Raw genomic sequence first — 111,025 nt, forward strand, 5'->3', positions numbered from 1 at the left:
CAGGATGATGAAGCTGTAGAGCGCGATCTCGCCCAGCAGGAACGACCAGTGGGTCGGGAACACCTTGTTCAGCTGGTGCCGCAGGCCCTTGGCCAGGTGATAACGCTGGTCGGCGTTGTCCGCCGCGTCGCCCAGCGCTTTCTCGACCGGGCTCGACCCCTTGGTCGGCGTCGGCGTCGTGAGTGAACTCATCGGCCTCTCTCCCCGCTGGGTAGGTCCCTCCGATCGTCACACCGGTGTGCCGCGAATGCACGCGGTTGCATCGAAGATGAATCGCTTTGTAGGCGGCAAGATCGGCGGAAAGTGGGCGGTCGAGCTACGCTGCTGGCAGTTCTGCGTCGAAACTGCATCGGAGGTGCGGGCGTGGTCTTCGAGTACTCCGGCGTGGTCGCCGCGCCCGTCGACGAGGTGTTCGCCTGGCACGGCCTGCCCGGCGCGATCACGCGGCTCACCCCGCCGTGGCAGCCGGTGCACGTCGGCGCCGAGGCCGCGTCCCTGCGCGACGGCACGGCCGAGCTGGTCCTGCCCGGCGGCCCGAAGTGGCTGGCGGCGCACCAGGCGGGCGGCTACCACCCGCCGCACCAGTTCGTCGACCGATTGGCCACGCCGGTGGTCTCCGCCGTCCTGCCGTGGCGGCACACCCACCGGTTCGAACCGGACGGCCCCGACCGCACGGTGGTCACCGACCGCGTCGAGACGCCGGTGCCGGCGGCGCTGCTGCGGTCGATGTTCGCCTACCGCCACCGGCAGCTGGCCGCGGACCTGGCCGCGCAACGGCGCTACTGGCACGAGCCGCTGACCGTCGCGGTGACCGGGGCGAGCGGCCTGGTGGGGACGGCGCTGACGGCGTTGCTCACCACCGGCGGCCACCGGGTCGTCCGCCTGGTCCGCCGTCCCGCGCGCACACGCGACGAACGGACGTGGCACCCCGAGGCGCCCGCCGCCGACCTTCTGTCCGGGATCGACGCGGTCGTCCACCTCGCCGGCGCCTCGGTCGCCGGGCGGTTCGGCGAACGCCACCGGCGGGCCGTGCGCGACAGCCGGATCGGCCCCACCCGGAAGCTCGCCGAACTGGCCGCCCGCACCCCGGACGGGCCGGGCGTGTTCGTCTCGGCGTCCGCGGTCGGGTACTACGGGCCGGAACGCGGCGACGAGGTCCTCACCGAAGACAGTGACCGCGGCGAAGGGTTCCTCGCCGACGTCGTCGACGACTGGGAGGGCGCCGCCGGACCCGCGGTGGCGGCCGGCATCCGCGTGGTCTGCGTGCGCACGGGCCTGGTGCTCAGCCCACGCGGGGGACTGCTGCGGCTGCAGCGCCCGCTGTTCGCCGCCGGGCTGGGCGGCCCGCTCGGGACCGGCAGGCAGTGGACGCCGTGGATCGGCCTCGACGACCTGACCGACGTCTACCTGCGCGCGCTGACCGACCGGGCGCTCGCCGGCCCGGTCAACGCCGTCGCCCCGGAACCGGTGCGTAATACCGAGTACACCCGGGTACTCGCGCGAGTGCTGCACCGTCCGGCGGTGTTGGCGGTGCCGTCGCTCGGGCCGCGCGTGCTGCTCGGCTCCGAGGGCGCCCGCGAACTGGCGCTCGCCGACCAGCGCGGGTGCCCGCGGCGGCTGCTCGACGCCGGGCACGAATTCCGCCACCCCGACCTCCGGGACGCCCTCGCCCACGTGCTGGGTGCCACCCCGGGCGTCCCGGCCCGACCGACCGCAGGAGAACCGGTATGACCACCGTGCACCGTCCCGCTCCGCCGCTCGCCCTGGCCGGGTTCGTCGCCGCGGTGGCCGTCGTCGCCGCCGTCGGCAGCCTGGCCGCCACGCAGTCGCGCGCCGTCTACTCCGGGCTGGCGCAGCCGCCGTGGGCGCCGCCGTCCTGGCTGTTCGGTCCCGTGTGGACGGTCCTCTACGTGCTGATCGCGGTGTCCGGCTGGCTGTTCTGGCGCACCGGGGCGCCGCGCCGCGAGTTCGGCTGGTACGCGGCGGGCCTGGTGCTGAACGCGGCGTGGACGCCGTTGTTCTTCGCCGCCGGCGCCTACACGCTGGCCCTGGTCGAGATCGTCGTGCTGGACGTGGTGATCGCGGCGACCGCGCTGGTGTTCCGCCGCCGCTCGACGGCGGCGGCTGCCCTGCAGCTGCCGTACCTGGCGTGGACGCTCTTCGCGACCGCGCTCAACACGGCGATCGTCGTCCTGAACTGATGCTCGACACACTGCTCGACCGCACGGTCGCCGTCGGCTATTCACGGCTCGGTCACGCGCTGCGCCGGCGCACGTGGGCGGCGGACGACCCCGCGCCGGACGCGCTGCGCGGCCGGGTCGCCCTGGTGACCGGCGCGAGTTCCGGCCTGGGCGAGGCCACGGCCACCGGACTGGCCCGGCTGGGCGCGGAGGTGGTGCTGGTGGTCCGCGACCTCGGCCGCGGCGAGGCGGCCCTCGCCCGCGTGCGCGCGGCCGTGCCGGGGGCGAAGGTCCGGACAGCCTTGTGCGACGTCGCTTCGTTCGCTTCGGTGCGGGACTTCGCGGCCCGGGAGTCGCATGTGGACGTTCTGGTGCACAACGCGGGGGTGCTCCCGCCGGAGCGGACGGAGAGCGTCGACGGGCACGAAGTCACGTTCGCCACGCACGTTCTCGGGCCGCTGTTGCTGACCGAGCTGCTGCGTCCGGCGTTGCGCGACGCCCGGGTGATCTTCGTGTCGTCCGGCGGGATGTACACCCAGCGGCTCGCGGTCGACGACCCGGAGTTCCGCGAAGGCCGGTACCGCGGCGCGACGGCGTACGCGCGGACGAAGCGGATGCAGGTCGAGCTGACGCCGTTGCTGGCGGAGCGCTGGCGGGCGGACGGGATCGCCGTGCACAGCACGCACCCGGGCTGGGCGGACACGCCGGGCCTCGCGGATTCGCTCCCGGCGTTCAGGCGGCTCCTCGCACCGGCGCTGCGCACGGCGGAAGAAGGGGCGGACACGGCGGTCTGGCTCGCGGCGACCCGGCCGGGGCCGTCATCGGGGCGGTTCTGGCACGACCGGCGGGACCGGCCGACGCACGTGCTTCCCGGAACGCGTCCGGCTCCGGGCGAGGCGGAGCGTCTGTTGCGGTACTGCTTGGCGGCTGTGGGCTTGTGAACGCCCCGGTCGTTGTGACGTTGGCTGTGGACGACGTGACTCAGTCGGCGTGGGATTCCTTGCGCCGGGCTTGGTTTCCGCCGGAGCGGCTGGTCGTCGGGGCGCATGTGACGTTGTTCCACGCCTTGCCCGGGGTTCATGAGGACGAGATCGTTGCCGATTGTGCGGTGGTCGCGGGGGAGACCGGGCCGTTCACGTTCGTGGTGGATGGCGTTCGGTCGCTGGGGCGTGGGGTTGCGCTCGTTGTCCGGGCGCCCGAGCTGGTGGCGGTGCACGCTCGGGTGCGGCGACGGTGGGTGGATTGGCTGACGGCTCAGGACGCGCAGCCGTTGAAGCCGCATGTGACGGTGCAGAACAAGGTGAGTCCGGAGACCGCGGCGGCGACTTCGGCGGCGCTGCGCGAGGACTTCGGGCCGAGGGAGGGCACGGCGGTCGGCCTGGCGGTGTGGCGGTACGTCGGCGGCCCGTGGGAGCCGGTCACGACGCTTCCCTTCGCCGGCTGAGCCCCGGGGGCCGGGCTCGGACGAAGTCGCGCCGGGCCGATGGCGTCCAGCCCCCGCAGGGACCGTCAGCCGCGCGGGGTGAGCAGGACGACCGGGATCACGCGCTCGGTCTTCGTCGCGTACTCCGCGTACAGCGGGAAGATCTCGACCATCCGCGGCCAGAGGGCTTCCCGCTCGGCCGGCGACGCCACGCGGGCCCGGGCGGTGAACCGGCGGGCGCCGACCTGGACCCCGACGCTCGGCTCCGCCTGGAGGTTCTTGAGCCACGCCGGGTCCTCGTCGGCGCCGGCCTTGGAGGCGACCACGACGAAGTCGTCCCCCGACGTGCCGTAGATCAGGCAGTTGCGGCGCGGCTCGCCCGTCCGGCGCCCGGTCGTGGCCAGCACCAGCGTGTACACGCCGTTCGATTCGTGGCCTTCGGCGCCGTCCGAGGCCAGGTAAGCGCGGGTCTGCTCGGCGACCCAGTCCCAGCTCGAGTCGGCGGCGCGGTCGAGGTCGGCGGCGACGGCCATGGTGGCGGTCCTTTCGTGTGGTCGGTCCTGCTCGATCGTGCCGGGGACGGAGCCGGTCCGGCGTTCTCGACACGCGCTCAGCGCCGCATCCGCGGATCGTGCGACGGGTCGGGGTACAGCGGCGGGCACCCCCGCTCGACGGCTTCGGGCCGCAGCTCGTAGTGCCACGGCTCGTTGCGGTAGATCTGGCACAGCCCGTACCCGGCGCCGTGCTCGGCCAGCCACGCACGGGCGTCGGCCGGTCCGACGTCGACCGCGGCCCCGGCCACGTGCGCCGACGTGCCGGGCGTGGCCACCCAGCGGGCGGCCGCCGCCGGCGAGCCGTACTTCGCGACCGCCTCGCGGAACAGGTGGGCCTGGTACTGCGGGGAGCGCCAGCCGCCGTTGACGACGAACCCGCACGTGGCGTCGGCGGCGGCGCGGCGCAGGGCGCCGAGCAGGGCGGGGTCGAGGTTGACCACGGCCGGGGCCGTGTCGTCGAAGACCGGGACCGGCCGGGGGACGGCGCCGTGCGCGGTGAAGTCCATGCCCCCAGTCGAGTCCGCGGGGCGTTGCCGGCCCGTATGCGGTTTTCGATAAGCCGGCGATACGGGCCCGCTCGTAGCATCGGGGGCATGCGTGTGCTGGTCGTCGAGGACGAACCCTTCCTGGCCGAGGCGATCCGCGACGGGCTGCGCCTGGAAGCGATCGCCGCCGACATCGCCGGGGACGGCGACACCGCGCTGGAGCTGCTGAGCGTCAACGCCTACGAGCTCGCGGTCCTCGACCGCGACATCCCGGGCCCGTCGGGCGACGAGGTCGCCGAACGCATCGTCGCCTCCGGCAGCGGCATCCCGATCCTCATGCTCACCGCCGCCGACCGGCTCGACGACAAGGTCACCGGCTTCGAGCTCGGCGCCGACGACTACCTCACCAAGCCGTTCGAGCTGCGGGAACTCGTGCTCCGGCTCCGGGCGCTCGACCGCCGGCGCGCCCACAACCGGCCGCCGGTGCGGGAGATCGCGGGCCTGCGGCTGGACCCGTTCCGCCGCGAGGTCCACCGCGACGGCCGGTACGTCGGGCTGACCCGCAAGCAGTTCGCCGTGCTGGAGGTCCTCGTCGGCGCCGAAGGCGGGGTCGTCAGCGCCGAAGAGCTCCTCGAGCGGGCGTGGGACGAGAACGCCGACCCGTTCACCAACGCCGTCCGCATCACCGTCTCCGCCCTGCGCAAGCGGCTCGGCGAACCCTGGCTCATCGCCACGGTGCCCGGCGTCGGCTACCGCATCGAGGCTCCGGGCGGCGACCGTGGGTAGGAAGCCCGGCCTGAGCGTCCGCCTCAAGCTCACCCTCAGCTACGCCGGCTTCGTCATGGTCGCCGGGGCCCTGCTGCTCGCGGCCGTCGGGCTGTTCCTGCTGTACTACCAGCGGCTCGGCTTCGAGACCATGCCGGTGGTGATGTCGCCGCCGGGCCGGGTCCTGATCCGCGGCTTCGCGCCGTCCGCGATCGCCGTGCTGATCTTCCTGCTGGTGTTCGGCCTCGCCGGGGGCTGGGTGCTGGCCGGCCGGATGCTCGCGCCGCTGACCCGCGTCACCGACGCGACCCGCCTCGCCGCCGACGGCTCGCTTGCGCACCGGATCCGGCTCCCGGGCCGCAAGGACGAGTTCCGCGAGCTCGCCGACGCCTTCGACACCATGCTGGAGCAGCTCGAATCCCACGTCACCGCCCAGCAGCGGTTCGCGGCCAACGCGTCCCACGAACTCCGCACACCGCTGGCCGTGACGCGGACGCTGCTCGAGGTCGCCCGCAAGGACCCCGGCCGCGACGCGGGCGAGCTCGTCGACCGCCTGCACGCCGTCAACACCCGGGCGATCGACCTCACCGAGGCGCTGCTCGTGCTCAGCCGGGCCGGCCGGCGGTCGTTCGCCCGGGAAACCGTGGACCTGTCGCTCACGGCCGAGGAAGCCGCCGAAACGCTGCTGCCGCTCGCGGAAGAACGCGGGGTCACCATCGAGACGTCCGGCGAACCGGCCCCCACGCTCGGCTCGCCCGCGCTCCTGCAGCAGCTGACGACGAACCTGGTGCACAACGCGATCGTCCACAACCTGCCCGGCGCGGGCACGGTGTGGGCCACGACCAGCGTGCGTCCCGGTGGCGTGGTGCTCACGGTGGAGAACACCGGCACGGCCTTGACACCCCGGCTGGTGTCGACGCTCGTCGAGCCGTTCCGCCGCGGCACCGACCGGATCCGCACCGGCGACGCCGGCGTCGGGCTCGGCTTGGCGATCGTCCACAGCATCACCCAGGCCCACGACGGGACGTTGACGTTGACACCGCGCGACGGCGGCGGCCTCCACGTCACGGTCCGGCTGCCCATCTGCGTTGCCCGGCGGCCGCGGTGAGGTCCTTGAAGTAGCTGTGCGAGGTCGACGTGCGCAGGTAGCCGAGATCCTCGTAGAACGGGTGGGACTCGGGGCGCACGACGTTGGACCGGACCACGATCGCCGGCAGGCCGTGCCGGGCCGCCCACTGCTCGGCGGCGCGCACGAGAGTCCGGCCGAGGCCGGACCGGCGGGCCGCCGCGTCGACGACCAGGCCGGTGAGCTCGGCGTGTTCGTCCTGGTGCAGCAGGGCCGGCCGCCGCTCCACGCCGGCGTAGCCGTCGATGCGGGCGCCGTCGGCCGCGACGAACACCTGCCGGGTGGCCGAATCGAGGATGCCGGCCAGCCGGCGGGTCACGGTGGCGGGATCGCTCGGGTACCCGAGCTGGGCCAGCAGGCCGGCCAGCCGCGGGGCGTCGGCCGCCCGCACCGGGCGGATCTCCCGGCTATCCGACGGGGAAGTCAAAGTACGTGTCCGGGTAGGGCTCGTCGGCCAGGGAGTAGTGCCACCACTCGCGGTCGTACCGCCGGAACCCGCTCGACTCCATGACGGAACAGAGCTCCTTCCGGTTCCGCGCTTCGGTTTCGGTGAGCCCGCCCGCGCCGTGGTGGGAGATCGCGTCCATCAGGTCGTGGTCGCCGCCCATCGGGGCGAGGTCCCCGGTGTCCAGGTGGTACAGCGTCAGATCGACCGTGCTGCCCCGGCTGTGACCGGATTTCGTGGCCACGTAACCCTGTTCGAACATCTCCGCCCGGTCGATCTTCGGGTAGTGGCGCGGTTTCGTCCGGCCGTCCTCCGGCCGCCGGGACCAGCGCACGAAGCAGTCCACCGCGCGCTGCGGGCGGTAGCCGTCCCACAGCAGCAGGCCGAACCCCCGGGACGCCGCTTCCTCCCGCGCCCGGCGCAACGCCGTGCCGAGCGCCCGGGTGCCGACCACCCGGTTCGCCAGGTAGCCGTCCACCGGCTTGCCGGTGAAGTTGTCCCAGGTCGCGTACTTGGCGTCCCAGCGGATGCCGGGGGCGAACTCGTCCACGAACACGAAGTCGTCGTTCACCGCGGATTCCCTTTCAGCGCCGGCGAAATCACCCGGTCGAGCACGTCGCCCAGCGAGATCCCCGCGGCGGCCATCATCCGCGGGTACCGGCTGTAGGACGTCAGGCCGGGGAGCGTGTTGACCTCGTTGAGGACGACGGTTCCGTCCGCCTTCAGGAACATGTCCACCCGGGACAGTCCCCGGCAGCCCAGTGCGCGGTAGACGGCCTTGGCCGTCTCCAGGACGAGCGACCGCGCCTCGTCCGGAATGTCGGCGGGGACGATGAACGTCGAGTTCTCGGAACCGCTTTCCGGGTCGTCCTCCTGGTGGATCTTGAAGAACCCGTGGGAAAGCGCGACCCGGTCCAGCTCGCCCGTGCGCAGATCGGGGCCGTCACCCAGGACGGCGCAGCCGATCTCGCTGCCGGCGACGGCCTCTTCGACCAGCACCTTCGAGTCGTACTGCCGCGCGATGTCCACCGCCCCGGCCAGTTCTTCTTCACGGGTCACTTTGCTCACCCCGAAGGAAGATCCGGACCGCGCCGGTTTGACGAACACCGGGTAGGTGAGCTGATCGGGATCGACCTTCTCGTCCGCGGTGACCGTCCGGAACCGCGGAGTCGCGATCCCGGCGGCCTTCACGGCGAGGTACGTCAGGGATTTGTCCATGCACAGGGCGGAACTCTGGACGTCACAGCCGGCGTACGGAACGCCGGCGAGTTCCAATAAACCCTGCGTCGCTCCGTCCTCCCCGAGCCGGCCGTGCAGCAGGGGCAGCACGACGTCGAGGCGGATCGTCTCGTACTTCCCGTCGTCGAGGACGAGCAGGCCGTGGACGCCGCGGTCCGGCGAGAGCACGGCCGGCCGGCTGTTTTCCCAGCCGGGGCCGTCGCACAGCAGCCAGGCGCCGGCGCGGGTGATCCCGATCCAGTACGGCTCGTACTTGTCGAGGTCGAGGTGCTTCGCGACCTCTTGTGCGGATTTGACGGAAACGGGGTGCTCTTCGGTCGATCCCCCGAAGATGATTCCGACCTTCACCTTATCCATGTCGCAGCTCGCTTTCGAAGGTCAGGCAGTTGATGAGGCTGTTTTCGACGGTGTCGCGCAACGCGTGGTCGGTGTAGTACGCGGTGTGCGGGCTGATCAGCACGTTGGGCAGGCTCTGCAGGCGCACCAGCAGGTCGCTGTCCGGGGGGTCGGTCCGGTGGTCGGCGTAGAAGACCCCTTCCTCCCCTTCGAGGACGTCCAGCGCCGCGCCGCCCAGCCGGCCGCTTTCCAGCGCTTCGACCAGCGCCCGGGTGTCCAGCAGCGGGCCGCGTCCGGTGTTGACGACGACCGCGCCGCGCTTCAGCCGCGCGATGCGGCGGGCGTCGAGGAGGTGGTGGGTGTCCGCGGTCAGCGGCGTGTGCAGCGTGACGACGTCGCTCAGCTGCAGCAGCTCGTCGAGCGAGGTGTAGTCGGCGGAGTTGCGCGGCCGGATGTCGTAGGCCAGCACGCGGCAGCCGAAGCCGCGCAAGCGGTCCAGCACCGCCACGCCGATGCGGCCGGTCCCGACGACCCCGACGGTCAGGTCGCGCAGTTCCTTCCCGCGCACGTCGTGCAGCCGGTAGTCGTACACGTCCGTGCGCCGGAGCAGGGCTTTGACGTTTCGCGCGACCATCAGCATCAGCATGACCGTGTAGTCGGCCACGCTGTCCGGGGAATAGGCGACGTTCCCGACCTCGATGCCCACGCGCTTCGCGTGGTCGACGTCGAGGTGGTCGAACCCGATGCTCCGCGTGGAGAGGTACCGCACGCCGGCCCGGCCGAGCGCGCTCAAGGTGGCGTTCGTGATCGCGGTCTTGTGCGCGACGCTGACGCACCGGTTTCCGTGCGCCAGAACGACGTTGGCTTCGGAAACCGCGGCGCCGGTGATGGTCGGCACGACACCGCAGCGAGGCGCGAGCTCACGGAACAACGCGGCCTCGTCCGGCTCGCAGCCGTAGATCGTGATGCCCAGTGCCGTGTCGGTCATGCCCGCCAGTCAAGGCGAAGCGGTGTTGCCGGCACGTATGCGTTTTCCGATACGCCGGCGATAAGCGAGCCGCCGCGGAAGGACCGCGGCGGCTCGCTTCAGGGAGGGGTCAGAGCAGCGCGAACTTCTGCGCCGCCGAGCTGTTGCAGTCCCAGATCTGCAGCCGCGTCCCGTTGCCGGTGGCGCCGTTGGGGGAGTCGAGGCAGCGGCCCGACTGCGGGTTGCGCAGCGAACCGTCGGCCTGCTGGTTCCACACCTGGCCGCCGACACCGTTGCAGTCCCAGAGTTCGACCTGGGTGCCGTTGGCCGTGCCGTTGCCGTTGATGTCGAGGCAGCGCCCCAACGTGCGCAGCGCGCCGCCGGAGAGGTGGAACCAGTGCTGGTCGACGGCGAAGGACTGGCAGTCCCACAGCTGCACCGCGGTCCCGTTCACGCCGTGGTCGTCGCCGGCCACGTCGACGCACTTGCCGCCGGGGCCGGTGACCGGACCGCCGCCGGTGACGGAGAACTTCTGCGCCGCGGAACCGTTGCAGTCCCAGATCCGCAGCCGGGTGCCGTTGGCGGTGGCGCCGTCGGGGGAGTCGAGGCAGCGGCCGGACTGCGGGTTGCGCAGCGAGCCGTCGGCCTGCTGCACCCACTTCTGGCCGCCGACGCCGTTGCAGTCCCAGAGTTCGACCTGGGTGCCGTTGGCCGTGCCGTTGCCGTTGACGTCCAGGCAACGGCCCACAGTGGACAGTGACGAGTCCGCGTTGTGCGCCCAGTGCTGGTCGGCCGCGTTGGCCTGGCAGTCCCACAGCTGCACGGCGGTGCCGTTGCTCCCGGTGTCGTCGCCGGCGACGTCGAGGCACTTGCCGCCGGGCCCGGAAACCGTGGCGGCGTAGGGCGGGGTGCCCGTGCTGCCCGAGTAGCCGACGGAGACCACATTGGACTGGACGGCGTCGTCCGCGGCGTCGGTCGGGTAGCCCGCGGTCATCACGCCTTCGAAGAACGAGCCGATGGAGGCGTTGCTGTTGTCGCCGCCGGTGCCGAGCACGATCGAGCCCTCCTGGTGCATCGGCGTGTACCCGCCCGAGGGCAGTGCGCCGTTGTACCAGGTGGTGAGGCCGCCGCTCTGGGAGTTGCCGCCCTTGAGCGCGAAGGTCGTCTGCCCGTTGTTCTTCAGCAGCGCGGTGACGAACGGGGTCGCGTTGCCGCGGTTGGCGGTGTTGGAGCGGTTGCCCTGGAACAGGCCGTTCTCGAGGTCGCCCGCGACCCACGGGCCGATCCCGGTGCAGGGCGGGAAGTAGCAGGTGGTGCCGAGGTTGACGGCGTCCATGTGGCCGTTGCCGGTGTCGGCGATCTGCGCCTCGACGTTGCCGTAGTCGAAGCAGCAGCCGCCGTTGACGTGCGTGCCGCTCGCGACCATGTACATGCCTTCGGGCTGTCCGTTCCGCGCGACGCCGGCGCCGACGTAGTGGCGGTAGCCGGTGCCGGGGGAGACGTAGACGCCGTAGACCTTGTGCCCGCCGGCGGTGACGGGAAGAGCGGACGCGATCGCGGCGACGTCCTGCCCGCCCGCGGTGCCCGGGCCTTCGACGGTCAGGTCGTTGTGGCGTGGCGACTGGTCGTAGATGACGGTGATGGTGCACGTCGTCCCGGCGCAGAAGGAATCCTGCGCGGCGGCGTTGGCGTACCCGCCGGCGGCGAGCAGGCCGATGTCCGTTTCGGCCCGGTCGGAGGCGCGTTGCACGCGGTAGAGCGCGCCGCCGTAGGCCGAATAGAGGGCACGGGTGGTGCTGTGCGCGGCAACGCAGGCGGTCCCGGCGGAACCGTAGATGTCGCACGGCAAGGAGCCGGCGGCCTGCGCGGGAGCGCTCAGGCCGAGCACGGTACCGAGGACGAGCAGGAGGGCGGCGAGCAGACTTCGACCGGCGGGCACGGGGGACCTCACTCTCGAGCCGCAGGTCAGCGACCCGGGCGGATTTTTACAACGTTGTATTTCCGGGAGAGAAGGGTGACGCGGGGGAAGCGATCGGGATGGGGGAAGGGTAGGGCCGGGTTCTCGGCCGTGTCAACGCTGTGGTCCAGTCCACCCACCGGACGGCCTATCGGCAGCCGGCGCCTCGCGTACCGGGCTGCGGAGTGTGACCGCGGAGGCCGGCCGGCGGCCGCGGTTCCGGTTTCGATTTTCGCCGGAAGGCGGAGGCAATTCCCCGGGCGGTTCCGGCCGCCGTTCAAAAGCGGCGGACGACGCGCCGCCTTTCCTGGGTGATCGTGTTCTGAACAGCTGTGCGATCCCGTTTCCCCGCCACCGGCGGAATCAACTCCATCGGGGCATCCGTTCCCCGGTCAGCGGCCTCCGCGGCGCACACGATGGTGGATCCGCGCGGAAACGAACGGCATTTTTCAGTACGTTTCCCCCATCCGGGACGGCCAACACACCTTGTCGCGGTCCCGGTCGTTTCGTACGTCTACTCGAGGAGTTTTCATGCTGAAGAAGCTCGGTATCGTCGTGGCCGCCACGGCGGCGGGCGCGTTCCTGGCCGGCGGCGTCGCCGCCGCCGGCACGCCGGACCACCACGGTCACCACGGCCACGACCACAGCAGCCAGCTGGGTCTGCTGAACCTGAGCAACACCGACGCGCTGCACAACGTGAACGTCACGCCGGGCATCTGCGACAACAACGTCAACGTGCTGGGCGTCCAGGTCCCGGTCCAGAACTCCCTGAACGGCATCGGCGTGCCGATCCTTTCGCCGGGCGGGAGCGAGGCCAACGGCGAGAACCCGGAGAACTGCGCCTCCGGGGCCATCGCCGACGGTGGCACCAGCCAGGACAACTGAGTCCCCGCGCCGCGGCCGCCCGTTGTGTGTGCGGAAGCCGGCCCTGGCGCGGAATCCGGCGTAGCACCCGCAAGCCGTACTGCGTGCCCGGAACAGGGAGCGAGCTGCACACTCCGGTTCCCCGTCCCGGGCACGCCGCGGCTTCGGGTGTCCGCCGGCCCGGGTGGGGCCGGTCACGAGCCGGCCCCACCCCCGTCCGGCGCCGGCTCGAGCTGTCCTTTGTGGACGGCTCCGACGACCCGCCCGTCGGACAGCAGCCACGCGGCTTCCCGCCCCCCGAGGCGATCCGCGGCCGCGGCCCGGGTCTCCCCGAGCCCGATGGCCGGCAGGGTGCCGCCGACGTACCCGGTGATCGGGTCGCCGGGCCGCACGACGCCCGCCTCGACCGCCCGGCGGAGCTCGCCCACGTCGAGCGTCCCCGTCACCTCCGCGACCGACGGCGGTTCCGCCGACGCCCGCGGGCCCACCGGCCGCAGTTCGTGTCCGCCGGCCGAAGCGAGCGCTTCGCCGGCCGTCGCCGATTCCCGCAGACCGGGCGCGGCCGCCGGGAGCGGGCCGACGACGTCGGCGACCGTCAGCTCACCCGCGTGCCCGACCGGAACGCCGAGGCGGTCCAGCCACCCGTCGTCGTAGTACTTCGACAGGTACGACCGGCCCGAATCCGGGACCACGACGACGACCAGGTCGTCCGGGGACAACCCGGCGGCCACGCGCAGCGCCACGGCCACCGCGGTCCCGGCCGAAGCGCCCAGCAGCAGACCTTCTTCCCGCGCCAGCCGCCGGGTGACCAGGATCGACTCGCGGTCGCCGACCGGCACGACCTGGTCGACGACGTCGAGGTGGTACGAGCGCGGCCACAGGTCCTCGGCGGTGTCCGGGTGCCGGTAGTGCCCGATGCTCTCGACCAGGTACGGGCTGCCGTCGCCGCCGGAGTAGACCGAGTGCTCGGGATCCGCGCCGACCACCCGCACCCGGCCGCCGCTGACCTCCTTCAGGTACGCCCCGGCGCCGCTGATCGTCCCGCCGGTGCCGACCCCCGCGACGAAGTGGGTGAGCCGGCCGCCGGTCTGGCGCCAGATCTCGGGTCCGGTCGTCTCGCGGTGGGCGGCCGGGTTGGCCGGGTTGTCGTACTGGTCGGCGAGCCAGCCGCCCCGCTCGTCGGCGATCCGGCGGGCGAGCTGCCGGACGTGCGCCGGGTCTTCCCGCGGCACCGTCCCGGGCGTGGTCACCACTTCGGCGCCGTACGCGCGCAGGATCGCGATCTTCTCGCGGCTGGTCTTGTCGGGCACCACGACGGCCAGCCGGTACCCGAGCTGGGCGGCCACGATCGCCAGCCCGATGCCGGTGTTGCCCGAGGTGCCTTCGACGATGAGCCCGCCGGGTTCCAGGGCGCCCGAGCGTTCCGCGTCGAGCACCATCGCCAGCGCGGCCCGGTCCTTGACGCTGCCGCCGGGGTTGAGGAACTCGGCCTTGACGTACACGCGCGGCCCGCCGGGTGGCGCGATCCGGGCCAGCCGGATCAGCGGGGTGCCGCCGATCGCGTCGAGCACGGAGTCGAACGCGTCGATCTCGGCGGGTTCTTCGGCTGCCACGCGCGCTCCCTCGGGTCGGTGCTCCCCAGCTGTCCCCGCCAGCGTGCCAGAAGCCCGCGTTGCCTAAGTGGGACGGTGTCCCGTATCTTAACCGGGACAACGTCCCACTTCAGGAGATGAGCGGTCATGACGCTGACGTACGTACTGGTCCACGGGGCCTGGCACACCGGGCAGGCCTGGGCGCGGGTGGTGCCGCGGCTGGCGGCGAGCGGCCGGCGGGTCTTCACCCCCACGCTGACCGGCTACGGCGAGACCGCGCACCTGCTGAGCCCGGACGTCGGGCTCGGCACGCACACCGCCGACGTCGTGCGGCTGCTCGAAGAAGAGGACCTGCGGGACGTCGTCCTGGTCGGGCACAGCTACGCGGGCATGGTCGTCTCCGCGGTGGCCAACCGGGTGCCGGAGCGCATCGCGCGGCTGGTCTACCTCGACGCGATGGTGCCGGCCGACGGGGAGAACGCGTTCGACGTCATGCCCATCCCGCGGAGCATGCTCGGGACGGGCTGGCGGATGCCCCCGCTGCCCGAGCTGCCCGCGCCGTTCGGGCTGTTCGGCGTCACCGATCCCGGCGACGTCGCCTGGGTGCGCACCATGCTGTCCGACCAGTCGGTGCGGTGCCTGGAAGAACCCGTCGTCCTGGACAACCCCGCGTTCGCCGCGATCCCGCGCACGCACATCCACTGCACGGTGAAACCCGAGGGCTTCGACCGGCGTCCGGTCCCCGCCGTGCAGCCGAACGGCGAGCCCGCGGACGTGCGGGAGCTGGCCACCGGGCACGACTGCATGATCACCGCGCCCGGCGAGCTCGCCGGGATGCTGCTCGACGTCCCGGTTAGCATGCCGGTGTGACCGATTCCCGTGCGGCGGCCCCGCAACGCGCGGACGCGCGGCGCAACGCGTCGAACGTCCTCGAGGCCGCGGCGGCGGTGTTCGTGACGTCGGGGGTCGACGCCCCGATCCGGGAGATCGCCGCACGGGCCGGGGTCGGCACGGCGACCATCTACCGCCACTACCCGACCCGGGCGGACCTGATCCTCGCGGTGTACCGGCTGCAGGTGGAGTCCCTGGCCGAGGCCGGCCCGGCGTTGCTGGCGGCCGAGCCGGGACCGCACGAGGCCCTGACGAAGTGGATCGACCGGTTCGTCGACTTCGTCATCACCAAGCAGGGCCTCGCTTCGGTGCTGCAGTCCGACGAACCGTGCTACGACCCGCTGCACGCGTACTTCCTGGAGCGGCTCGGCCCGGTGTGCACGGAGTTGCTGGAGGCGGCGGCCGAGGCGGGGGAGATCAACCCGGGCCAGGACGCGTACGAACTGATGCGCGGAGTGGGCAGCCTCTGCGCGGGCAGCGCCAAGGGCTACGACGCCCGCCACCTCGTGCAGCTGCTGGTCGACGGGCTGGCGGCCCGGCGCTCCTGAGCGCCGGGCCGCCATTCCTCAGCCGAAGTCCACGTCACTGCACCACATGTAGGTCTGGTCCTGGTGCGATGCCTGCCAGATCGTGAACACGACGTGGTGTCCCCGGTACGAGCCGGACGTCTGGACGGTGAAGGTGATGTCCTTCGCGGGTGCGTACTTGCCGGTCTGGGTGATGAAGTCCAGGTTGCCCCACCCGAGTCGCTGGGTGGCCGGGTCGAACCCGTTCTTGCTGATGTAGACCCGGAGGTAGTCGGCGCCGTGGCTCGCCTGGTCGTACAGGTGCATCGAGAAACTGCTGCCGAGGCTGGTGGTCCGCCACGCGCCGGGAGTGTTCAGGGAGTTGTTGCGGGAGAGGGCGTTGCTGCAGAGCTGGCCGTCCGGGGTTGCGCCCTGGAAGTCGCCCTTGAGTCCGTCCCGCAGCGCGCTCATCCAGTTCCACATGGTGTCGGCGTTGGCCTGGAAAGCCTGCCAGCACATGGGGTCCTGCTGCTGCATGGCCGGGTTCGTGTGCTGGCTGCCCCAGTCCTGCCAGCACTGGTAGGCGCGGGTGGCGGGACCGACGATGGTGCCGTGCGCGGACGCCGCCGGGACCCAGATGAGCAGTCCGGCGAGGGTGGCGACGATCAAGGTGAGGACGCTCCGCCGGCGGGTGCCGGACCTGGAGCTTCGGTGAATACGCATGAATGGGCCTCCATTCTCGGGATGAGCGTGGTGATCCATGGGAGCGCTCCCAGCGTGCTGGGGAGCTTATCGGGCGCCCGGCAAAAGTTCAACCAACAGTAAAGGCGTGCGGTTGGACTGTTCCGCACTTCCCGCGTTGTGCCAGGCTGGCGGAGAACCGATCCGGCCGAGAGGAACGCGATGCACCGGCTCACCGTGCTCTACCCGCCGCCCGCCGACGAAGCCCACTTCCGCGAGTACTACGTCCGGACGCACCTGCCGCTGGCCGAGAAGCTCCCGGGCCTGGTGGCGTCGCAGTACTCCTTCGACGTGGTTTCACTCGGTGGTGAGAGCAAGTACTTCGCCGTGTTCCACGCGGACTTCGAGTCGGCCGAGGCGATGGCGGCGGCGCTCGGCTCGCCGGAGGGCAAGGCCGTGTCCGCGGACGTGCCGAACTACGCCTCCGGTGGCGTGGAGCTGATCCACTACCCGCTCGGCTGAGCCCGCCGTGAACCTGCTGCCGTCCGGTGCCGGCTCGCAGGAGCCGGCCGGCCCGGACGCGAGCGACGCGGTGGTCGACCGGGAGGTGCTCGGCGATGCCTGGGCGCGCTGCCGGTCCGGGAACGCGAGGTGCTCCTGCTGTTCTCCCTCGAAGACCTCTCGCTGGACGCGTGCGCCCAGATCCGCGAAGTGCCGGCCGGCACCGTGAAATCGCGGCTCAACCGCCATCCTCGTCGCGATCGGGCCGGCGTGGGCGGCGTTCGGCACCTGGGCGGTGACCCGCCGGGCACCGCTGTTCGCCCGCGACCGGGTGGTCGCCGGCCGGCTCCGGGCGGCGGCCTGGCTGCTGGTCGCGCTGGTCATCACCGCGCTCCGGCTGCGGGCCGTCCGGCGCGGGCGGGCCGCGCTCCTGGGCCGGAAGGAGGAGCTCACCCGCGGGATTCGCTCCGGTAGGACAGGAGCCCCTCCACGCCGCGGAGGAACGTTTCGCAGACCGGGGCCGGATCGCTGAGGCAGCCCGCGGCCATGGCGCCGTCGCGCAGCATGACGAAGTGCCTCGCCGCGGGCTCGGCGGCCGGTTTGCCGGTCTGCTCGAACAGTTCGGTGACGCTCCGCAGGAACCAGTGCCGGTGGGCGAGGACGGCCTGGTGCACCGGGTGCGCGGGATCGGGGTACTCCGCCGCGGCGTTGAGGAACGCGCACCCGCGGAACCCGGGTGACCGGATGCCGTCGGCGATCGACCGGGCGACCGCCCGGACGGCGTCGTCCGAGGAGTCCGCGCCGGTGCGGGCGACCTCCACGCCGGCGCGGATCGCCTGGTCGGCGGCGCTCAGATAGGCGACCAGGAGGTCGTCCTTGCTGGGGAAGTGCCGGTAGAGCGTGGCCCGCGTGACCCCCGCGTCGGCGATGACCCGGTCGATCCCGACCGAGTGCAGGCCCTCCGAGTAGAACAGCCGGGTCGCCGAGGACAGCAGCCGCGCTCGTGCTTCGGACACTCTCGATTTCCCTTCGCTCGGTGCTTCCCAGCCTAGCAGATAGAACGGTCGGTCTTGACGAGGCCGCCGATGGGCTGCCATAGTCGGCATCACGAGATAGAACGATCTGTCTACCTCGCTTCGACGAAGGAGAGCCCCATGGAAACGAGTACCGCCCCGGCTGTCACCCGCACCGCGAATCCCTTGCGGCGCTTGTACTTCACCCGGTTCGCCTTCGCGCTCGTGTGGGCCGGGCTGCTGTTCGCGACGGCGTCGAGCCTGGGGCCGGTCAGCGTCACGCTGCTGGTGCTGTACCCGCTGTTCGACGTGGCGGCCGCGGTCGTCGACGCGCGCTCGTCGAAGACGGGCAAGCCGGTGGTGGGCCTGTACGTGAACGTGGCGATCAGCCTGCTCGCCGCCGCGGGGCTGGCCGTCGCGGTCTCGTCCGGGATCCCGGACGTCCTGCGCGTGTGGGGTGCCTGGGCGGTCGTGGCCGGCCTCGTCCAGCTCGGTGTCGGCGTCGTCCGCCGCGGCCTCGGTGGCCAGTGGCCCATGATCCTCAGCGGCGGGATCTCCGTCCTGGCGGGGAGTTCGTTCGTCCTGCAGGCCACAAAGGACGGTGCGTCGCTGACGACACTGGCCGGGTACGCCACGCTCGGCGGCGTCTTCTTCCTCGTCTCCGCGTTGCGGCTGAAGGCGGCCCGCTAGGCTGATCACCGGGCTGGGGAGGGTCGATGAACCGGAAGTTCCTGCTGATACTCGTCGTGCTGCTGGCGATCGTGCTGTTCCCGTTGGTGCGCGGGCTCGTCTCGGGGTTCGGCGCGCCCGGTGCCGCGCCGGCGCCGGTGACGCCCCCGGTGGACGTCGAGACCGTTCCCGGCACGGGTGCCGCCACGGGGTTCGACGCCTGCGCCGTGCTGGGTCCGGACGTCGTCGCGGCGGCGGGCCTGAAGTACGCGTCCGCGGTCGTGAAGACCGAGGGGCCCGGGGTGAACTCCTGCGGCGGCCCGGTCGAGCCCGGCTCGGGCCCGGAGGTGCTCCTGACGGTCGGCGAGCAGAAGGTGAGCGGCGCGGCGACGAGCCACGGCATCCGGTACGAGCGGCAGGACGGCGGCCTCGACGTCGTGGTGGTCTTCCCGGCGGCGAAGCTGCAGCTCACCCACTTCGCGGTCGTCCCCGGTGGCGAGGGCGTGCTGGCCAAGCTGATCGACGGTGTCGCCGCGCGGCTCGCGGCCGGGCCGAAGCCGGCACCCGGGTACCACTACCCGGCGCCGTACGACCTGACGGCGAAACCGTGCGACGCGTTGCCGGACGGGCTGTTCACGGCGCTCACGGCCCACCCGGCGGCCGGCTCCCGGAGCGAGACGTTCACGCTGCGCGAGGCGTTCTCGGTGTCCGGCAGCAACATCAAGATCAGCTGCGCGCGCGAGTCCGCGGCGCGGGAGACGGTGATGGTGACCCAGACGATCTACCGCGACGCGGACGCGGCGGCCGCCGAGACCCGGTTCCTGTGCGAGACCCAGCCGGGCTGGACGGCTTCGCCGGCCCCGATCGGGGACTCCAGTTGCGCGTCCCCGGGGGCTGGTGGACAGCGGCAGGTTCTGTTCCGTGCGGGGCGGGACCGGGTGGTGGTCGAGTACCGGGCCGATCACCCGCCGGCCGGGGATTTCGTTGCTACCGCGGGGAAAGTCTACGAGTCGCTCCCGCGCTGACGGGCTGTTCGGGGGAGCGGGCCGGGCCCCTGTGCGGCTGCTTGGCTCGTCTGGCCCGGCGTGCGCCCACCCCTGCCGCGTCAGTCCCGGGAGTCGCCTTGTGTCACCGCGCGTACCGGGGGCTCGAACAACCCCGCGATGCGCGCGTAGCCGATCTCGTTCGGGTGGAACCAGTCGTCCGCGAGGGTCCCGCGGATCGGGCCCAGTGCCGGGCCGCGCAGGTCCGCCACCCGCACCCGGCCGTCCGCCGCCGCGGCGTCGATCAGTGCGTTGACCTCCCGGGCCGCCGCGTTGCGCCGCGGCAGCGTCGCCACCACCGAGCGGCCCGGCGGGAGCTCGTCGAGCAGCCGGGCGAACCGGTCCGCGACCCCGCGGCGGCGGGATCGGCTCAGCATGTCGTTGGCGCCCACCAGAACCGTCACCAGCGCGGGCCGCGCGGGCAGCCGGGGGAGCTGGTCCTCGAGGACGTCCGCGACCCGCGCGCCGGAAGCCGACAGGTTCAGCACCGCGAACGGCGCGCCGAGCCGGGCGTTCAGCTGCGGGACCCAGCCACCCGCGACCGTGCCGGCGCCGATGCCCTGCGTCATCGAGTCGCCGAGCGCCACCCACAAGGGCCGGTCCGAAGCCAGCGCCGCCCGGCCCGCTTCCTCCCACGCCCGCGCGAACGGTTCCTTCTGCGCCCGGACCCGGCCGATCCCGGGCAGCACCACGGCGGCGGCGTCGAGCACCCGGCCCGTCCACGTCGGCACACGCACCCCTCCTGTCCTGTTTTCCCCGGCATTCGGAGCCGGTCCCGCATCGGTTTGGCAGCGGTTCGACCGGGTAAGCGGAGACTCCACGAACGAAGGAGCAGCCGATGCCCGCGTTGACCCGCGTCCTCGGAGCGGTGACCGCCGCCTACAGCGTCACGATCATCGCCGCGCCGCGCGTGCTGGCCAAACCGTGCGGCTTGACGACCCCGGCCGGCGGGGTCACCGCCGCCGTTCGGACCTTGACCGCGGGCATCGGCGCCCGCGACGCGGCGATCGGCCTCGCGATGGTGTTCGCCCCGCCGGGGAAGCCCCTTCAGGTCGCACTGGCCGCCCGCGTGGCGTCCGACGCCGCGGACGCGGTCGTCTTCGGCACCAGCCTGCCCGACCGGTCGGCCCGCAAGAAGGTCGCCGCGTTCGCGACGACGTGGGCCGCGCTGTGCGCCGCCTCGGCACTTTTCCGGTGACCGGCTGGATCGCGACCGCACACCGGCGCTGTTCGCCGTGACGACGTCCGTGCTGAGCGGTGTCATCCTGGCCGTGCTCACCAAAGCGCTGCAGGCCGGGATCTCCGCCGAAGCCCGGACGTTGATCGACAGCGGAATCGGCCCGCTGCGGGCCACCGTCGTGCAGGACACCCGCCGCCTCGCCCTGGGCGCCGAGCTGTACGAGGCCTGACGGCTCAGGCGTCCAGTGCCAGCAGGCTTTCCGCGGTCTCGGCGATGGTGTCGGCGATCGGCCGCGGCGACCAGCCCAGCAGCCGCCGGGCCTTCTGCGCGGTGGCGTCGTAGTTCCGGCCCAGCTGCGGGCCGAGGACGCGCAGGTCGGGGTTGACGCGCGCGAGGGCCCGCGCGGTCCACACCGGCAGCTCGCGCGTGGGGACCTTCGCCGCGCGGTCGCCGAGGCGGTCGCGCAGGATCGCCGCGATCTCGCGCACCCACAGGCTGTGCCCCGAAATCGCCAGGAACCGCTCGCCCGCCGCGGCCGGGTCGGTCATCGCGCGCAGGTGCAGGTCCGCGACGTCGCGCACGTCCACGTACCCCATGCCGAACTTAGGCAGCGCGGGCATCTCCCCGTCCAGCATCCGCCGCACGAGGCCCAGCGACGGCGAGTAGTCCGGGCCGAGCACCGGCCCGAGCACGCCCACGGGGTTCACGACGGCCAGTTCGAGGCCCCCGTGCTCGGCGACGAACCGCCACGCGGCCTTTTCGGCCAGGGTCTTGGACTTCTGGTAGGGCGCGACCCCGGCGTCCACGTCAGTCCAGTCGTCCTCGGTGAACACCCGGGACTTCTCCGGGTGCCCCATCCCGATCGCGCCGAACGCCGAAGTCAGCACGACCCGCCGCACCCCGGCCTCGCGCGCGGCCCGCAGCACCCGCAGGACGCCGTCGCGGGCGGGCACGACCATTTCGTCGTCGTTCTTCGGCACGCTGGTGAGCGTCGGCGAAGCGACGTGCAGCACGTAATCGCAGCCGGCGACGGCCTCGCGCCAGCCCGCGTCCTGCTGCAGATCCGCTCGCAGCACCGTCAGTTTCGCGTCGGCGGGCGCGCCGCCGGTGTGCAGCATCGCCCGCACCGCGGGCTCCTTCTTCAGGTCGCGCACGGTGGTGCGGACCGTTTGGCCCTCGGCCAGCAGCGCGAGCACGCACCAGCTGCCGATGTAACCGGAGCCACCGGTGACGAGTACCTCGGCCATCGAAAACCTCGCAAAGTCGGGAGTGGGAACTGGCGTCGCGCGCGCCGCTCGCCTATGGTTCTGGAGACGTCTCCACATACGGTAGTGGAGACGTCTCCGGATAGCAAGGGAGGCTCATGGTCCGCTCGGACGCCCGGGAGAACCGGGCGCGCATCCTGCAGGTCGCGCGCGAGGCGTTCACCGGAGGGGAGGACGTCTCGATGAACCGGATCGCGCAGCTCGCCGGGGTGGGCCCCGGCACGCTGTACCGCAACTTCCCGACGCGCGAGGCGCTCGTGCTGGCCATCTACCAGCAGGAGGTCGACCGGCTCGTCGAGTCGGTCGAGGAGCTGCTCGCGAAGCGGCCCCCGCTGGAGGCGCTGCGGCAGTGGACCGTCGACCTGGTGGCCGCGATGCGGAAGAAGCACGGCCTCGGCGACGCGCTCAGCCCCGGCGCGCACCAGGCGGTCACCGAGCAGACCTACGGCCCGGTCATCGCGGCGATCACGCGCCTGCTCGACGCGGGCAAGGCCGACGGCACCATCCGCGCCGACGCCGATCCCCGTGACTTCCTGCAGCTCACGGCCGCGCTGTGGCGTGCCGCGTCCGGACCGGAGGACCGGTCGGGGTCGATGCTCGCGCTCATCCTGGACGGTTTGAGCGCCCATCGGCGGTGAGGGCGCGGCCCTCGGCGAAGAAGGCGGCGATGGCGGTGGCGCCGCCGAGCTCGGCCACCGGACGGGCGGCGCCGAAGGGCGCGTTCCAGAATTCGCCGTGCCGCGGGGTGAACGGGCCGACGTAGGCGTAGGGCTCGCCGAGGTGGCCGTCGCCGGGGGAGACGCCGTAGTTGACCTCGTCGAGGTCGATCGCGACGTCGAAGTGCTCCGGCCACAGGATCGGCGTCGCGTCCGGCGCGAACTCGCGCAGCGCGCGGTCGCCGTCGGCGAAGGCCCGCAGCAGCAGCTTCAGCGCGTTTGCGGCGAAGACGATCGTCTCGTCCGGCCGGATCCCGGGACCGCCGGAATAGACGCCCGCGGGTTCGCCCGCCTCGAGACCTGCTTCCGCCGCCACTTCGGCGTAGGTGCGCCCGGCGAGCCGCACCCGCGCGGCGCCGGCCAGGAGTTCGTCCCCTTCGACGCGCACCGCGGGCTCGGCGGCCGTCGCGAACCCGCCGTCGGCCACGGCCAGGTCGATGCGCCCGGTCGCGCGGTGCTGCGGGCCCGCGAGCAGCAGCTCGGCCACGCCGTGCAGTGACCGGCGCGTCGGTTCCCAGTCCATCCGAACTCCTCGTGTAACGCCCGGGAGGGTTCCGGGCACTGAGCCTGCCGTCACCGCAGTGTCCCCGAACCCAGGAGGCGTTACATGGCGGAGTGGCATCGGGTGGATCCCGCCGACGTGCCCGCGGACGGCCGGGTCCGCAGCGTCACCGTCGACGCCGCGCTCCTGCGCGACGCCCGGCGGCCGGTGTTCGTCGTGCGCCGCGGCGACTTCGTCGGCGGTCCGGGCGCGGCCTACGGTTTCGCGGCCGTCGCGGTGCTCATCGGCGGCTTGCTCGCCGTTTCCCGGCGTAGAATTCCCCGTGGAGTGCCGGGAAGCCTGGTCGGCGGCGATACAGCCGCGGGCGAAGGGGGCTTCCGATGGGCACCACGGCGGTCGAAACGACCCGGCTCACCAAGCGCTACCGCGACGTCACGGCCGTCGACGAGCTGACCCTGCGCGTGGCCCCGGGCGAGATCCACGCCTTGCTCGGACTCAACGGGGCCGGCAAGACCACCACGATCCGGCTGCTGCTGGGCATGATCCGCCCGACCGGCGGCGAGGTGCGGCTGCTCGGCACGCCGGTCCGGCCGGGCGCGCGGGCGGTGTGGTCGCGGGTGGGGTACCTGGTGGAGTCGCCGTCCGCCTACCCGGAGCTGACCGTCGCGGAAAACCTCGCCGTCGCCGCTCGCCTGCACGGCCTGCGCGAGCGGTCCGCAGTCACCGGCGCGATCGAGCGGCTGGGCCTCGGCCCCTACGCCGGCCGCCGGGCGCGCACGCTTTCCCTGGGCAACGCCCAGCGGCTCGGCCTGGCCAAGGCGCTGCTGCACCGGCCGGACCTGCTGATCCTGGACGAGCCCGCGAACGGCCTCGATCCCGCCGGGGTCGCCGAGATCCGGGCCCTGCTGCACGACCTCGCCCACCGCGACGGCGTCACCGTGCTGCTGTCCAGCCACCTCCTCGCCGAGGTGGCCCGGCTGGCCGGCCGCATCGGCGTGCTCGACCAGGGCCGGCTCGTCTGGACGGGCGCCACCGGCGAACTGACCGCGCGCGCCCGTCCCCGGCTGCACGTCACCACCCGCGATCTCGCCGCGGCCGCGGCCGCCCTGCTCGCCGCCGGCTACCGGCCCGAACTCGCCGGGGACGAGCTGCTGATGGCCGGTGAACAAGCCGTCACCCACCCCGAGGCCGTCGCCGAGGTGCTGGTGGAGTCGGGGTGCCCGCCGACGCGGCTCGCCGTCGAAGGGGACGATCTGGAGTCGTGCTTCCTGCGGCTGGTCGCGCCGTGAGGGCGGCGCTCTGGGCGGAGGCGCTCAAGGCCCGCCGCTCCCGTCTGCCCGGGGTCACCGTGCTGGCGTTCACCGTGTTGGTGGCCTTCGGCAGCCTGGTCATGTTCATCGTGCAGGACCCCGGCCGGGCCCGGTCGCTCGGACTGCTCGGCGCCAAGGGCGCCCTCGCCGGCGGCACCGCCGACTGGCCCGGGTTCTTCGCCCTGCTCGCCCAGGCGATGGCCATCGGCGGGTTCGTGATCTTCGGGCTGGTCGTGGTGTGGTGCTTCGGCCGCGAAGCCGGCCAGGGCACCGCCAAGGACCTCCTCGCGCTCCCCACTTCGCGCGCCGCGATCGTCGCCGCCAAGTTCGCCGTCGTCGCGGTGTGGAGCCTGCTGCTCGCGCTCTACACGTTCCTGCTCGGCCTGCCCGTCGGTGCCCTCGTGGGGCTGGCCGGCTGGTCGCTCCCCGGAGCGCTCGGCGGCCTGGGGACGCTGCTCGCGGCGGCCGCCTCGACCCTGCTGCTGACCACCCCGCTCGCCTTGGCCGCCAGCGCGGGCCGTGGCTACCTGCCCGGCTTCGCCGCCCTGCTCGTCGCGACGTTCCTCGCCCAGGTCCTCGCCCTGCTCGGCTACGGCGAGTTCTTCCCGTGGTCGGTGCCCGCGCTCGCCACCGGGCTGGCGGGACCCGGCCACGCGCCGCCGGGTGTGGTGGGCCACCTGCTGGTGGTCCTGACCGGCGCCGGCGGGGCGGTCGCGACCGGGGTGTGGTGGCACCGCGCGGATCACGACCGCTGAGGCCGGCCGTTCGCGAGCCGCGCCGGAAGGCCCGCGGCCAGGTGGTCGATCAGCGCGGCGACCCGGCGGGGCACGCGCAACACGATGCAGTCGTGGCCGGCCAGATCCTCGACCCGCTCCGGAGTGCCGTTTCGCTCCACATAGGACGGAGGTCTGTGGTGGGCGGTCGCTGCCGGGGCGCGGCTGCCCGGGATCGCGGGGGGTCGAGGGTCGCGAAAGTTGCATTGGGGACTTCCCGGGCCGGGAATGCGACTTTGGCGGCGTTGGGTGGTGGCGGGTTGGGAGGGGTGGGGGTCTGCGCTCGGCGATCGCGGAGCGGATCGCGACCCAGCTCCCCGGGGGTTGAAGGTCGCGAATGCCGCATTGGGGACTTCCCGGGCCGGGAATGCGACTTTGGCGGCGTTGGGTGGTGGCGGATCGGGAGGGGTGGGGGTCTGCGCTCGGCGATCGCGGAGCGGACCGCGACCCAGCTCGCCGGGGGTTGAGGGTCGCGAATGTCGCATTGGGGACTTCCGAGGCCGGGAATGCGACATTGGCGGCGTCGGGTGGCGGCTCAACCAGCCGATGGAGTGGGGCCGGCCAGCAAGTCCCCGAGCCCGCCCCGCGCGTCCGCCAGCACCAGCGCCTCCGCCGCCGCCGAATCACCGGCTCGCAGGGCGTGCACCAGCTGCCGGTGCGTCGTGTACCGGTCCAGCCCGAACGTCTCGTCCACTTCGACCCGCTCCAGCACCCGTGACCGCCGTTCCGGGGACGAGAACACCCTCGTCTGATCGAGCAGCCGCACCAGTACCGGGTTTCCCGCGCACGACTCGACCACGCCGTTGAACCGCTGCACCGCGTCGAACAGCCGGCCGACGTGCTTCGCGACCTCCTGGCCGGACTCGTGGCGCTGCTTGATGAGGATCAGCAGGTCGTCGGCCTCGTCGAGGATCGCGTCGAGCTGGTCCAGCTGCTCCCGCGTCGCGTGCCGCGCGGCGAAGCGGGCCACCATCCCGCGCAGGCCCACCTCGACCTCCGCGAGGTCCTGGACGGCGACGCCGCCGAACATCGCCACCTTCACCGTCCGCGGCCCCGCCCGTTCGAGGAGGCCGTCCTGCTCCAGGCGCCGGATGGCTTCGCGCACCGGCGTCGGGCTGACCGACAGCCGCTCGGCGAACCCGCGCTCGGTGACCTTCTGGCCCGGCCGCAGCTCGCCGGTGGTGATCGCGTCGCGCAGGGCCCGGTACACGCGGTCGGCCAGCGTGTCGGTCTGCAGTGCTTCGCCCAGCATGCCGCCCAGCCTACGGCAAAACTCTTTTGCAACTGTTGACCGTCTTGCTATAGCAAAAGTACGGTGGCGGCCACGACCAACGGAAGGGGGCCGACGATGACGTCGACCACCCCGCGCGTCCGGACCGGGCGCATCACGTTCTTCGTGGCCCTGGCCGTCTTCGCCCAGGAATCGACGTGGAACCTCTACGACTCGCAGGTGCCGCCGCTGCTGCGCGAGCACCTCGGCAGCGCCGCGCTCATCGGCGCGCTGATGGGCATGGACAACCTGCTCGGCATCTTCGTCCAGCCGTGGATGGGCAACCGCTCGGACGGCACGCGCACGGCGTGGGGCCGGCGCATCCCGTACCTCGTCGTCGGCATGCCCGTGGCGGCGCTGCTGTTCGTCCTGATCCCGCACGCCGCGGCCTCGCTGCCGCTGCTGATCCTCACGATGTTCGGCTACGCCCTGGTCGCGAACTCCTTCAAGCCGATCGCCGAGTCGCTGCTCCCGGACTTCATCGCCCCGGAACGGCGCAGCCGGGCCAACGCGGCGGTCAAGATCGCCTCCAGCATCACGGTGATCGTCGCCGCGCTGATCGGCCTCTTCCTCATCGACGGCTTCCCGAAGCTGTCGTTCGCGATCCCCGCCGTGCTGATGACCGGGTCGGTGGCCGTGCTCGCCTGGAAGGTGCGCGACAGCCGCTCGCCGGCCTACCGGGCCGCGCTCGAGGAGGACCGCGCCGAACCCGGCGAAGCTTCGCCACGGGTGCGGATGCGCGACGTCCTGCTCGACATCGTGCGCGACGCCGACCGCAGCCGGCTGCTGGTCATCGCCGCCGTGTTCGCCTTCGGCAGCGCGTGGTTCGCCTCGCGGTCGCTGATCACCAGCTACGGCATGGAAACCCTGGGGCTGTCCCGCGGCGACGCGGGCGGCCTGACCCTGCCCAGCGGCCTGGCCTTCATCGTGGCCGCCTACCCGGTCGCCCTGCTCGCCGAGCGCTTCGGGCGGCTGCGGGTGATCCTCATCGGGATGGCGGTGTTCGCCGCCGCGATGGTGCTGGGCACCGCGATCCCGACGCCGGCCGGCGTCGTCGTGGCGATGTGCGTGGCGGCCGCGGGCGCGGCGGCGTTCATGGTCAACACGGCGGTCGTGCTGTGGAACCTCGCCCCGTCGGCCCGCGTGCTCGGCACCTACTCCGGCCTCTACACGGTCGGCTGGTCGGGCGGCGGGTTCGCCGGCCCGGCGCTGGTCGGCGGCATGGTCGACGTGACCGGCTGGCGGTTCATGCTGCTCGACGTCGGGGTCGTGACGGCGGTCGCCGTGCTGCTGGTCGCCCGCGTCGCCGGGCTGCGGCGCCGCCGCCCCGACGGACGCGTCCGGTGACCCGCGCCCCGGCGAAATCGCGCGCGCGGCCCTGGACGTCGTGCGGGGAACCGCTGACGCGCCGGCCAGACCGCCGAAGCATGGCGGCCCGGGCCGATTCGTCGTGAACCGAGAGGAATGAGGACCATGGACACAGTGCGCGTGCTGGCGCCGAGCGGCATGCTCGGCGCCGGCTGGGACCACGCGACCGTCGAGCGCGGCATCGCCCTGGGCGCCGATGTCATCAGCGTCGACGGCGGCTCCACCGACTCCGGCCCGTACTACCTCGGCGCCGCGACCGCGAAGACGACCGCCAAAGCCGTGGCGCGCGACCTGCGCAGCCTCTTCATGGCCGCCGCCGGCGCGGGAATCCCGGTGGTGGTCGGGTCCTGCGGCACGAGTGGCACGGACACCGGCGTCGACTGGGTCGCCGGGATCGCCGCCGAGGTGCTCGCGGAAGAGGGCCTGGACCTGAAGGTCGCGCGGATCTACAGCGAGCAGGACGCCGCCGGCCTCAAGGAGTACCTGGACCGCGTCCACCCGTTGCCGCCCTTGGGAAACCTCGACGCCGAGACCCTCGAAAGCTGCACGCACATCGTCGGCGCCATGGGCCACGAGCCGATCGTCGAGGCACTGCGGGCGGGCGCCCGGGTCGTGCTCGCCGGCCGCGCGACCGACACCGCCGTCGCGGCCGCCTACCCGCTGATGATGGGGATGCCGGCCGGTCCGACCTGGCACGCCGCCAAGATCATCGAGTGCGGCGGCCAGTGCACGAGCAACCCGCGCGCCGGCGGCGTCCTGGCCACGATCGACACCGGCGGCTTCACCATCGAGCCGCTCGACCCGGCGTCGGCGTGCACGCCGATCTCGGTGGCCGCGCACATGCTCTACGAGACCGCGAACCCGCATCGGATGCGCGAACCCGACGGCACCCTCGACGTCCGCGACGCCGAGTACACCGCCGTCGACGACCGGATCGTCCGCGTCACGGGGTCGAAGTTCCACCACGCCGAGCAGCACACGATCAAGCTGGAAGGGGCGCGGGTCACCGGGTACGAAACGATGTCGTTCACGGCGATCCGGGACCCGCTGGTGCTCGCCGAGATCGACACCTGGGCGGAGCTGATGCGCACGCTGATCACCCAGCGCGTCGGCCAGACCCTCGGCCTCGCCGACGGCGAATACGCGTTCGACCTGCGCCTCTACGGCCACAACGCGGTGCTGGGCGAGCTGGAACCCGAAACCGGTCCGCCGCGCGAGGTGGGCGTGATGCTGCTGGTCAACGCCCCCGACCAGGCGACCGCGACGGCGGTGGCGAAGGTGGCGAACCCGCTGATGCTGCACCTGCCGACGCCGTCGATGGACTACCTGCCGAGCTTCGCGTTCGCGTCGTCGCCGGCGGAGGTGGAGCGCGGCGCGGCGTACGAGTTCGTGCTGAACCACGTCGTCGACTGCGCGCCGCTGGAGCTGTTCCGGACCGAGTTCGGTGTCGAAGGGAAAACCCGTGCCTGAAACGACGTTGGCGGACCTGGCCCACGAGGTCCGGTCGAAGAACGCGGGCCCGTTCTGGGTCACCATGGAGCTGTTCCTGCGCGACGCGGCCGGCTACCGCGTGGCGGCAGACGAGACCTTCTTGAACGAGCGGGTCATCGCCGAGCTGTACCGGGTCGAGGAGAGCACGATCCGGATCTTCCGGATCCCGTCGCTCAACGTCGTGAAGATCTCCTTCCCCCGCCCGGTCAGCCAGGGTTCGCTGCGGGACCGCGACATGCACGCGGGCCAGCACCACGTTCCCCTCGCGCGGCTCGTGGTGCCGTGAGCAGGTTCGTCACATCGGCGCCCGGATCCGGGGTGAGCGTGAACCGCCACGGCTGCTCGACCGGCGCGCCGAGGACGACGTTGCCGAGGCCGGCGAGCACCGGACTTGATACTGGTACCCCCTAGGGGTATGGTCGACCGGGTCGAGACAGCCCGCTTCCGGAGGACGCCATGAGCCAGACCACCTACACCGTCACCGGCATGACCTGCGGGCACTGCGTGAGCTCGGTCGGTGAAGAGGTCGGGGCGATCGACGGTGTCACCGACGTCGCCGTCGACCTGCCCACCGGGGCCGTCACCGTCACCAGTGCCGAGCCGGTCGACGACGCGCGCGTCCGCGCCGCCGTCGAAGAAGCCGGGTACACCCTCGCCGGCTGACCGGCGACCGGAACTTCGAGGGAACAGCCATGAACACCACAGCACGGCTCGCCGTGTTCGGCGGGGTGCTCGCCCTGCTCGCCGCCGGCGGATTCATCGTGGGCAAGGCGGCCAGGCCGGTCGCGGCCGCCACCGAGGAGCCCGCGCACGGCGGAGGCCACGTGGAAATGCCGGCCGCGGCCGAGCTCCCGGGCGGGCTCACGTCCAGTCAGGACGGTTACACCTTCGCCGACCCGGTCGCCGAAGCCGGGCGGTTCACCTTCCGCATCACCGGTCCGGACGGCGGCCCCGTCACCGCGTTCGACGTCGAGCACGAGAAGAAGCTGCACCTGATCGTCGTCCGCCGGGACACCGCGGGCTTCCAGCACGTCCACCCCGACCTGGCTCCGGACGGCACGTGGAGCGTCCCGCTGAGCCTCCCGGCCGCCGGCTCCTACCGCGCGTTCGCGGACTTCGCGCCCACCGGCGGGAAGCCGCTGACCCTCGGCGTCGACCTCTCGGTCGCGGGGGACTACCGGCCGGCGACCTTCGCGCCCAGCCGCGTCGCGACCGTCGACGGCTACCGCGTCGAACTCGCCGGGGACCTGACCGCGGGCAAGACGTCGCCCCTGACGCTGACCGTCAGCCACGACGGTGTCCCGGTCACCGACCTTCGGCCCTACCTCGGCGCCTACGGGCACCTGGTCGCGCTGCGCGGAGGCGACCTCGCCTACCTGCACGTCCACCCCGAAAGCAGCCCCGGCGCCGGACCCGAGGTGAAGTTCGCCGCCGAAGTCCCGAGCGCCGGGACGTACCGGCTGTTCCTCGACTTCCGCCACGGCGGGGTCGTGCGGACCGCCCCGTTCACCGTCACCGCCGGCCACTGACCGCGAAAGGAGAGCCGATCATGACCGAGATCGAACTCGCGATCGGTGGCATGACCTGCGCGTCGTGCGCCAACCGCATCGAGCGCAAGCTCACCAAGCTCGACGGCGTCACCGCTTCGGTCAACTACGCCACCGAAAAGGCGCGCGTGCACGCCCCCGACGGCGTCGACCCGGCCACGCTGGTGGCCGCGGTCGAAGCCGCCGGCTACCACGCGACGCTGCCCCGGCAGGAGCCGCCCGAGTCCGAAGTGGACGAAGAGGATCCGGCGCGGCCGTTGCGGCAGCGGCTGATCACCAGCGCGGTCCTCGCGGTGCCGGTGATCCTCCTGGCCATGGTGCCGGCGCTGCAGTTCACCTACTGGCAGTGGATTTCGCTGACGCTGGCCGCGCCGGTCGTCACCTGGGGCGCGTGGCCGTTCCACCGGGCCGCGTGGACGAACCTGCGCCACGGCGCCGCGACCATGGACACGCTCGTGTCGATGGGCGTGCTGGCCGCGTTCGCCTGGTCGGTGTGGGCGCTGCTCTTCGGCACGGCCGGGGAGCCGGGGATGGTGCACCCGTTCGAGCTGACGGTCGCGCCCTCGGAGGGCGCCGGCGACATCTACCTCGAGGTCGCCGCGGGCGTCACCACGTTCATCCTGGCCGGCCGCTACTTCGAGGCCCGGTCCAAGCGCCGCGCCGGGGCCGCGCTGCGGGCGTTGCTGGAGCTGGGCGCGAAGGAGGTCGCCGTGCTGCGCGGCGGCGCCGAGGTCCGCATCCCGGCCGCGGAACTGGCGGTGGGCGACCGGTTCGTCGTGCGGCCCGGCGAGAAGATCGCCACCGACGGCGTGGTCGAGGAAGGCCGGTCCGCGGTCGACGCGTCGATGCTCACCGGCGAATCGGTGCCCGTCGAGGTCGGCGAGGGTGACGCGGTGACCGGGGCGACGGTCAACGCGGGCGGCCGGCTGGTCGTGCGGGCCACCCGCGTCGGGGCGGACACGCAGCTGGCGCGGATGGCCAAGCTGGTCGAAGACGCCCAGAGCGGCAAGGCCGACGTGCAGCGCCTGGCCGACCGCGTGTCCGGGGTGTTCGTGCCGATCGTGATCGGGCTGGCCGTGGCGACGCTGGGCTTCTGGCTCGGCAGCGGCGCCGGCGCGGCGGCCGCGTTCACCGCCGCCGTCGCCGTGCTGATCATCGCCTGCCCGTGCGCGCTCGGCCTGGCGACGCCGACGGCGCTGCTCGTCGGCACCGGCCGCGGCGCCCAGCTCGGGATCCTGATCAAGGGTCCGGAGGTGCTGGAGTCCACCCGCCGCGTCGACACCGTGGTGCTGGACAAGACCGGCACGGTCACCGCCGGCCGGATGACGCTCACCGCCGTGCACGCGGGCGAGGGCGTCGACGAGACCGAGCTGCTGCGGCTGGCCGGCGCCCTGGCAGACGCGTCGGAACACCCGATCGCGGCGGCCATCGCCCGCGGTGCCCGGGACCGCGTCGAGCTGCCGGCCGTCGAAGACTTCCAGAACGTGGAAGGCCTTGGTGTGCAAGGGATCGTCGACGGACACGCCGTCCTCATCGGACGCACCGCGCTGCTGGAGGACTGGAGCCGGCCGCTGCCCGCCGACTTGGCCGAGGCGAAAGCCGCGGCGGAGGAACGCGGCCACACGGCGGTCGCGGTGGCCTGGGACGGCGCGGCCCGCGGTGTCCTGGTGGTCGCCGACACGGTCAAGCCGACGTCGGCCGAGGCGATCACCCAGCTGCGGGCCCTGGGCCTGACCCCCGTGCTGCTGACCGGCGACAACGAGGCCGTCGCCCGGGCGGTGGCCGCCGAGGTCGGGATCGAAGAGGTGATCGCCGAGGTGCTGCCCGCGGACAAGCTCGACGTCGTCAAGCGGCTGCAGGACGAAGGCAAGGTCGTCGCGATGGCCGGCGACGGCGTCAACGACGCGCCGGCGCTGGCCCAGGCCGATCTCGGGCTGGCCATGGGCACCGGCACGGACGTCGCGATCGAGGCGAGCGACCTCACCCTCGTCCGCGGCGACCTGCGCGCGGTGGCCGACGCGATCCGGCTGTCCCGCCGGACGCTGCGCACGATCAAGGGCAACCTGTTCTGGGCGTTCGCCTACAACCTGGCGGCGCTGCCGCTGGCCGCGGCCGGGCTGCTGAACCCGATGATCGCGGGCGCGGCGATGGCGTTCAGCTCGGTGTTCGTGGTCGGCAACAGCCTGCGGCTACGCGGTTTCCGCGGCGGCGCGGCCTGACCGGTGCGCTACTTCAGGGCCATGCCGGGGACGCGGGCCCGGATCGCGTCCAGTTCGGCCTCGTCGGAGACGCCCTGCCAGTCGTGACGCGGGGTGTAGGGCGTCTCCAGCGCGCGGACTTCGTCGTCGGTGAGCTCGACGTCCAGCGACGCGACGGCGTCGTCGATCTGCCGGATCGTGCCGGCGCCGACCAGGGGAGCGGTCACCACGGCCTGGCGGCGCAGCCAGGCCAGGGCGATCTGGGCGCGGCTCACGCCGTGCGCCTCGGCGACCTTCCCGACGGCCTCGGTGATCGCGCGGTTCGACGCCTCTTCGGTGGGGGAGTAGAGCAGGTCGGCGTAGGCGCCGTCGGTCTCGGCGCGGGCGGTGGACTTCGCGTCGTCCCACGCGCGGGCCAGGCGGCCGCGGGCGAGCGGGCTCCAGATGATCGTGCCGACGCCTTCGTCGAGGCACAGCGGGATCATTTCGCGTTCTTCCTCGCGGTGCAGCAGGTTGTAGTGGTCCTGCATGGACGCGAACCGCGCCCAGCCGTGCTCGCGTTGCAGGTGCAGCGCTTTCGCGAATTCCCACGCGTGCATCGAGGACGCGCCCAGGTACCGCACCTTGCCGGCCTTCACCAGATCGCTGAGCGCCTCGAGGGTTTCTTCCAGCGGGGTGGCGTGGTCGTTGCGGTGCACCTGGTAGAGGTCGATGTAGTCGGTGCCGAGCCGGCGCAGCGAGTGGTCGACCTCGGTCATGATCGCCTTGCGCGACAGGCCTTTCCCGTTGGGGCCGGGGCGCATCGGGTGACGCAGCTTGGTGGCGATGACGACGGCGTCGCGGTCGGCGAAGTCCTTCAGCGCGCGGCCGAGGATCTCCTCGCTCGAGCCGAGGGAGTACATGTTCGCGGTGTCGAAGAAGGTGATGCCCGCCTCGAGGGCGTGCTTGATCAGCGGCCGGGCGTCTTCTTCCCCGAGGGACCAGACGGGGTGGCCGCGGTCGGGTTCGCCGTAGGTCATCGCGCCGATCGCGATGGGCGAGACGTCGAGGCCGGTGGTGCCGAGTTTCACGTAGTGCATGGGGTCTCCCTGACAGGGGCAGATGCGGAGAGGTCTCCGGATGTGTCACCGACGATAGTGGAGACGTCTCCACTTGTCAAAGGAGCGGTCAGCGGTCCGAGGCGGGTGGGGGCCCGGCCGGCCGATCCCGGTTGAGGTGCTCGGCGATGGCGCGCTGGTGGGCGACGATCCGTTCGTGCAGGTCGCGCAACGCGAGTTCGTCTTCGTCCGGACGGCTTTCCGGGGCGGGGGACTCCCTGTCGTCCGCCACCGGCACCTCCCGTGAGCCCGGCCGCCGGACGCGGCCCGAGACTTGCGGAGCACAATACTTGCAGGGACGAACGGTCGTGCCGGTGGCGGGTTCGTGAACCCTGGGTGTGCGATCGTACGCGGTGAGTGACTACCCTGGCGGGAGTAGCGTCCGTAGGAGGTCCGGTTGGTTCCCGCCCGTCGCTGGCTGGTGGTCGCGGTCGTGTGCGCCGTTGCCGTCGTCGCCGTCTACCTCCTCGCCGTGTGGACGGTTCCGGGGCAGGAACTGGAAAACGCGGCGCTGCGCGGGGCCGACCAGGCCGCCGCGCGCGACCAGGCCGTCGCCGACGAGAGCCTGAGCCGGATCACCCTCTACTCGCTCGGGGCGGCGGTCGTGCTCGTCGGGCTGGTCGGCCTGCTGCGCCGGCGGGTCGCCCTGGCGGTCGCGGCCGTCGGGGTGATCGTCGCCGGCCAGGTCGTGACGCAGGTGCTCAAGCGGTTCGTGCTGCCCCGGCCGCCGCTGGTCGAGGTGACCGGGCACTACGCCGGCAACAGCCTGCCGAGCGGGCACACGACGATCGCGATGACCGTGCTCTTCGCCGCGTTGCTCGTCGCCCCTTACCGCTGGCGTGGCACGACGCTGTTCTTCGCGCTCTCGTGGGCGGTCGGCATCGGCGCGTACACCGTGACGGCGAAGTGGCACCGCCTGTCCGACACCCTGGCCGCGGACGCGATCGCCCTCGGGCTCGCCTGCCTGGCGTCGTGGTGGCTCGCCCGCCGCGGCGCCGTGCGCCGGCACGACGGGCCGCGCCGGATCCCGCGGGTGCTCGTGGTGACCGTCGCCGCGCTGGGCGGTGCGGTGTTCCTGGCGCTCGGCACCGTCCTCATCGGAGCGTCGCTGGCCGGCGGCGGCTACGCGGACACGGTGCGGGACAACACCTGGGTCGTCTACCTGGCCGCGAACTCGTTCGCGTCGTCCGGATCCATCGCCGCCGCGCTGGTGTTCCTGGCGACCTGGCGCCGGCTGGAGACGGTGTGAACCCCGCGCTGCTCCCGCTCGCCGCGGCCGTCTTCTGCTTCGCCGTCTTCCTGGTCAGCTTCCTGCTCGACCGCCGCAAGCTGCGCAACGGCTTCTACCTGTTCTTCGCGCTCGCCTTCTTCGGGCTGACGTTGCTGGCCCTGCTGGCGTCGGTTTCCCCGGACGCCGCGGCGCTCGTGGCGTTCGGGGTGATCCTGCTGGTTCCGCTGACCGTCGTGGTGCTCGCGGTCTTCCTGATCGGCAACGGCGTGACGATGCTGCGCCGCGAAGGCCGCCGCCCGGCGAACCTGCTGTCCCTGGCCGCCGGCGTCGGCATCGTGGCGCTGATCGTCTTCGACTTCGTCGTCGGGCAGCTCGGCTGGCCGCCCCTGGAAGCGGTGCGCGACAGCGTCAACGGGATCGTCGCGTACCTGGCGTTCCTCTTTGTGTGCTTCCTGCTGTACTCGTTCGTCTACGGCCGGGTCCGCAGCCGCCGCCCGCTCGACTTCGTCGTGGTCCTCGGCTCCGGCCTGCTCGGCGGGAAGACCGTTCCGCCGCTGCTGGCCGGCCGGCTCGAGCGCGGCCGCCGGGTGCTGGCCGCCGAGGACCGCAAAGGCCGCTCGCCGCTGCTGATCACCTCCGGCGGCCAGGGTCCGGGCGAGGCCGTGCCGGAGGCCCGCGCGATGGCGGACTACCTCGTCGAGCGCGGCGTCGCCCGCGAGCGGATCCTGCTGGAGGACCGGTCGCGGACGACGCGGGAGAACCTGACCTACAGCGTGGCCGTCATGGACGAGCGCAAGCCCCGCTCCCGCTGCGTCGTCGTGACGAACAACTTCCACGTCCTGCGGGCGGCCCTGCTCGCCCGCAAGGTCAAGGTGAACGGCCAGGTGATCGGCGCGCCGACGGCGTGGTACTTCTGGCCGAGCGCGACCCTGCGGGAGTTCGCGGCCATCGTCGTGGACCACCGGGTCCTGAACGGGACCGTCGGCGCGGCGATCGTCCTGGCGAGCGTGCTGAAAGCGGTCTAGTTCTTCCAGACCACCGGGGACTTGTCGTAGCCGTCGCCCTTGTCGAACGTCGCGGCCTCGACCGCCGCGCCTTCGCGGGCGCCCTGCAGCGTGCACGTCTCGAACTTCGCGCCCGCCGCCGTGAAGTCCTTGCCCGCAGTGCCCGACTTGCACTGGTCGGTGCTGCCGGTGATGATCACGCCCGTCGAGCGGCCGTCGGAACCGAGGGCGCGCAGCGAAATCGAGGAGTACGCCAGGTCGGCGCCGTCGACGTTCTCGACCGTCGCCCGCAGGTAGTACGGCGTGATGCCCTTCGCCTTGTCTCCGTACTTCGCGAGGTCGGCGTTGGCGCCCTTCTCGATCGCGGTCACGGTGATCGCGATCGTGCCGGACTTGGTCGTGCCGTACTTGAACGGGACCACCGCGCGCTCGCCGAGCTTCAGTTCCGTGCCGGGCTTCGTGACGTCGCCCACCGGGGCCGCCGCGGCCGTCGACGACTCGGGGGCGGCGGAGGCCGGCGCGCTCGGCGCGCCGGTCGGGGCGGCGGGCGCGGCCTGGCCGGACTCTTCGCCGCACGCGGACAGCAGGAGCGCGGTGGCGCAGGCGGCGAGCAGGGCGGTGGTGCGGACGTGCTTCATGGATCTCCTCGGACAGCCCGCCGGACGGGTTCCGGCCGGGCGGAGCCGAGCGCCGCGGCCGCCCCCAGGACGGTCGCGGCGGCCGGTACGGGGCGCCCTCGCGGCTCCGTCGGCCGGACGCTAACCCGGGCGCGCCGCCGGTGGTGTGGGCCGTTCGCACCACACCGAGGTCACAGATCGTCGACGCCGATCAGGCCGTCCTGGATGGCCCGGGCGACGAGCGCGGCCTTGGTCGGCGCTTCGCGGCCGATGCGCGCGTACTTGACCCGGATCCGCTCGAGGTGGGAGTTCACCGTGCTGGGCGAGATCCCCAGCCGGTGCGCGACGAACTCCTTCGACTCCGACTGGAACCACTCGACGAGCACCTCGGCCTCCCGGGCCGAGAGCGCGGGCCGCGTCTCCGACCGGTCCCCGGCGAGCGCCCCGGCCAGCGACGGCGGCGTGTAGGGCCGGTCCTGCGCCGCGGCCCGCGCCGCCTCGACCAGGTGCCCGGCGCCCTCGGCCTTCGTCAGGTAGGTGAGCGCGCCCAGTTCGAGGCACTGCAGGGCGACGTCGTCGTCCGCGCGCATCGAGTAGACGACCACCCGGCGCCCGGCCTCGGCCAGCCGCCGCAGGTCGCCGAACGCGGGCGCGGGGCCGCCCAGGTGCAGGTCGAAGATCACCACGTCGGCGGCCGCGCCCGCGCCGAGCCAGGCGACCTTGACGTCCTCGCCCTCGGCGACGACGTCGATCGGCGGGTCGCCGGCCGCCAGCCAGTACGCCACGCCGGCACGCACCGCCGGGTGGTCGTCGACCACCACCGCCGTCACTCGGGTCGCCACCGCGCCTCCATCCAGGTCTGCCCGTCCCGGGACTGGGACGTGACACCGACCGCCGCCGATCCGGTGACTTCGGCCGCACCGTCGGCGAAGACGGCGACGCGCACCAGCTCGGGCGTCCGCAGCACGCTCACGCGCGCCCGGGTGCGGGCGGCGGCGAGCGCGGTGAACACGGGCGCGGCCAGCTCGCGGCGGACCTCGGCCGGGACGTCGACGACGTCCCCGCTGACCGCGAGGGTCACGGCGACCCCGCGCCGCTCGGCGACGTCCAGGCCGGCGCTGACCTCGTGCACCAGCGGATCGGGGACGTCGTCGTTCTCGGCGAAGAGGCGCCGCAGCTGCGCGGCGGCGAGCGCGCACCGGGCGCGGGCGTCGGCGGTGCCGGGGTCGACGGTCCCGTCGGCGAGCCCGGCGAGCAGCGGCAGGGTCGCCCCGAGTTGTTCGGCGAACCCGGCCCGCAGATCCCGCCCGGCCTGCGCGGCGAGAGCGGCCCGGGTGGCGAGCCGTTCCCGTTCGGCGGCGGCCGCGGCGGCGTCGGAGGCCCGGCGGTCGAGCAGCCGGATCAGCCCGATGATGGCGAGCTGGAAGGTGGTGACGGCGAACAGCACGATGGCGGCGTCGCCGAGTTCGGTGCGGGTGGGGGTCCCGTCGAGCAGGAACTGGACGACGCTCGCGCCGACGTGCAGGCCGAGCGCGGCGAGCAGGGCGGGGGTGCGGTCGGCGAGCAGGACGAGCAGGTGCCACCCGACGAGCCCGAAGGACCAGTGCGGTTCGCGGAAGAAGGAGTCGGCCGGGAGCGCGCCGGTGGCGGCGGCGGAGGCGACGAGGACGCCGGCGGTTCCGGCCATCGCGACGGCCGTGGGGAGCGGCTTGCGGCGGAGGATCCAGAACGCGCAGAGGCCGAGGACGGCGGCGAGGAACCCGTAGGCGAGGTCGGGCGCGAGCGGTGGGCGGTAGGCGGCCTGGTGGCGGAGGAGGGGAGGGAGGCTGAGGCCGAGCTGGATGGTGCCGGTGACGCCGAGCAGGACGATCCGGATGGCCGCGGCGAGCCGGATGGCGGGATCGGCGGCGGGCGATGTCACTGGCTCAACCACGCGCCCACCGCAACGTCACCGTCGTCCCCTCTCCCGGGGCCGATCGGACCTCCGCCGTCCCGCCGGCCGCGCTCATCCGTTCCACCACCGATCCCCGTACCCCGCGTCGCGCCGGTGGTACGCGATCGACGTCGAAGCCCGCCCCCGCGTCCGTGATCGTCACCGCCACCCCGGCCGGCACCGGGAACAACCGCACCGAGACCGCGTCCGCGCCCGAATGCCGTTCCGCGTTGCGCAACGCCTCCTCTGCCGCGCGCACCAGCGCCACCGCCGCGGCCGCCGGGACCAGCGGCACCGGCTCCCACACCGCCGTCACCGGCAGGACCCGGCCGGTCAGCACCCGCCGCAGCCCCGCCTCCACGTCGACCGGCGTATCACCCGACCGGTCCGGGGACGTCAAGATCGCCAGGTCGCGAGCCGCGTACGCCGCCACCGAAGCCCGGTCGGCCGTGGCCACCGCCAGGAACGTCGCCGATGCCGTGTCGTGCAGCAACGCCAGGTACTCGCGTTCACGCCGGCGCCGATCCCGGTCCAGCGCCGTCGCCTGCTCCAGGGCCGCCTGCTCCGCGCGCACCGCGTCCGTGCGGGCCGTCGAGCGGACCAGCAGCACGAACGCCACCCGGGCCAGGACGCTCTCCACCACCACCCGCAACGCCACCGGCAGCCAGTCGCCGCCGCCGAACGCCGTCCCGAGCGCCAGCAGCGCCACCAGCACGGGGCCGGTCAGCCGCGGCGAACGCTCCCACTGCCACGTGATCGCGGTGATCGTCAGGACGTTCACCGCCCACAGGCTCGCCTCGCCCGGCACGGACGTGATCCACGGCTGGCACGCCCCCACCGCGCCGGCCCGCAGCACCGCCGGCACGAAAGACCCGGTGAAGACGTCGGCCGCGGCCGTCAGCAGGCTCAGCGCGAGCAGGCCGAACGCCAGTGGCAGCGCGTCCCCGGGCGTGGCCAGGACGCCGAAGACACCGACGACCGTCGTCGCCACCGCTCGCGCGGGCCCCGCGAAGCGGGTGACCGACGCCCGGAACTGCGCCTCGACCGGCCCCGGCGCGCTGGCGGTCATCACCCTCCCGGGCACTGCGGAAATCGGACGTACTGTTTCTACCAGGCGCCGTACAACGCGTGATTCTGTCCATAATGGGCAGTAATCAAGCACTATCGAGCACTTGACATGCCAGGTTCTGCTCGCTTTACTGCTGTGCACGTCGGAACGGACGCCCGACGTCAGAGGTACGCCCAGCCGGTATGTCGGCCGTCGCCGCGAGCCCGGACTGAGTCGCCAGGACGTGCTCGTGGTCCGAGGCGGGGTCGTGCCCACCACCATCCGGAGTTCGAGGATGCCCCTTCCCCGCGTTCAGTTCCTCACCGGAGCCGCCCTGGCCGTCGTGGTCCTGGCCGGCACCGCCTGCTCCGCCGACGCGACCCCGGCGGCCGCCGTCACGCCGCCGCCGGTCAAAGCCGGCTTCGACTACCAGATCGGCGGGGCCTACACCCCGGCGAGCGACGTCAAGGTCGTCAGCCGCGACCACACGGCCCAGCCCGCCGCCGGGCTCTACAACATCTGCTACGTCAACGCTTTCCAGGCGCAGCCCGGCGCCGAGGGGGAGTGGGGCGACCTGCTCCTGCGGGACGCGAACGGCAAGGTCGTCATCGACGAGGACTGGGACGAAGCCCTCCTCGACCTGCGCACCGCCGACAAGCGCACCCGCGTCGCGGCCAAGGTCGACGCCTGGGTCGACGACTGCGCGGCCAAGGGCTACCAGGCGATCGAGCCCGACAACTACGACAGCTTCACCCGCTCGCGCGGCCTCCTGTCCGACGCGGACGCCCAGGCCTACATCCGCCTGCTCTCCGCGCACGCCCACGCGAAAGGCCTGGCGATCGCGCAGAAGAACACCTCCGAACTGTCGGATCAGCGCCAGGCCAACGGTCTCGACTTCGCCATCGCCGAGGAGTGCGGGCAGCAGAAGAACTGCGGCGAGTTCACACCCGCGTTCGGCGACCACGTGATCGTCATCGAATACACCGACGGCGGCCTCAAGACCGCCTGCAGCCGGTGGGGTTCGCTCAGCATCGTCCGCCGCGACCACGACGTCGTCCCGAAGGGCGAAGCCGGCTACGTCCGCAAGACCTGCTGATGGACCGGCGGGGATTCCTCCGCGGCGCCGCCGGGCTCACGCTCGGCGCCGCCGTGGCCGCCTGCGGCCCGGCCCGGAGCACCGGCGGGCCGGTCACCGTCGAGGTCTGGCACGGCCAGACCGACACCGGCAAGAAGGTCCTCGACGCGCTCGTCGCGGACTTCCACCGGACCCACCCCGGGATCCGGATCGACCTCGGCGGCGGGGTGCTCGCCGACGCGATGCTGCAGAAGGTCACCGCGGCGCTCGCGTCGGGGTCCTACCCGGACGTCGCGTACGTCTTCGGTTCGGACCTCGCGAGCGTCGCGCGCAGCCCGCAGGTCGTGGACGTCACCGACCTCGTCGACGCCGGGCCCGGGTTCTGGGCACCGGCCCGGGAAGCGGTCACCGTCAACGGCCGCGTGCGGGCGGTCCCGGCGTTGCTCGACTCCCTGGCCGTGGTGTGCAACAAGGCGTTGTTCGCCAAGGCCGGGCTCCCGCTGCCCGCCGCGGGCTGGACGTGGGCCGATTTCGTCGGTGCCGCACGGAAACTCACCGACCCGGCCGACGGCACCTTCGGCACCGCGTGGCCCGCCACCGGCGACGAGGACACGGTCTGGCGGATATGGCCGATGGTGTGGGACCTCGGCGGCGACGTCATCGGCGCGGGCGGCCGCGGCATCGGGTTCGCCGACCAGGGCGTGCGGGCCCTGGAGGTCGTCCGCGACCTCGCCGCGGCGAAATCCGTCTACCTCGACCCGAAAACCGGCAGCGAGCAGATGTACCAGGCGTTCGAAGCCGGCCACATCGGGATGGTCCCGACCGGCCCGTGGCAGCTGCCCGACATCACCGACGCGGGGGTCGACTACGCGGTCGTGCCGCTGCCCACCTTCAGCGGCCGCCCGGTGACCATCTCCGGCCCGGACACCTGGACGCTCTTCGACAACGGCGAGGAGCGCGTCGAGGCGGCGCGCACGTTCCTGTCCTGGCTGGCGGACCCGGCCCAGGACGTCCGCTGGGACGACGGCGCGGGCAGCCTCCCGCTGAGCCCGCAGACCAAGGACCTGCCCGCCTGGCAGGAGAAAACCACGGAAACGCCGGGCCTGCCGGTGTTCGTCGACGCGCTGGCGAACGCCCGGGTCCGGCCGGTGCACCCGGCCTACCCCCAGGTGTCGGCGGCCGTCGGCACCGCGATCGTCGCCGTGCTGCTCGGCCAGGCGAGCCCGGCCGACGCCCTGCGCGACTGCGCCGCGGCCGCGAACGCCGCCCTGATCATCCCACGCTAGGGAGCCGCCATGCCCGGACTGCCGAGTCCGATCACCGTGCCGAGACGCCACCGCGAAACCGCGGCCGCGTGGACGTACGTCTCACCCGCCGTGCTCATCATCCTGGGCCTCGGCGTGGTGCCCGTCGTCTGGTCGCTGCTGCTGTCCTTCCAGGCCGACGACCTCGTGACGCCGAGCCGGTTCGTCGGGCTCGACAACTACGCCGCGCTCGCCCAGGACCCGCACTTCGGCCAGGCCGTCGGCAACACCGTCCTCTACACGGTGCTCTACGTCCCGCTGAGCATCCTCTTCGGCTTCCTGCTGGCCCAGGCGCTGAACCGGCGCATCCGGCTGATCGGGGTGTACCGGACGCTCGTGTTCGTCCCGTTCGTGCTCTCGGCGACGGCGCAGGGCGTGCTGTTCTCCTTCATCCTCGACCCGCAGTTCGGCGCGGCGAACTCGCTGCTGCACCACCTCGGCGTTTCCCCGCAGGGGTTCCTGACCGATCCGGCGCAGGCGCTGCTGGTGCTCGTCGGCATCACGCTGTGGAGCGGCACCGGCTTCTGCGTCGTGGTGTACCTGGCCGCGCTGCAGGACGTCCCGCCGTCGCTGGTCGAGGCCGCGCGGCTGGACGGCGCGGGCACCTGGCGCGTGCTGCGGCACGTGACGCTGCCCGCGGTGCTGCCGGTGACGGCGTTCCTGGTGCTGTGGCAGCTGATCACGTCGCTGCAGGTGTTCGACCTCGTGTACGTGACGACCAAGGGCGGCCCGCTCGGCTCCACGACGGTGATCGTCTACTTCGTCTGGGAGCAGGCGTTCAAGAACTTCACCGCCGGCTACGGCGCGGCCTCGGCGTACGTCCTGGCGCTGGCGTTGCTGGTGGTCGTGCTCGCCGTGCGCCTGGTGCGCCGGCCCCGCAAGGCACTCCGGTGACCGCCCGGATCGACAGCGTGCCCGCGCCGCGCACGCTGCCCGCGTTGCGCCGTCCACGGTTGCCGTTCAGCGCCTGGCATCTGCTGCTGCTCCCGCTGGCGCTCGTGTTCGCCGCGCCGCTGGTGTGGCTGCTGCTCAGCTCGGTGATGAGCAACGCCGAGATCAACCGGTTCCCGCCGTCGCTGTGGCCGTCCCGAGTGGACTTCGCGGGTTACCGGTACGTCCTCGAGAACGCGCTTTTCCTGCGCTGGATCGGGAACTCGCTGATCGTGTCGGCGGTGACCGTCGTGTCGAACCTGTTGTTCGGCGCGCTCGGCGGGTACGCCTTCGCGCGGATGCGGTTCGCCGGCTCGCGCGTGCTGCTCGGCCTGATGATCGCCACGATGGCGATCCCGTTCCAGCTGACCATGATCCCGACGTTCCTGGTGATGAAGAAGCTCGGCCTGATCGACAGCCTGGGCGCGCTCATCGTGCCGTCGCTGGTCACGCCGTTCGCGGTGTTCCTGCTGCGCCAGTTCTTTCTTTCCTTGCCGCGGGAACTGGAAGAAGCGGCGTGGATCGACGGCTGCTCGCGCCTGCGGGTGCTGTTCACGATCGTGCTGCCGTTGTCGCGCCCGGCGTTGAGCACGGTGGCCGTGCTGACGTTCCTGAGCACGTGGAACGACCTGACCTGGCCGCTGATCGCGCTCAACCACGACACGACGTACACGCTGCAGCTGGGCCTCACCACGTTCCAGGGCCAGCACCACACGAACTGGGCCGCGGTGATGGCGGGCAACGTCATCACCGTCCTGCCGGTGCTGCTCGCGTTCCTCGGCGCGCAGAAGACGTTCATCCAGTCCATCACCTCCAGCGGGCTCAAGGCCTGACCACCCACCGTGAACCACCGGATCGGATCCCATGACCGCCAAGATCACCTTCGTCGGCGCCGGCAGCGTCGTGTTCACCCAGGGCCTGCTCGCCGACCTGTTCGCCTACCCGGAACTGGACGGCGTCCACGTCGCCCTGCACGACATCGACCCCGGCCGGCTCGCGACCGCGCTCGCCGCGGCCCGGCGCATCGCCGACGTGCGCGGGGTCAAGCCGGTGCTCACCGCGCACCTCGACCGCCGGGAAGCCCTGACAGGCGCGGACTTCGTCGTCAACATCGTCCAGATCGGAATGGGCGAGGCGACCCGCACGGACTTCGAGGTCCCCGCGCGCTACGGCCTGCGCCAGACCATCGGCGACACCCTCGGCATCGGCGGGATCTTCCGCGCGCTGCGGACGTTCCCCTTCCTGGCGGAGCTGGGCCGCGACATCGCCGACGTCTGCCCGGACGCGTGGCTGCTCAACTACACGAACCCGATGGCGATGAACGTCCAGTACCTGACCGAGGCGACCGGGCTGACCCGGGTCGTCGGGCTCTGCCATTCGGTGTACTGGACCGTGCACGGGCTCGCCGAGCTGGTCGGGGTGCCGTTCGAGGAGGTCACCTACGTCGCCGCCGGCGTCAACCACCAGGCGTGGGTGCTGCGGTTCGAGCACCGGGGGAGCGACCTCTACCCGCGGCTGGCCGAGCTGGCCGAGACCGACGCGCAGCTGCGGCGGCGCGTCCGGTTCGACATGTTCCGGCGCCTGGGCTACTACCCGACGGAGACCAGCGAGCACTCCGCCGAGTACGTCCCGTGGTACCTCGGGCACGACACCGAGGTCGAGCGGCTGCGGCTGCCGATCGGCGCCTACCTCGACATCGTCGCGGAGAACGAAGCCGAGTACGAGAAGACCCGGCACGCCATCGCGGCCGACGAGCCGCTGCCCGTCGAGGGCACGAACGAGTACGCGCCGCAGATCGTCCACAGCCTGGTCACCGGCACGCCGCGGACGGTGTACGGCAACGTCGTCAACCGCGGCCTGATCGAGAACCTGCCGGCCGGCGGGGTGGTCGAGGTGCCGTGCCTGGCCGACGGCACCGGCGTCCGGCCGACCCGGATCGGCGCGCTGCCGCCGCAGCTCGCCGCGCTCAACCGGACGTACCTGAGCATGAACGACCTGGTCGTCCGCGCGGCGGTCGAGGACGACCCGCGGCACATCCGCCACGCCGCGATGACCGACCCGGCCACGGCGGCCGCGCTGCCGGTCGAGCGAATCTTCCAGCTGTGCGACGACCTGGTCCGCGCGCACGGCGACCGGCTCCAGCCGGGCCTGCGCGCGGTCCTCGGCAGTTGAGCGTGCCCGCCCGGTGAGGCGTAGGGTGTGGGCTCGTTCCGCGGTTCAACCAGCAGCCGTCGCCCAGTGTTCGCACTCAGCCCGCGGAGGTTGCCGCCCATGCTCGGTGAGCACGACGGCGACAGCCCGACTTCGCCCCGGTTCTCGCTCGACATCGGTGACGCGCGGCCGTGGTGGGCCCGCGACGAGCCGCCGGAGGTGATCGCCGGGCGCTACGAGGTCGGCGGCCTGATCGGCACCGGCGGCACCGCCCGCGTCTACCAGGCCTACGACCAGCGGCTGCGCCGCGACGTCGCGATCAAGGTGTACGACCGGGGCGCGGTGGCCGTCGAGCGGCTGCGCCGGGCCCGCGAGAAGACGATCCAGGCGAGCATCGACCACCCCCGCGTCGTGGCCCTGTTCGACAGCGGCACCGACGGCGACCGGCCGTACCTGGTGATGCAGCTGGTGCACGGGGAGAACCTCGCACAACGCCTGCTCGCCGGCCCGCTGCCGGCCGCGGAGGTGACCGAGCTGGCCGCTCGGCTCGCCGACGCGCTGGCCCACGTCCACGACCGGCGGATCGTGCACCGGGACCTCAAGCCCGCCAACGTCCTGCTCGGCGGCGACGGCCCGCTGATCACCGACTTCGGCATCGCCCACGAGCTGGAATCGACGCACGTCACCGGGTCCGGCCTGGTGACCGGCACGGCCGCGTACCTGGCCCCGGAGCAGGTGGCCGGCGAGCCGATCGGCCCGGCGGCGGACGTCTACGCGCTGGGTTTGATCCTGCTGGAGTGCCTGACGGGGGAGCGCGAGTTCCCCGGTACGCCCGCGGAGTCGGCGACGGCGCGGCTGAACCGGTCGCCCCGCGTGCCCGCCGGCCTGCCCGCACCGCTGGCCTCCGTGCTGGAGCGGATGACGGCATTGGAACCTGCGCGGCGCCCGACGGCCGCCGAAGTGATGCGGCTGCTGCGGGAGCCGCACGTGCCAACCCTGGCTCCGGTGCCCGTCCGGCGGCGGCGCCGGCTGGCCGCCGCCGGTGGCCTCGCGACGGCGGCCGCGGCGGTGCTGCTGGGCGTGCTGCTGACCCGGCCGGACGCCGCGGCTCCCGATGCCGGCCGGGAGCCTGTCGGCGGCTCGGTCACGCCGGGCAGCCCGGTGCAGCCGCCGCCTTCGGTGCCGGCGACGCTGCCCGCGTCGACGGTGTTGATGGGGTCGCCGCAGGGCGGGGCCTCGGTGACGTCGGAACCGGTGGCCGCGCCGCCGCCCGCGCCGGTGACATCCGGTGCCGCGCACAGCGAGAAAGCCGAGAGTGGCAAGGCGAAGGGCAAGACGCGGGGAAACGGCCCGGTGAAGGGCAAGGGGCAGGGCGGCCCCTGAGCCTTCACGGCTCTGTGCTGCCGAGGGTGGCGAGGCGCGCGGGAAGGGCAAACGGCAGGCGACCCCCCGAGCCGTCACGGCTGCCGCGTCACCCCCACGGCGACCGCGCGCAACAGCGTCGTGAGCTGCTCGCGGAACCGCAGTGCGCTGTGCGCCCACCGCGGTACCTCGTCGTACAGCCGGCGCAGGGTCGGCGACGGCCGGGACAGCTGGAACAGGTAGGCCGCGCAGCTCATCGCCGCCGTCAGGATCGTCCGCGCGCCCTCGGCGTCCAGGCCCTCGCCGGCGTCCGCGAGAGCGGCCGTCATCGCGTCGAAGGATTCCGAAGCCGCGGTCTTGTACCGGCGCGCCCGCTCCAGCCGGACCGCGCCCTCCAAGCTCAGGCCGACGTGCGTCTGCAGGTCGCAGAACAGAGGGAGCGCGTCGAGGGAGCCGGCGACCACGTCGGCGATCTCGAGCGCCGTCAGCCGCCGGCCGCCGAGGTCGCCGATCAGGCGCTCGCGCCACTCCGGCCAGCCCTGCTCCGCCAGCTCGAGCAGCAGCTCTTCGCGGGATTCGAAGTACCGGCGCAGCGCCGACGGGTGCAGGCCGACGCGGTTCGTCACCTCCGTGAGCGTGACCTCGCGCACGCCGCGGTCGGCCGCGAGCTCGCGCGCGGCGGTCAGCAGGGCCGTCTTGCGGACCTCTTTGTCCTGGTCGGAACGGGCGCGCCGGCGGGTCGGGGGCATGCCCCCACGATAACGCAAGCGCTTTGACTTAACTCGGAGCCCGGCGTACGGTCGGTTTAACGCAAAGGCATTGCGTTAACTGAGGAGCTTCCCATGAGTTCAGTGTTTTTCGTGACCGGCTCGTCGCGCGGCCTCGGCCGGCGGATCGCCGAGCGGGCCCTCGCCGCCGGGCACCGCGTCGTCGCCACCGCCCGCGACCCGCGTTCCCTGGCCGACCTCGCGGACCGCTACGGCGACCGCGTCCTTATCGAGCGGCTGGACGTCACCGACGCGGCGGCCGCCGAAGCCGCGATCGCCGCCGGGGTCGCCGCGTTCGGCCGGATCGACGTCGTGGTCAACAACGCCGGCCAGGGCGACCGGGCGTCCCTCGAGGACACTTCCCTCGACGTCTTCCGCCGGCAGGTCGAGACGAACTTCCTCGGCACCGTGTACGTCACCAAAGCCGCGGTCCCGGTGCTGCGCCGGCAGGGCGGCGGCCGGATCATCCAGGTCTCGTCCGTGGGCGGGCGCGTCGGCAGCCCCGGGATGACGGCGTACCAGTCCGCGAAGTGGGCGGTCGGCGGGTTCAGTGAGGCCCTTTCCGCCGAGGTCGCGCCGCTGGGCATCAAGATCACGGTGCTCGAACCGGGCGGGATGCGCACGGACTGGGGCGGCGCGTCGATGGCGACCCCGCCGATCAGCGAGCCGTACGAGGCGACGGTCGGCGCGTCGGCGCGCGCGATGGCGGACTTCGAGAAGCACGCGAACAGCGACCCCGCGAAGGTCGCCGACCTGGTGCTCACGGTCGCGGAGCTCGACGAGCCGCCGCTGCGCCTGCTGGCCGGGAGCGACGCCTACGAGTACGGCCGGGAAGCGTGGCGGCACCGCGTCGAGACGGATGCGAAGTGGGCCCACCTGAGCGCGTCCACCGACGACGCCGAAACCGGCGACGCGTGGCGCCGGCAGCGCGGCAAGAGCCTGCCCGACGTGCGGGCCTGACGACACCGAAGGGTGGTCGGGGGTTCCGGACGGCGGATTGCGGGTAGCCCGGTGGTGTGAGGCTGAGCAGGCCCTGCCTGCGGGACTAGTGAGAGGTGAGCACATGAGCCAGGGCGATGCTCCGGTCGGGCGATCCGTGAAGACGGCGGCGGCCGGCGTACGTGACCTCGCGGCCGAGGCCGCGCGGGTGGGTGCGGCCGCGGCCGCACGGGCGGTGGAGATCACCGACCGGAAGCTGACCGAAGGCGCGGACGAGCTCGCGAAGGTCGGTCGTTCGGCGACCAAGGACTTCGACAAGAGCACCCGGACTTCGCGCCGGGACGTGCGGAAGCACTCGGTCGCGGCCCGCGACGAGGTGCTGAACCGCGCGGTCAAGCTGCGCGACCCGGGCCGCAAGGCGGCTCAGGCGCTGGCGACGGTGGCGGGCTCGGCGAACGAGTCGAACCGCAAGCGCCGCAAGGCGGTGGCCACGGCCAAGCGTGATCTGGCGGTGGCGCTGCAGGAGGCCAAGACGGTGGCGCGCGGAGAGCGCACGCGCCGGGCCCGGTGGCCGTGGCTGGTGGCGTTGGGTGCGGTGGCGGCGGCGATCGTGGCCGTGACGAAGGTGAAGCGGTCCAACCCGTTGGCGGAGGAGAAGCCGGCTCCGGCTCCTACCCCCGCGCCGGCTCCGGTCCCCGCGGACAAGACGGTGACCCCGGCGGACCAGGCGGTCCCGCCGGTCCCGGCGAAGCCGGAGCCCCCGAAGCCGGCCACGTCCAAGCCGGTCAACGGCAACGGCCAGGCGGCCGCGGGCAAGGGCAAGAGCGAGCACAAGTCCCGGTGATCCGGGTCCGGCCGGGGCGCCACCTCGATGGGGGTGGCGCCCCGGCTTTCGCACGCCCGCACGCGGCGGCCGGCGAGCGCGGGATCGACAACGCCATGCGCCGCGCACTGAGGAGGCGGACCGCGGGCAGGCGCTGGCCATCGGCGCGGGATCGGCCACGCCGTGCGCCGGGGAAGCCGGCCGAGGCCGGTACCGGTTGCCGGCGAAGCCGATCAGCTCGTCCGCCGCGGCCGCGAGCGCAGGATCGACCGCGCCGCGCGCCGAGTAACCCGACCGGTCACCTGAGCCGGTCGGCGAGCCACCGGGCAACGCCCTCCAGCAAGTCGTCCTCGACCGGGCGGCGAAGCAGCCCGCGGTAACCGAACACCGTCCCCGCACCATCAGTGCGCCGGAGAAGGTGCGTCAAATCCGGAACCCGCCGGACCTGGGCCCCCGGCACCAGCTTCGCGATCACGTCCAGATCACCCGGATCGACCTGCGCGTCCTTCTCGCCCGTGATCGCCAGAACGGGAACCCGCACCCGGCTCAAATCCGCCCGCGGGTCGTAAGCCAGCTGCTCCCGCCACCACTTGGCGTTGACCCGGACACCGCCGATGCGCGCCGCATCGGTCGTGGTCGCCGACACCCGCGCCAGCTGCTTGGAAGCCGCGCGACGCAGCACCGGCAGCAGCGGGCGGACCAGCCGCGGCATCGCCGCCGCGAGGCGGCCACCCTGCCACCGCACCGCCGCCTCGCCGGGACGCGCGTACCCCGCCAGCAACACCGCGGCCGCGGTGGGGACGTGCGCCGCCAGCCACATCGCGTGGACCGCGCCTTCGCTGTGTCCCAGCACCCCCACCGAGCGGACCTGCGGGTGCGCGCGCAACGCCTGCAGTGCCGCCGCCGCGTCGGCGCGGTTGTCCAAGAACCCCACCGTGTGCCAGTCGCCCGGGGTGGCTCCCACGCCACGACGGTCGTAGCGCAGGGAAGCGATGCCGTGCCGGGCCAGCGTCGCCGCCAGCGGACGTCCCAGGTCCATCCGCAGCCGGCCGGCGTTGGAGTCGCGGTCGAGCTTGCCGGAGCCCGGGAGGCACAGCACCGCGGGGTGCGGGCCCGGCCCGGTGGGCAGGGTGAGCGTGCCCGCGAGCGCCACGCCGTCCGCGGCCGGTGCCGTCAGTTCGATCTCCCTCGCCACCGTGGTCTCCGTCCCGATCATCGCCGACCTCCATCGTTATCAGTTTTGATAAAGGTATCAGCTTGGGTAATGATGTGTCCATGACGACGCTCGACCTGCTGCTGCACCCGGTCCGCCTCCGGATCCTGCGCACGTTCCTGGACGGCCACCCCGCCACGACCGCGCAGCTGCGCGAGCGGCTGCCGGACGTCCCGCCGGCGACGATGTACCGGCACGTCGCGGCGCTGGCGGCCGCCGGAGTGCTCGAGGTCCTCGACGAGAAACGCGTCCGCGGCGCGGTCGAGCGCACCTACCGGGTGTCGTGGCAGCACACCGAAATCGCCCCCGAGGTCCGCGCCACGATGACCACCGAAGACCACCGGCGCGCGTTCACCGCGTTCGTCGGCGGCCTGCTGGCCGACTTCGACCGGTACCTCGCCGGCGCGGCACCCGACCCGGCCGCCGACGGCGTCACCTACCAGCAGGCCGCGGTGTGGCTGACCGAAACCGAGATGGCCGAGCTCGTGGCCGAGATCCACGCGGCCGTCGCGGCGCGGATGGGCCGGGACGCCGGCGACGGCCGCACCCGCCGGATGATCAGCCTGGTCGGCGTCCCCGCCGAAGCCTGAGCGGCGTGCGTCACCCCGCGGCGCTGACCAGCCCGGTCCGGTAGGCCAGCACCACGGCCTGCACCCGGTCCCGCAGGTCCAGCTTGGTGAGGATCCGCGAAACGTACGTCTTCACCGTCTCGACGCCCAGCACCAGTTCGGCCGCGATCTCGGCGTTCGACAGGCCGCCCGCGATCAGCTTCAGCACCTCCAGCTCGCGCGGTGCGAGCCGGTCCAGCGGCCCGCCGGTGGGCGTCACCGGCTGGACGCGGTCGGCGTAGCGGCCGATCAGCGTCCGGGTCACCGCGGGGGAAAGCAGCGATTCGCCGCGGGCGACCGTGCGGACGCCGTCGGCGAGCTCGTCCAGGGGAGCGTCCTTGAGCAGGAACCCGCTCGCGCCGGCCCGCAACGCGTCGTAGACGTACTGGCCGACGTTGAACGTCGTGACCACCAGGACCTTCGCGGGCTTCACCGCCTGGGGACCGGCGACGCGGCGGGTCACCTCGATCCCGTCCAGCAGCGGCAGCTGGATGTCCATCACGACGACGTCGGGGCGCAGCCGGCCGATCTCGGTGAGCGCGTCGCGGCCGTTTTCGGCCTGCCCCACCACTTCCATGTCTGGCTGGGCGCCCAGCACGGCCACGTACCCCGCGCGGATGAGCTGCTGGTCTTCGCAGATCAGCACCCGGATCGGGCCGTCGGTCATCGTCCGCTCCGCACCGGCGGGCCGGCCACGGGGAACTGCGCGCTGACGCGGAACCCGTCCGCCGAAGGCCCGGCGGCGAACCGGCCGCCGAGCGCGTCGACCCGCTCGCGCAGCCCGGCCAGCCCGCGTCCGCCGGAGCCGAGCTCGCCGGGCTCGGTCGCCGGACCCCGGGTGGTCACCTCGATTTCGAGGAGGTCGGCACCGTAGCCGACGCGCACGGTCGCGGGCCGCCCGGCGGCGTGCTTGGCGGCGTTGGTCAGCGCTTCCTGCACGATCCGGTAGGCGGTGAGCTCGGTTTCCGCGGGGAGCTCGGGGCGTTCGCCCGCTTCGACGAGGTCGACCACGCGGCCCGGTTGCTCGACGAGCCCGGGCAGGGCGCTCAGACCCGGCGTGCGCGCGCCGGTCGCTTCGAGCACGCCGAGCAGGAACCGGAGTTCGGTGAGCGCCTCGCGGCCCGAGCCGGTGATGGCGGCGAACACTTCGGGGGCGGTGCCGGGCGGGAGGTACTGCGCGGCGTCGGCCTGGACCACCATGGCCGTCACGTGGTGGGTGACGACGTCGTGCAGTTCACGGGCGAGCCGCGCGCGTTCGTCCGCCGCCGCGGCACGGGCGGTGAGCCGCCGGCGTTCGGCCTCCTGCCGCCTTCGCTGCCGCACCAAGGCACCCAGCGCCCAGAACAGGGCCAGCACCACGTAGTAGACGACGTAGGTCAGCAAGTCCGTCGGCGACCCGCGCAAGGCGACCAGGACCGCGAAAGCCACGTACCCCACCGACACTGCCGCGGGCAGCGCGCGGCGGAACCGTTCTTCCCGCGCCCCGGCCGAATAGAGCGCGAAGTACAGGGCGAGGCTGCCGAACGTGGGGGAGTGGGCGAGGACTTCGTGCGTCCCGAAGCAGAGCGCGATGATCGCGAGGGTGAGCGCGGGCCACCGGCTGCGCACCGCCAGCGGGAGCGTCTGCCCGAGGACCAGCAGCGCCGCCGCCAAACCGCCGTCGTGCCGGGGCAGATCGCCGAACTGGGCGCCGACCATGGCGAGCTGCGGCACGAACGCGGCGGCGGTGACGGCCGCGGCCAAGGCCCCGTCCCGGACCTCCGGGGTGACGTTCGCCCAACGGTCGCGCAGACCTCCCGGCTTCGGCATGGCCGGGAGCCTAGCGACTCCCGGCCCCGGCCGGGCCGTCAGTGCACGGCGACGTCCGTGCAGTCGAGGTCCCGCTCCGGCAGCCGCCCGGTGTCGAGGAAGCTCACGGTCGCGTTGTCGGCGCAGGCCGAACCCTCGTGGTAGACGTAGTGCCCGCCGTTGCCGACGCCGACGAAAGCGGCGCGGTCGCCCAGGATCCGGCGCAGTCCCGTGCCGGAGTCCCACGTCGTGGCGTGGTCGCGGCGGTTCTGCAGGATCAGCGTGTTGCGCGGGCCGTTGTTCGTCACGGCGACCGGCTTTTCCACCGGCTGCGGCCAGAACGCGCACGGCCAGATGTTCGCCGGCATGCCCGCGGTCAGCGGCCAGGCCTTGCGGTCGGCGGCGGTCGCCTTCGCGTAGCCGGCGACGTCGTGGGACCACTCGGCGTCCCCGCAGGTGAGCGCCAGGAACATGGTCGCCTGGTTGTCCGCGGGCACGCCCGGGGCGGCCGGGGAATCGGCGAAAACCTGCTTGAGCACCTGGCCGTCGGCTTCGGTGAGGTGGCCGTCGGCGAGGTCGGCGGCAGCCTTCCACACCTGGGCGAGCACCGGCAGGGTGTCGTTGTGCAGCAGCAAGGCGTAGGTGACGCCGCGCAGCAGCGCCCCGTTCACCGACTGCGGCGTGCCGGGCACCGGAGCGGGCTGGTGGTCGAGCCGGTCGGCGAGCGCGAGGTAGGTCCGGGTGACGTCGGCGGGGGTGGCGCCGAGCCCGAGGGTGGCGTTCTGCGCGGCGGCGACGGCGGCCGCGTCGGGGAACCGTTCGGCCATGCCCTTTCCCCAGCTCTGCGCCTCACCGGCCCAGACGTGCGCGGGATCGACGTTGCCTTCGAGGATCACCCGGTCGGCCCGGTCCGGGTAGAGCGCGTTGTAGACGGCGCCGAGGTAGGTGCCGTAGGACTGGCCCCAGTAGGAGATCTTGGCTTCGCCGAGGGCTTCGCGGACGCGGTCGAGGTCGCGGGCGGTGTTGGCGGTGGTGAAGTAACGCAGGTTGTCCCCGGCCTTGGCGGCGCACTTTTCGGCGGTGGCGCGGGCGGCCCGGACGTTCGCGTCGATCGAGCCGTCGGCGGCGGGGTAGGGGAAAAGGCCCGCGACACCCGGGTTTTCGAGGCCGCAGCTCTGCGGGGTACTCGTCCCGACGCCGCGCGGGTCGAAGCCGATCAGGTCGTAGCCGTCCAGGACGGGCTTGGGCAACGTCGGCGCCATCGCACTGGGCGTGTCGAGCCCCGGCAACGCGGGACCGCCGGGGTTCAGCAGCAGGACGCCGTGGCGCTTCGCCGGATCGGCGGCGCTCAACCGGGAAATGACGACCTCGATCGACGTGCCGTCCGGCCGGCCGTAGTCGAGCGGGACCTTCACCTTCGCGCAGGTGACCCGCGGATCCCGCGTCGTGCCGGGCGCCGCCGCCGGGCACGGCCCCCAGGCGAGGGCCGCGGCCGGCGGCGGGCCGGCCGGGGTGTCTTCGTCGTCCGCGCTGTCACAAGCGGCCGCGCCGAAGACGGTCAGCGTGGTGACCGCCACGGCCGCGGTGAATAGCCGGCCCCGTGTCTTGTGCATGGTGCTCGCCCTCCGATTTCCGGCACCGGCGGGCGTTTCCGCTCCGCCGGCGCGTTGACGGCGACGAAGCTATCGGGACCGGGAGGGCGAAGGCGTCACCCCGGAGCGAGCAGAACGGGTAGCTCGCCCGGGGGACAACCGCGCCTCAGGAGGCGCTGCAGCTGACGCTGGGCCAGTTGCGGTTTCCGTTGTGCATGATGGTGACGCCCCAGTTGTTGCCGTTCCCGTTGGGCGTCGCGACCAGCACCTGGCTGCTGGGCCAGGTCGCGTTGACGTTCCAGGTGGCGCTGATCCGCGCGGGACTCGGCACGGTCATGGTGACCGTCCACGAACTGGCGCCGCTGACCGAGACGTTGAGGTTGTACCGGTCGCTCCACGACTGCCCGGCCGACAGCGACGCGGTGCAGCTCCCGCCGCCCGGTGTGGTCGGAGTCGTCGGTGTCGTCGTCGGATTCGTCGGTGTGGTGGTGGGTGTCGTGGTCGTCCCGCCGCCGGAGTTGAGGACGTTGAGCACCGAGTTGTAGGCGGCCTTCTTGTTCCCGTTGCCGTCGAACAGCAGCGGGCTCTCGCTGGAGCGCCAGGAGTCGCTGTCCCGCACGCCCCACACGGTGATGCCCACGCAGCGCGCGACGTTCATGCACGCCTGCGTCAGCGCCGCGTACTGCGACGTGGACGCGTTCGTGACGTCGACCTCGGTGAGTGCGACGTCGACGCCGAGTGCGGCGAAGCTGGAGATCGTCGTCTGCAGGTTGCTCGGGACGGAGCTGCCGCCGGTGAAGTGGGCCTGCAGGCCGACGCAGTCGATCGGGACGCCGCGGGACTTGAAGTCCCGCACCATGTTGTAGACGCCCTGGGTCTTGCCGTAGTTCCAGTTGTCGATGTTGTAGTCGTTGTAGCAGAGCTTGGTCGACGGGTCGGCCGCGCGGGCGGTCTTGAAGGCGACTTCGATCCAGTCGTTGCCGGTGCTCTGCAGGTTGGACGAGCGGCGGCTGCCGTCTTCGTTGAACGCCTCGTTGACCACGTCCCAGTAGGCGAGTTTGCCTTGGTAGTGGGCCATCACCTTCTGGATGTGGTTGATCATGGCGTTGCGCAGGGAGCTGCCGCCCATGTTCTGCATCCAGCCGGGTTGCTGGGCGTGCCAGGCGAGGGTGTGGCCGCGGACCTGGGCGCCGTGCCCGACCGCCCAGTTGTAGATCTGGTCGCCCGAGGAGAAGTTGAACTGGTTCTGGTTGGGCTCGGTCGCGTCCGGCTTCATCTCGTTCTCGGGCGTGACCATGTTGAATTCGCGCGCGGCGATCGTGGTGTAGGCCGAGTTGCCGAGTTTGCTCGCGGCGATCGCGGTGCCGAAGTACCGCCCCGACTGCGCGGCGGCCGCCCCGAGGGTGCTGGCGGCGGCATCGGCGCCAGGGGCGGTTACCAGGACGGCGGCCGTCGCGGCGACGGTGGCCACTCCGGCCAGGGCCCGGGTGGCGGGTGATCGCCACCATCTGCTGCGCGAACTTCCTGCCATGGGTGGTCTCCTCAACGGCACGCATCGACGATGTTGCTTACCGTCAGCAGAAGAACACGGTCCCTCGTCGCGCCGCAAAGAGTTTCGATCGACTTTCGAACCCACGTACCCGAGCGGACGGCTCGGCAAGTGCCGCCCTTACCGGCGCCGCGCGTCGTCCAGGCGACGAGCCTCGGCCGCCTGCTCGAACGGTGTGTCGCCCGCCGGGTGGCGGTCGCCCAGGCCGGCGAACAACTCGGCCACCTTGACGGAGTCGTGGTGGGACGCGCGTTCGGCCAGCGCGGGGTCCGTGGCGGCCAGCACCTGGCGGAACCGGAGTTCGGCGAGGGGGCCGAGCCGGTCGTAGATCTGGAGGAACACCTTCTGGGCCCCGTCGCGGGCCCAGCCGGCGGGCAGCAGGCCGGCGGGCAGGTCGGGGTCGGTCTCCGGGAACCGGCGCCAGTCCACCCGCAGCTCGGTGCGCGTGCGCAACGCCTGCGCCGGGCTGATCAGGCCGGCGTCGAGGCCGGTGAGCACCTGTTCGTAGCGCTCGACGAAACTCTCGTACTCGGCGGCGAGGGGGCCGAGGTCGAACGCCGTGACCGCCGGCGCCGGTCCGGGGACCTCGGTGGCGCGGAAGACCGTGGCGCTGCCGAGGCCGAGTTCGTCCAGCGCCGTCAGCGCCGGGGCGGCGAGGTCGTGCGGGCTGATCCACACGCCGTCGTAGAGCGCGGCGAACCGCAGGACCCGCAGCCGCGAGCGCAGCGCGGTGCGCAGCCCGCGATCCTGCTCCGGCACGGAGAAGGTGACCACCGTCCACTGCCCGTCCCACTCGGGCGCGGTCGTGCCGAAGGTCAGCATCCGGTGCGTGCGCTCGATGATCACCTCGGACGTGCGGGCGGGGATGCCGTACGCCGTCGTCCGCCCGCTGCGCGACACGGTGAGCAGGCCGCGGGCCGCCAGCCGGCGGATCGCCGCCCGGGCGCTCGCCGGGCTGATGTCGAACTCGCCGAGCAGCTCGACCAGCGCGGCCGACGGGATGTGCTCGTCGCGCCAGTACCAGAAGTCGCCGAGCAAGGACGTCAGCAGCAGCTGCGGTTCGGCTCCCTGCTGTGCGCGGGGCAGCGGGCCCGTCATCGCGCGCTCACCGCCGGTGTCCATGGCCTCCATGGTGGCAGTGCGGTCCGGCCGGGCGCATCGAGGGGTTGAATCACGCGACACATCATGCGACGATCGGCACCCGATTAGCAACCTATTGCCTTCCGCAGGAAGTAACCGACATGGGTTTCTCACTTCGCCAATGGCGTCGAAGCACGCTCGCCGCGGTCGCCGCGGGACTCGCGCTGGCCGGGTGCACGGTCGACGACGGCGCGGCCTCCGCCCCCACGGCCGCGGCTCTCACGACCGACCAGGCCCTGCACGACCAGCTGCCGCAGGCGGTCAAGGACTCGGGTGTCCTCCGGTTCGCCGGCGACTCGCACCCGCCCTACCGCACCGTCGGCCCGGACGGCAAGACGGTGACCGGCATCGACCACGACTTCCAGCAGGCGCTCGGCCAGCTCTTGGGCGTGCGCACCGAAACCACGATCGTCAGCGGGCTGCCGGCCGCGCTGCAGGGCATGCTCAGCGGCCGCTACGAGGCCTTCAACGGGCCGGTCAAGGTCACCGCCGAACGCGAGAAGCAGTTCGACACCGTCACCTGGATGACCACCCGCACCGCCTACGTGATCCCGGAAGGGTCCGCCGCCGGGATCGCGAAGACGGACGACCTGTGCGGCAAGCGCGTCGCCGTGGTCACCGCCAGCGTCGTCGAGGAGCAGCTCGCCAAGCTGTCCGCGTTCTGCGAACGTTCGCGCAAGACCGCCGTGCAGGTGGTCGGGCTCGACGACACGAACGCCACCCTGCTGGCCGCGAAGTCCGGCCGCGCCGAGGCCGCCGGCATGACCCAGGCCGCCGCGATCGACGTGACCACCCAGCAGAAGGGGCAGTACGCCTACGTCACGCAGACCGAGGAACAGGGCGCCACCAAGGACAACCTCGCGCTCTACACGCCGAAGGCCGGCAAGCTCGGCCCGGTCCTGCAGAAGGCGTTCGAGGAGCTGTTCCGCAACGGCACCTACGCGCGGATCATGCAGCAGTGGGGGCTGGAGGACGTCACGGTCCCGGCGCCGATCTTCGACGCGGCGTCGGCGAAATGACCGCCGTGTCCACTGTGGAGGAACCGGCGGCGGTCCGCGACGACGTCGCCGGCGCCCGCGGCCGGTTCCGCCCGCTGCGCTGGCTGTTCGTGCTCGTGCTGGTGGTGCTGGCCGCGCAGCTGGTCGTCTTCCTGGCCGGCAACTCCCGGTTCCAGTGGGACGTCGTCGCGAAGTACCTGTTCGAAAAGAGCGTCCTGGCGGGCCTGGGCACCACGGTGCTGCTCGCGGTCGCGGCGATGGTCCTCGGCTCGCTCGCCGGCGGGGTGGTCGCGGCGATGCAGCTGAGCGGGTTCGGGCCCGCCCGGTGGGTCGCGACGCTCTGGGTCGGGCTCTTCCGCGGCATCCCGCCGCTGGTGCAGCTGATCTTCTGGTTCAACCTCGCCTACCTGCTGCCCAGGCTGTCGCTCGGCGTCCCGTTCGGCCCGGTCTTCGGGACGTGGGACGCCAACAGCGTCATCACGCCGCTGACCGCCGCGGTGCTCGGCCTGTCGCTCGTGGAATCGGCCTACCTGGCGGAGATCTTCCGCGCCGGGGTGTCGTCGGTCGACCCCGGCCAGCGCGACGCGGCCCGCGCGATGGGCTACCCGCCGGGCCAGACGCTGCTGCGGATCGTGCTGCCGCAGGCGATGCGGGTGATCATCCCGCCCGCGGGCAGCCAGTTCATCAACGTGCTCAAGGGCACCGCGCTCGTGTCGGTCATCGCGATGTCGGACCTGCTGCACTCGGTGCAGGTCGTCTACAACCGCACCTACGAGATCGTGCCGATGCTGCTGGTCGCCTGCTTCTGGTACCTCGTCGTGGTCACCGCCCTGACGGCCGGGCAACGCCGGCTGGAGCGCCGGTTCTCCCGCGGCCACCGGAGCGCCCGATGAGCGCGCCGGTGCTGCGGATCAGCGACGTCCGCAAGGAGTTCGGCGCGGTGACCGCGCTGGGCGGGGTCAGCCTCGACGTGCACGAGGGCGAGGCGGTCGTGGTGATCGGGCCGTCCGGGTCGGGCAAGTCGACGCTCGTGCGCTGCGCCCACCAGCTCGAACCGATCGACGGCGGCGCGATGTACCTCGACGGCGAGCTGCTGGGCCACCGCCGCTCGCCGGCCGGCCTGCGGCCGCTGACCGAGCGGCGGATCGCCGCCCAGCGGCGCCGGATGAGCATGGTCTTCCAGCAGTTCAACCTGTTCCCGCAGTTCACCGTGCTGCGCAACGTGACCGATGCGGCCGTCCGCGTGCACGGCCGCGATCGGTCCACTGTGGAGCGAGAGGCGCGGGAACTGCTGGAGCGCATCGGCCTGGCCGGGCGGGAGGACCACTACCCGCGCCAGCTGTCGGGCGGGCAGCAGCAGCGCGTCGCCATCGCCCGCGCGGTGCTGGTCCGGCCGCGGATCATGCTGTTCGACGAACCGACCAGCGCCCTCGACCCGGAGCTGGTCGACGAGGTCCTGGCCGTGCTCCGGAGCCTCGCCGCGGCGGGCACGACGATGGTCGTGGTCACCCACGAAATGACCTTCGCCCGCGAGGTGGCCGACCGGTGCGTGTTCATGGAAGCGGGCCGGATCGTCGAGGAGGGCCCGCCCGCCGAGCTGTTCACCCGGCCGCGGACCGACCGGCTGCGTGCCTTCCTGTCCCGCCATCTGTCCGAAAAGGAGGGTGTTTCGTGATCACTGTCGGCGCCGTCGGCGACCTCATCCTGGACGAGCCCGACCCGGAGTTCTTCCTCGCCCCGGCCGCGCCGGTGCTGAAGGGGATGGACCTGGCGATCGGGCACATCGAAGTCCCGCACTCGACCACGGCGGTCCAGCACAGCACCGACGTCCCGGCACCACCGGCGGACCCCGCGGCGCTGAAAGCGGTGGCCGAGGCCGGGTTCGACGTCGTCACGCTGGCGGGCAACCACGTGCTCGACGCCGGGGACGGCGGGCTGGCCGACACCATCGCCTACTCCCGCGCGGCGGGCCTGCGGACGGCGGGGGCGGGGGCGGACCTCGGGCGCGCCCGGCGTCCGGCGATCGTGGAGCGCGGCGGCCTGCGCATCGGTGTGCTGTCGTACAACTGCGTCGGCCCCCGCGAGTCCTGGGCCACCTCCCGCAAACCCGGCTGCGCGTACGTCCACGTGCTGACCCACTACGAGCTGGACCACGCGAGCCCGGGCGGCCCGCCGAAGATCTACACCTTCGCCGACCCGGACAGCCTGGCGGCGATGGCCGAGGACGTCCGCCGCCTGCGCGCCGACGCCGACGTCGTGCTCGTGTCGCTGCACAAGGGCGTCGGGCACACGCCGATGGTGGTCGCGATGTACGAGAGCCCGGTCGCGCGCGCGGCGATCGACGCCGGCGCGGACGCCGTGTTCTCCCACCACCCGCACATCATGCGCGGCATCGAAGTCCACAGAGGACGTCCCATTTTCCACGGGCTCGGCAACTTCGTCACCGTCACCCACGCCCTGACGCCGGGAGCGGCCGTCGGCGCGGACGAACTGCGCGCGTGGGCCGAGCGCCGGACGAAGCTGTACGGCTTCGCGCCGGACCCGGACCTGCCGTTCTTCCCGTTCCACCCCGAAAGCCGCAACACCGCCATCGCCTTCTGCCGCTTCGACGAGACCGGGCTGCACGAGGCCGGGTTCGTGCCCTGCTGGATCGACGACCAGGGCCGTCCGGTGCCGGTCGGCGGGACACCGGAAGGCGAGGCCGTGACGAAGTACGTCGAGGACATCACCCGCGGCGCGAACCTCAACGGCCGGTTCACCGCCCGCGGCACCGAAGTGCTCGTCGATCTCTCCGAGGGAGCAACTCCATGACCGACCAGCCCTTGGCCGGCCGCACCGTCATCGACCTGACCACCGCGCTCGCCGGCCCCTACGCGACGCTCCTGCTCGCCGGGCTCGGGGCCACCGTCATCAAGGTCGAAAACCCGGCCACCGGCGGGGATTCCTCGCGCAACAACGCGCCCTACGTCGGCCGCGACGGGCTGAACCTCGCCCGCCGGCACGAGGACGACCTCTCGGTGTCGATGCTGCTGCGCGGCCGCAACAAGCTCAGCGTCACCCTCGACCTGAAGAACCCGCGGTCCCGCGCGGTGTTCACCGACCTCGTCCGCGACGCCGACGTGCTGGTCGAGAACTACAGCCCCGGTGTCACCGACCGGCTCGGCATCTCCTACGACCACGTCCGCGAGATCAACCCGCGGCTCGTCTACACCTCGATCAGCGGGTTCGGCGCCCAGGGCGGTCCCGGTTCGGGCAAGGCGATGGACTCGATCATCCAGGCGCTGAGCGGCGTGATGATGACCGCCGGCGAGCCCGACGAAGGCCCGGTCCGCTTCGGCCTGCCGATCGGCGACCTCCTCGCGCCGCTGTTCGCGGTGGTCGGCACGGTGTCCGCGCTGCTGCAGGCCGAGCACACCGGCGAAGGACAGCGTGTCGACGTGTCGATGCTCGGCGCGTTGACCTCGCTGGTCGCGTGCGAGCCCTTCGACGCCTTCGACGCGGTCGGCCTGTCGCAGCGCACCGGGTCGATGGTGCCGCGGCTGGCGCCGTTCGGGATCCTGCCGGCGCTCGACGGCTACGTGGCCCTCTGCGCGCCGACCGACGCGTTCGCCCACGGCGTCCTGCGCGCGATCGGCCGGCCGGAACTGGCCGGGGACGACCGCTACCGCACGCGCGACCAGCGCGTCCGCGCGGCCGACGAACTGCACGGACTGATCCGCGAGTGGTGCCGGGAACGGCCACTGGCCGAGATCCTCGCCGCGTTCACCGCCGAAGGCGTGCCGGCCGCCGAGGTGCGCGAACCGCGGGACGCGGTCCGGGATCCGCTGGTCCTGGCCCGGGAAGAGGTCGTGCCGCTGCGGCACCCGCGCCACGGCGACGTCGCCGACCTGGCCGGGACCGGGGTGCCGATCCGCTTCTCCGCCGCCCGCGTGGCCCTCGACCGGCCCGCGCCCGGACTCGGGGAGCACAACGAGCACGTCTACCGCGAACTGCTCGGCTACACCGAAGAGCAGCTGGCGGAACTGGTGTCGGAGGCGGTGATTTGAGCACCGTCGGGTACGTCGGAGCCGACGTCCCGGTCGAGCTGATCACCGCGGCGGGCCTGCGGCCGCTGCGGCTGACCGGGACGCCGGGTGGGGACGCCACGCTCGGCGACCGCTACCTCGGCCGCGGGGTGGACCCGGTCGCCCGGTCGATCCTGACGCGGATCCTCACCGGCGCGTACGGCCCGCTCGAAGCCATCGTCGTCTCCCGCGACTGCGAAGCGTCCCTGCGGCTGTTCTACGCCCTGCGGGAGCTGCACCGGGTCGAGCCGGCGCTGGGACTACCGCCGGTGCGCCTGGTCGACGTCCTGCACCTGCCGCACCACACGACCACCCGGTACGTCCACGCGAAGATCGCGCAGCTGCGCGAGTGGCTGGGCCGCTGGCGGCCGATCGGCGACGACGATCTCGCCGCGGCCATCACCGCGCACGACACCCTGCGCCGGTCGCTCGCCCGGCTCGCCGGCCTGCGCCGGGCGAACCGGCTGAGCGGCACCCGGTTCCTCGAGATCGTCGCCGGGACCACCGCGCTGCCGGTCGCCGACGCCATCGCGCTCGTCGACGGCGTGTCCGCCGATCCGCGCGAGACCGAAGGGGTGCGGTTGTTCCTCACCGGGAGCTCTCACGACGGCCCGGGCGTGTACGAAACGCTGGAGCGCCACGGTTTCCTGGTCGTGGGGGAGGACCACGACTGGGGTGAGCTGCTGTTCGCCCGCACCTGCGCGGCGCCGACGGAACTCGCGCTGGCCGAGCGCTACCAGCACAACGGCCCTTCCGCGCCGCGCGCGTCGATCCGGCAGCGCGCCGCGCACACCGCCGAGGCCGCCCGCGCGTGCGGTGCGGAGGTTCTCCTGTCCTACGCCCGCGTCCACGACGACGCGCCGCCGTGGGACTTCCCGGAGCAGCGGGCCGCCACCGGCATGCGAGCGGTCCTGGCGGAGCGCCAGCCGTACGGCGAGCTGACCGGCGACGTCCTGGAAGCACTCCGCCCGGTCGGGGTCACGCGATGACGGCACGGCTGGCGTCCGCGACCACGGCGACCACCTACCAGCGCGAATGGTTCGCCCGGCTGCGGGCCGAGGACGGCCCGCTCGCCCTGGTCAACGCGGACGCGCCGCAGGAGATCTTCCGCGCGATGGGCATCCCGTACGTGGTCAACCAGTGGTGGGCCTCGATCGTCGCGGCGAAGCGCCAGACCCAGCGCTACCTCGGCCTGCTGCGGGAGCGCGGCTACCCCGACTACGTCGAGCAGTACAGCGCCACCTCGCTGGCGTCGGTGTTCGAGGACGACCCCGCCCAGGCGCCGTGGGGCGGGCTGCCGACGCCGTCGATCGTGCTCGGCGAGACCACCGGCGACGCGTCCCGCAAGATCTTCGACGTCTGGGACGCGCAACCCGGTGTCACCTACTACGCCTTGGAAAGCGCGGCGGAGAACGCGGTCCCGGAGCGGTGGTGGGAGCTGATGCCGCACCGCTGGGAGGAGGCCATCGGCAGCGACCGGCTGGACCTGCTGACCGGCGAGCTGACCGGGCTCATCCGGTTCCTCGAGCAGACCACCGGCCGCGTGTTCTCCGAGACGCGCTTCCGCGAGGTCCTGGACCTGGTCAACGAGCAGCAGGAGTGGAACCGCCGCACCCGCGACCTGATCGCCGCGGCCCGGCCGTGCCCGATCGCCGTCACCGACGGGATTCCCAGCGTCATGGTGCCGCAGTGGCACCGGGGCACCGAATGGGCGCGCGACGCCGCCCGCGCGTTCCACGACGAAGTGCGCACGCGGATCGACGACGGTGTCGCCGAGTGCCCGGACGAGCGGCTGCGGCTGATGTGGATCGGCCGCGGGCTGTGGTTCGACCTCGAGTTCTACCGGCGGTTCCAGCGATCGCACGGCGCGGTCTTCGTGTGGTCGATGTACCTCGCCATCGCCGCGGACGGCTATCTGCGGTACGGCGACGACCCGTTGCGCGCCCTGGCCGCCCGCTTCGCCGCCTTCGGCGACCAGCTGTACACCCCGCCGTGGTCGGCGGAGTGGTACGTCAAGGAAGCACGGCACCACGGCGTCGACGGGGTGGTGCACCTGGTGTCCGACGACGCCCGCGGCAGCTACTTCACCACCCGCGCCCTGCGCGCGGCGGGCATCCCGGTGCTCGAACTGCACGCCGACAACGTGGACGCCCGCACGGGCGGCGACCTGGACACGCGGATGGCCGCGTGGCTCGACGGACTGACCTGACCGCCTGAGAAAGGACCTCGATGAGATCCCCACTTCGCCGGCGAAGCCGAAGTGCGCTCCTCGTGACCGCCGTCCTCGGGCTGACCGCCACCGGGTGCACGGTCGGCGCCGGTTCCCCCGGCCTGGCCACCGGAACGAACCTCCCGGTGGTGCGGTCCCTGCACGAAGCGCTGCCGCAGCCGATCGAGGACGCCGGCGAAATCCGATTCGCCGGCGACTCCCACCCGCCGTACCGCACCGTCGCGCCGGACGGCACGGTCACCGGGATCGACGCCGACTTCCAGGCCGCGATCGGCCAGGTGCTCGGCGTCCGCACCCGGACCGTCGTCGTCGCCGGGCTCCCGGCCGCGCTGCAGGGCATGCAGGCCGGCCGGTACGACGCGTTCAACGGCCCGGTCAAGGCGACCGCCGAACGCGAGAAGCAGTTCGACACGATCACCTGGATGACCACCCGCACCGCGTACGTGTTCCCCGCGGACTCGACGGCCGGGATCGCGCGGGTCGAAGACCTCTGCGGCAAGCGCATCGCGGTGGTGACCGCGAGCGTCGTCGAAGAGCAGCTGAACAAGCTGTCCCGGTTCTGCACGGACAGCAAGCGCAAGGCGACGCGGACCGTCGGCCTCGACGACACGAACGCCACGTTGCTGGCCACCCGCTCGGGGCGCGCGGACGCCGCGGGGATGACCGAGGCCGCGGCGATCGACGTGACCCAGCGCCAAGGCGGGAACAAGTACGTGACCCAGACCGAAGCGCAGGGGGCGACCAAGGACGACCTGGCGTTGTACGTCCCCAAGTCGTCCGGCTTGGGACCGGTGCTGCAGCAGGTGTTCGAGGAGCTGTTCGAGAACGGCACGTACGTCGGGATCATGTCCCGCTGGGGGCTCACCCAGGTCGCGGTGCCGAAACCGGTCTTCAACGCCGCCACCCCGAGGTGAAAGGACGTTCGATGGGACACGCCTGGCTCAAGCCCGCTCTGGTCGCCGCCGTGACCGTCCTCGTCGCGGTGACCGCCGCGACGGTGCCCGGTGCCCCCGAGGCGGAGGTCGCGGCCCCGCCCGCGCCGCCCGCGGCCTCGGTGTTCCACCCGGTGGTCCGCGAACCCGCCGCCCGGACGGGGGACTACGCCGCCGAGTACACCGTCTACCGGCCAGCCGACCCGGACCGGTCGCGCGGGCGCCTGCCGGTCGTGGTGTTCGGCAACGGCGCGTGCCGGCACACGAGCAACGACGAGCTGCTCACCCTGGAGACGCTGCTCGCCGCGCACGGGTTCGTCGTCGTGGCCGTCGGCGGGTTCGACGAGCCCGCCCTGACCGAGAACGGCAGCCCGGAACCGAAGGTGATCCTCGACGCGATCACCTGGGCGGAACGGGAGAACGACCGCCGGGGGAGCGCGCTGCGGACCAGGCTCGACACCCGCCGGATCGGCGTGGCCGGGCATTCCTGCGGCGGCATCGAGGCCCTCGTCGCCGGAGCGGACCCGCGGGTGAAGTCGGTGCTTTCGCTCGACAGCGGGTTCTTCGCCGACGGCACCCTCGGCTACGGCCGGGAGAACCTGCGGAAGCTGCACACGCCGGTCCTGTTCGCCGACGGCGGTCCCGCCGACGTCGCCTACCCGAACAGCGGGGCCGGCTACGACCTCGTCACCGTCCCCGCGGTCCGGGTCACCGATCCGGCGGCCGGGCACACCGGGTTCGTCTACGGCCGGCGCGACGGCAACCCCGACCCGAGCGTCCGCGAAGAGGCGGTGCGGGTGCTCGTCGACTGGTTCGACTTCACCCTCAACGGCAACCGCACCGCGCGCGGCTACTTCCTCGGCGCGGGCTGCGGGCTGTGCACCACGTCCGGCTGGACCGTCACCGCCAAGAACTTCTGACAGGAGCGATTCATGCGTCCCAGGATCACCGCTCTGGCCGCGGTCGCGGTCCTCTTCGCGGGCCTACCGGCGACCGCACACGCGGCGGAGGCCGGGAAACCGTGCCCGGAGCCGATCGCCGCGGCGAGGTGCACCGACGGGCAGCTGGCCGACGGAACGCCGTACGCCTTCGCCAAACCCGCGCGGTGGAACGGTTCCGTGCTGGTGGACCTCGACTACGCGGCGGGCGGGCCGGCGAGCCCGCTGACCGCGAGCCTGCTGGCGCGCGGCTACGCCGTGGGCGGCACCACGCGCACGGTCACCGGCTGGAACATCGCGCAGGCCATCGACAACCAGGCCGAGGCGCTCGGCCGCTACGAAACCGCGTTCGGCCGGGCCCGGTACGCGATCGCCGAAGGCCGCTCGATGGGCGGGATGGTCGCCGCGGGGGTCGCGCAGGTGCACCCGGACCGCTTCGCCGCGGCCGTCCCGATGTGCGGTGGCCTCGGGGGCGCGGTGGGGCAGTGGAACCAGAAGCTGGACACCGTCTTCACGCTCAAGACGGTGCTGTTGCGCGACACCGCCCTGCCGGTCACCGGCATCCCCGACGACGTCCCCGGGCTCCAGCAGCGGTGGGTGTCGGCGATGACGTCGGCCCAGGCGACCGCGGCCGGCCGAGCCCGCATCGCCCTCGCGGCGGCGATCGGCCAGGTGCCGGGCTGGGGCCTGGCCGCCGACGGCACGACCACCCCGGTCCCGGACGGCCGCGACGCCGACGGCGTCGAACACGGGATGTTCCTCGCGCTCGCGGGTGGTCCGCTGCCGTACCTCGGGCAGGCGGTCAGCAGCCGCCGCGCGATCGAGCAGCTGGCGGGCGGGAACCCGTCGTGGAACACCGGGGTCGACTACGCGCGCCAGCTCGCTCTGGCCGCGCCGGAACAGCGGAACGCTGTCCGCCGGCTGTACGCGCGGGCCGGGCTCGACCTGCGCGCCGACCTCGGCCGGCTCGCGGCCGAACCCCGCGTGTCCGCCGATCCCGCCGCCGTCCGCTACCTCGAGCGGGGCATCGTGTTCACCGGCCACCTGCGGATCCCGGTGCTCACGGTCAACGGCACCGGCGACCAGATCTCGACCGTCGCCCAGCAGCAGTCCTACGGCGAGCTGGTCGCCCGGGCGGGAAACGCGTCGCTGCTGCGGCAGACGTACGTGCGGACCGCCGGGCACTGCACCTACACCACCGGCGAACAGCAGGCGGCGATCGACCGGATGCTGACCCGCCTGCGGACCGGGCACTGGCCGGACACCGCGCCGGCGACGATGAACCGGCTGGCGGCGGCCGCGGACGGTGTCCCGGGCCGGTACCTGCCCTCCACGCCGCCGCGGTTCAACCGGACGTACCCAGGGTGAGCGCCGGCCGGGCTCCGCTACTCGAACACCCCGAACCCCGCCACGGCGTGGGCCCGGACGCCGTCCAGGTCGAGTTCCACCCCGATGCCGGGAGCGTCGGGGAGCGTGATGTAGCCGTCCTTGACGATCGAGCCGCTCCCGTCCGGGGCGTGCACGTAGCTGTCCCACACCTCGCGCTCCTCGAGGGCGTGCCACTCCTGGACGTAGAAGTTCGGGATCGCGCCGCACTGGTGTGACGTCGCCATCGTGCCCAGCGGCGTCGACACCAGGTGCGGGGCGAACGGGATGTAGTGCAGCTCCGCGAGGTTCGCGATCTTCTTGGCCTCGGCGAGACCACCGCACTTCGGCACGTCCGGCTCGATGACGTCCACGGCTCCCCGTTCGAGCAGCTCGCGGAATCCCCAGCGCAGGTAGAGGTTTTCTCCCGCGCAGATCGGCGTGCGGGTCTGCGCGCGCACCCGCACGAGCGCGTCGACGTTCTCCGCCGGCAGCGGCTCTTCCAGCCACATCAGGCGGAACGGCTCGAGCTCCCACGAGATCCGGCACGCGCTCGGCACGTCGTAGCGGGCGTGCAGGTCGATGGCCAGGTCGACGTCCGGGCCGATCGCTTCCCGGACGGCGGCCACGCGCGCGACCATCGAGCGCAGCTCGGCGGCGTTGACCGTGTGGTTGAAGGTGTCGAACTTGTCCGGGTGGCGCAGGTCGTCGATGTCGAACTTGAGGGCGGTGAAGCCCTCGGCGACCATCCGCTGGGCCCGGTCGACGCAGCCGGCGACCGAGCCCGCCGGGTCGTCGCCGTCGCCGCAGTCGGCGTAGAGGCGGATGCGGTCGCGGAACTTCCCGCCGAGCAGGCGGTACACCGGCTGGCCCGCGGCCTTGCCCGCGAGGTCCCACAGCGCGAGCTCGATCCCGGACAGCGCGATCACGAACACCCCGCTCTGCGCGCCCGCGAAAACCTTGCTGCGGCGCAGTTTCTCCCACACCCGCTCGACGTCGCGCGGATCCTCGCCGATGAGCAACGGGGTCAGGGACGCGATCATCCCCACGACGGCGCCCGCACCGGCGTCGGGATTGGCTTCACCGAACCCGCTGAGGCCTTCGTCGGTGTCGATCCGGACCAGGGTGGCCTGACCGTGGTAGGCCACCACCGCCGTCGTGACGTTCACTATCCGCATCGTTCTCCCGTCGCAGGGTAATGCAGAGAAAAGGGACTGTCGCGGCGTGCAACTTGTCCGATAAGCTGCTGACATGCCAAGGAGACAAGAGTCTCCGGACGCTGTCAAGGTCCGGACCCTTCCGGTGCAGGTGGCGGCCCACCTGACCCGGCGGATCGTCGGCGGCGGAATCGAGGACGGCCGGGCGCCGTCGGAACTCGAGATCACCGAAGAGTTCGGCGTTTCCCGCGTCGTGGCGCGGGAAACGCTCAAGATCCTCGCCTCGCTCGACATCGTCGACGTCGCGCAGGGCCGCCGCGTCGTCGTCCGCCCCCGCGCGGAGTGGGACTACCTGAGCCCGTTGCTGATCGAGTGGCTGCCCACCGAGATCGTCGACGAGCTGCTGCAGGAACTGCACCAGATGCGCGCCCTGCTCGAACCCGAACTGGCCGCGATGGCGGCGACCGGCATCACCGACGAGACGCTGGCCCGGCTCAAGGGCGAGATCGACCGCATGGCGGCGCTCGAAGCGGACCCCGAGGCCTACCTCGAGGTCGACCACGAGTTCCACATGGAGATCTGCCGGGCGGCCGACAACCGCATCCTCGACCGGATCATGTACTCCGCCCGCTGGCTCGGCACGGCCAGCCGGCGCGTCACCAACGAAGCGCCGGCCGGGCTGCACCGCGCCACCGCCCAGCACAGGCGGATCTACGAGGCGCTCGTGGCGCGCGATCCGGCGGGTGCCCGCGCGGCGATGCGCGAGCACCTGAGCAACAACTACTCCACGCTCCTCGCGGAAAAGGGGCAGCGAAGCAAGCGGGCCGCCAAGCGGCGTTAGCGCACGACCGAGTTCCGCCAACCGTTGACGAGAACGGACGAGGCATGGCAGCACCGGGGATCCGGCCGATCCGGCTGGGGTTGATCGGCACCGGGCTCGCGGTCGAAAAGCTGCACTGGCCGGCGTTGCGCGGACTCGCCGACCGGTACGTCGTCACCGCGTTCACCGACCCCGCCGACGAGCAGAGAAAGCGCTTCACCGGCTACAGCGGGACCGATCCGGCCCTGGCGACCGCCGACCGGGCCGCGTTGCTGGCCCGCGACGACGTGGACGCCGTGCTGATCTCGGTGCCCATCCCGAGCCTGTACGAAGTGGCGTGCGACGCGCTCGCGGCGGGCAAGGACGTGTTCTGCGAGAAGCCGGCCGGCGTCGACGCACAGCAGGCCGCGGCCTTCCTCGCACTCGCGGCCGGGTTCCCGGACCGCACCTTCGTGGTGGGGGAGAACTACTTCTACCGCGACGACCTGCGCTACGCCCGCGCGTTGCTCGACGACGGCGCGATCGGCCGCCCGCACCTGATGGCGTGGCGGTACGCCGGTCAGTCGGTGCCCCGGCCGGGCGGGTTCACCAGCACGCCGTGGCGGCACCGGCCGCAGTACCGCGGTGGCGTGCACCTCGACTTCGGCGTGCACCACATCGCCCAGATCCGGTTGCTCTGCGGCGACGTCGCACGGGTGCACGGTGCCGTGCAGGCGGCCAACAGCACGATCGACGCACCGTCGGACCTCACGCTCAACCTCGTCTTCACCGGAGGCGCCATCGGCAACTACACCGCGTCCTTCCCCGAAATCCCGATCCCGCCCGAGCCCAACGACCTGCGGCTCTACGGCACCGAGGGCGTGCTCGTGCTCGCCGGATCCGAGTCGGAGCGCCGCGTGACGCGCAGCAGCGCCGACGCCACCACCCACACGACCGTCTTCCGCGGCAGCGACAACGGCTACCGCGCGGAGCTCGTCGACTTCGCCGACGCCGTGCAGTTCGGCGTGCGGCCGGTCGGCAGCGTCGCGCAGAGCGTCGCCAACGCGATGGTCGTCCAGCGGGCGCTCGACTCCGCGGAACAGGCGGCCGCACTGGCGCTCGACCCCGTGCCCGGCGCGGGCCCGGTACCGCTGTGGCGGCCCCGTGGTTCGGCCGGCCTGTTCGACGGGCTGCCCGGGCAACGCATCAGCAGTACGGCGTCCTTCGCCGCCTGAACGAAGACTCACAGCGCGGCAATCGCCTCGCTGTCCCGCCGGATGCAACGTCGCCCCGTCGGTTTGAGGAGTTGTCATGGAAGAGAAAACGGACCTGTCGAGGCGCACCTTCCTCGGGGTGAGCGCGCTGGGCGTGCTCGGCCTCGCCGGGTGCGGGGGCGGCCCCGCGCCCGCACCGCAGGTCGACGTCCAGGTCCCCAAGGAGCTCCTCGACCAGGCGGCCAAGCTGCGCGGCGGGTCGGTGGGGATGCTCTCGCAGAAGCTGTACTCGGAAGCCGCCAACAAGGCGCTCGACAAATCGTTGCAGGCGTTCGCGCAGGCCACCGGCACCACCATCCACAACGACCTGGTCTCCGGTGACGCCGGCGACATGGTCGCGAAGATGGACGCCGAGGTGAAGGCGGGCACCAACCGCGACCTGGCGTTCCTGAGCGACCGGCGGTTCGTCGGCCAGCTCCACAACCTCGGCGCCCTCACCGACGTCACCGACGTGGTCACCGAAATGAAAGCGCTTTACGGCGAACCCGCGACGGAAGCGGACAACTACTGCGTGTTCGACGGGCGCTGGTTCGCGATCCCGTACCACTTCATCGCGTCCGGGATGTACCTGCGCAAGGACTGGTACGCGGAGAAGGGCATCCCGCTCAAGCCGTATTACACGTGGGAAGAGCTGCGCGACAACGCGTTGGCGGTCTCCGACCCGGCGAAGCGGCGCTTCGGCTGGGGGCTCACGGTGAACCGCTCCGGCGACGCCAACGGCTTCATCCAGAACGTCATCAACGTCTACGGCGGGGCGATCGCGGACAACACCGGCACGAAGGTGGTGTTCAACTCGCCCGAGACCGTCGCCGCCGTCACGTTCATCGGCGACATCTACACGAACCCGAAGTACCAGCCGATGCTGCCGCCCGGGGTCGGGAGCTGGACCGACTCGAGCAACAACGAAAACTGGCTGGCCGGGATCCTGGGGCTGACGCTCAACCAGTTCAGCGTCTACGCCGACTCGAAGACCAAGAAGAACCCCGTCTACGGCAACACGCACGTGTTCAACGGGGCCACCGGACCGGCACTCGACCGGCCGCTCGCGTACGGCGAGTCCAACTCGTTCGTCGTGTTCAAAGGGGCGAAGAACCCCGATCTCGCCAAGCTGGTGGCGAAGTTCATGGCCAGCGGGACCGCGCTGCTCGGGGTCGCGAAGGAGGCGCCGTGCCTGGTCAACCCGTCGTGGACCAAGGTGTGGGACTCCGACCCGTACTACACCGGCGGTGACCCGGCCTTCCCCGCGCTGCGGGAGCAGACTCGCGCGCAGCTCCCGGTGACGACCAGGACCGGGTACGCGTTCCCCCAGGCGCCGAGCCCCGGCGAGCAGGCGGCCCTCGCCGCGTACCTGCTGACCGACATGATGCAGTCGGTCATCCAGGGCACCAGGCCGGCCGACGCCGTCGCCGCGACCCACGGCCGGATCGTGCAGATCTTCGAGCAGCAGGGTTATCGCCAGTGACGGTCCTGCGTCCGGAACGGACACCGCGGGCGCCGGACCGCCCGGCGCCGGGCGGGTCGTCCTCGCTCACCAGGACGCAGCGGGTGCTCGGGCGGGACTGGCGCCTCGCGGCGGTGTTCATCGGGCCGACGCTGCTGCTGGTCGCCGGCCTGATCCTGGTGCCGATCGCCGACTCGGTCTTCACCAGCCTCACCGAACGCCACGGCGCGGAGACGGTCTTCGTCGGGCTGGACAACTACGCCGCCCTCGTCGACGACGGCTTGTTCCACCACGGCGTGCTCAACTCGTTCGTCTTCACCGCCTACGCCGAGATCTTCAAGGTGACCTTCGGGCTGATCGCGGCGTTGCTGCTGCACCACCTGCGCCGCGGCAAGGCACTCGTCGCCGCGGTGATCCTGCTGCCGTGGGTGATCCCGACGGTCGTCACCGCCTTCACCTGGCGGTCGTTGCTCGACCCGATCTTCGGCAGCGTCAACGTCCTGCTCACCGACTCCGGGATCGGGCCGGCCCTCGCGGCGATGGGCCTCGTCGACAAGTGGCCCGCGGAATGGCTGTCCGACCCCGCGCTCGCGATGCCGGCGGTCATCCTGGTCAACGTCTGGAAGGGCATCCCGTTCTTCACGGTGACGTTCCTCGCCGGGCTCAAGGCCATCGACAGCGGGCTGCACGAGGCCGCGATGGTGGACGGCGCCTCGCCGTGGCAGCGGTTCGTGCACATCACGCTGCCGGGGCTGCGTCCGGTCATGATCGTGACGGTGCTGCTGTCGTCGATCTGGACGTTCAACAACTTCGACCTGATCTGGCTGATGACCCAGGGCGGGCCCGGCGACGCCACCGCGCCGTACGTGATGGTGGCGTACTCCAAGGCCATCCAGCAGCTGCAGCTGGGTGCGGGCGCCGCGGTCACGCTGGTGATGCTGCCGGTCATCGCGATCCTCGTGGTGATCCTCGTGCGGCTGATGCGCCGCAGCGACCTGCCCGGCGCGGCGGATCTCGGCCGGCGGCGGCTGACACCGGGCCGGCGCAAGGCGTTGCCGTGGATGATCGTCGCCGCCGCGGTCCTCGTGCTGGTCTGGGCGTCGCCGCACATCGTCTGGAAGGCCGCGCTCGTGCTGGGCGTGTTCGTGGTGCTCGCGGCCGCGGTCGGCCGGGTCGTCTCCGCGTTCGCCGCGCGGGGCAACCGGCTCGCGGCGCGCCTGGTCGCGGGCACCGGCTCCGGGATCGCGCTCGTGGGCTTGCTGGGTTTCGTGCTCGCCCCGCTCTACTGGATGACCATCACGGCCTTCAAGTCCGACGACCAGATCGTCGCGCGCACCGACGACCTGTGGCCGACGCCGTGGAGCACCGAGCAGTTCACCAACCTGTTCACGGGCGCGTTCGGCACCTGGTACGTCAACACGATCCTGGTGTCGGTGGCGTCCACCGCGATCGCCCTGGTCTGCGCGGCACTGGCCGGCTACGCGTTGGCACGGCTGAAGTTCAGGGGTTCGGAAAGCTTCACGGTGACGATCCTGCTCACCTACGTGATGCCGGGCGCGCTGCTGTTCATCCCGCTCTACCAGCTGGTGAGCGGGATCGGGCTCAACGACTCGCTGTGGTCGCTCGTGCTCGCCTACCCGACGTTCACCCTGCCGTTCGCGACGTGGCTGCTCGTCGGCTACTTCAAGTCGATCCCGGCCGACCTCGAGGAAGCCGCGCTGGTCGACGGCTGCACGCGGTTCGGGGCGTTCCTGCGGATCGTGCTGCCGCTGGCCAAACCGGGCCTGCTCGCGGTCGCGCTGTTCACGCTCACCAACGCGTGGAACGAGTTCCTGTTCGCCTTCGTGTTCATCACCAAGGACGACTACAAGACGCTGCCGGTCGGCATGCAGTCGATGATCTTCGGCGACGTCGTGCCGCAGGGGCAGCTGGCCGCGGCCTCGCTCCTGGTCAGCATCCCGGTCGTGCTCATGTACGGCTTCGGGCAGCGGTTCCTGACCGAGGGCCTCACCGCCGGGGCGGTGAAGGGGTGATCACCGAGGAGCACGTCCCGACGGCGTCGCGGCCGAGCGACCTGCGGATCACCGATCTGCGGGTGGCCATTGTGGACGGTGTCCCGTTCCGCTCGTCGCTCATCCGGATCGACACGAATCAGGGCCTGGTCGGCTACGGGGAGGTGCGCGACGGGGCCAGCGCGACCTACGCGTTGATGCTCAAGAGCCGGCTCGTCGGGGAGAACCCGTGCAACGTCGACAAGATCTTCCGCAAGATCAAGCAGTTCGGGTACCACGGCCGCCAGGGCGGCGGGGTCTCCGGCGTCGAGATGGCGCTGATGGACCTGGCCGGCAAGGCGTACGGAGTGCCCGCGTACGCGCTGATCGGGGGAAAGTTCCGGGACGAAGTCCGGTGTTACGCGGACACGCCTTCGCTGCCGGACCCGGCCGCGATGGGCGCGCGGCTGCTGGAGCGCAAGCAGCGCGGGTTCACGATGCTGAAGATGGACGTCGGCATCGACCTGCTCTGGGACGTGCCGGGGGCGCTGATCGCGCCGCCGGGCGCCCGCGCCGACCGGACGACGATGCACCCGTTCACCGGCATCCAGGTCACCGCTCGCGGCGTCGAGTGGTTGGCGTCCTATGTGGACATCGTCCGGTCCGCCGTCGGCTACGACGTCGCGCTCGCCACCGACCACTTCGGCCACATCGCGCTCGACTCGTGCATCCGCATCGGCCGCGCGCTGGAACCGTTCACGCTGGCGTGGATCGAGGACCTGATCCCGTGGCAGCTGACCGGCCAGTGGCGGCAGCTGACCGACGCCGTCGCCGTCCCGACGTGCACCGGGGAGGACATCTACCTCCTGGAAGGTTTCCGGCCGCTGCTGGACGCGGGCGCGATCCGCGTGGTGCACCCGGATCCGGCGACGGCGGGCGGGATCGCGGAGACCAAACGGCTCGGCGACTACGCACAGGAGCGCGGGATCGCGATGGCGCTGCACCTGGCGGCGTCACCGATCGCGACGATGGCGTGCGTGCACCTGGCCGCCGCCACGGAGAACTTCCTCGCCCTCGAACACCACGCGGCCGAGGTGGAGTTCTGGAGCGACCTCGTCACCGGCCTGCCCCGCCCGCTGATCCGCGACGGGCACATCACCGTGCCGGACACGCCGGGGCTCGGGTTCGGCGACCTCGACGAGGACCTGGTGCGCCGCCACCTCGACCCGCGAGATCCGGTGTTCTTCGCCGAGACGACCCACTGGGACGCCGAATCCAGCCACGACCGGCTGTGGAGCTAGCCGCGGCCCTGCTCGGCCCGCCACCGTTCGTACTCGGGCCGGGCCTCGTCCGACAGCGGGTAGTACCGCCGCAGGTCGCCGCCCTCGGCCAGCCGGAGCCGGGAGAACTCTTCCCATTCCGCGTGTTCCTGCGCGTGGGCCACCAGCGCGGGCGCGAGCTTCACCGGCACCACGACCGCCCCGTCGTCGTCCGCGACGACGATGTCGCCCGGCTCGACGAGCGTGCCGCCGCAGGCCACCGGCACGTTGACGGCGACCGGGACGATGCCGGTCTGGACGTGGAAGTTCGGGGTGGCGCCCCGGATCCACATCCCGAGGCCGAGTTTCTTGGCCTCGCCGGTGTCGCGCAGGCACCCGTCGACCACGACACCGGCGCCGCCGCGGCCCTTGAAGTAGGTCAGCATCATCTCGCCGAACACGCCGCTCTCCATGTCCCCGCGCGCGTCGACGACGATCATGTCGCCGGGCTGCGCGTGGTACATGACGTGCCGGTGCAGCTGCTTTTCCGGTTCCTCGTACTCGTCGACGGGGTAGAGGTCTTCCCGCTTGGGCAGGAACTGCAGCGTCAGCGCCGGGCCGGCCACGCGCACGCCGGGAGTCACCGTGACGGGGCCGCGGATGAAGGCGCTGCGGATGCCCATCCGGCTGAGTTCGCCACTGGCGGTCGCGCTGCCGATGGCCGCGAGGGCCGCGCTGAGTTCCGCGGGCGGGCGGACGATGTCGTGCGTCTCCACCACTTCGGCAGCCCCCTCGGGTTCGCGCTGGCCGTGATCATCGGAGAATCCCAGCCTAGCCCGGGGATATCCTCGGGCGGAAGCCCGCGGCGGCAACGAAGTTCTCGGGAGAGCGAACCCCGGCCGGGGGCGGCCGGGGTTCTCCTCGGATCGGGTCAGCGCTGCAGCGTCAGGACGCCCGGCCGCCACGGCAGCTGGTCGTACGGACCGCTGGCGCTGGGCGACTTGCCCTGGTAAAGCAGTTGCAGGTTGCAGGGGTCGACGGTCATGGTCTGGTCCGGGTTGGCGCGGACCAGGTCGCCGTGGCTGATGTCGTTGGTCCAGCCGGCACCGCTGTTCGCCTTGCCCGCGAAGGGATTGCTTTCACTGGCGGCCTGCGGAGTCCACGAACCACTCAGGCTGTTCGCGGTGAACGAACGGAAGTAGCGCCCGTTCGCCCCCATCGCCTCGACGATCATCAGGTACTGGTTCTGGCCCTGCACCTTGTAGACCTGGACGGCCTCGAACAGGTTGGCCTGCGAGTCGCTCATGATCGTCGTGTAGTTCGAGCCGAAGCTGCCCGGGAAGTTCCCGATCGGCATGCTCGCCCGGTAGATCTTCCCGTTGTCCCCGGCGAAGAACAGGTACATGGTCGAGCCGTCGGCGATCAGCGTCTGGTCGATCGGGCCCGTGCCCGAACCGGAGATGCTGCCGGTGAACAGCGGCTGCGGCGAGGACCAGCCGTTGGGGTTGGTGGGGTCGCTCGACGTGCGGTAGATGAACGGCCACGCACCCCACTGGTAGGCCAGCACCCAGATGTTCTTGGGCGCGAAGTAGAACAGCGTCGGCGCCACCGCGGCCTGGCTCATCCCCGTCTGGCCGGCCGAAGCCATGTCGGACCAGTTCGTGAAGGGGCTGAAGGCCATCGAGCCGTACGACGATCCCGCGACGTTCGACGCGTACACGAGGTGCTGGCCGTTGTAGACGACGTTGGTGAAGTCCTTGAGCGACACCCAGCCGTTCTTGGGCTGCGCCAGCACCCCCGTCGAGGACCAGCGGTAGGTCGAGGGCAGCGAACAGCCGCTGCCGGTCGGGGTGGTGGTGGTCGTCGTGGGTGTGGCCGACAGGCCGGTCCACTTCTGGTTGCCGGCGCCGGTGCAGGTCCAGAGCCCGACGGCGGTGCCGTTGGCCGTGCCGGCTCCGGTGACGTCCAGGCAGAGCCCGGACTGCACGCCGACCACCGTGCCGTCGGAGTTCAGCCGCCACTGCTGGTTGGCCCCGCCGTGGCAGGTCCAGATCTGCACCCGGGTGCCGGGGGTGGTCGCGCTGCCGGGCACGTCCAGGCACTTGCCGCCGAACACCGTCAGCAGGCCGGCCGACGTCGCCGTCCACTGCTGGCCCGAACCGCCCCAGCAGTCGTAGATCTGCAGGGAGGTGCCGTCGGTCTGGCTCGCGTTCGGGACGTCCAGGCACCGCCCGGATCCGACGCCGTGCAGTGCTCCGGTGACGTCGGCCAGGGCCGCGCCGGCCCCCAGCGTGCCGCCCACCACGACGGCGGCCGCGACTGTCGCCGCGGCGGTGGCCGCGGCGATCAGGGATCGGCGCCGGCGGCCGATGCTTCCTCTGCTCATGACGAACTTCTCCCAGCCTGGGTCGGGTCCGGTTCCGGGCGACTGTTATCGCTAACATTCGCCGCGTCAGCCTGGGCCGCCGGAAGAAGGATTGTCAATCCCGGCACCGGGTCGCCCGGGGTTTTGCCGCCACGCTGCGCGATCCGGCCACCTCAGAGCCACCACCGCGGGGTGGCCGGTCGTGAAAGTTACACGGCCGCGGCACCGGACCGGGTGCCGCGGCCGGTCCGTCAGAACCCCTCGGCCACGCCTTCGCGGCGCGGTCCGGTGCACGCGCCCAAGCCGCCGCCGGCCTCGCGCCACGCCATCTGGTAGGTGCCCATGTGGTAGTCGTACCGCGGCAGCGGGTTCGTCAGCACGCCCAGCTTCGCCAGCCCGGCCGGCACCTCCGGCGCGACGCGGGACTCGACCGAGATCGTGTGGTCGTCCTCGTACGGCAGGCAGCGCGGGGCGTCGTCGGCCGCGTACGGGTCCATGCCGAAGTCGAGGATGTTCGACAGCACCTGCGGGACCGTGCAGTGCACGTTGCCCGGCGATCCCAGCGACAGCCACGGTTTCCCGTCGCGCAGCACCATCGTGTTGGACAGGATCGAGCGCATCCGGCCGCCGCCGGTCACCCAGCCTTCGATGGGGGAGGCCAGGCTGTTCACCGCGTGGCTGCCGACCATCGGCACGCCGCCGACGACCTCGCCGGGGATGCGGCCGGCTGCTTCGATGCCCCCGACGCGGCCAGCGCGGGCGCCCCGCGGGTCAGGTTGACGTGCTCGGTGAGGTCGACGCGCGCCTTGGCGTTGCGCAGGATGTCGGCGAACCCCTTGATCAACGCCGGTGAGGTGAGCGGGCCGGTCGTGTCGCCGAAGACGCCGGGATCGTTGAGGATCCCGGTTTCCAGGGCGGCGCGGCGCAACGCGTGGGCGAGGTAGTACAGCGCCTCGGCGTTCTCCGACCAGTGCCCGACCGCCGTGATGTCCAGCTCGTCGAGGATGCCCAGCACTATCTGGCAGTAGACGCCCTGGCGTTCGGGTGCCGACTGCTGCACGACGGTGGATCCCTTGTGCTCCCACCGGTGGCCCGCCGCCCACCGCGGCGGGATCGCCGTCAGGTGCTCGAGTTTCACGCCCCAGCCGAGGGAGTTGCCGCGCGCGACGAAGTCCCGCGCCCACCGGCCGGTCAGGAAGTGGTCCGGGCCCTCGGCCGCGAGCCGGCGCATGGTCTCGGCCAGCTCCGGCGACGCCCAGCGGTCGCCGACCTGGGGGAGGTGCCCGTCCGGGGTGAAGTGCGCCCGGCCGGATTCCGTGTACAGGAAGAAGTCCACGGTCTGGGCCAGCACGAGGTGCTCGAACGACGTCACTTCGTGGCCCTCTTCGGCCCAGTGGACGGCGGGCTCGCACAACCGGGCCCAGGGGAGGGTCGCGAACCGGTCGTAGAGCGCTTTCATTCCCGGCATGAAGCCCGGCGCGACCGCGCGCGGCGTGCCGGGTGCGACCGCGTAGAGCCCTTTACCCATCGGGATCGGCGCGAACGGCGGCAGGCCGGGCACGATCGTGCCCATGCTGTTCAGCTCGGCGACCTCGCCGGATGCCGCGTCGTACACGAGCGCGGTGACGGTGCCGGTGTGGTTCGTCATGTCCTGCTGGACGACGGCCTGCACCAGGCTGCCGGCGATCGCCGCGTCGACGGCGTTGCCGCCCGTGCGCAGCGTGTCGAGCATCGTGTCGGTGACGATCCGGTGCTGGCTCGACGCGACGGCTCGCCGGCCGGTCACGGGTTCCTTCGGGCCGACCCGGCCCTGGTTTGCCGCAACGGTGGTCATGGTCCTCCTCGGGGAGCGGGTCAGCGGATGTCCTTCACGACGCGGCCGAGCTGGAGCACGACCTTCACCTGCCGGGGGTCGTCGAAGACGAGCGGGTCGGCGAGCGGATCGCCGCCGAACACGGCCAGGTCGGCGAGCTTGCCGGGCTCGATCGTGCCGATCTCGTCGCCGATCCGCAGGACGCGTGCGTTGTCCCGGGTCGCCGACACCAGCGCCTGCATCGGCGACTCGATCTCGCTGCGCAGCACCAGCTCGTGGCCGCGGTGGTCCTGGTTCGGCCCGATGTAGTCCGAGCCCGACCCGATGAGCACCCCGGCCGCGCGGGCGGCGCGGATGGCGTCGGCCTGGCCGTCGATGACGTGGCCGACGCGCTCGCCGATGTGCGCGGGCAGCCCGGCCTCGGTCGAGTCCTTGAGCAGGGCGTGCGCCACCGCGAGCGTCGGCACCAGCGCGACACGCTTCTCGGCCATCAGCGCCGCCATCTCCGCGTCGACCGCCGAACCGTGCTCGACGCACTTCGCGCCCGCGTCGATGGCCGTGCGCAGGCCTTCGTTGTTGTGCGCGTGGACCGTCACGTACGTGCCGCGGGCGCGGGCCTCGGCCACGGCGGTCGCGATCTCGTCGTGCGTGAACTGCGTGTCGGTGAGCTTGTCGTGGCGGGAGACGACCCCGCCGGTGACGCACATCTTGAGGAAGCCCGCCCCGCGCCGGAACGCCTCCCGGGCGTTGCGGCGCACGGAGTCCGGCCCGTCGGAGAGCAGGGACAGCGCGAACAGGCCGGGGACCTGGCGGGCGTCCCAGTCCTCCGCCGAGTCCCACTCCGCGCCGAGGTAGCCGTGGCCGCCGGTCTGGACGAGGATCGGGCCGCAGTGCAGGATGCGCGGGCCGGGCACGCGGCCGTCGGCGACGACCCGGGCGATGCCGTCGTCCACGCCGCCGGTGTCCCGCACGGTCGTGAAGCCCGAGTCCAGGGTCCGGCGGCAGTTGGCGAACATGTCGGCGGCGATCTCCGCGACGGACAGCTGCCGGGACGTGCTCAGCTTGTCGAGGTCACTGGACAGTCCCAGGTGGACGTGGGCGTCGATGAGCCCCGGGGTGAGGTACAGGCCGGTCAGGTCCAGGACGTCCGCGCCGGCCGGCGGGGTGCCGCCGAGGGCCGCGATCCGGCCGTCCTCGACGAGCACGGCCTGGCCGGGGACCGGGTCCGCGCCGGTCCCGTCGATGACGGTCGCTCCGGTGAGCCACATGAACTACTCCGTCCGTGCGTGGGGTGACTCAGCCCACTGTCGTCCGGACCGGCGCCCGGGGCCAATGGACATCCGTCGCCCCGGACGCGCCCGGATCGCGACAGCTGTCGGGCGACGGCGGGCGCCGGGCTTCCCACACTGGGACGCGGCAGCACAGGGAGGACGAAGATGAACTCGCAAGTCAGCGCCGACGCGGTCGTGATCGGCGCCGGGGTGATCGGCTCGGCGATCGCGCTCGAACTGGCCCGGGCGGGACGCCGGGTCGTGGTGGTCGACCGCGCGAGCGGTGCCGGGCAGGGCTCGACGAGCGCGTCGAGCGCCGTGGTCCGCTACAACTTCTCCACCCTCGCCGGGGTGACCGCCGCCTGGGAGGCGCGGTTCTGCTGGTCGGCGTGGGCCGAGCACCTCGGCCACGACGTCGGCGACCTGGCCCGGTTCGAACGCAGTGGCCTGGTCATGCTCGACGTCGAGGCCGCTCCGCGGGCCGGCTGGCTGCCGCTGTTCGACGAGGTCGGCGTGCCGTACGAGGAGTGGGACACCGCGACCCTGCTCGACCGCGTGCCCGGCCTCGACGCCGGCCGGTTCTGGCCGCCCAAGCGCATCGACGACGACGCCTTCGGGGCCGCCGCCACCGGCACCCTCGGCGGCGTCTACACCCCCGACGCCGGGTACGTCACCGATCCGCAGCTCGCGGCGCGGAACCTCGCCGACGCGGCCGCGAAGGAAGGCGCCGGGTTCCGGTTCCGCGCCACGGTGTCCGGGGTGGAGTCCCGCTCCGGGCGCGTGGCCGCCGTCGTGCTGGCGGACGGCACGAGGATCGCCGCACCGGTCGTCGTCAACGCCGCCGGGCCGTGGTCGGGCAAGCTCAACACGCTCGCCGGGGTCGGCGGGGACTTCACCATCGGCGTGCGGCCGCTGCGGCAGGAGGTCGCCCACGTCCGCGCGCCCGCGGGCTACCACCCGCCCGGCGGGGTGGGCCCGGCCGTGGCCGACATGGATCTGGGCACCTACTTCCGCGGCGAGATCGGCGGCGGCCTGCTCGTCGGCGGCACCGAGCCCGCGTGCGACCCGCTGCACTGGCTCGACGACCCCGACGACGCCCAGCTCCACCCGACGATGGCGGTGTTCGAAGCCCAGGTCACGCGGGCGGCGCGCCGGCTGCCGGGGCTGCGCGTGCCGAACCGGGCGCGGGGCGTGGCCGGCGTGTACGACGCCGCCGACGACTGGACGCCCATCTACGACCGCACCGGGCTGCCGGGCTTCTACGTCGCCATGGGCACCAGCGGCAACCAGTTCAAGAACGCCCCGGTCGTCGGCCGGCTCATGGCGACGCTGATCGACCGCGTCGAGGCCGGCGCCGACCACGACCGCGATCCGGTCCGCTACAAGGGCGTCCACACCGGCCTGGAGATCGACCTCGGCGCGTTCTCCCGCAAGCGCGAGCGCAACACCGGCAGCTCCGGGACGGTGCTGGGCTGACCACCGGGTTACCGTGGACGGCACCCCGGGAAGGGAGCGCCGTGGCCGACCGCGATCTGCAGTCCATCGTGGACGAACTCGCCGAGCGCCTGCGGCGGTCGGTCGCGATCGACGACCCGGCCATCCGGCTGCTCGCCGCCAGCCGCCACTTCGGGGACGAGGACGCCCTGCGCGTCAGCTCGGTGATGAACCGCGCGGTCGAACCGCGGATCGTCGACCACATCCTCGCCCAGGGCATCAGCCGCTGGGTCGCGCCCGGCGTCGTCGACGTCGAGGGCGCGATGCCGCGACTGTGCGCGCCGGTGCGCTGCAACGGCATGCTGCTCGGCTACCTGTGGCTGATCGACAGGGACGGCACGTTCACCGAGCACGAAATGGCGGCCGCCGGCGAAGCGGCCGCCACGGCCGGGGCGATGCTCCTGCGCCGGTTGCTGCTGCACGAGCGGTCGAAGGCGCGGCAGGAGGGCATCCTGCGCGAGCTCGTCTCCGGCGACCTCGCGGTGCGCGCGCAGGCGATCGAAGACCTGCGGGCCGAACAGCTCTTCGGCGACGAAAGCAGCCACTTCACCGTGCTCGCCGTGCAGTGCCGGGCGGCCGCCGCCCCGCAGGAGGTCGCGTTCGAGGCGGCGGTCGAGGAAGGTGTCCGCGCGGTCACCGGCGACGTCGCCCTGATGGCGGCGAACCGATCGCGCGCGTGGATCCTTCTCGTGCAACGGGTCGCGCCGTCCCGAGGTCTGGTCGACGCGGTCGCCGAGCGGATCACGACCCGCTTCCGGCGCCTCGGCGACGAGAACGCGCCGCCGGTGTTCGGGCTCGGCGGCACCGTGACGGCGCTCGGCGACGTCGTCACGTCCTACCGGGAGGCGCTGCTGGCCGCCCGCGCGGCCCTGCTGCTGCCCGGCATCGGTTCCCTGGCCCGCTGGGGCGAGCTGGGGCCGTACGAACTCCTGCTGAAACTGCCGCCCGAGGACCTGCTCACCGCCTCCCCGGTGCCGGCGCTCGCGGCGATCGAGCAGGAGGACACCCACGACGTCCTGCTCACGACGTTGACCGACTTCTTCGACCACGCCGGCAACATCCAGCGCACCGCCGACTCCCTGCGCGTCCACCGCGCCACGCTGTACCAGCGGCTCAAGCGGATCGAGCAGATCACCGGGTGCAGCCTCGACTCCGGCGACGACCGGCTGATGCTGCACCTCGGGCTCAAGCTGCGGGTCATCGCCGCGGCCTACCGCGACCACCTGGGCCGCTGAGTATCGACGAACGTCGTCCACCGCGGTGTCCGGACGCGACATCCGCCGCTGGTTCGCGGCCGGGCCGCCCCCGCACACTCGAACGACTCAACCGAGCACTGGAGGCCCGATGAGCCAGCCGACGCGGGTGCTGTCGTCCGACCGGGCGCGGAGCGCGAAGATGCGCCGCGGGGTCCTGTTCGCCTCGGCGGTGGGGAACTTCGTGGAGTGGTTCGACTTCACGTTGTACGGCTACACCGCCGGCGTGATCGCCTTGACGTTCTTCCCACCGGGCAACCAGACGGCGGCGCTGCTCGGCGCGTTCGCCGTCTACGGCGTGGCGTTCGTGGCCCGGCCGCTGGGCGCGGTCGTGTTCGGGCGGATCGGCGACCGGCGCGGCCGGCGGGTCGCGCTCGGGTGGTCGATCATCGTCATGGGCGCGGCGACGGCGCTGATGGGCCTGCTGCCCGGGTGGTCGTCGGTGGGGGTGCTCGCCCCGGTGCTGTTGCTGGTCTGCCGCCTGGTGCAAGGGTTTTCCGCCGGCGGCGAGTACACGGGCGCGATGACGTTCACCGTCGAGCACGCGCCGGACGGCCGCCGCGCGTGGTACACGGGCCTGGTCGGCTCGTCCACGATGCTCGGCGCGGTCGGGGCGACGGCCGTCGCGCTGGTGTTCCGGTCGGTGTTCGGCGACCGGTTCGCGGCCGAGGGCTGGCGGTGGATGTTCGTGCTCGCGGGGCTGGTCGCGTTGGCCGGGCTGGTGCTGCGCCTGCGCGTCGACGAAAGCCCGGTGTTCGAGGAGATGCGGAACCGGGCCGGCGACGTCCCGCCGCGTCCGTTCCGCGACCTGTGGCGCGGCCACCGGCGGACGCTGCTGGTGCTGTTCGCCTACTTCGCGGTGCTGGGCCTGATCACGCACATGTTCCTGGGCTACCTGCCGACGTACCTCAACGCGGCGATCGGGATGCGCGCGACGACGGTGCTGGCGTTGACGACGGCGGCGAACGTGGTATCGATCCCGGTGTCGCTGTGCCTGTGCGTCCTGGCCGACCGCCACGGCCGCCGGATCCAGATCCGCCTGGGCGCGTTGGCGGCGGTCCTGCTGGTGGTGCCGGCGTACCTGTTGATGGGCACCGGGAGCCTGGTCGCGGTAGTGGTGGCGCTGCTGGTGTTCGTGTTCGCCGTGTCGCTGCTGCAGATAGGCGCGTTGTCGGTGCTGGAGCTGTACCCGACGGGGGTGCGGTTCAGCGGGATGGCGTTGCCGTACAACGTGGCTTACGCGATCTTCGGCGGTACCGCGCCGCTGGTGAGCGAGCTGCTGGTGAACGGGACGGGCACGTTGCTGGCGCCGGCGGTGTACGCGAGCGTCGTCGCGCTGATCGCGTTGCCGATCCTGGTGAAGGGCTTCCCGGAGACCAAGGGCGCCGACCTGCGCTCCTAAGCAGTGCTGTCTTCGAAGCGCTCGGTGCCCAGCACACCCAGCAACTGCAGCTTCTCGAACGCCTCCGTGCGCGGCGGCGCCGTCAGCACCAGCAGCGCCTGTGACTGGTCTTCGGTGAACAGCGCCTGGCAGTCCACCTCGATCTCGCCGAGCTGCGGGTGCACCAGCACCTTGTGGTCCTCGAACCGCTTCGCGACTTCGTGGCGCTCCCACAGCGCCGCGAACTCCTCGCTCTCGCGGAGCAGCGCCCGCACCAGCTCGCCGGCCCGGGAGCGCGGGCCCATCGAGCCGTGCGCGGCGCGCAGGTTCGCCACCAGGGCCCGGCTCTGCCGGTCGCGGTCGTGCTCCGGGTAGATCAGGCGCTCGTCCGGGTCGGTGAACCAGCGGTAGATCTCGCTGCGCGCGAGCCCGGTGTACTCGGCCGGGCCGCCGTAGAGCGCTTCGGCGAGACGGTTGCGCACCAGGACCTCGCCGAGGTTGGACAGGATCAGCGCGGGCGTGTCCGACAGCCGGTCCAGCACCCGCAGCAACGCCGGGGCCACGTGGGCCGCCGTCGCTGCGGGGGAGGGGGCCGTGCGGCCGGCGACCTCGAACAGGTAGTCGCGCTCGTCGCCGGTCAGGCGCAGCGCGCGGGCCAGCGCGGCCAGCATCTGCTCGCTCGGCTGCGGACCGCGTTGCTGCTCCAGGCGCGTGTAGTAGTCCGTCGACATCGCCGCCAGCGACGCGACTTCTTCCCGCCGCAGCCCGGCCGTCCGGCGGCGCGCGCCCGGCAGCAGCCCGACGTCCTCGGGACGCAGCTGCTCCCGGCGCCGCCGCAGGAAGGCCGCCAGTTCCGCTCGGTCCATACCCCCAGTATCGCGCTCCGCGCGGCCGCAACCAGGGAGCGCCGATCCCCCGATGAGGGCTCTCTGCCGCAGCCCGCCGGACGGGGCGAGAGTCGGGGCATGGACATCACCGGAAACACCCTCTTCATCCCCGGCGCCACCAGCGGCATCGGCCTGGCCCTCGCGCTGGCGCTGAAGGACCGCGGCAACACCGTGATCGTCGGCGGGCGCCGCACCGAGCTGCTGGAGAAGATCGCCGCCGCGCACCCCGGCCTCGGCACCGTCCGGATCGACACCACCGACCCCGCGAGCATCCAGGCGGCGGCGAAGGACGTCATCGCCCGCTACCCGGAGCTGAACGTGCTGGTGACCATGGCCGGCGTCATGCGCGTCGAGGACTGGCACGCGCCGGACACGTTCCTGGAGTCGGCCGAGAACGTCGTGACGACCAACGTGCTCGGCCCGATCCGGCTGATCGCCGCGTTCGTCGAGCACCTGCGGACCCGGCCGGACGCCACGATCGTCACCGTTTCCTCGGGCCTGGCGTTCACCCCGCTGAAGGTGACCCCGAGCTACAACGCCTCGAAGGCCGCGATCCACATGCTCAGCGAGTCACTGCGGCTGCAGCTCGCGGACACCTCGGTGAAAGTCGTGGAGCTGGTGCCGCCGTCGGTGCAGACCGACCTGCTGCCCGGCCAGGCCGAGAACGAGCACGCCATGCCGCTCGGCGAGTTCGTCGCCGAGGTCATGACCCTCCTCGAGACCCGGCCGGACGACCGGGAGATCCAGGTCGAGCGGGTCAAGTTCCTCCGCTACGGCGAAGCTCGCGGCGACTACGACCAGGTCGTCGCGACCCTCAACGGCACCGACCCGCACTAGACCGTCACGACGACCTTGCCGTGCACCGCGCCCTCGGCGGCGCGGGCGTGCAGGGCGGCCAGCTCGGCCAGCGGCACCCGCTCGGCGACGTCGACGCGCAGCGCGCCGGAGTCGACCAGCGCCACCAGCTTCGCCAGCTGGCCGGCGTCGCTGCGGACGAACAGGTCGATGCCGCGCACGCCGCGGTCCTCGTCGGACGGCGCGGGCATCCACACCGTCGTGTTCACCAGGGCGCCGCCCGGCTTGACCAGGGCGACCAGCGCGGCCAGCTCCGCCGGGTCGACCGGGGCGAGGTTGAGCGCGAGGTCGACCGGCTCGGTCACCGCGGCCGGCACCCCGGTGGCGGTGTGGTCGACGACCTCGTCGGCTCCGGCGGCCTTGACGGCGTCCGCGCTGCGCGGGCTGGCCGTCGCGATGACGTGGGCCCCGGCTTCCTTGGCCAGCTGGACGGCGTAGCCGCCGACCGCGCCGCCGGCGCCGTTGATCAGCACGCGCTGCCCGGCGGTGAGCTTGCCGTGGTCGAACAACGCCTGGTACGCGGTCAGCGCGACCAGCGGCAGGGCGGCGGCGTCTGCCAGGGGGACGTCCTTCGGCGCTCGAGTCAGGACGCCGGCCGGGGCGAGGACGTATTCCGCGGCGGCGCCGGGCTTGTCCATCGGCAGGAAGCCGACGACCGGGTCGCCGGCCGCGAAGCCGTCGACGCCTTCGCCCAGGGCGTCGACCGTGCCGGCGACGTCGAGGCCGGGGGTGTGCGGCAGCTCGACCGGGATGGGGCCGCGCATGAAGCCGCCGCGGATGTTGCCGTCGACGGAGTTGAACGACGTCGCGGCGACGCGCACCCGGACCTGCCCGGCGCCGGGGACGGGCACCTCGACATCTTCGTAACGCAGGACTTCGGGGTCGCCGTAGTCGTGGAAACGCACTGCCTTCATCGGACTTCTCGCTTTCGGGAAGAGCTTCGAATTCGAAGCAACTAGGGAGCACAGTACTGCTGCTTCGAATTCGAAGCAAGTGAGGCCGGTCACCCCCGGCGGACCCCTTGATCCACTCGGGTCCCAGGATCGTGGTCGCGGGCCCGGTCAGCCTGGGCCGGTTTGGCCCACCCTGAGCACGGCCGGCGCGCCGGCCGCGCGGACGACCTCGCCGAGGCGGGCTGCGTCGGCCGAGCCCGGGGCGGCGGTGAGGACCACCGCCAGCAGGTCGTCCCCGGGCACGCCGAGGAGGGTGCCGTCGAGCGCGACGCCGTCGCCGTCCGGAGTCCGGAAGACGGCCCGGTTCTCGAAGGCGTGATCGGTTTCGGGGCTGCGCCACAAGGAGTCGAACTCGCGGCTGGTGCTCCGCAGCTCGTCGACGAGCTCGGCCAGTGCGGGGTCGGTGGGGTAGCGCAGGGAGGTGTCCCGCAGCCGCGCGGCGAGCGCGGCCCGGAACCCGGCCTGGTGCTCGTCTGTGCGGGCGATTTCCGTTCGCGGGTCGCAGAACGTGCGCCAGGCGACGTTCCAGTCCCGGGTGCTCGTTGCCGCCGTGCCGCCGAGCGCCTGCCACGCGCCGTTGACCGCGACGGCGTTCCACGCGGCGTCGGTCAGGAACGCGGGGGTGCCGCCGAGCCGCTCCAGCAGCCGGATCGCGGCCGCCCCGGCTTCGCGCGGCACCCGGCCGTCGGACGCGGCGTAGCCGGCCAGGGCGCAGAGCCGTTCGTAGTCGGCCCGGCTGACGCGCAACGCGCGCGCGATGGCGGTCACCACGCCGGCCGACGGGTGGCGGCGTCCCTGCTCCAGCCGTCGCACGTAGTCCGCGGACACGCCGGCCAGCTCCGCGAGCTCTTCCCGGCGCAGGCCGCGAACCCGGCGCCCGGCGCGCGGTCCGCCGGCCGGCTCGGTGTGCTCGCGCAGCCGGCGGACGGCGGCGCCGAGCTCGGACAGCGACATGGCGCCAGTGTGCCCGTGCCCGCGCATCCGTGGGACCTTCGAATTCGAAGCAGTAGACTCCGGGGCATGTCCGACACGCCACCGTCGCTCGACCCCGTGCAGCTCGGCGCCTACTTCGACCTCATCGAGGTGACGAGCCTGCTGCGGCACGCGGTCGAGCAGCAGCTGCGCGAGGCCGGCGAGCTCAGCTACGTGCAGTTCCAGCTGCTGGCCCGGCTCGGCGACTCGCCGTCGGGCAGCCACCGCATGACCGACCTGGCCGACGGCGTCGTCTACAGCCGCAGCGGCCTGACCTACCAGGCGGGCCTGCTCGAGAAGGCGGGCCTGGTGGTGCGGGCCCCGTCACCGGACGACGAGCGCGGCATCACGGTGACCATCACCGACGCCGGTCGCGAGCGGCTCGCCGCCGTGCTGCCGGGCCACGTCGAAGTGGTCAGCGGCCTGCTGTTCGAGCCGTTGTCCCGCGACGACGTCGAGAGCCTGGCGGCGCTGCTGGCACCGGTGCGCGACCACATGCGCTCGACGCCTCCCCGCTCGGCCGCACCTCGCCGGCGGTCCACAGCGGACTGAAGCCGAAGGCCTTGGGCTTCGAAACGGGCCCTAGGACGGCCAGCTCCACCGCAAGCCCCGAATGCCCGGCCCTGCCCCACTGGTGAACAGGTGCGCCGGGGCCGCCGGGGTCAGCGCCACCGCCGTGACGTCCCGCTCCGGTCCGCCCGGCGAATCCAGCCGGTAGCCGTGGCACGTCGCCGGCAGGCTGTCCGGCGCGAAGTGGACCTCCAGCAGGTGCCCGGCCACCGGGTGACGGAAGCGGCGGTCGTAGCTCGTGTCCGGAACCCCGTCGGTGTAGGCGAATTCGTACTCGAGGATCGCGGTCTCGCCGACGGACAGGGACCGGCTCGGCACCAGCTCGCTGAGCACGAACCCCGGCTCCGGCAGCACCTCGGTGCGCACGGCCCGGCAGTAGCGCGTCGACACCAGCCGGGGTGGGTGGCCGGGCGCGCAGCCGCGCAGCGCCACCACCTTGGCCTGCACCGGTTCTTCGACCGCGCGGACGACTTCGCGCACCCGCAGCCGGGTCAGCGACCGGTCGGCGCCGACGTGCAGCTCCTCGTGCAGGTTCACCACCACCAGCGACGTTTCCTCGGCCGCCTCGAACGACCGCAGCGCCGGGAGAACGCCGTTGCGGGGACCCCACAACCGTTCCCACCGCACCGGGTCCGGCGTGCCCGGGTGGCCGGGGCGGGCCAGCAGCTCGGTCAGCGCCCGCGCGGGCACGCCGAGGACGTCCTCCAGCAGCGCCACCGCGCGCAGCGAGTCCGGCCTCTCCGGCCGGGTCCGGCCGGTGCGCCAGTAGCTGAGCGTCGTGGTGCTGACCGGGACGCCGGCGGCCGCCAGCCGGTCCCGCAGGCGCGCGAGCCCCAGTCCGCTGCGGTCGATGGCCAGGGAAAGCGCGCGGCTGAACGGGCCGGCGGCGAGGGCGCGCGCCAGCTCCCGCTCGGCGAGGTCCGGGCGCGGCACCGCGAACAACGGCATCGGTGATCCTCGGTGTCGGTGCGGGGAAAGGCTTTCCGGGACAGGCGGATCACGCGCGGCCGGCACGGCGTCCGGTGACGGGTGGGGCCGGACCGCCTCCGGTGTAGCAGCCGCGGATCACCGCTGTCACCCGACGAACGTCGGCCGCGGCGAGGGCAACCCGACGAAGGAACTGTCTTGTTCCGTTGATCGGCTCGGATCTTCGGACGGTTACCCGCGGCGCACCGGACGCTTACGTTCGGTGAGTCCCACCGGTCCCCACCGAGGAGTCCCCATGCGTGAGTCATCCCGCCGGTTCGCCCGTGCCGCCGCCCTGCTCGCCGGCTCGGCCGCCGCACTCGCGACGCTCGCCGCCCCCGCGTCGGCCAGCGCGCCCGTCACGCCGCTTTCGCCCGACGCCCAGCCGTCGATCATCGGCGGCAGCACCGCCCAGAACCCCGGCTACATCACCCGCTTCAACGGCCACGCCAACGGTTACACGTTCTTCTGCACCAGCACGCTGATCGGCGCGCGCTGGGTCCTGACCGCCAAGCACTGCATGTACGACAACAACGGGCAGCGGCTGACCGACATCGACCTCTACATCGGCTCGAACAGCGCTTCCGGTGGCGTGCACGCGAAAGCGTCGGCGACCTATGTGTACTCCGGCGGCGACCTGGCCCTGATCAAGCTGAACACCAACGGCGGCAGCACGTACTCGCGGCTGGCCTCGAGCTCCTCGGACGCGGAGGAGGGCGACAGCGCCACCGTCTACGGCTGGGGCGCGACCCAGTCCACCGACGAGGGCAACCACCAGTCGAACGTGCTGAAGAAGGCGTCGGTGCGGATCTCCGACACGAACTCGAGCGACAACGCCGGCGGCCCGGCGATCTCGGCCGACACGCCGAACGGCGCGGTGGCCGGCGGCGACTCGGGCGGCCCGATGGTCGACGGCGGCGTGCAGGTGGGCGTCTGCTCGACCAGCGACCGGTCCAGCACCACCACCTACGGCAGCGTCGCCAACGGCCGCAGCTGGATCCGCCAGGTCAGCGGCGTCTGATCGGACCCGGGTCGCCGGCCGTGCCCCGACCGGCCGGCGACCCGCCCCCACGGCTCAGCCGAGGGCGGCGTAGATCGCGTCGACGTAGGTGGTGCTGCCGTCGGAGCCGATGACGCCGGGCGCCATCTTGTTCATCACGTAGGAGATCGTCAGCCGCCGGTCGAGGTCGGCGATGATCACCGAACCACCCCAGCCGCCCCAGAAGCAGACCCGGCCGTCGCGGACCCACGGCACCGCGTCGGGCCGGGGGAGGGCGTAGCCGATGCCCCAGCGCAGCGGGATCCCGAGACCGAGGTCGACGCCGTTCGCCTGCTCGGCGAAGACGAGGTCGATCGTGTCCGGGCCGAGCAACCGGACGCCGTCGACCGTGCCGCCGAGGGCGAGCGCCGAGAGCATCCGCGCGACCGAGCGGGCGTTGCCGTGGCCGTTCACCGCCCCGAGGTCCGCGCGGCGCCAGGCCGGCGTGTTGGCGACGGCCGCGTCGACGGCCGGTCCGGAGAGGGTCCGCGCCATGACGCTGCCGGGCTCGGGGTCGAACCGCGCGGGCGGCGGCGGCACGACCGGCGCGATCCGCGGCCAGTCGGCTTCGGCGGCCCCGATCCGGAAATCGGCGTCCAGCGGGCCGGCGAGCTCGTCGGCGACGAAGTCCTTGACGGTCTTGCCGCTGACCCGCCGGATCACCTCGCCGGCCAGGTGGCCGAAGTTCGTGGCGTGGTAGCCCGAGGCGGTGCCCGGTTCCCACCACGGGGCCTGCGCCGCGAGGCGGGCGGTCGTCTTGTCCCAGTCGTAGAGGTCCGCCACCGCGGCCGGCTGCTCCAGCCCGGACACTCCGGAGGTGTGCGACAGCAGGTGCCGCACTTCGACGTGCTCCTTGCCGTTTTCGGCGAACTCGGGCCAGTACCGGGCGACGGGCGCGAAGACGTCCAGCTCGCCGCGGTCGGCGAGCACCAGGGCCGCCAGGCTGACGACGGTCTTGGTGGTCGACCAGACGTTGGTGATGGTGTCGCGCTCCCACGGCGAGGTGCGCGTTTCGTCGCGGAAGCCGCCCCAGAGGTCGACGACCAGTTCACCGTCGAGGTCGACGACCAGGGACGCGCCGAGCTCTTCGCCGGCGGCCAGGTTCCACGAGAGCGCGTCGCGGACGGGGGCGAAGCGGGGTTCGTGGGTTCCGTGCACTTCGGTCATGGGCGCACGCTAAAACCTGACACCGGTGTCAGGGGCAAGGGTGAAAAGCCCCGGCGCGCGGGCTCGGTGTGACGCGCGTCGGCTTGAGAGGATGGCCCGGGCGCGCATAATGGGCACCTGACCGACCGCTTAGCATGTGCCGGGTACCACACCGCGAAGGAGACACACCGCTGTGAACTCGTTCAAGGATCGCGTCGCGATCGTCACGGGGGCCAGCCGGGGCATCGGCCTCGGGATCGCGAAGACGCTCGTCGAGCGCGGGGCCAAGGTGTGCATCACCGCGCGCAAGCCCGAGGCCCTGGAAGAGGCCGTCAATGAGCTCGGCGGGCCGGACGTCGCCATGTTCGTGCCCGGCAAGTCCGACGACACCGACCACCAGGACGAGGCGATCGCGAAGACGATCGAGACCTTCGGCCGGCTCGACTACCTGGTCAACAACACCGGCATCAACCCCGTCTACGGCCCGACCCTGGACATCGACCCGGCCGCCGCGGCGAAGATCCTCGGCGTCAACGTGCTCGCGCCGCTCGGCTGGACCAAGCGCGCCCGCGACGCGTGGATGGGCGAGCACGGCGGTGCGGTCGTCAACGTCGCTTCCGTCGCCGGCCTCGGCGCCTCGCCGGGCATCGGCATGTACGGCGTCAGCAAGGCCGCGCTGATCCGGCTCACCGTCGAGCTCGGCGCGGAGCTCGGGCCGAAGATCCGGGTCAACGCCGTCGCGCCCGCCGTCGTCAAGACGAAGTTCGCCACCGCGCTCTACGAAGGCCGCGAGGAAGAGGTGTCCGCCGCCTACCCGATGAAGCGCCTCGGCGTGCCGGCCGACATCGCCGGCGCCGTCGCGTTCCTGCTGTCCGACGACGCGGGCTGGATCACCGGCCAGACGATGGTCCTCGACGGCGGCGTCACCCTGGGTGGTGGCCTGTGACCGGCGTCGTCGTCACCGGCGGGGGCGGCGGCATCGGTGCCGCGCTGGCCCGCCGCTTCGCCGCGGACGGTGCCCAGGTCGTCGTCGCCGACCTCGATGGTGACAAGGCCGGCGAGGTGGCCGCGGAGGTCGGCGGCACGGCGTTCGTCGGCGACGTCGCGAGCGTCGACGGCGTCGCGAAGCTGATCTCGGCGGCTCGCGAGACCCTCGGCGAGATCGACATCTACTGCGCCAACGCGGGCATCGCGCCCTTCGGCGGTGCGGAAAGCCCCGAAGAGGTCTGGGCCCGCACCTGGGACGTCAACGTCATGTCCCACGTCCGCGCGGCGAACCAGCTGCTGCCCGCGTGGCTCGAGCGCGGCCGGGGGCACTTCATCGCGACGGCCTCGGCGGCCGGCCTGCTGACCAGCCTCGGCTCGGCGCCGTACTCGGTGACCAAGCACGGCGCCCTGGCCTTCGCCGAGTACCTCTCGGCGACCTACCGGCACCGCGGCATCACCGTGCAGGCGATCTGCCCGCAGGGCGTGCGCACCGCGATGCTGGAGAGCACCGGCACCGCCGGGCAGCTGCTGATGGGCGCGTCGGCGATCGAGCCGGAGCAGGTCGCGGACGCGCTGTTCGCGGCGATCGAGGCGAAGCAGTTCCTCGTGCTGCCGCACCCGGAGGTCGCGGACTACTACGCGGCGCGCGCGACGCAGACCGACCGGTGGCTCGGCGGGATGAACAAGCTGCAGCGCAAGGTCGAAGCGGCCCTCGAAGCCGAATGAGCTGGCAGCCGGAGGTCGACGAGATCGCGCGGCGGCGCGAGCTGGCCGAGCGCATGGGCGGGCCCGAGAAGGTGGCCCGCCAGCACGCGGCCGGGCGCTCGACGGTCCGCGAGCGGATCGCGGCCCTGGCCGACCCCGGCAGCTTCGACGAGATCGGGGCGCTCGCCGGCACCGCGTCCTATGTGGACGAATCGCTGGAGTCGTTCACCCCGGCCAACTTCGTGATCGGGACCGCGCGGCTCGACGGCCGGCGGGTGGCGATCGGCGGTGACGACTTCACCGTCCGCGGTGGTGCCGCCGACGCCGCGATCATGGAGAAGCAGGTCTACGCCGAGCGCCTGGCGAACGAGCTGGGCCTGCCGCTGGTGCGGCTGATCGAGGGCACCGGGGGCGGCGGCAGCGTCAAGATGCTGGAGCAGCACGGGTTCACCTACGTCCCGGTCAACCCGGGCTGGGACCTCGTGGTGGACAACCTCTCGGCGGTGCCGGTGGTCGCGCTCTGCCTGGGCCCGGTCGCCGGGCTCGGCGCCGCGCGGGCGGTCATGTCGCACCTGAACGTCCTCGTCGAAGGTGCCGGTCAGCTGTTCGTCGCCGGTCCGCCGGTCGTCAAGCACGCGACGGGGGAGGACCTCACCAAGGAAGAGCTGGGCGGCGCCGACGTCCACCGGCGCAGCGGCGCGGTCGACCGGATCGTCGCGTCCGAGGTCGAGGCTTTCGCGGTGGCGAAACAGTTCCTTTCGTACCTGCCGTCCTCTGTGGATGCGCTGCCGCCGGTCGGGTCCACTTCGGACCCGGCGGACCGTCGCGACGAAGCGTTGTTGTCGCTGGTCCCGCGCAACCGCCGGCACCCGTACCGCTTGCGGCCGTTGCTCGACGGCGTCTTCGACGAAGGTTCGGTGTTCGACTACGCCGTGTCGGGTGGTTCGGCTTATGCGGGATTGGCGCGGCTGAACGGCCACCCGGTCGGCGTCCTGGCCACCGATCCCTACCGCGGCGCGACGTTGACACCCGAAGGCGCCGACGTCATGACGCGGCTGGTCGACCTCTGCGAGACGTTCCACCTCCCGCTGGTCTCGCTGACCGACCAGGCGGGCATGGTGATCGGCGCGGCCGCCGAACGCGCGGGCGCGATCCGGCACGGCGCCCGCGCGGTGACCGCGGTCTACCAGGCGCGGGTGCCGATGGCGGAGGTGATCGTCCGGCGCGTGTTCGGCGTCGGCGGCGCGGGCCAAGTCAACCGCCACCGCCTGGTCCGCCGCTGGGCGTGGCCGTCGGGCGACTGGGGATCGCTCCCGGTCGAGGGCGGCATCGAAGCGGCGTATCGCGCGGAACTCGACGCGGCCGACGACCGGGCGGCGCGGATCGAGGAGATCCGCGCCCGCCTGGACGCGGTGCGCTCGCCGTTCCGCACGGCGGAGCGGTTCTCGGTCGAGGACGTGATCGACCCGCGCGAGACCCGCGCTCGCCTGTGCGACTGGGTGCCGGACGCCTACGCGGTCCTGCCGAAACTGCTCGGCCGCTCGTCGTTCGGGATGCGTCCCTAGACCACGCGGTACCAGTGCGGCCGGAGCTCTTCGAGGCCCACCGGCTTGCCGCCGGGCCGGTCGAACATCCGCACGCCGTCGCCGAGCAGCACCGGGACGGGCATCGCCAGGATCTCGTCGAGCACCCCGGCTTCCAGGCACTGCCGGGCGACGTCGGCGCCGAGGACGTTGACGTACTTCTCGCCCGCCGCCTCCTTCGCCGCGGCGACCGCGCCGACAAGGTTGTCGACGAACGTGACGCCGGGCGCCGGGTCCGCGGGCCGGTGCGTGAGCACGAACTGCGGCCCCTCCCAGCCGCCGCCGAACGCCTTGCCCTCGCCTTCGGTGCCGCGGTGCGGATCGTCGCCGCCGTAGGTCCGGCGGCCGACGAGCAGCGCGCCGATCTCGGGGATCAGCTCGTCGACCAGCGGGTCCGGGCCGAGGTAGGGCGTCAGCCAGGACATGTCGCCGCCGGGGCCGGCGACGAAGCCGTCGACCGAGCAGCTGAAGCCGTAGAGCAGTTTCGCCATCGATGTCTCCTTTGAACCGTTCGCGGACTTCAGTACTGACGGCGGCGGCCGGGAAAAGTCATCGCTTTCACCCGGCCGTGTCCGGAACGCGACAGGATCACCACGGACCGTTGACAACGGTGTCAGCGCGCGAGGACCGTTCCGGAACGCAGCCGGCTGAACTTGTGCTCAACGACGAAGGACAAGTGACATGGTCTTGCGTACCCTCGTGCGGCTTTCCGCCGCCACTGCCCTGGCCTTGGCCGGGCTGATCCCCGTCCCCGCGTCCGCGGCGCCGCTGGTCACCGATCCGGCGTCGCTGGTCAACCCCTTCATCGGCACGTCCAACGCCGCCGACGACTTCCCCGGCGCGGACGTCCCGTTCGGCATGGTCCAGTGGAGTCCCGACACCCCGAGCCGGCCCGACGGCGGCGGCTACGAATACCAGGATTCGTCCATCACCGGCTTCAGCCTGACCCACCTTTCGGGACCCGGCTGCGGCGCCGACGGCGACGTCCCGATCCTGCCGACGGTCGGCGCGGTGAACACCGGCGCGAGCGTCTCCTTCAGCCACAGCAACGAATCCGCGAGCCCCGGGTACTACTCGGCCGGGCTCGGCAACGGCGTCAAGACCGAGCTGACCACCGCGCTGCGGTCCGGGATCGGCCGGTTCACGTTCCCGTCGACGTCGCAGGCGAACCTGCAGTTCAAGCTCAACGGCAGCCAGAACGGCACGTCGAACCAGACGTGGACGGTGGTCAGCCCGACCGAGGTGTCCGGGTCGGTGACGTCCGGGCACTTCTGCGGCGCGGGCTTCACCTACACGCTCTACTTCGACGTCGTCTTCGACCGCGCGTTCAGCTCCAGCGGCACCGCCGCCGCGGCCGCGGTGACCCCGAAGGCGGCACCCGGGAAGCTGCACGGCACCGCGACGGCCGAGGCGGCGCCGGACGCGGGCCCGGGCAGCGCGTACGTCCGGTTCGACACGACGAGCAACCCGGCCGTGCAGGCGAAGGTCGGCATCTCCTACGTCTCGGTGGCGAACGCGGTCGCCAACCGCGCGGCCGACATCCCGGCGTTCGACTTCGCCGCGACCAAGCAGGCCGCGCACGACAGCTGGAACTCCCTGCTCGGCCGGATCCAGGTCGCGGGCGGGACCTCCGCGCAGCAGCGCGTCTTCTACACCGCGCTCTACCACTCGCTGTTGCACCCCAACGTGTTCTCCGACCGCAACGGGCAGTACAGGGGGTTCGACAACCAGGTGCACACCGTCGCGAGTGGACACTCGGCGCAGTACGCCAACTTCTCCGGCTGGGACATCTACCGCACGCAAGCGCAGCTGACCGCGCTGCTGGCGCCGGCGCAGACCAGCGACATCGCGCAGTCGATGATCGCCGACTACGCCCAGGGCGGCGGACTGCCCAAGTGGTCGCAGAACAACGGCGAGACGTACGTGATGGTCGGTGACCCCGGCACGGCGATCCTCGCGAGCTACTACGCCTTCGGGGCGCGGAACTTCGACACTTCGGCGGCGCTGCAGGCGATGCTGAAGGAAGCGAGCGTGCTCACCAACGTCCGGCCGGGTCTCAACGCCCTGAACGCGCCGGGTTACCTGCCGGCCAACGGCACCTACCAGTGCTGCAACTTCTACGGCCCGGTCTCGACGCAGCTGGAGTACGACACGGCGGACTTCGCGCTCTCGGCGTTCGCGGGAGCGTTGGGAGACACCGCGAACCAGGCGTTCTACGCGGGCCGCGCGCAGAACTGGAAGAACACCTTCAACCCGGCCACGGGGTTCATGCAGCCTCGCGACGCCGGTGGTGGCTGGACCGGCGGCTTCAACCCGGCGAGCGGTTCGAACTTCGTCGAAGGCACGTCCTGGCAGTACACCGGCATGGTGCCGTTCAACGTGGCGGGCCTCGCCGCGGCGCGCGGCGGCAACGCGTCGCTGGTGAGCTACCTCGACAGCGTGCTGGCCGGCTTCCACGGCAGCGGCGGTTCGCAGGCCGACCTGGGCAACGAGCCGAGCCTCGAGCTGCCGTGGGAGTACGACTACGTCGGGCAGCCGTACAAGACGCAGAAGGTCGTGCGGCAGGTCCAGGACCAGATCTGGACCGACGCGCCGGGCGGGCTGGCCGGCAACGACGACCTGGGCGCGATGAGCGCGTGGTACGTGTTCTCGGCGCTGGGCTTCTACCCGATGACGCCGGGGACGGCGGACCTGGCGCTGGGCAGCCCGCTGTTCACGCAGGTGGTGGTGACGCTGCCGAGCGGCAACACCTTGACGGTGAACGCCCCGGCGGCGGCGGACAACGCCCCGTACGTCCAGAGCGCGTCGTGGAACGGCTCGGCGTGGAACAACGCGTACGTGCCGACTTCGGCCCTGACCTCGGGCGGGACCCTGGCGTTCGTGCTGGGCACCTCGGCGAACACGGCGTGGGCGGCGTCGAACCCGCCGCCGTCGTACGACGGGACGCTGCCGCACCTGGGGCCGTTGACGTCGGGGATCGCGGGCAAGTGCGCGGACATCGCCCAGAGCGGAACGGGCAACGGCACGCACGTCCAGCTGTACACGTGCAATGCGACGGGCGCGCAGAAGTGGTTCTCGGCCGCGGACGGCTCCCTGCAGGCCCAGGGCGGCTGCCTGGACGTGAGCAACAGCGGCACGGCGAACGGCACGAAGGTCCAGCTGTGGCAGTGCAACAGCTCCGGGGCGCAGAAGTGGCAGGCGGGCAGCGCGGGAGCGTTGGTGAACCCCCAGTCGGGCAGGTGCCTGGACGACCCGGGCAGCACGACGACGGACGGGACCCAGCTGCAGATCTACGACTGCAACCAGAGCGCGGCCCAGTCCTGGACCCGCGGCTGACGCCGTCGTGAGTGGTAATTCGGGTTAGAACCCGAATTACCACTCACGACTCGGCCGAGTGGGGCGGGAACTTCGGCTCCCGGCGTTCGTTCCAGCTGGCCAGCCCCTCGGCCAGCTCGGGACGCCCGAACGAGTCGATCATCAACGCCGTCGCCTCGCGGGCGGCTTCGTCCAGCGGCAGCAGCGCCTCGCGGGCGAACTGCGCCTTCATCACCGCCATCGACCGCGGCGCGCTGTAGGTGGCCAGCTCGGTCGCGTACGCGTGGGCGCGCAGGCCCAGTTCCTCCGCCGGGACCACCTCCTGGACCAAGCCGTAGTCCAGGGCCTGCTCCGCGGTGAACGTCCGCCCGGACAGCAGCAGGTCACGGGCCCGGCCCTCGCCCACCAGCGACGGCAGCAGCTTCGCGATCCCGTACTCCGCGATCAGCCCGCGGCGCGAGAACGCCGTGGTGAACTTCGCGCCCGCCGCGGCGAAGCGGACGTCCGCCGAGCACGCGATCACGAACCCGAGGCCCGCGCAGCCGCCGTTGATCGCCGCGACCACGGGGACGCCGGCCGCCGAGGCCGCCAGGACGTCGCGGAAGTTCTCGTGGCCGCCGCTCGACGCCGGGGGAGCGGCGGCCAGGTCGTCGAGCAACCCCAGGTCGGCGCCGGGGCAGAACGCCCGGCCCGCCCCGGTGACGACCACCGCGCGGACGTCCGGGTCCGCGTCGGCCTGGCGGAGCAGGGCGCCGTAGCGGACCTGCATCGGTACGTCCATCGCGTTGCTGCGGCCGGGTTTGTCGAACGTCAGCGTGGCGACGGCACCGTCCGCCGCGTACCGGACACCATCCACAGCGGACAAGGCGGCCTCCTCGGGGTCGGCCACCATACTAAGCGGTCGCTTGGCTCCTGGCCAGCTGTCACTTCCAGTCGGGCAGGTACTCGTAGTGCTGTTTGAAGGTCCTCTGCGCCGCGTCGGACCGCGGGTCATGGCCGAAGTCGGCCTCGGTGAAGCTGCCCGCCTCGACGGTCCAGAACTCCTCGGCGTCCTTCCACACGGCGCTGAGACGATCGTTCAGCCCGAGGCCCACCCGGCTCTCGCCCACGTTGGGCTGGACGTGCAGCAGTTCGTGCATCAGCTCGATCCGGCTGGGCGTGTGGAACGGCACGCCCTTCTGGTCGAAGGAGATCGAGCCGCGCAGCACGCCCGCCCCACCGGCGCCGGGGACGATCTTCGCCAGCCGGGCCTTCGCTTGCGGTTCGTCCTCCTGTTCGATCATCGGGCCGGCGTCCGGGCGTAGTGGAAGATCGTCTCGCTGCGGTCTTTCTGCTTGGTGATCGGGATTTCGAGCTGGTACCCGGCCAAATGGCGGTATCCCGCGACGCGACGAAAGGGACGTGCTCCGGTCGGTCGAGGGCGTACGACCATCACGATTCTTCAAACCGGGTGCCCCGCCGCCAAATCGCGCGGGTGTTGAGTGAGTCGTCGATGTCCGCCGTCGGGTCGCCGTCGACGAGCAGGAGGTCGGCGCGCAGCCCTTCGGCCACGCGGCCCCGGTCGCCGAGGCCGAAGCGGCGCGCCGTGGTCGCCGTCGCGGCGCGCAGTGCCCGGGCGGGCGTCAACCCCGCCGCCACGAGGTAGCGCAGTTCGCGGTGCAGGCTGGCTCCGTGCGCCAACCCGCCGAAGAACGTTTCGGCCATGGAGGCGTCCGTGCCGGCCAGGATGTCGACCCCCGCCGCGTCCAGCGCCCGCACCGTCTCCAGCACGTCCTCGAGCTTGCCCTGCGGGTACCGGTCGTAGCTGGCCCGCAGCGTTTCCGCCCACTTGACGTCGAGGCGGCGGGCGACCCGCGGGTCGTCGGCGAGGTCGCTGCCGGTGATGCCCATCATCGACGCGTCGAGGCAGACGCACGGCACGACGAACATCCCCGCGCCGGCGACGAGGTCCACGATCTCGGCGGTGTGCGGCCGGTCCATGAACACGTGGACGACCCCGTCGACGCCGGCCTCGGCGGCCATCCGGGTGGCGTCGAGGGTCAGCGTGTGGGCCACGGTGAGGGCGCCGTGCTTCTTGGCCTCGGCGACGCCCGCGTTCAGCGTGGCCTGGTCGAGCATCGGCAGCCCGGGATGCCCCTCGACGCTGCCGTCGTCGATCATGAACTTGATGTAGTCGGACCCCCGCGCGAGCAGCTGCGGGACGAACGCGGCGGCCTCCTCCGGCGTGGTGGAGAACGGCATCAGCGGCATGACCGGCGGCAGGTCGCCGGCCGGCCGGAACCCTTCCGGCATCAGCTCGCTCGGGTGCCCGCCCGGCGGCGTGATGGCGAAGCCGGCGGAGCGGATGTCGGCCACCGTGTCGTCTTCGGCGGCGAGCGCCCGGTTCTCGCGCGTGTTCAGGCCCTGCATCTCCAGCTCGGTGGTGACGCCGAACCGCAGGGCCAGCGCCCGGGAGCCGGGAGCGGAGTGGACGTGCGCGTCGATCAGCCCGGGCAGCAGGGTCGCGCCCCGGCCGTCGACGACCTCCGCGCCGTCGGGCACGTCGCCGCCGACCTGGCGGATCTTCGGGCCGTCGAGCACGACGGTGCGCACCCCGAGGTGCTTCTCCCCGTCGAAGACCCGGGCGCCGGTGATGGCGGTGGTGGCCATGGTGGCCATGGTGGCCTCGCTTTCGTTCGCAGTTACATACCCAATGCTATGCAATTGACAACTGGCATGCAAATGCCGGGGGTACTACGCTCCGGGGGTGGACAGCGCTGAAGACTCCTTGCTGGACCGGATCGGTCCGGCGCTGTCGCGGCTGCGCCGCCGCACTCCGGCCTCGGGCCGGGACCTGTCCCGCAACCTGGTGCTGAACCTGGTCGCCGACGCCCCGGGCGAGCTGACCGTCGGCGGGCTCGCCGCCGAGATGGGTGTCGCGCAGCCGGTGGCCAGCCGCACGGTCGCGGCCTGCATCGCCGACGGCCTGCTGCGCCGGGCGGCCTCGCAGGCCGACGGCCGCCGGACCGTGCTGGAGCTCACCGAAGCCGGCGAAGCGGAGCGAGACCGGTTCGCGGCCGAGCAGCGCCAGGCGTTCGAAGCGATCACGGCCGGCTGGTCGCCGGAGGACCGCACCCAGTTCGCCCGGCTCCTCGTCCGCTACACGACCGACGCGGGTGCCTGGTCCCGGAGCCGGGGAGGCCGCTGACGGTGGTGCGGTTCGAAAATGTCGAACCCTTTGGTCGCCCGGAAACCCTTGTGCAATAGTGCTTTCCGCCGCGTCCGCCCGCCGGAAGGACTTCGCCGATGCCGTACACCCCCAGCAGGCGCCTCGTCCTCGGCGGTCTCGGCGCCGCCGTCGTCACCTCCGCGGTCGCGCCCGCCGCCCGCGCCGCCGAAGCCCTCACACGGCCGGCCCTCGAACCCACCGGCCGATCCACCGATCTCGGCACCGGCTGGCGGTTCGCCCTCGCCAACCCCGACGGCGTCACCGATCCGGACGGCCGCTTCGCCGACGCCGCGAACCCCGCCTACGACGACTCGGCCTGGCAGCTCGTCGACGTCCCGCACGACTGGAGCATCGAGCTCCCGCCGACGAGCCAGGGCACCCAGAGCGGCTCCGGCTTCTTCCGCGGCGGCCTCGGCTGGTACCGCAAGACGTTCACCCTGCCGCCGTCACTCGCCGGGAAGCGGGTGTCGGTCGAGTTCGACGGCGTCTACTCCGACGCCCACGTCTTCCTCGGCGGCGAGCTGCTCGGCAACCACCCGTACGCCTACACCGGCTTCGCCTTCGACCTCACCGGCCGCCTCCACGCCGACGGCCGGACACCGAACGTCCTGGCCGTCCGCGCGGTGAACCCGCTGCCCAGCAGCCGCTGGTACTCCGGCAGCGGCATCTACCGCCGCGTCCGGCTGGTGGTCACCGAACCGGTCCACCTCGGCCGGCACGGCACCTTCGTCACCACACCGGACATCGCCGCCGGGCGCGGCACCGTGCGGGTGGCCACCGACGTCGTCAACGACTCCGCCGGAGCGACCGCGGCCCAGGTCCGCACCACCGTCACCGACCCCGCGGGCCACGTCGTCGCGACCGGGGAGGCGACCGTGCCGGTGCCCGCCGGGAAGACCACGACGGCCGTCACCACGCAGACCGTCCCGAAGCCGCGGCTCTGGTCGGTCGGCACGCCGCGGCTCTACCGCGTGCGCACGGACGTCGTCGTGGCCGGGCGCGTGCTCGACACGACCACCGCGGACTTCGGCTTCCGCTACACCGAGTTCCACCCGGACCACGGATTTTCGCTCAACGGCGAGCCGATGAAGCTGCGCGGGGTCAACCTGCACGCGACGCAGGGGCCGCTCGGCGCGGTGATCGACCCCGCCGCCCTGGAGCGTCAGTTGCGGCTGATGCTCGCGATGGGCGCCAACGCCTTGCGGACCGCCCACAACCCGCCGGCGCCCGAGCTGGTGACCGCCTGCGAACGGCTCGGGATCCTCCTGATGGTCGAGGCGTTCGACTGCTGGCGGACCGGGAAGCTCGAGTTCGACTACCACCGCGACTTCGACGCGTGGAGCGGCCGCGACATCGCGGAAATGGTGCACGCGGTCAAGAACTCGCCGGCCGTCGTGCTGTGGTCGATCGGCAACGAGGTACCGGACGCGTCCATGGCAGGCGGCCCGGCCATCGCGGCCGAGCTCATCAAGACGGTCCGCGGGATCGATACGACCCGGCCCGTCATCATGGGCTCGGACCGCTACCGGAGCGTGCCCGCGCCGGGCTCGCCCCAGGACCTGATCCTGCGGCAGCTCGACGGCCTCGGCGTCAACTACAACACCGCGCAGTCGATCGACGGGCTGCACGCGAAGTACCCGGACAAGTTCTTCTTCGAATCCGAGTCGTCGTCGGAAACCTCGACGCGCGGGGTCTACCAGGACCCTGACCTGCTCAACACCGGCGAGAACCACACGCCGGGCAAGCGCGCGACGTCGTCCTACGACAACAACCTGGCCTCGTGGACCTTCAGCGGCGAGTACTCGCTCAAGAAGGACCGCGACCGGCGGTTCTGCCAGGGTCAGTTCCTCTGGGCCGGGCAGGACTACCTGGGCGAGCCGACGCCGTACGACGTCTTCCCGGTCAAGACGTCGTTCTTCGGCGCGATCGACAGCGCGGGCCTGCCCAAAGACGCCTTCCACCTCTTCCGCAGCCAGTGGACGACCGCGCCGATGGTGCACCTGACGCCGATGGACTGGACGACCCACCGGCCGGGCGAGCCGGTCGCGGTGTGGGTCTACTCCACTGTGGACACCGTCGAACTGGTCCTCAACGGACGCTCGCTCGGCGTCAAGAAGTTCGATCGCAAGACCACTGTGGACGGACGCACCTACCTGGAGACGTCCGAGCCCGCCGGTGACGACAAGAACGACCCGTCCGGCAGCTACACGAGCCCGAACGGTGGCACCGGCAAGCTGCACCTCACGTGGACCGTGCCGTTCGAACCCGGCACGCTCACCGCGATCGCGAGGTCCGGCGGCCGCGAGGTGGCGCGCGACCGGCTCGTCACCGCCGGGCCGCCGCACGCGGTCACGTTGACGGCCGAGCCGCGCTGGGAAGGCGCGATGGCGTTCGTGACCGCGTCCATTGTGGACTCCCATGGTGTCGTGGTGCCCGGCGCCGAGCCGGTGCTGCGGTTCGCCGTCCGCGGCCCAGGGCGCGTCGCCGGCGTCGACAACGGTCGCCAGGAACTCGCCCAGAGCTACCAGCAGCCGACGATCCCGGCGTTCCGCGGCCAGGCCGTCGCCGTCATCGCCGCGACCGGCGGCCGGGGCCCGATCACCGTCACGGCGAGCGCGCCAGGCCTGGCGCCCGGGAAGACCACGCTGCCGGGCACGAACCTGGGGCAGCGCAACGGCCCCGGCGCCCGCGCCGTGGACCGGCCGGTGGCTCCGGCGTTCGTGGCCGCGGACGCGAGTTATTCGGGTGCGCCGGACACGGTGCCGGCGGCGATGCTGGACGGCGACCCCACGACGGGCTGGTCGAACTTCTACGTCAAGCAGGCGACGGCGACGCTGGCCGCGGTGAGCCGGCCGCGCCCGGAAGACTGGGTGTCGCTCGCCTTCCCCGCGGCCCGGCGGATCGGTGCGGTGACGGCGAACTTCGTCGTGGACGCGAACCACGCGGTGCCGTCGGCGGTCGAGGTCGCCCACCGCACCGAGCGGGGCTGGGAGCCGGTGCGCAACCCCGAGGTGACGGGGGGGAGCGGCTCGAACGACCCGACGACGCTCGAGTTCGATCCCGTCACGACGACCGAAGTGCGGATCACCATGACCGCACCGGGTTTCCTGCGGATCAGCGCCCTGTCAGCGGCTGCACGGGGCTAGCGCGTCGAGACCCTGCGGCTTCTCCGCGGTGCGGCCGATCGCGGTCGCGATGCGGTTGATCGTCGCGACGCGCTTGTCCTCCAGCGGACCGAGGATGGCGTTCTGGACGAAGTTCGGGCCACCTTGTCCGACGGTGCTGACGAGCCGGTTGTTGGCCTCGGCGATCTGCGTGTTCAGCAGGTCGAGGTTGCGCTGGACTTCGGCCTGGGCCGACGCGGGGATGGCAGGGAGCTGCGAAGCGACGTCGGGGCAGGCGATCTGCCCGGCCGCGTTGCCGGTGTTCCCGGTGTTCCCGGTGTTGCCCGCGGTGCCGCCGTTCTGGGCCGGTGCCGTCGACACCGCGCCGGCGCCGGTGTTCGCCTGCCCGCCCTGCGAGCACGCGGCCAGGCTGTCGAGACCCTGGGGTTTCTGGCCCTGCCGGCCGATGGCGATGGCGATCCGGTCGATCGTGGACACGCGTTTGTCCTTCAACGGCCCGAGGATCGCGTTCTGCACGAAGTTCGGGCCGCCCTGACCGACGGTGCTGACCAACCGGTTGTTGGCCTCGGCGATCTGGGTGTTCAGCAGGTCGAGGTTGCGCTGGACCTCCGCCTGGGCCGAGGCCGGGATGGCGGGGAGCTTCGAGGCGACGTCGGGGCAGGTGATCTGCCCACCCGAAACCACGCCGGCCGCGTTGGCCGCGCCGGGGTCGCCGACGGTCGTCGCGATCACCAGGGCGCCGGCCGCGAGTGCGAGGCCGAGGGCCGCCGTCGCGATCTTCGTTCGCCGCGAGAGGCGGTGCCGTCCACCGGTAGCAGGCATGAATCACTCCAAGTTAGCGTGAACAGAGAGGGTCCACACGGGCAGCGCGCGGTTGTTCCGAATGGCGCGGCCGAGTGGGCCGCGAAGGTCATCGTGGCTGCTCCGACCTCGATTTGTCCAGGAAAAAAGGTAATCGGAGAGATGCTGAACCATTCCGAACCGGGGTCCGTATTACGCGGTGAAAGGCGGCTTCTGCGATTCCCGCGAAGCCGGGTCTTGACGTGGACCGCCCCGGCCTCCTAGCGTCGCCATACCGACCGGTCGGTGTCCAAGGGAGGTCACTGGATGAGCTGGTACGACGCGAAGCCCTGGCTCGCGAGCTACGACGAACGCGTGCGGGACGCGGAACCGGCCCGGCCGACGACGCTGCCGGAGTCGTTCCGCCGCGCCGTGGACGACGGGCCCGACCGGGCGGCGATCGCGTACTTCGACGCGCGGCTGAGCTACCGAGAAGTCGACGAGCTCTCCGACGGCTTCGCGCGCTACCTGACGCAGAACGGCTTCGCGCGCGGCGACCGGCTCGCCCTGGTGCTGCAGAACATCCCGCAGTTCGTGATCGCGTTGCTCGGCGCGTGGAAGGCCGGCGGCATCGTCGTGCCGGTCAACCCGATGTACCGCGAGCGCGAGCTCACCCACGTCTTCACCGACGCCGGCGTCAAGGCGGTCGTCTGCTCGCAGCGCGGCTGGAACGCCTACATCGGCGAGACGGCCGCGGCCACCGGCGTCGGCATCACGCTCACCACCAGCGAACTCGAGTTCCAGACCCGCGACGACGAGCGCGTCCTGGCCGAGGTCGAGAAGGAGGAGACGCCGGGCGCGACCGAACTCCTCGAAGCCGCCGCCACGCCGGGCCCGAAGCCGCCGGAGCCCGCGTTCGCGCTCGACGACACCGCGCTGATCAGCTACACCTCCGGCACCAGCGGCACGCCGAAGGGCGCCACCAACACCCACGGCAACGTGGGCACCAACGCCGCCGGGCTCGGGTCGTTCAGCGGCCTTCCCGCCGGCTCGACGCTCTTCGGGCTCGCGCCGCTGTTCCACATCACCGGCATGGTCTGCGAAGTCGGCTCCGCGATCGACATCGGCGGCACCCTCGCCCTCGCCTACCGCTTCGAGCCGGGGGTCGTGCTCGACGCGTTCCTCGAGCACCGGCCGTCGTACACGGTCGGGCCGTCGACGGCCTACATGGCGCTGATGGCGCACCCGTCCTTCAGCCGCGACCACTTCGCGTCCTTCGCCCTGCTCTACTCCGGGGGCGCCGCGCTGCCGCCCGCCGTCGTCGAGGCCTTCCGCGCGAAGACCGGGCACTACATCCACAACGGCTACGGCCTCACCGAGACCACCGCCGGCTGCGTCGTCGTCCCCGGCACGCTTGAAGCGCCGATCGACCCGGAGTCCGGCACGATCTCGATCGGCCTGCCGGTGCCGGACACGATCGTCCGCATCCTCGGCGAAAACGGCGAAGAGCTGCCGTTCGGGCAGGCGGGCGAGATCGCCGTCGAGGGCCCGATGGTCGTCTCCGGCTACTGGAACCGGCCCGACGCCACCGCCGAGGCGCTGCCCGGCGGCCGGCTGCTCACCGGCGACATCGGGTTCATGGACGAGCGCGGCTGGGTCTACGTCGTCGACCGCAAGAAGGACATGATCAACGCGTCCGGCTTCAAGGTCTGGCCGCGCGAGGTCGAAGACGTCCTGTACACGCACCCGGCGGTCCGCGAGGCCGCCGTCGTCGGGATCGCCGACGAATACCGCGGCGAGACGGTCAAGGCGTACGTCAGCCCGGCGCCGGGCGCGACCGCCGACCCCGCGGAACTGGTCGCGTGGTGCAAGGAACGGCTCGCCGCCTACAAGTACCCGCGCACCATCGAGGTGCTCGCCGAGCTGCCGAAGACCACCAGCGGCAAGATCCTCCGCCGCGAACTGAGGGCGCGGGGGTAGTGGACGTGGTCGAGACGGTCCGCGGCCCGATCGAGCCGGAAGCGCTGGGCCGGGTGCTCATGCACGAGCACCTCTTCGTGCTGAGCCCCGAGTTCGTCGCCAATTACCCGGAGCACGAGGGGTTCAAGGAGGACGAGCACGTCCCGGAGGCGATCCGGCGGCTCAAGGAGCTGAAGGACGCGGGGATCGACACGATCGTCGACCCGACGGTGATCGGGCTCGGCCGCTACATCCCGCGCGTGCAGCGGGTCGCCGCCGAGGTCGAGGTCAACATCGTCGTCGCGACCGGGCTCTACACCTACAACGACGTGCCGCACTACCTGCACTTCCGCGGGCCCGGCACGATGCTGCAGGGCGAGGACCCGCTCGTCGGGATGTTCGTCGGCGACCTCCGCGAGGGCATCGCGGGCACCGGCGTCAAGGCGGGGCTGCTCAAGTGCGCGACCGACGAGCCGGGCGTGACGCCCGGCGTCGAGCGCGTGCTGCGCGCGGTCGCGAAGGCGCACGTCGAGACCGGCGCGCCGATCATGACCCACACGCACGCGGGCACCCGGCGGGGCCTGGAGCAGCAGGCGATCTTCGCGGACGAGGGCGTCGACTTGAATCGCGTCCTGGTCGGGCACTCCGGCGACTCGACCGACCTCGGGTACCTGACCGAGCTGGCCGACCGCGGGTCGCTGCTCGGCATGGACCGGTTCGGCCTCGACCTGCTGCTGCCGTTCGAGGAGCGCGTGAACACGGTCGCGGCGATGTGCGAACGCGGGTACGCGGGCAGCATGGTGCTCTCGCACGACGCGTCCTGCTACATCGACTGGCTGCCGTCGGACCAGCTGCCTGTGCTGACGCCGAACTGGCACTACCTGCACATCACCCGGGACGTGCTGCCCGCGCTGCGCGAGCGCGGGGTGTCCGAAACGGACATCACGACCATGCTGGTGGACAACCCGCGGCGGTTCCTGTCGTGGCGTTATCCTGGTGCGTCCTGAGAGGGGGTACTGCGGTGACCCGAGCAAGCACCCGCAAGCCGGGCGAAGCGGGCGGCGACGACCAGGCCGCCGTGCCCCGGCGGCTGCTGGAGCACGCCACGAAGCTGTTCGCCAAGAAGGGCTTCGACCGGACGTCGGTCCAGGAGATCGTCGAGGCCGCGGGCGTCACCAAGGGCGCGATGTACCACTACTTCGGCTCGAAGGACGACCTGCTCTACGAGATCTACGCGCGCGTCCTGCGCGAGCAGACCCGCCAGCTGGAGAGCGTCGCCTCATCGGCGGCCCCGCTGCGCGAACGCCTCGGCGCCGCCGCGTCCGACGTCGTGGTGTCCAGCATCGACAACCTCGACGACAACACGATCTTCCTGCAGTCGATGCACCAGCTCTCCCCGGACAAGCAGAAGGCCGTCCGCGCCGAGCGCCGCAAGTACCACGAACGCTTCCGCGGCCTGGTCGAGGAAGGCCAGGCATCGGGGGAGTTCCGCACGGACAAGCCGGCCGACGTGGTCGTCGACTTCTTCTTCGGCTCGGTCCACCACCTGGGATCGTGGTACCGCCGCGGCGGGACGCTCTCGGCCCGCCAGGTCGGTGACCACTACGCGGACCTGCTGCTGGACGCCCTGCGGCCACCCGGGTGACGCTGCCCGTCCTCGGCAAGCTGACCGGAGCGGAGCGGGAACTGGTCGACGCGGCCCGGAGCGGTCTCGCCTACGTGACCGACGCCCCGGTGCGGGCCGCGGTCCTGCGCGAGCTGCTGCTGGGCCTGCGTGGTCCGGTGGACCCGCGCGGGGTGCGCGTCGGGGGCGCCCGGATCGCCGGGACCCTGAACCTGGACCACGTCGACGCGCTGGCAGGGCTGGCCCTGGTCGACTGCGTGGTCGTGAACCCGATCTCCGCCCGGGCCGCGACACTGCCGTGGCTCGACCTGTCAGGCGGCCGCGTCGCCGGGTTCGACGGCACCGGCGTCCGGATCGGCCACGACCTCGACCTCACCGGCGTGCGCGCGACCGGCTCCGGCGACTTCGGCGTGATCTGCCTGCGCGACGCGCGGGTCGACGGCCTGGTCGTCTTCGCCCGCGCGGAGATCCGCAGCACCGACGGCCCCGCGCTGTACCTCGACGACCTCGAGTGCCGGGCGCTCAGGGGCGTCGGCCTGCGAGCCACCGGCACCGGCGAGAGCGGCGCGATCCGCCTGCTCGGCGCGCGCGTTTCCGGAGAGGTCTTCCTCGGCGAAGCGGCGCTCACCAACGAGTCCGGGCCGGTGGTGCACGCCGACAGCGCGGTGGTCGGCGGCGACCTGAACCTGGCCGCCGCCGTCGTGACCGGTGGCGGCGACGCGGGCGCGCTCCGCCTGCTCGGCGCCCGGGTCGGCGGTCAGCTCGACCTCGGCGAAGCCGAGCTGGTGAACGACAGCGGCCCGGCCGTCGGCGCCGACCGCCTCCGGGCCGGTGGCCTGTACGGCACGGGCGTCACCGTGACGGGAGCGTTTTCGCTGCTCAACGCCCGGATCGACGGCCAGGTCAACCTCGGCGGCGCGGCGCTCGTCAACCCCCGCGGCCGCGCGTTGAGCGCCGACAGTGCCCGGATCGAGGGCAGCGTCCACGCCGCCGGGCTGCGGGCGAGCGGGCCGGTGTCCCTGATCGGCGCGCACGTGACGGGCGACCTCCACCTGGCCGGCACCGAACTCGCCGGCGACGAGGATCCGGCGCTAGTCGGCGCCCGGCTCCGGGTCGACGGCACCCTGCGCCTGTCCGGGCTGACCGCGACCGGCGCGATCCACCTCGCGGGCGCGCACATCGGTGGCGAACTCACCTTGACCGGGGCGGAGATCGCCGCCACCGGGACCGTCCTCGACCTCGAGGCCGCCGTGGTCGACGGACCGGTCTTCGTCCCGCCGGGCATCGGTCGCGTGGAC

At 72.4% G+C, this 111,025-nt stretch carries 110 protein-coding genes and 1 pseudogene (1 of these 111 cut by a window edge); 67 read left to right on the forward strand and 44 right to left on the reverse strand.

The window, feature by feature from the left end:
- Positions 1–192, reverse strand: a pseudogene (locus BLV96_RS47150) (cytochrome bc1 complex cytochrome b subunit); the annotation flags it as partial.
- A gap of 171 nt (positions 193–363) precedes the next feature.
- On the opposite strand from BLV96_RS47150, the gene BLV96_RS47155 reads away from it, so the two are divergent.
- From BLV96_RS47155 to BLV96_RS47170, 4 genes are read left to right on the forward strand one after another with little or no spacing between them, the layout of a single operon-like run.
- Complete coding sequence (locus BLV96_RS47155; RefSeq protein WP_086675841.1) at positions 364–1,731, forward strand: TIGR01777 family oxidoreductase; 1,368 nt, start codon at positions 364–366, stop codon at positions 1,729–1,731.
- Positions 1,728–2,201 carry a TspO/MBR family protein gene (locus BLV96_RS47160; RefSeq protein ID WP_086675842.1) on the forward strand — a complete coding sequence of 158 codons (474 nt, stop codon included), beginning with the start codon at positions 1,728–1,730 and terminating at the stop codon, positions 2,199–2,201. Before BLV96_RS47155 ends, BLV96_RS47160 begins: the two co-directional genes overlap by 4 nt.
- Positions 2,201–3,121, forward strand: a complete 921-nt coding sequence (locus tag BLV96_RS47165; RefSeq protein ID WP_086675843.1) for an SDR family NAD(P)-dependent oxidoreductase — start codon at positions 2,201–2,203, stop codon at positions 3,119–3,121. The genes BLV96_RS47160 and BLV96_RS47165 overlap by 1 nt, the downstream gene beginning before the upstream one ends.
- Before the next feature lie 26 nt (positions 3,122–3,147).
- On the forward strand, positions 3,148–3,624 hold the full coding sequence (locus BLV96_RS47170; protein WP_244180994.1) for a 2'-5' RNA ligase family protein: 477 nt from the start codon (positions 3,148–3,150) through the stop codon (positions 3,622–3,624).
- A 65-nt stretch (positions 3,625–3,689) separates the two neighbouring features.
- Here the strand turns inward: BLV96_RS47170 and BLV96_RS47175 are convergent, their stop codons facing one another.
- Both BLV96_RS47175 and BLV96_RS47180 read right to left on the reverse strand, forming a co-directional pair.
- A complete protein-coding gene (locus tag BLV96_RS47175) occupies positions 3,690–4,136 on the reverse strand; it encodes a nitroreductase family deazaflavin-dependent oxidoreductase (RefSeq protein WP_086675844.1) in 447 nt (148 codons plus the stop codon).
- A 77-nt stretch (positions 4,137–4,213) separates the two neighbouring features.
- Positions 4,214–4,663 carry a M15 family metallopeptidase gene (locus tag BLV96_RS47180; protein ID WP_086675845.1) on the reverse strand — a complete coding sequence of 150 codons (450 nt, stop codon included), beginning with the start codon at positions 4,661–4,663 and terminating at the stop codon, positions 4,214–4,216.
- Between the two features lie 87 nt (positions 4,664–4,750).
- On the opposite strand from BLV96_RS47180, the gene BLV96_RS47185 reads away from it, so the two are divergent.
- Complete coding sequence (locus tag BLV96_RS47185; protein ID WP_167379966.1) at positions 4,751–5,428, forward strand: response regulator transcription factor; 678 nt, start codon at positions 4,751–4,753, stop codon at positions 5,426–5,428.
- Positions 5,421–6,515: a sensor histidine kinase gene (locus tag BLV96_RS47190; RefSeq protein WP_086675846.1), complete on the forward strand. Its 1,095-nt coding sequence runs from the start codon at positions 5,421–5,423 to the stop codon at positions 6,513–6,515. The genes BLV96_RS47185 and BLV96_RS47190 overlap by 8 nt, the downstream gene beginning before the upstream one ends.
- Here BLV96_RS47190 and BLV96_RS47195 read toward each other — a convergent pair.
- From BLV96_RS47195 to BLV96_RS47215, 5 genes are all read right to left on the reverse strand, one after another.
- The gene (locus BLV96_RS47195; RefSeq protein WP_244180995.1) at positions 6,472–6,924 is read right to left on the reverse strand and encodes a GNAT family N-acetyltransferase; all 453 of its coding nucleotides are present in this window, start codon (positions 6,922–6,924) and stop codon (positions 6,472–6,474) included. The two genes, BLV96_RS47190 and BLV96_RS47195, sit on opposite strands and share 44 nt — an antisense overlap.
- Before the next feature lie 16 nt (positions 6,925–6,940).
- Positions 6,941–7,549 carry a D-Ala-D-Ala dipeptidase VanX gene (vanX, locus tag BLV96_RS47200; RefSeq protein ID WP_086675848.1) on the reverse strand — a complete coding sequence of 203 codons (609 nt, stop codon included), beginning with the start codon at positions 7,547–7,549 and terminating at the stop codon, positions 6,941–6,943.
- A complete protein-coding gene (gene vanA, locus BLV96_RS47205; protein WP_086675849.1) occupies positions 7,546–8,574 on the reverse strand; it encodes a D-alanine--(R)-lactate ligase in 1,029 nt (342 codons plus the stop codon). The genes vanX and vanA overlap by 4 nt, the downstream gene beginning before the upstream one ends.
- Positions 8,567–9,541, reverse strand: a complete 975-nt coding sequence (locus BLV96_RS47210) for a D-isomer specific 2-hydroxyacid dehydrogenase family protein (protein ID WP_167379967.1) — start codon at positions 9,539–9,541, stop codon at positions 8,567–8,569. Before BLV96_RS47210 ends, vanA begins: the two co-directional genes overlap by 8 nt.
- Before the next feature lie 109 nt (positions 9,542–9,650).
- Positions 9,651–11,459: an arabinofuranosidase catalytic domain-containing protein gene (locus tag BLV96_RS47215; protein ID WP_208608543.1), complete on the reverse strand. Its 1,809-nt coding sequence runs from the start codon at positions 11,457–11,459 to the stop codon at positions 9,651–9,653.
- A gap of 549 nt (positions 11,460–12,008) precedes the next feature.
- Here BLV96_RS47215 and BLV96_RS47220 point away from each other — a divergent pair.
- Positions 12,009–12,362, forward strand: coding sequence for a hypothetical protein (locus BLV96_RS47220; protein ID WP_086675851.1), 354 nt, complete (start codon positions 12,009–12,011; stop codon positions 12,360–12,362).
- Positions 12,363–12,535: 173 nt separating this feature from the next.
- On the opposite strand, the gene BLV96_RS47225 is transcribed toward BLV96_RS47220, so the two are convergent.
- Positions 12,536–13,954, reverse strand: coding sequence for a PLP-dependent cysteine synthase family protein (locus BLV96_RS47225; RefSeq protein WP_244180996.1), 1,419 nt, complete (start codon positions 13,952–13,954; stop codon positions 12,536–12,538).
- A 126-nt stretch (positions 13,955–14,080) separates the two neighbouring features.
- On the opposite strand from BLV96_RS47225, the gene BLV96_RS47230 reads away from it, so the two are divergent.
- Complete coding sequence (locus BLV96_RS47230; protein ID WP_086675852.1) at positions 14,081–14,803, forward strand: alpha/beta hydrolase; 723 nt, start codon at positions 14,081–14,083, stop codon at positions 14,801–14,803.
- Positions 14,800–15,372 (forward strand): TetR/AcrR family transcriptional regulator, encoded by a 573-nt coding sequence (locus BLV96_RS47235; RefSeq protein WP_086675853.1) that lies wholly within the window; start codon positions 14,800–14,802, stop codon positions 15,370–15,372. The genes BLV96_RS47230 and BLV96_RS47235 overlap by 4 nt, the downstream gene beginning before the upstream one ends.
- Before the next feature lie 18 nt (positions 15,373–15,390).
- Here BLV96_RS47235 and BLV96_RS47240 read toward each other — a convergent pair whose 3' ends face one another.
- A complete protein-coding gene (locus tag BLV96_RS47240) occupies positions 15,391–15,999 on the reverse strand; it encodes a lytic polysaccharide monooxygenase auxiliary activity family 9 protein (RefSeq protein ID WP_482746384.1) in 609 nt (202 codons plus the stop codon).
- Between the two features lie 234 nt (positions 16,000–16,233).
- On the opposite strand from BLV96_RS47240, the gene BLV96_RS47245 reads away from it, so the two are divergent.
- Both BLV96_RS47245 and BLV96_RS51630 read left to right on the forward strand, forming a co-directional pair.
- Positions 16,234–16,533 (forward strand): EthD family reductase, encoded by a 300-nt coding sequence (locus BLV96_RS47245; protein ID WP_086675855.1) that lies wholly within the window; start codon positions 16,234–16,236, stop codon positions 16,531–16,533.
- Between the two features lie 99 nt (positions 16,534–16,632).
- On the forward strand, positions 16,633–16,986 hold the full coding sequence (locus BLV96_RS51630) for an RNA polymerase sigma factor (RefSeq protein ID WP_143051161.1): 354 nt from the start codon (positions 16,633–16,635) through the stop codon (positions 16,984–16,986).
- Here BLV96_RS51630 and BLV96_RS47255 read toward each other — a convergent pair.
- Positions 16,962–17,528, reverse strand: a complete 567-nt coding sequence (locus tag BLV96_RS47255; protein WP_086675856.1) for a TetR/AcrR family transcriptional regulator — start codon at positions 17,526–17,528, stop codon at positions 16,962–16,964. The two genes, BLV96_RS51630 and BLV96_RS47255, sit on opposite strands and share 25 nt — an antisense overlap.
- A gap of 138 nt (positions 17,529–17,666) precedes the next feature.
- On the opposite strand from BLV96_RS47255, the gene BLV96_RS47260 reads away from it, so the two are divergent.
- Entirely contained in the window at positions 17,667–18,215 is a 549-nt protein-coding gene (locus tag BLV96_RS47260) for a hypothetical protein (RefSeq protein ID WP_086675857.1), read from the forward strand.
- Positions 18,216–18,241: 26 nt separating this feature from the next.
- Positions 18,242–19,219 (forward strand): hypothetical protein, encoded by a 978-nt coding sequence (locus BLV96_RS47265; protein WP_086675858.1) that lies wholly within the window; start codon positions 18,242–18,244, stop codon positions 19,217–19,219.
- Positions 19,220–19,299: 80 nt separating this feature from the next.
- Here the strand turns inward: BLV96_RS47265 and BLV96_RS47270 are convergent, their stop codons facing one another.
- Positions 19,300–19,968, reverse strand: a complete 669-nt coding sequence (locus BLV96_RS47270; protein WP_244180997.1) for an SGNH/GDSL hydrolase family protein — start codon at positions 19,966–19,968, stop codon at positions 19,300–19,302.
- Positions 19,969–20,075: 107 nt separating this feature from the next.
- Between BLV96_RS47270 and BLV96_RS47275 the strand changes: the two genes are divergently transcribed.
- Both BLV96_RS47275 and BLV96_RS50430 read left to right on the forward strand, forming a co-directional pair.
- Complete coding sequence (locus BLV96_RS47275; protein ID WP_086675860.1) at positions 20,076–20,435, forward strand: hypothetical protein; 360 nt, start codon at positions 20,076–20,078, stop codon at positions 20,433–20,435.
- Between the two features lie 37 nt (positions 20,436–20,472).
- Positions 20,473–20,646: a hypothetical protein gene (locus BLV96_RS50430; protein WP_208608545.1), complete on the forward strand. Its 174-nt coding sequence runs from the start codon at positions 20,473–20,475 to the stop codon at positions 20,644–20,646.
- A gap of 4 nt (positions 20,647–20,650) precedes the next feature.
- Here the strand turns inward: BLV96_RS50430 and BLV96_RS47280 are convergent, their stop codons facing one another.
- Positions 20,651–21,664: an SDR family oxidoreductase gene (locus BLV96_RS47280; protein WP_086675861.1), complete on the reverse strand. Its 1,014-nt coding sequence runs from the start codon at positions 21,662–21,664 to the stop codon at positions 20,651–20,653.
- 116 nt (positions 21,665–21,780) lie between these two features.
- Between BLV96_RS47280 and BLV96_RS47285 the strand changes: the two genes are divergently transcribed.
- Positions 21,781–22,320 (forward strand): TetR/AcrR family transcriptional regulator, encoded by a 540-nt coding sequence (locus BLV96_RS47285; protein WP_086675862.1) that lies wholly within the window; start codon positions 21,781–21,783, stop codon positions 22,318–22,320.
- Here BLV96_RS47285 and BLV96_RS47290 read toward each other — a convergent pair.
- On the reverse strand, positions 22,286–22,921 hold the full coding sequence (locus tag BLV96_RS47290) for a hypothetical protein (RefSeq protein WP_086675863.1): 636 nt from the start codon (positions 22,919–22,921) through the stop codon (positions 22,286–22,288). The two genes, BLV96_RS47285 and BLV96_RS47290, sit on opposite strands and share 35 nt — an antisense overlap.
- A gap of 84 nt (positions 22,922–23,005) precedes the next feature.
- Between BLV96_RS47290 and BLV96_RS49570 the strand changes: the two genes are divergently transcribed.
- From BLV96_RS49570 to BLV96_RS47300, 3 genes are read left to right on the forward strand one after another with little or no spacing between them, the layout of a single operon-like run.
- On the forward strand, positions 23,006–23,353 hold the full coding sequence (locus BLV96_RS49570) for a hypothetical protein (RefSeq protein ID WP_143051158.1): 348 nt from the start codon (positions 23,006–23,008) through the stop codon (positions 23,351–23,353).
- A complete protein-coding gene (locus BLV96_RS47295; protein WP_086675864.1) occupies positions 23,281–24,189 on the forward strand; it encodes an ABC transporter ATP-binding protein in 909 nt (302 codons plus the stop codon). The genes BLV96_RS49570 and BLV96_RS47295 overlap by 73 nt, the downstream gene beginning before the upstream one ends.
- On the forward strand, positions 24,186–24,965 hold the full coding sequence (locus BLV96_RS47300) for an ABC transporter permease (RefSeq protein WP_086675865.1): 780 nt from the start codon (positions 24,186–24,188) through the stop codon (positions 24,963–24,965). The genes BLV96_RS47295 and BLV96_RS47300 overlap by 4 nt, the downstream gene beginning before the upstream one ends.
- A 553-nt stretch (positions 24,966–25,518) precedes the next feature.
- Here the strand turns inward: BLV96_RS47300 and BLV96_RS47305 are convergent.
- Complete coding sequence (locus BLV96_RS47305) at positions 25,519–26,235, reverse strand: GntR family transcriptional regulator (RefSeq protein WP_086675866.1); 717 nt, start codon at positions 26,233–26,235, stop codon at positions 25,519–25,521.
- Between the two features lie 96 nt (positions 26,236–26,331).
- Between BLV96_RS47305 and BLV96_RS47310 the strand changes: the two genes are divergently transcribed.
- The 6 genes from BLV96_RS47310 to BLV96_RS47335 all read left to right on the forward strand — a co-directional run bounded on the left by BLV96_RS47310 (position 26,332) and on the right by BLV96_RS47335 (position 32,878).
- Complete coding sequence (locus BLV96_RS47310; protein WP_086675867.1) at positions 26,332–27,600, forward strand: MFS transporter; 1,269 nt, start codon at positions 26,332–26,334, stop codon at positions 27,598–27,600.
- 126 nt (positions 27,601–27,726) lie between these two features.
- Entirely contained in the window at positions 27,727–29,091 is a 1,365-nt protein-coding gene (locus tag BLV96_RS47315) for an acyclic terpene utilization AtuA family protein (RefSeq protein WP_086675868.1), read from the forward strand.
- Positions 29,084–29,398 (forward strand): DUF4387 domain-containing protein, encoded by a 315-nt coding sequence (locus BLV96_RS47320; RefSeq protein WP_086675869.1) that lies wholly within the window; start codon positions 29,084–29,086, stop codon positions 29,396–29,398. The genes BLV96_RS47315 and BLV96_RS47320 overlap by 8 nt, the downstream gene beginning before the upstream one ends.
- Positions 29,399–29,568: 170 nt before the next feature.
- Positions 29,569–29,775, forward strand: a complete 207-nt coding sequence (locus BLV96_RS47325) for a heavy-metal-associated domain-containing protein (protein ID WP_086675870.1) — start codon at positions 29,569–29,571, stop codon at positions 29,773–29,775.
- Positions 29,776–29,804: 29 nt separating this feature from the next.
- On the forward strand, positions 29,805–30,641 hold the full coding sequence (locus tag BLV96_RS47330) for a YceI family protein (RefSeq protein ID WP_086675871.1): 837 nt from the start codon (positions 29,805–29,807) through the stop codon (positions 30,639–30,641).
- 20 nt (positions 30,642–30,661) lie between these two features.
- Positions 30,662–32,878, forward strand: coding sequence for a heavy metal translocating P-type ATPase (locus BLV96_RS47335; RefSeq protein WP_086675872.1), 2,217 nt, complete (start codon positions 30,662–30,664; stop codon positions 32,876–32,878).
- Between the two features lie 8 nt (positions 32,879–32,886).
- Here BLV96_RS47335 and BLV96_RS47340 read toward each other — a convergent pair whose 3' ends face one another.
- The gene (locus BLV96_RS47340; RefSeq protein ID WP_086675873.1) at positions 32,887–33,936 is read right to left on the reverse strand and encodes an aldo/keto reductase; all 1,050 of its coding nucleotides are present in this window, start codon (positions 33,934–33,936) and stop codon (positions 32,887–32,889) included.
- 88 nt (positions 33,937–34,024) lie between these two features.
- Positions 34,025–34,186 (reverse strand): hypothetical protein, encoded by a 162-nt coding sequence (locus BLV96_RS50210; RefSeq protein ID WP_158104128.1) that lies wholly within the window; start codon positions 34,184–34,186, stop codon positions 34,025–34,027.
- A gap of 165 nt (positions 34,187–34,351) precedes the next feature.
- Between BLV96_RS50210 and BLV96_RS47345 the strand changes: the two genes are divergently transcribed.
- Together BLV96_RS47345 and BLV96_RS47350 are read left to right on the forward strand one after the other, a co-directional pair.
- Positions 34,352–35,203: a phosphatase PAP2 family protein gene (locus BLV96_RS47345; protein WP_143051159.1), complete on the forward strand. Its 852-nt coding sequence runs from the start codon at positions 34,352–34,354 to the stop codon at positions 35,201–35,203.
- Positions 35,200–36,210, forward strand: a complete 1,011-nt coding sequence (locus BLV96_RS47350) for a YdcF family protein (protein WP_086675875.1) — start codon at positions 35,200–35,202, stop codon at positions 36,208–36,210. The genes BLV96_RS47345 and BLV96_RS47350 overlap by 4 nt, the downstream gene beginning before the upstream one ends.
- Here BLV96_RS47350 and BLV96_RS47355 read toward each other — a convergent pair.
- The 4 genes from BLV96_RS47355 to BLV96_RS47370 form a co-directional block, all read right to left on the reverse strand.
- A complete protein-coding gene (locus BLV96_RS47355) occupies positions 36,207–36,827 on the reverse strand; it encodes a hypothetical protein (RefSeq protein WP_086675876.1) in 621 nt (206 codons plus the stop codon). The two genes, BLV96_RS47350 and BLV96_RS47355, sit on opposite strands and share 4 nt — an antisense overlap.
- A gap of 170 nt (positions 36,828–36,997) precedes the next feature.
- On the reverse strand, positions 36,998–37,648 hold the full coding sequence (locus tag BLV96_RS47360) for a response regulator transcription factor (protein WP_208608546.1): 651 nt from the start codon (positions 37,646–37,648) through the stop codon (positions 36,998–37,000).
- Entirely contained in the window at positions 37,633–38,739 is a 1,107-nt protein-coding gene (locus BLV96_RS47365) for a hypothetical protein (protein ID WP_244180998.1), read from the reverse strand. Before BLV96_RS47365 ends, BLV96_RS47360 begins: the two co-directional genes overlap by 16 nt.
- Complete coding sequence (locus BLV96_RS47370; RefSeq protein ID WP_086675877.1) at positions 38,732–39,808, reverse strand: sensor histidine kinase; 1,077 nt, start codon at positions 39,806–39,808, stop codon at positions 38,732–38,734. Before BLV96_RS47370 ends, BLV96_RS47365 begins: the two co-directional genes overlap by 8 nt.
- A 274-nt stretch (positions 39,809–40,082) precedes the next feature.
- Between BLV96_RS47370 and BLV96_RS47375 the strand changes: the two genes are divergently transcribed.
- The 6 genes from BLV96_RS47375 to BLV96_RS47400 all read left to right on the forward strand — a co-directional run bounded on the left by BLV96_RS47375 (position 40,083) and on the right by BLV96_RS47400 (position 46,630).
- Positions 40,083–40,883, forward strand: a complete 801-nt coding sequence (locus tag BLV96_RS47375; RefSeq protein WP_086675878.1) for an endo alpha-1,4 polygalactosaminidase — start codon at positions 40,083–40,085, stop codon at positions 40,881–40,883.
- Positions 40,883–42,148: an ABC transporter substrate-binding protein gene (locus tag BLV96_RS47380; RefSeq protein WP_086675879.1), complete on the forward strand. Its 1,266-nt coding sequence runs from the start codon at positions 40,883–40,885 to the stop codon at positions 42,146–42,148. The genes BLV96_RS47375 and BLV96_RS47380 overlap by 1 nt, the downstream gene beginning before the upstream one ends.
- 9 nt (positions 42,149–42,157) lie before the next feature.
- A complete protein-coding gene (locus BLV96_RS47385) occupies positions 42,158–43,060 on the forward strand; it encodes a carbohydrate ABC transporter permease (protein WP_167379968.1) in 903 nt (300 codons plus the stop codon).
- Positions 43,057–43,929: a carbohydrate ABC transporter permease gene (locus BLV96_RS47390; RefSeq protein WP_086675880.1), complete on the forward strand. Its 873-nt coding sequence runs from the start codon at positions 43,057–43,059 to the stop codon at positions 43,927–43,929. Before BLV96_RS47385 ends, BLV96_RS47390 begins: the two co-directional genes overlap by 4 nt.
- Positions 43,930–43,960: 31 nt before the next feature.
- Entirely contained in the window at positions 43,961–45,268 is a 1,308-nt protein-coding gene (gene melA / locus BLV96_RS47395) for an alpha-glucosidase/alpha-galactosidase (RefSeq protein ID WP_086675881.1), read from the forward strand.
- A gap of 99 nt (positions 45,269–45,367) precedes the next feature.
- Complete coding sequence (locus tag BLV96_RS47400) at positions 45,368–46,630, forward strand: serine/threonine-protein kinase (protein WP_086675882.1); 1,263 nt, start codon at positions 45,368–45,370, stop codon at positions 46,628–46,630.
- 74 nt (positions 46,631–46,704) lie between these two features.
- Here BLV96_RS47400 and BLV96_RS47405 read toward each other — a convergent pair whose 3' ends face one another.
- Entirely contained in the window at positions 46,705–47,358 is a 654-nt protein-coding gene (locus tag BLV96_RS47405) for a TetR/AcrR family transcriptional regulator (protein ID WP_086675883.1), read from the reverse strand.
- A gap of 93 nt (positions 47,359–47,451) precedes the next feature.
- Between BLV96_RS47405 and BLV96_RS47410 the strand changes: the two genes are divergently transcribed.
- Together BLV96_RS47410 and BLV96_RS47415 are read left to right on the forward strand one after the other, a co-directional pair.
- Entirely contained in the window at positions 47,452–48,336 is an 885-nt protein-coding gene (locus BLV96_RS47410; RefSeq protein ID WP_086675884.1) for an SDR family NAD(P)-dependent oxidoreductase, read from the forward strand.
- A gap of 103 nt (positions 48,337–48,439) precedes the next feature.
- Positions 48,440–49,159, forward strand: coding sequence for a hypothetical protein (locus BLV96_RS47415; RefSeq protein ID WP_086675885.1), 720 nt, complete (start codon positions 48,440–48,442; stop codon positions 49,157–49,159).
- Between the two features lie 277 nt (positions 49,160–49,436).
- On the opposite strand, the gene BLV96_RS47420 is transcribed toward BLV96_RS47415, so the two are convergent.
- A complete protein-coding gene (locus BLV96_RS47420; protein ID WP_086675886.1) occupies positions 49,437–50,354 on the reverse strand; it encodes an alpha/beta hydrolase family protein in 918 nt (305 codons plus the stop codon).
- Between the two features lie 59 nt (positions 50,355–50,413).
- Here BLV96_RS47420 and BLV96_RS47425 point away from each other — a divergent pair, with 59 nt between their 5' ends.
- Positions 50,414–50,941: a helix-turn-helix domain-containing protein gene (locus BLV96_RS47425; protein WP_086675887.1), complete on the forward strand. Its 528-nt coding sequence runs from the start codon at positions 50,414–50,416 to the stop codon at positions 50,939–50,941.
- A 10-nt stretch (positions 50,942–50,951) separates the two neighbouring features.
- Here BLV96_RS47425 and BLV96_RS47430 read toward each other — a convergent pair whose 3' ends face one another.
- From BLV96_RS47430 to BLV96_RS47450, 5 genes are all read right to left on the reverse strand, one after another.
- Complete coding sequence (locus BLV96_RS47430) at positions 50,952–51,626, reverse strand: response regulator (protein ID WP_086675888.1); 675 nt, start codon at positions 51,624–51,626, stop codon at positions 50,952–50,954.
- Positions 51,623–52,768, reverse strand: a complete 1,146-nt coding sequence (locus BLV96_RS47435) for a sensor histidine kinase (protein ID WP_244181000.1) — start codon at positions 52,766–52,768, stop codon at positions 51,623–51,625. The genes BLV96_RS47430 and BLV96_RS47435 overlap by 4 nt, the downstream gene beginning before the upstream one ends.
- Positions 52,769–52,806: 38 nt before the next feature.
- Positions 52,807–54,360, reverse strand: coding sequence for an alpha/beta fold hydrolase (locus tag BLV96_RS47440; protein WP_086675889.1), 1,554 nt, complete (start codon positions 54,358–54,360; stop codon positions 52,807–52,809).
- A gap of 145 nt (positions 54,361–54,505) precedes the next feature.
- Positions 54,506–55,870, reverse strand: a complete 1,365-nt coding sequence (locus BLV96_RS47445) for a glycoside hydrolase family 10 protein (RefSeq protein WP_086675890.1) — start codon at positions 55,868–55,870, stop codon at positions 54,506–54,508.
- 138 nt (positions 55,871–56,008) lie between these two features.
- Positions 56,009–57,010 (reverse strand): PaaX family transcriptional regulator, encoded by a 1,002-nt coding sequence (locus BLV96_RS47450; RefSeq protein ID WP_086675891.1) that lies wholly within the window; start codon positions 57,008–57,010, stop codon positions 56,009–56,011.
- A 119-nt stretch (positions 57,011–57,129) separates the two neighbouring features.
- Between BLV96_RS47450 and BLV96_RS47455 the strand changes: the two genes are divergently transcribed.
- The 10 genes from BLV96_RS47455 (at position 57,130) to BLV96_RS47500 (ending at position 67,558) form a co-directional block, all read left to right on the forward strand.
- Positions 57,130–58,047, forward strand: coding sequence for a transporter substrate-binding domain-containing protein (locus BLV96_RS47455; protein WP_086675892.1), 918 nt, complete (start codon positions 57,130–57,132; stop codon positions 58,045–58,047).
- A complete protein-coding gene (locus BLV96_RS47460; RefSeq protein ID WP_086675893.1) occupies positions 58,044–58,919 on the forward strand; it encodes an amino acid ABC transporter permease in 876 nt (291 codons plus the stop codon). Before BLV96_RS47455 ends, BLV96_RS47460 begins: the two co-directional genes overlap by 4 nt.
- Positions 58,916–59,701, forward strand: coding sequence for an amino acid ABC transporter ATP-binding protein (locus BLV96_RS47465; RefSeq protein WP_086675894.1), 786 nt, complete (start codon positions 58,916–58,918; stop codon positions 59,699–59,701). The genes BLV96_RS47460 and BLV96_RS47465 overlap by 4 nt, the downstream gene beginning before the upstream one ends.
- Positions 59,698–60,837 carry a CapA family protein gene (locus BLV96_RS47470; protein WP_086675895.1) on the forward strand — a complete coding sequence of 380 codons (1,140 nt, stop codon included), beginning with the start codon at positions 59,698–59,700 and terminating at the stop codon, positions 60,835–60,837. The genes BLV96_RS47465 and BLV96_RS47470 overlap by 4 nt, the downstream gene beginning before the upstream one ends.
- The gene (locus tag BLV96_RS47475; RefSeq protein WP_091390456.1) at positions 60,834–62,072 is read left to right on the forward strand and encodes a CaiB/BaiF CoA transferase family protein; all 1,239 of its coding nucleotides are present in this window, start codon (positions 60,834–60,836) and stop codon (positions 62,070–62,072) included. Before BLV96_RS47470 ends, BLV96_RS47475 begins: the two co-directional genes overlap by 4 nt.
- Positions 62,069–63,079, forward strand: coding sequence for a 2-hydroxyacyl-CoA dehydratase family protein (locus BLV96_RS47480; RefSeq protein ID WP_091390458.1), 1,011 nt, complete (start codon positions 62,069–62,071; stop codon positions 63,077–63,079). Before BLV96_RS47475 ends, BLV96_RS47480 begins: the two co-directional genes overlap by 4 nt.
- Positions 63,076–64,299 carry a 2-hydroxyacyl-CoA dehydratase family protein gene (locus BLV96_RS47485; protein ID WP_086671282.1) on the forward strand — a complete coding sequence of 408 codons (1,224 nt, stop codon included), beginning with the start codon at positions 63,076–63,078 and terminating at the stop codon, positions 64,297–64,299. Before BLV96_RS47480 ends, BLV96_RS47485 begins: the two co-directional genes overlap by 4 nt.
- Before the next feature lie 62 nt (positions 64,300–64,361).
- On the forward strand, positions 64,362–65,234 hold the full coding sequence (locus BLV96_RS47490; RefSeq protein WP_244181001.1) for a transporter substrate-binding domain-containing protein: 873 nt from the start codon (positions 64,362–64,364) through the stop codon (positions 65,232–65,234).
- Between the two features lie 11 nt (positions 65,235–65,245).
- Positions 65,246–66,172: a poly(ethylene terephthalate) hydrolase family protein gene (locus tag BLV96_RS47495; RefSeq protein WP_086671284.1), complete on the forward strand. Its 927-nt coding sequence runs from the start codon at positions 65,246–65,248 to the stop codon at positions 66,170–66,172.
- Between the two features lie 12 nt (positions 66,173–66,184).
- Entirely contained in the window at positions 66,185–67,558 is a 1,374-nt protein-coding gene (locus tag BLV96_RS47500) for a S9 family peptidase (RefSeq protein ID WP_086671286.1), read from the forward strand.
- A 17-nt stretch (positions 67,559–67,575) separates the two neighbouring features.
- On the opposite strand, the gene BLV96_RS47505 is transcribed toward BLV96_RS47500, so the two are convergent.
- On the reverse strand, positions 67,576–68,733 hold the full coding sequence (locus BLV96_RS47505; protein ID WP_091390461.1) for a mandelate racemase/muconate lactonizing enzyme family protein: 1,158 nt from the start codon (positions 68,731–68,733) through the stop codon (positions 67,576–67,578).
- Positions 68,734–68,806: 73 nt separating this feature from the next.
- Between BLV96_RS47505 and BLV96_RS47510 the strand changes: the two genes are divergently transcribed.
- The 5 genes from BLV96_RS47510 (at position 68,807) to BLV96_RS47530 (ending at position 75,518) form a co-directional block, all read left to right on the forward strand.
- The gene (locus BLV96_RS47510; RefSeq protein ID WP_244181002.1) at positions 68,807–69,553 is read left to right on the forward strand and encodes a FadR/GntR family transcriptional regulator; all 747 of its coding nucleotides are present in this window, start codon (positions 68,807–68,809) and stop codon (positions 69,551–69,553) included.
- Positions 69,554–69,597: 44 nt separating this feature from the next.
- Positions 69,598–70,746 (forward strand): Gfo/Idh/MocA family protein, encoded by a 1,149-nt coding sequence (locus tag BLV96_RS47515; RefSeq protein WP_086671292.1) that lies wholly within the window; start codon positions 69,598–69,600, stop codon positions 70,744–70,746.
- Positions 70,747–70,822: 76 nt separating this feature from the next.
- Positions 70,823–72,247, forward strand: a complete 1,425-nt coding sequence (locus tag BLV96_RS47520) for an ABC transporter substrate-binding protein (RefSeq protein ID WP_086671294.1) — start codon at positions 70,823–70,825, stop codon at positions 72,245–72,247.
- Positions 72,244–74,259 carry an ABC transporter permease gene (locus BLV96_RS47525; RefSeq protein WP_086671296.1) on the forward strand — a complete coding sequence of 672 codons (2,016 nt, stop codon included), beginning with the start codon at positions 72,244–72,246 and terminating at the stop codon, positions 74,257–74,259. The genes BLV96_RS47520 and BLV96_RS47525 overlap by 4 nt, the downstream gene beginning before the upstream one ends.
- Entirely contained in the window at positions 74,256–75,518 is a 1,263-nt protein-coding gene (locus tag BLV96_RS47530) for a mandelate racemase/muconate lactonizing enzyme family protein (protein WP_086671298.1), read from the forward strand. Before BLV96_RS47525 ends, BLV96_RS47530 begins: the two co-directional genes overlap by 4 nt.
- Here the strand turns inward: BLV96_RS47530 and BLV96_RS47535 are convergent.
- From BLV96_RS47535 to BLV96_RS47555, 5 genes are all read right to left on the reverse strand, one after another.
- Complete coding sequence (locus BLV96_RS47535) at positions 75,515–76,255, reverse strand: ribonuclease activity regulator RraA (protein ID WP_086671300.1); 741 nt, start codon at positions 76,253–76,255, stop codon at positions 75,515–75,517. The genes BLV96_RS47530 and BLV96_RS47535 overlap by 4 nt on opposite strands.
- Before the next feature lie 152 nt (positions 76,256–76,407).
- Positions 76,408–77,862, reverse strand: coding sequence for a non-reducing end alpha-L-arabinofuranosidase family hydrolase (locus tag BLV96_RS47540; protein WP_086671302.1), 1,455 nt, complete (start codon positions 77,860–77,862; stop codon positions 76,408–76,410).
- A gap of 230 nt (positions 77,863–78,092) precedes the next feature.
- Complete coding sequence (locus BLV96_RS47545; RefSeq protein ID WP_158104052.1) at positions 78,093–78,530, reverse strand: gamma-glutamyltransferase; 438 nt, start codon at positions 78,528–78,530, stop codon at positions 78,093–78,095.
- A complete protein-coding gene (locus BLV96_RS47550) occupies positions 78,509–79,675 on the reverse strand; it encodes a gamma-glutamyltransferase (protein WP_086671306.1) in 1,167 nt (388 codons plus the stop codon). The genes BLV96_RS47545 and BLV96_RS47550 overlap by 22 nt, the downstream gene beginning before the upstream one ends.
- A gap of 20 nt (positions 79,676–79,695) precedes the next feature.
- Positions 79,696–80,922 (reverse strand): metal-dependent hydrolase family protein, encoded by a 1,227-nt coding sequence (locus tag BLV96_RS47555; RefSeq protein ID WP_086671309.1) that lies wholly within the window; start codon positions 80,920–80,922, stop codon positions 79,696–79,698.
- A 168-nt stretch (positions 80,923–81,090) separates the two neighbouring features.
- Between BLV96_RS47555 and BLV96_RS47560 the strand changes: the two genes are divergently transcribed.
- The 3 genes from BLV96_RS47560 (at position 81,091) to BLV96_RS47570 (ending at position 85,074) form a co-directional block, all read left to right on the forward strand.
- Positions 81,091–82,401, forward strand: coding sequence for an NAD(P)/FAD-dependent oxidoreductase (locus BLV96_RS47560; RefSeq protein WP_086671310.1), 1,311 nt, complete (start codon positions 81,091–81,093; stop codon positions 82,399–82,401).
- 41 nt (positions 82,402–82,442) lie between these two features.
- Entirely contained in the window at positions 82,443–83,654 is a 1,212-nt protein-coding gene (locus tag BLV96_RS47565) for a PucR family transcriptional regulator (RefSeq protein ID WP_086671313.1), read from the forward strand.
- A 109-nt stretch (positions 83,655–83,763) separates the two neighbouring features.
- Entirely contained in the window at positions 83,764–85,074 is a 1,311-nt protein-coding gene (locus tag BLV96_RS47570; protein WP_086671316.1) for an MFS transporter, read from the forward strand.
- Here the strand turns inward: BLV96_RS47570 and BLV96_RS47575 are convergent.
- Complete coding sequence (locus BLV96_RS47575; RefSeq protein ID WP_086671318.1) at positions 85,071–85,919, reverse strand: helix-turn-helix transcriptional regulator; 849 nt, start codon at positions 85,917–85,919, stop codon at positions 85,071–85,073. The two genes, BLV96_RS47570 and BLV96_RS47575, sit on opposite strands and share 4 nt — an antisense overlap.
- A 99-nt stretch (positions 85,920–86,018) precedes the next feature.
- Between BLV96_RS47575 and BLV96_RS47580 the strand changes: the two genes are divergently transcribed.
- Positions 86,019–86,777 (forward strand): SDR family oxidoreductase, encoded by a 759-nt coding sequence (locus BLV96_RS47580; protein WP_086671320.1) that lies wholly within the window; start codon positions 86,019–86,021, stop codon positions 86,775–86,777.
- Here BLV96_RS47580 and BLV96_RS47585 read toward each other — a convergent pair.
- Together BLV96_RS47585 and BLV96_RS47590 are read right to left on the reverse strand one after the other, a co-directional pair.
- Entirely contained in the window at positions 86,774–87,709 is a 936-nt protein-coding gene (locus BLV96_RS47585; RefSeq protein ID WP_086671322.1) for an NADP-dependent oxidoreductase, read from the reverse strand. The two genes, BLV96_RS47580 and BLV96_RS47585, sit on opposite strands and share 4 nt — an antisense overlap.
- Positions 87,710–87,856: 147 nt before the next feature.
- Positions 87,857–88,702 (reverse strand): helix-turn-helix domain-containing protein, encoded by an 846-nt coding sequence (locus BLV96_RS47590; protein ID WP_086671324.1) that lies wholly within the window; start codon positions 88,700–88,702, stop codon positions 87,857–87,859.
- Between the two features lie 66 nt (positions 88,703–88,768).
- Here BLV96_RS47590 and BLV96_RS47595 point away from each other — a divergent pair, with 66 nt between their 5' ends.
- A complete protein-coding gene (locus BLV96_RS47595; protein WP_086671326.1) occupies positions 88,769–89,272 on the forward strand; it encodes a MarR family winged helix-turn-helix transcriptional regulator in 504 nt (167 codons plus the stop codon).
- 30 nt (positions 89,273–89,302) lie between these two features.
- On the opposite strand, the gene BLV96_RS47600 is transcribed toward BLV96_RS47595, so the two are convergent.
- Positions 89,303–90,238: a hypothetical protein gene (locus tag BLV96_RS47600; RefSeq protein ID WP_086671328.1), complete on the reverse strand. Its 936-nt coding sequence runs from the start codon at positions 90,236–90,238 to the stop codon at positions 89,303–89,305.
- Between the two features lie 274 nt (positions 90,239–90,512).
- Between BLV96_RS47600 and BLV96_RS47605 the strand changes: the two genes are divergently transcribed.
- The gene (locus BLV96_RS47605) at positions 90,513–91,277 is read left to right on the forward strand and encodes a S1 family peptidase (RefSeq protein WP_086671330.1); all 765 of its coding nucleotides are present in this window, start codon (positions 90,513–90,515) and stop codon (positions 91,275–91,277) included.
- Between the two features lie 54 nt (positions 91,278–91,331).
- On the opposite strand, the gene BLV96_RS47610 is transcribed toward BLV96_RS47605, so the two are convergent.
- On the reverse strand, positions 91,332–92,462 hold the full coding sequence (locus tag BLV96_RS47610; RefSeq protein WP_086671332.1) for a serine hydrolase domain-containing protein: 1,131 nt from the start codon (positions 92,460–92,462) through the stop codon (positions 91,332–91,334).
- A 172-nt stretch (positions 92,463–92,634) separates the two neighbouring features.
- Here BLV96_RS47610 and BLV96_RS47615 point away from each other — a divergent pair, with 172 nt between their 5' ends.
- Genes BLV96_RS47615 through BLV96_RS47625 form a run of 3 tightly spaced genes read left to right on the forward strand, consistent with a single transcriptional unit; the run spans position 92,635 to position 95,698 of the window.
- Positions 92,635–93,387, forward strand: a complete 753-nt coding sequence (locus BLV96_RS47615; protein ID WP_086671334.1) for an SDR family oxidoreductase — start codon at positions 92,635–92,637, stop codon at positions 93,385–93,387.
- Entirely contained in the window at positions 93,384–94,154 is a 771-nt protein-coding gene (locus BLV96_RS47620) for an SDR family oxidoreductase (protein WP_086671336.1), read from the forward strand. Before BLV96_RS47615 ends, BLV96_RS47620 begins: the two co-directional genes overlap by 4 nt.
- Complete coding sequence (locus BLV96_RS47625) at positions 94,151–95,698, forward strand: acyl-CoA carboxylase subunit beta (RefSeq protein WP_086671338.1); 1,548 nt, start codon at positions 94,151–94,153, stop codon at positions 95,696–95,698. The genes BLV96_RS47620 and BLV96_RS47625 overlap by 4 nt, the downstream gene beginning before the upstream one ends.
- Here BLV96_RS47625 and BLV96_RS47630 read toward each other — a convergent pair.
- The gene (locus BLV96_RS47630) at positions 95,695–96,207 is read right to left on the reverse strand and encodes a dihydrofolate reductase family protein (protein ID WP_086671340.1); all 513 of its coding nucleotides are present in this window, start codon (positions 96,205–96,207) and stop codon (positions 95,695–95,697) included. The two genes, BLV96_RS47625 and BLV96_RS47630, sit on opposite strands and share 4 nt — an antisense overlap.
- Positions 96,208–96,397: 190 nt before the next feature.
- Between BLV96_RS47630 and BLV96_RS47635 the strand changes: the two genes are divergently transcribed.
- A complete protein-coding gene (locus BLV96_RS47635) occupies positions 96,398–99,052 on the forward strand; it encodes a lectin (RefSeq protein ID WP_244181003.1) in 2,655 nt (884 codons plus the stop codon).
- 43 nt (positions 99,053–99,095) lie between these two features.
- On the opposite strand, the gene BLV96_RS47640 is transcribed toward BLV96_RS47635, so the two are convergent.
- From BLV96_RS47640 to BLV96_RS47650, 3 genes are all read right to left on the reverse strand, one after another.
- On the reverse strand, positions 99,096–99,923 hold the full coding sequence (locus tag BLV96_RS47640) for an enoyl-CoA hydratase-related protein (RefSeq protein ID WP_208608547.1): 828 nt from the start codon (positions 99,921–99,923) through the stop codon (positions 99,096–99,098).
- A 31-nt stretch (positions 99,924–99,954) separates the two neighbouring features.
- Entirely contained in the window at positions 99,955–100,314 is a 360-nt protein-coding gene (locus tag BLV96_RS47645) for a hypothetical protein (protein WP_086671342.1), read from the reverse strand.
- Positions 100,315–100,462: 148 nt separating this feature from the next.
- Positions 100,463–101,680: an amidohydrolase family protein gene (locus tag BLV96_RS47650; RefSeq protein WP_086671368.1), complete on the reverse strand. Its 1,218-nt coding sequence runs from the start codon at positions 101,678–101,680 to the stop codon at positions 100,463–100,465.
- A 97-nt stretch (positions 101,681–101,777) separates the two neighbouring features.
- Between BLV96_RS47650 and BLV96_RS47655 the strand changes: the two genes are divergently transcribed.
- Positions 101,778–102,218, forward strand: a complete 441-nt coding sequence (locus BLV96_RS47655) for a MarR family winged helix-turn-helix transcriptional regulator (RefSeq protein WP_086671344.1) — start codon at positions 101,778–101,780, stop codon at positions 102,216–102,218.
- A gap of 98 nt (positions 102,219–102,316) precedes the next feature.
- Positions 102,317–105,385 (forward strand): glycoside hydrolase family 2 TIM barrel-domain containing protein, encoded by a 3,069-nt coding sequence (locus tag BLV96_RS47660; RefSeq protein WP_086671346.1) that lies wholly within the window; start codon positions 102,317–102,319, stop codon positions 105,383–105,385.
- On the opposite strand, the gene BLV96_RS47665 is transcribed toward BLV96_RS47660, so the two are convergent.
- On the reverse strand, positions 105,365–106,186 hold the full coding sequence (locus BLV96_RS47665; protein ID WP_086671348.1) for a hypothetical protein: 822 nt from the start codon (positions 106,184–106,186) through the stop codon (positions 105,365–105,367). The two genes, BLV96_RS47660 and BLV96_RS47665, sit on opposite strands and share 21 nt — an antisense overlap.
- A 285-nt stretch (positions 106,187–106,471) precedes the next feature.
- Between BLV96_RS47665 and BLV96_RS47670 the strand changes: the two genes are divergently transcribed.
- The 4 genes in view from BLV96_RS47670 to BLV96_RS47685 are tightly spaced (at most 14 nt apart) and all read left to right on the forward strand, a layout consistent with a single transcriptional unit that may run on beyond the window.
- On the forward strand, positions 106,472–108,124 hold the full coding sequence (locus tag BLV96_RS47670; RefSeq protein ID WP_086671351.1) for an AMP-binding protein: 1,653 nt from the start codon (positions 106,472–106,474) through the stop codon (positions 108,122–108,124).
- Positions 108,125–108,129: 5 nt separating this feature from the next.
- The gene (locus tag BLV96_RS47675; protein ID WP_086671370.1) at positions 108,130–109,110 is read left to right on the forward strand and encodes a phosphotriesterase family protein; all 981 of its coding nucleotides are present in this window, start codon (positions 108,130–108,132) and stop codon (positions 109,108–109,110) included.
- Between the two features lie 14 nt (positions 109,111–109,124).
- The gene (locus BLV96_RS47680) at positions 109,125–109,748 is read left to right on the forward strand and encodes a TetR/AcrR family transcriptional regulator (protein WP_086671353.1); all 624 of its coding nucleotides are present in this window, start codon (positions 109,125–109,127) and stop codon (positions 109,746–109,748) included.
- Positions 109,745–111,025 carry the 5' portion of a hypothetical protein gene (locus BLV96_RS47685; protein ID WP_086671355.1) on the forward strand. It continues 609 nt past the right edge of the window, so the window shows 1,281 of its 1,890 coding nt (coding positions 1–1,281); it begins with the start codon at positions 109,745–109,747; the stop codon falls past the right edge of the window. Before BLV96_RS47680 ends, BLV96_RS47685 begins: the two co-directional genes overlap by 4 nt.

Source organism: Amycolatopsis pretoriensis, assembly GCF_900107925.1.
Classification (GTDB): Bacteria; Actinomycetota; Actinomycetes; order Mycobacteriales; family Pseudonocardiaceae; genus Amycolatopsis; species Amycolatopsis pretoriensis.

Excerpts from the sequence above, each read along its gene's own strand:
- BLV96_RS47340 (WP_086675873.1), bottom strand. The coding sequence starts at position 33,936 with ATGCACTACGTGAAACTCGGCACCACCGGCCTCGACGTCTCGCCCATC.
- BLV96_RS47430 (WP_086675888.1), bottom strand. The coding sequence starts at position 51,626 with ATGACCGACGGCCCGATCCGGGTGCTGATCTGCGAAGACCAGCAGCTC.
- BLV96_RS47355 (WP_086675876.1), bottom strand. The coding sequence starts at position 36,827 with ATGAAGCACGTCCGCACCACCGCCCTGCTCGCCGCCTGCGCCACCGCG.
- BLV96_RS47515 (WP_086671292.1), top strand. The coding sequence starts at position 69,598 with ATGGCAGCACCGGGGATCCGGCCGATCCGGCTGGGGTTGATCGGCACC.
- BLV96_RS47550 (WP_086671306.1), bottom strand. The coding sequence starts at position 79,675 with ATGACCACCGTTGCGGCAAACCAGGGCCGGGTCGGCCCGAAGGAACCC.
- BLV96_RS47310 (WP_086675867.1), top strand. The coding sequence starts at position 26,332 with ATGACGTCGACCACCCCGCGCGTCCGGACCGGGCGCATCACGTTCTTC.
- BLV96_RS47375 (WP_086675878.1), top strand. The coding sequence starts at position 40,083 with ATGCCCCTTCCCCGCGTTCAGTTCCTCACCGGAGCCGCCCTGGCCGTC.
- BLV96_RS47500 (WP_086671286.1), top strand. The coding sequence starts at position 66,185 with ATGCGTCCCAGGATCACCGCTCTGGCCGCGGTCGCGGTCCTCTTCGCG.
- BLV96_RS47315 (WP_086675868.1), top strand. The coding sequence starts at position 27,727 with ATGGACACAGTGCGCGTGCTGGCGCCGAGCGGCATGCTCGGCGCCGGC.
- BLV96_RS47245 (WP_086675855.1), top strand. The coding sequence starts at position 16,234 with ATGCACCGGCTCACCGTGCTCTACCCGCCGCCCGCCGACGAAGCCCAC.
- BLV96_RS47445 (WP_086675890.1), bottom strand. The coding sequence starts at position 55,870 with ATGGCAGGAAGTTCGCGCAGCAGATGGTGGCGATCACCCGCCACCCGG.
- BLV96_RS47285 (WP_086675862.1), top strand. The coding sequence starts at position 21,781 with ATGGTCCGCTCGGACGCCCGGGAGAACCGGGCGCGCATCCTGCAGGTC.
- BLV96_RS47605 (WP_086671330.1), top strand. The coding sequence starts at position 90,513 with ATGCGTGAGTCATCCCGCCGGTTCGCCCGTGCCGCCGCCCTGCTCGCC.
- BLV96_RS47475 (WP_091390456.1), top strand. The coding sequence starts at position 60,834 with ATGACCGACCAGCCCTTGGCCGGCCGCACCGTCATCGACCTGACCACC.
- BLV96_RS47630 (WP_086671340.1), bottom strand. The coding sequence starts at position 96,207 with ATGGCGAAACTGCTCTACGGCTTCAGCTGCTCGGTCGACGGCTTCGTC.
- BLV96_RS47335 (WP_086675872.1), top strand. The coding sequence starts at position 30,662 with ATGACCGAGATCGAACTCGCGATCGGTGGCATGACCTGCGCGTCGTGC.
- BLV96_RS47660 (WP_086671346.1), top strand. The coding sequence starts at position 102,317 with ATGCCGTACACCCCCAGCAGGCGCCTCGTCCTCGGCGGTCTCGGCGCC.
- BLV96_RS47645 (WP_086671342.1), bottom strand. The coding sequence starts at position 100,314 with ATGATCGAACAGGAGGACGAACCGCAAGCGAAGGCCCGGCTGGCGAAG.
- BLV96_RS47610 (WP_086671332.1), bottom strand. The coding sequence starts at position 92,462 with ATGACCGAAGTGCACGGAACCCACGAACCCCGCTTCGCCCCCGTCCGC.
- BLV96_RS47435 (WP_244181000.1), bottom strand. The coding sequence starts at position 52,768 with ATGCCGAAGCCGGGAGGTCTGCGCGACCGTTGGGCGAACGTCACCCCG.
- BLV96_RS47210 (WP_167379967.1), bottom strand. The coding sequence starts at position 9,541 with ATGACCGACACGGCACTGGGCATCACGATCTACGGCTGCGAGCCGGAC.
- BLV96_RS47280 (WP_086675861.1), bottom strand. The coding sequence starts at position 21,664 with ATGGCCGAGGTACTCGTCACCGGTGGCTCCGGTTACATCGGCAGCTGG.
- BLV96_RS47275 (WP_086675860.1), top strand. The coding sequence starts at position 20,076 with ATGCCCGCGTTGACCCGCGTCCTCGGAGCGGTGACCGCCGCCTACAGC.
- melA (WP_086675881.1), top strand. The coding sequence starts at position 43,961 with ATGACCGCCAAGATCACCTTCGTCGGCGCCGGCAGCGTCGTGTTCACC.
- BLV96_RS47425 (WP_086675887.1), top strand. The coding sequence starts at position 50,414 with ATGACGACGCTCGACCTGCTGCTGCACCCGGTCCGCCTCCGGATCCTG.
- BLV96_RS47165 (WP_086675843.1), top strand. The coding sequence starts at position 2,201 with ATGCTCGACACACTGCTCGACCGCACGGTCGCCGTCGGCTATTCACGG.
- BLV96_RS47595 (WP_086671326.1), top strand. The coding sequence starts at position 88,769 with ATGTCCGACACGCCACCGTCGCTCGACCCCGTGCAGCTCGGCGCCTAC.
- BLV96_RS47570 (WP_086671316.1), top strand. The coding sequence starts at position 83,764 with ATGAGCCAGCCGACGCGGGTGCTGTCGTCCGACCGGGCGCGGAGCGCG.
- BLV96_RS47415 (WP_086675885.1), top strand. The coding sequence starts at position 48,440 with ATGAGCCAGGGCGATGCTCCGGTCGGGCGATCCGTGAAGACGGCGGCG.
- BLV96_RS47635 (WP_244181003.1), top strand. The coding sequence starts at position 96,398 with ATGGTCTTGCGTACCCTCGTGCGGCTTTCCGCCGCCACTGCCCTGGCC.
- BLV96_RS47650 (WP_086671368.1), bottom strand. The coding sequence starts at position 101,680 with ATGGCCACCACCGCCATCACCGGCGCCCGGGTCTTCGACGGGGAGAAG.
- BLV96_RS47545 (WP_158104052.1), bottom strand. The coding sequence starts at position 78,530 with ATGGTCGGCAGCCACGCGGTGAACAGCCTGGCCTCCCCCATCGAAGGC.
- BLV96_RS47185 (WP_167379966.1), top strand. The coding sequence starts at position 4,751 with ATGCGTGTGCTGGTCGTCGAGGACGAACCCTTCCTGGCCGAGGCGATC.
- BLV96_RS47305 (WP_086675866.1), bottom strand. The coding sequence starts at position 26,235 with ATGCTGGGCGAAGCACTGCAGACCGACACGCTGGCCGACCGCGTGTAC.
- BLV96_RS47410 (WP_086675884.1), top strand. The coding sequence starts at position 47,452 with ATGAGTTCAGTGTTTTTCGTGACCGGCTCGTCGCGCGGCCTCGGCCGG.
- BLV96_RS47580 (WP_086671320.1), top strand. The coding sequence starts at position 86,019 with ATGGACATCACCGGAAACACCCTCTTCATCCCCGGCGCCACCAGCGGC.
- BLV96_RS47510 (WP_244181002.1), top strand. The coding sequence starts at position 68,807 with ATGCCAAGGAGACAAGAGTCTCCGGACGCTGTCAAGGTCCGGACCCTT.
- BLV96_RS47325 (WP_086675870.1), top strand. The coding sequence starts at position 29,569 with ATGAGCCAGACCACCTACACCGTCACCGGCATGACCTGCGGGCACTGC.
- BLV96_RS47505 (WP_091390461.1), bottom strand. The coding sequence starts at position 68,733 with ATGCGGATAGTGAACGTCACGACGGCGGTGGTGGCCTACCACGGTCAG.
- BLV96_RS47290 (WP_086675863.1), bottom strand. The coding sequence starts at position 22,921 with ATGGACTGGGAACCGACGCGCCGGTCACTGCACGGCGTGGCCGAGCTG.
- BLV96_RS47160 (WP_086675842.1), top strand. The coding sequence starts at position 1,728 with ATGACCACCGTGCACCGTCCCGCTCCGCCGCTCGCCCTGGCCGGGTTC.
- BLV96_RS47670 (WP_086671351.1), top strand. The coding sequence starts at position 106,472 with ATGAGCTGGTACGACGCGAAGCCCTGGCTCGCGAGCTACGACGAACGC.
- BLV96_RS47590 (WP_086671324.1), bottom strand. The coding sequence starts at position 88,702 with ATGTCGCTGTCCGAGCTCGGCGCCGCCGTCCGCCGGCTGCGCGAGCAC.
- vanA (WP_086675849.1), bottom strand. The coding sequence starts at position 8,574 with ATGGATAAGGTGAAGGTCGGAATCATCTTCGGGGGATCGACCGAAGAG.
- BLV96_RS47330 (WP_086675871.1), top strand. The coding sequence starts at position 29,805 with ATGAACACCACAGCACGGCTCGCCGTGTTCGGCGGGGTGCTCGCCCTG.
- BLV96_RS47600 (WP_086671328.1), bottom strand. The coding sequence starts at position 90,238 with ATGCCGTTGTTCGCGGTGCCGCGCCCGGACCTCGCCGAGCGGGAGCTG.
- BLV96_RS47230 (WP_086675852.1), top strand. The coding sequence starts at position 14,081 with ATGACGCTGACGTACGTACTGGTCCACGGGGCCTGGCACACCGGGCAG.
- BLV96_RS47400 (WP_086675882.1), top strand. The coding sequence starts at position 45,368 with ATGCTCGGTGAGCACGACGGCGACAGCCCGACTTCGCCCCGGTTCTCG.
- BLV96_RS49570 (WP_143051158.1), top strand. The coding sequence starts at position 23,006 with ATGGCGGAGTGGCATCGGGTGGATCCCGCCGACGTGCCCGCGGACGGC.
- BLV96_RS47495 (WP_086671284.1), top strand. The coding sequence starts at position 65,246 with ATGGGACACGCCTGGCTCAAGCCCGCTCTGGTCGCCGCCGTGACCGTC.
- BLV96_RS47625 (WP_086671338.1), top strand. The coding sequence starts at position 94,151 with ATGAGCTGGCAGCCGGAGGTCGACGAGATCGCGCGGCGGCGCGAGCTG.
- BLV96_RS47405 (WP_086675883.1), bottom strand. The coding sequence starts at position 47,358 with ATGCCCCCGACCCGCCGGCGCGCCCGTTCCGACCAGGACAAAGAGGTC.
- BLV96_RS47465 (WP_086675894.1), top strand. The coding sequence starts at position 58,916 with ATGAGCGCGCCGGTGCTGCGGATCAGCGACGTCCGCAAGGAGTTCGGC.
- BLV96_RS47455 (WP_086675892.1), top strand. The coding sequence starts at position 57,130 with ATGGGTTTCTCACTTCGCCAATGGCGTCGAAGCACGCTCGCCGCGGTC.
- BLV96_RS47220 (WP_086675851.1), top strand. The coding sequence starts at position 12,009 with ATGCTGAAGAAGCTCGGTATCGTCGTGGCCGCCACGGCGGCGGGCGCG.
- BLV96_RS47460 (WP_086675893.1), top strand. The coding sequence starts at position 58,044 with ATGACCGCCGTGTCCACTGTGGAGGAACCGGCGGCGGTCCGCGACGAC.
- BLV96_RS47555 (WP_086671309.1), bottom strand. The coding sequence starts at position 80,922 with ATGTGGCTCACCGGAGCGACCGTCATCGACGGGACCGGCGCGGACCCG.
- BLV96_RS47175 (WP_086675844.1), bottom strand. The coding sequence starts at position 4,136 with ATGGCCGTCGCCGCCGACCTCGACCGCGCCGCCGACTCGAGCTGGGAC.
- BLV96_RS47560 (WP_086671310.1), top strand. The coding sequence starts at position 81,091 with ATGAACTCGCAAGTCAGCGCCGACGCGGTCGTGATCGGCGCCGGGGTG.
- BLV96_RS47180 (WP_086675845.1), bottom strand. The coding sequence starts at position 4,663 with ATGGACTTCACCGCGCACGGCGCCGTCCCCCGGCCGGTCCCGGTCTTC.
- BLV96_RS47295 (WP_086675864.1), top strand. The coding sequence starts at position 23,281 with ATGGGCACCACGGCGGTCGAAACGACCCGGCTCACCAAGCGCTACCGC.
- BLV96_RS47485 (WP_086671282.1), top strand. The coding sequence starts at position 63,076 with ATGACGGCACGGCTGGCGTCCGCGACCACGGCGACCACCTACCAGCGC.
- BLV96_RS47575 (WP_086671318.1), bottom strand. The coding sequence starts at position 85,919 with ATGGACCGAGCGGAACTGGCGGCCTTCCTGCGGCGGCGCCGGGAGCAG.
- BLV96_RS47380 (WP_086675879.1), top strand. The coding sequence starts at position 40,883 with ATGGACCGGCGGGGATTCCTCCGCGGCGCCGCCGGGCTCACGCTCGGC.
- BLV96_RS47265 (WP_086675858.1), top strand. The coding sequence starts at position 18,242 with ATGAACCGGAAGTTCCTGCTGATACTCGTCGTGCTGCTGGCGATCGTG.
- BLV96_RS47585 (WP_086671322.1), bottom strand. The coding sequence starts at position 87,709 with ATGAAGGCAGTGCGTTTCCACGACTACGGCGACCCCGAAGTCCTGCGT.
- BLV96_RS47520 (WP_086671294.1), top strand. The coding sequence starts at position 70,823 with ATGGAAGAGAAAACGGACCTGTCGAGGCGCACCTTCCTCGGGGTGAGC.
- BLV96_RS47385 (WP_167379968.1), top strand. The coding sequence starts at position 42,158 with ATGCCCGGACTGCCGAGTCCGATCACCGTGCCGAGACGCCACCGCGAA.
- BLV96_RS47450 (WP_086675891.1), bottom strand. The coding sequence starts at position 57,010 with ATGGACACCGGCGGTGAGCGCGCGATGACGGGCCCGCTGCCCCGCGCA.
- BLV96_RS47665 (WP_086671348.1), bottom strand. The coding sequence starts at position 106,186 with ATGCCTGCTACCGGTGGACGGCACCGCCTCTCGCGGCGAACGAAGATC.
- BLV96_RS47640 (WP_208608547.1), bottom strand. The coding sequence starts at position 99,923 with ATGGTGGCCGACCCCGAGGAGGCCGCCTTGTCCGCTGTGGATGGTGTC.
- BLV96_RS47440 (WP_086675889.1), bottom strand. The coding sequence starts at position 54,360 with ATGCACAAGACACGGGGCCGGCTATTCACCGCGGCCGTGGCGGTCACC.
- BLV96_RS47370 (WP_086675877.1), bottom strand. The coding sequence starts at position 39,808 with ATGACCGCCAGCGCGCCGGGGCCGGTCGAGGCGCAGTTCCGGGCGTCG.
- BLV96_RS47540 (WP_086671302.1), bottom strand. The coding sequence starts at position 77,862 with ATGAGCAGAGGAAGCATCGGCCGCCGGCGCCGATCCCTGATCGCCGCG.
- BLV96_RS47420 (WP_086675886.1), bottom strand. The coding sequence starts at position 50,354 with ATGATCGGGACGGAGACCACGGTGGCGAGGGAGATCGAACTGACGGCA.
- BLV96_RS47260 (WP_086675857.1), top strand. The coding sequence starts at position 17,667 with ATGGAAACGAGTACCGCCCCGGCTGTCACCCGCACCGCGAATCCCTTG.